This window comes from Pseudomonas pudica, from assembly GCF_015680405.1.
In the GTDB taxonomy this organism is placed as follows: Bacteria; Pseudomonadota; Gammaproteobacteria; order Pseudomonadales; family Pseudomonadaceae; genus Aquipseudomonas; species Aquipseudomonas pudica.
This window is the reverse complement of the sequence record NZ_JADLJS010000009.1, coordinates 55,559-170,901: the sequence shown is the minus strand read 5'-3', so window position 1 is coordinate 170,901 and position 115,343 is coordinate 55,559. Positions and strand designations below refer to the sequence as shown.

General features: G+C 64.6%; 89 protein-coding genes (2 of these 89 running past the window's edge). 49 read left to right on the top strand and 40 right to left on the bottom strand.

Annotated features, from left to right (window positions below):
- The 4 genes from IRZ77_RS09915 to IRZ77_RS09900 form a co-directional block, all read right to left on the bottom strand.
- On the bottom strand, positions 1-836 hold the 5' portion of the coding sequence (locus IRZ77_RS09915) for a sensor domain-containing diguanylate cyclase (RefSeq protein ID WP_196173444.1). 28 nt of this gene lie to the left of the window's left edge; 836 of the gene's 864 nt are visible here — the first part of the coding sequence; it begins with the start codon at positions 834-836; its stop codon lies off the left edge, out of view.
- A gap of 199 nt (positions 837-1,035) precedes the next feature.
- Complete coding sequence (locus tag IRZ77_RS09910; protein WP_135002153.1) at positions 1,036-2,364, bottom strand: TolC family outer membrane protein; 1,329 nt, start codon at positions 2,362-2,364, stop codon at positions 1,036-1,038.
- Position 2,365: 1 nt separating this feature from the next.
- Positions 2,366-3,706, bottom strand: coding sequence for an HlyD family type I secretion periplasmic adaptor subunit (locus IRZ77_RS09905; RefSeq protein WP_196173442.1), 1,341 nt, complete (start codon positions 3,704-3,706; stop codon positions 2,366-2,368).
- 7 nt (positions 3,707-3,713) lie between these two features.
- The gene (locus tag IRZ77_RS09900; protein WP_046613998.1) at positions 3,714-5,450 is read right to left on the bottom strand and encodes a type I secretion system permease/ATPase; all 1,737 of its coding nucleotides are present in this window, start codon (positions 5,448-5,450) and stop codon (positions 3,714-3,716) included.
- A 543-nt stretch (positions 5,451-5,993) separates the two neighbouring features.
- On the opposite strand from IRZ77_RS09900, the gene IRZ77_RS09895 reads away from it, so the two are divergent.
- The gene (locus IRZ77_RS09895) at positions 5,994-17,627 is read left to right on the top strand and encodes a peroxidase family protein (protein ID WP_196173441.1); all 11,634 of its coding nucleotides are present in this window, start codon (positions 5,994-5,996) and stop codon (positions 17,625-17,627) included.
- Between the two features lie 143 nt (positions 17,628-17,770).
- Here IRZ77_RS09895 and ttdB read toward each other — a convergent pair whose 3' ends face one another.
- The 3 genes from ttdB to IRZ77_RS09880 are packed head-to-tail and all read right to left on the bottom strand — an operon-like array spanning position 17,771 to position 20,667.
- Positions 17,771-18,379 (bottom strand): L(+)-tartrate dehydratase subunit beta, encoded by a 609-nt coding sequence (gene ttdB / locus IRZ77_RS09890; RefSeq protein WP_013972066.1) that lies wholly within the window; start codon positions 18,377-18,379, stop codon positions 17,771-17,773.
- Positions 18,376-19,275, bottom strand: a complete 900-nt coding sequence (gene ttdA / locus IRZ77_RS09885; RefSeq protein ID WP_080958421.1) for a L(+)-tartrate dehydratase subunit alpha — start codon at positions 19,273-19,275, stop codon at positions 18,376-18,378. Before ttdA ends, ttdB begins: the two co-directional genes overlap by 4 nt.
- Before the next feature lie 54 nt (positions 19,276-19,329).
- Positions 19,330-20,667, bottom strand: a complete 1,338-nt coding sequence (locus tag IRZ77_RS09880) for a dicarboxylate/amino acid:cation symporter (protein ID WP_135002155.1) — start codon at positions 20,665-20,667, stop codon at positions 19,330-19,332.
- A gap of 195 nt (positions 20,668-20,862) precedes the next feature.
- Between IRZ77_RS09880 and IRZ77_RS09875 the strand changes: the two genes are divergently transcribed.
- Positions 20,863-21,774: a LysR substrate-binding domain-containing protein gene (locus tag IRZ77_RS09875; protein WP_046613996.1), complete on the top strand. Its 912-nt coding sequence runs from the start codon at positions 20,863-20,865 to the stop codon at positions 21,772-21,774.
- Positions 21,775-21,835: 61 nt separating this feature from the next.
- On the opposite strand, the gene IRZ77_RS09870 is transcribed toward IRZ77_RS09875, so the two are convergent.
- The 6 genes from IRZ77_RS09870 to IRZ77_RS09845 form a co-directional block, all read right to left on the bottom strand.
- Positions 21,836-22,741 carry a MurR/RpiR family transcriptional regulator gene (locus IRZ77_RS09870; protein WP_135002156.1) on the bottom strand — a complete coding sequence of 302 codons (906 nt, stop codon included), beginning with the start codon at positions 22,739-22,741 and terminating at the stop codon, positions 21,836-21,838.
- Between the two features lie 79 nt (positions 22,742-22,820).
- Positions 22,821-23,585: an ABC transporter ATP-binding protein gene (locus IRZ77_RS09865; RefSeq protein ID WP_196173440.1), complete on the bottom strand. Its 765-nt coding sequence runs from the start codon at positions 23,583-23,585 to the stop codon at positions 22,821-22,823.
- A gap of 19 nt (positions 23,586-23,604) precedes the next feature.
- Entirely contained in the window at positions 23,605-24,717 is a 1,113-nt protein-coding gene (locus tag IRZ77_RS09860; protein ID WP_046613993.1) for a succinylglutamate desuccinylase/aspartoacylase family protein, read from the bottom strand.
- A gap of 9 nt (positions 24,718-24,726) precedes the next feature.
- Positions 24,727-25,425 carry an ABC transporter permease gene (locus tag IRZ77_RS09855; protein WP_196173439.1) on the bottom strand — a complete coding sequence of 233 codons (699 nt, stop codon included), beginning with the start codon at positions 25,423-25,425 and terminating at the stop codon, positions 24,727-24,729.
- 13 nt (positions 25,426-25,438) lie between these two features.
- Positions 25,439-26,128 carry an ABC transporter permease gene (locus IRZ77_RS09850; RefSeq protein ID WP_085601335.1) on the bottom strand — a complete coding sequence of 230 codons (690 nt, stop codon included), beginning with the start codon at positions 26,126-26,128 and terminating at the stop codon, positions 25,439-25,441.
- Between the two features lie 24 nt (positions 26,129-26,152).
- Positions 26,153-26,929, bottom strand: a complete 777-nt coding sequence (locus IRZ77_RS09845; protein ID WP_046613990.1) for an ABC transporter substrate-binding protein — start codon at positions 26,927-26,929, stop codon at positions 26,153-26,155.
- A gap of 284 nt (positions 26,930-27,213) precedes the next feature.
- Here IRZ77_RS09845 and IRZ77_RS09840 point away from each other — a divergent pair, with 284 nt between their 5' ends.
- The gene (locus IRZ77_RS09840) at positions 27,214-27,699 is read left to right on the top strand and encodes an isochorismatase family protein (RefSeq protein WP_196173438.1); all 486 of its coding nucleotides are present in this window, start codon (positions 27,214-27,216) and stop codon (positions 27,697-27,699) included.
- Between the two features lie 184 nt (positions 27,700-27,883).
- On the opposite strand, the gene catA is transcribed toward IRZ77_RS09840, so the two are convergent.
- Entirely contained in the window at positions 27,884-28,783 is a 900-nt protein-coding gene (gene catA, locus IRZ77_RS09835; RefSeq protein ID WP_085601337.1) for a catechol 1,2-dioxygenase, read from the bottom strand.
- Between the two features lie 165 nt (positions 28,784-28,948).
- Entirely contained in the window at positions 28,949-30,652 is a 1,704-nt protein-coding gene (locus IRZ77_RS09830) for a sigma-54-dependent Fis family transcriptional regulator (RefSeq protein WP_108480586.1), read from the bottom strand.
- A gap of 373 nt (positions 30,653-31,025) precedes the next feature.
- Between IRZ77_RS09830 and IRZ77_RS09825 the strand changes: the two genes are divergently transcribed.
- The 7 genes from IRZ77_RS09825 (at position 31,026) to IRZ77_RS09795 (ending at position 36,620) form a co-directional block, all read left to right on the top strand.
- Complete coding sequence (locus tag IRZ77_RS09825; RefSeq protein WP_063913725.1) at positions 31,026-31,283, top strand: phenol hydroxylase subunit; 258 nt, start codon at positions 31,026-31,028, stop codon at positions 31,281-31,283.
- Between the two features lie 55 nt (positions 31,284-31,338).
- A complete protein-coding gene (locus IRZ77_RS09820) occupies positions 31,339-32,334 on the top strand; it encodes an aromatic/alkene monooxygenase hydroxylase subunit beta (RefSeq protein ID WP_196173437.1) in 996 nt (331 codons plus the stop codon).
- Positions 32,331-32,600: an MmoB/DmpM family protein gene (locus tag IRZ77_RS09815; protein WP_019097310.1), complete on the top strand. Its 270-nt coding sequence runs from the start codon at positions 32,331-32,333 to the stop codon at positions 32,598-32,600. Before IRZ77_RS09820 ends, IRZ77_RS09815 begins: the two co-directional genes overlap by 4 nt.
- A 30-nt stretch (positions 32,601-32,630) precedes the next feature.
- A complete protein-coding gene (locus tag IRZ77_RS09810; protein WP_063913723.1) occupies positions 32,631-34,145 on the top strand; it encodes an aromatic/alkene/methane monooxygenase hydroxylase/oxygenase subunit alpha in 1,515 nt (504 codons plus the stop codon).
- Between the two features lie 65 nt (positions 34,146-34,210).
- Positions 34,211-34,570, top strand: coding sequence for a phenol hydroxylase subunit P4 (locus IRZ77_RS09805; protein ID WP_108480584.1), 360 nt, complete (start codon positions 34,211-34,213; stop codon positions 34,568-34,570).
- An 11-nt stretch (positions 34,571-34,581) separates the two neighbouring features.
- Positions 34,582-35,643 carry an NADH:ubiquinone reductase (Na(+)-transporting) subunit F gene (locus tag IRZ77_RS09800; protein ID WP_108480583.1) on the top strand — a complete coding sequence of 354 codons (1,062 nt, stop codon included), beginning with the start codon at positions 34,582-34,584 and terminating at the stop codon, positions 35,641-35,643.
- A gap of 77 nt (positions 35,644-35,720) precedes the next feature.
- Positions 35,721-36,620 carry a SphA family protein gene (locus IRZ77_RS09795; protein ID WP_085601343.1) on the top strand — a complete coding sequence of 300 codons (900 nt, stop codon included), beginning with the start codon at positions 35,721-35,723 and terminating at the stop codon, positions 36,618-36,620.
- Positions 36,621-36,794: 174 nt separating this feature from the next.
- Here IRZ77_RS09795 and IRZ77_RS09790 read toward each other — a convergent pair whose 3' ends face one another.
- Positions 36,795-37,493: a pirin family protein gene (locus tag IRZ77_RS09790; RefSeq protein WP_013972071.1), complete on the bottom strand. Its 699-nt coding sequence runs from the start codon at positions 37,491-37,493 to the stop codon at positions 36,795-36,797.
- A gap of 175 nt (positions 37,494-37,668) precedes the next feature.
- On the opposite strand from IRZ77_RS09790, the gene IRZ77_RS09785 reads away from it, so the two are divergent.
- Complete coding sequence (locus tag IRZ77_RS09785) at positions 37,669-40,185, top strand: UvrD-helicase domain-containing protein (RefSeq protein WP_196173436.1); 2,517 nt, start codon at positions 37,669-37,671, stop codon at positions 40,183-40,185.
- A gap of 7 nt (positions 40,186-40,192) precedes the next feature.
- Here IRZ77_RS09785 and IRZ77_RS09780 read toward each other — a convergent pair whose 3' ends face one another.
- Complete coding sequence (locus tag IRZ77_RS09780; RefSeq protein ID WP_328314035.1) at positions 40,193-45,064, bottom strand: NEL-type E3 ubiquitin ligase domain-containing protein; 4,872 nt, start codon at positions 45,062-45,064, stop codon at positions 40,193-40,195.
- Positions 45,065-45,317: 253 nt separating this feature from the next.
- Here IRZ77_RS09780 and IRZ77_RS09775 point away from each other — a divergent pair, with 253 nt between their 5' ends.
- The 3 genes from IRZ77_RS09775 to IRZ77_RS09765 all read left to right on the top strand — a co-directional run bounded on the left by IRZ77_RS09775 (position 45,318) and on the right by IRZ77_RS09765 (position 48,689).
- On the top strand, positions 45,318-46,244 hold the full coding sequence (locus IRZ77_RS09775; RefSeq protein ID WP_046613985.1) for an alpha/beta fold hydrolase: 927 nt from the start codon (positions 45,318-45,320) through the stop codon (positions 46,242-46,244).
- Positions 46,245-46,321: 77 nt separating this feature from the next.
- Positions 46,322-46,747, top strand: a complete 426-nt coding sequence (locus IRZ77_RS09770) for a VOC family protein (RefSeq protein WP_196173435.1) — start codon at positions 46,322-46,324, stop codon at positions 46,745-46,747.
- Positions 46,748-47,012: 265 nt separating this feature from the next.
- On the top strand, positions 47,013-48,689 hold the full coding sequence (locus tag IRZ77_RS09765) for an MFS transporter (protein ID WP_046613983.1): 1,677 nt from the start codon (positions 47,013-47,015) through the stop codon (positions 48,687-48,689).
- 129 nt (positions 48,690-48,818) lie between these two features.
- Here the strand turns inward: IRZ77_RS09765 and IRZ77_RS09760 are convergent, their stop codons facing one another.
- Positions 48,819-49,388 (bottom strand): hypothetical protein, encoded by a 570-nt coding sequence (locus IRZ77_RS09760; protein WP_023662794.1) that lies wholly within the window; start codon positions 49,386-49,388, stop codon positions 48,819-48,821.
- A gap of 111 nt (positions 49,389-49,499) precedes the next feature.
- Here IRZ77_RS09760 and IRZ77_RS09755 point away from each other — a divergent pair, with 111 nt between their 5' ends.
- The 7 genes from IRZ77_RS09755 to IRZ77_RS09725 are packed head-to-tail and all read left to right on the top strand — an operon-like array spanning position 49,500 to position 55,783.
- A complete protein-coding gene (locus IRZ77_RS09755; protein ID WP_196173434.1) occupies positions 49,500-50,177 on the top strand; it encodes a thermostable hemolysin in 678 nt (225 codons plus the stop codon).
- Positions 50,167-51,627 carry an AMP-binding protein gene (locus IRZ77_RS09750; RefSeq protein WP_196173432.1) on the top strand — a complete coding sequence of 487 codons (1,461 nt, stop codon included), beginning with the start codon at positions 50,167-50,169 and terminating at the stop codon, positions 51,625-51,627. Before IRZ77_RS09755 ends, IRZ77_RS09750 begins: the two co-directional genes overlap by 11 nt.
- Before the next feature lie 15 nt (positions 51,628-51,642).
- Positions 51,643-52,323 (top strand): TenA family transcriptional regulator, encoded by a 681-nt coding sequence (locus IRZ77_RS09745; protein ID WP_196173430.1) that lies wholly within the window; start codon positions 51,643-51,645, stop codon positions 52,321-52,323.
- Positions 52,310-53,116: an SDR family oxidoreductase gene (locus IRZ77_RS09740; protein WP_046613979.1), complete on the top strand. Its 807-nt coding sequence runs from the start codon at positions 52,310-52,312 to the stop codon at positions 53,114-53,116. The genes IRZ77_RS09745 and IRZ77_RS09740 overlap by 14 nt, the downstream gene beginning before the upstream one ends.
- Positions 53,113-53,754: a tetratricopeptide repeat protein gene (locus IRZ77_RS09735; protein WP_046613978.1), complete on the top strand. Its 642-nt coding sequence runs from the start codon at positions 53,113-53,115 to the stop codon at positions 53,752-53,754. Before IRZ77_RS09740 ends, IRZ77_RS09735 begins: the two co-directional genes overlap by 4 nt.
- A gap of 2 nt (positions 53,755-53,756) precedes the next feature.
- On the top strand, positions 53,757-54,419 hold the full coding sequence (locus IRZ77_RS09730) for a response regulator (protein WP_046613977.1): 663 nt from the start codon (positions 53,757-53,759) through the stop codon (positions 54,417-54,419).
- Positions 54,416-55,783 (top strand): sensor histidine kinase, encoded by a 1,368-nt coding sequence (locus IRZ77_RS09725; protein WP_046613976.1) that lies wholly within the window; start codon positions 54,416-54,418, stop codon positions 55,781-55,783. The genes IRZ77_RS09730 and IRZ77_RS09725 overlap by 4 nt, the downstream gene beginning before the upstream one ends.
- Positions 55,784-55,789: 6 nt before the next feature.
- Here IRZ77_RS09725 and IRZ77_RS09720 read toward each other — a convergent pair whose 3' ends face one another.
- Entirely contained in the window at positions 55,790-56,176 is a 387-nt protein-coding gene (locus IRZ77_RS09720; protein WP_046613975.1) for a VOC family protein, read from the bottom strand.
- 203 nt (positions 56,177-56,379) lie between these two features.
- Between IRZ77_RS09720 and IRZ77_RS09715 the strand changes: the two genes are divergently transcribed.
- Positions 56,380-56,565: a hypothetical protein gene (locus IRZ77_RS09715; RefSeq protein ID WP_046613974.1), complete on the top strand. Its 186-nt coding sequence runs from the start codon at positions 56,380-56,382 to the stop codon at positions 56,563-56,565.
- A gap of 148 nt (positions 56,566-56,713) precedes the next feature.
- Entirely contained in the window at positions 56,714-57,619 is a 906-nt protein-coding gene (locus tag IRZ77_RS09710) for a LysR family transcriptional regulator (protein WP_085601353.1), read from the top strand.
- Positions 57,620-57,657: 38 nt separating this feature from the next.
- Here the strand turns inward: IRZ77_RS09710 and IRZ77_RS09705 are convergent, their stop codons facing one another.
- Positions 57,658-58,131, bottom strand: a complete 474-nt coding sequence (locus tag IRZ77_RS09705) for a YMGG-like glycine zipper-containing protein (RefSeq protein WP_085601354.1) — start codon at positions 58,129-58,131, stop codon at positions 57,658-57,660.
- A 151-nt stretch (positions 58,132-58,282) separates the two neighbouring features.
- Between IRZ77_RS09705 and IRZ77_RS09700 the strand changes: the two genes are divergently transcribed.
- The 4 genes from IRZ77_RS09700 to IRZ77_RS09685 are packed head-to-tail and all read left to right on the top strand — an operon-like array spanning position 58,283 to position 61,689.
- Positions 58,283-58,879 carry a paraquat-inducible protein A gene (locus tag IRZ77_RS09700; protein WP_196173428.1) on the top strand — a complete coding sequence of 199 codons (597 nt, stop codon included), beginning with the start codon at positions 58,283-58,285 and terminating at the stop codon, positions 58,877-58,879.
- Positions 58,876-59,520, top strand: a complete 645-nt coding sequence (locus tag IRZ77_RS09695; protein WP_046613970.1) for a paraquat-inducible protein A — start codon at positions 58,876-58,878, stop codon at positions 59,518-59,520. Before IRZ77_RS09700 ends, IRZ77_RS09695 begins: the two co-directional genes overlap by 4 nt.
- A complete protein-coding gene (locus IRZ77_RS09690) occupies positions 59,504-61,144 on the top strand; it encodes a PqiB family protein (protein ID WP_196173426.1) in 1,641 nt (546 codons plus the stop codon). The genes IRZ77_RS09695 and IRZ77_RS09690 overlap by 17 nt, the downstream gene beginning before the upstream one ends.
- 11 nt (positions 61,145-61,155) lie before the next feature.
- Positions 61,156-61,689: a PqiC family protein gene (locus tag IRZ77_RS09685; RefSeq protein ID WP_196173424.1), complete on the top strand. Its 534-nt coding sequence runs from the start codon at positions 61,156-61,158 to the stop codon at positions 61,687-61,689.
- Between the two features lie 8 nt (positions 61,690-61,697).
- On the opposite strand, the gene IRZ77_RS09680 is transcribed toward IRZ77_RS09685, so the two are convergent.
- Positions 61,698-63,476 carry a phosphoethanolamine transferase CptA gene (locus tag IRZ77_RS09680; RefSeq protein ID WP_196173422.1) on the bottom strand — a complete coding sequence of 593 codons (1,779 nt, stop codon included), beginning with the start codon at positions 63,474-63,476 and terminating at the stop codon, positions 61,698-61,700.
- 154 nt (positions 63,477-63,630) lie between these two features.
- Between IRZ77_RS09680 and IRZ77_RS09675 the strand changes: the two genes are divergently transcribed.
- On the top strand, positions 63,631-63,777 hold the full coding sequence (locus tag IRZ77_RS09675) for a DUF2986 domain-containing protein (protein WP_023662626.1): 147 nt from the start codon (positions 63,631-63,633) through the stop codon (positions 63,775-63,777).
- Positions 63,778-63,865: 88 nt separating this feature from the next.
- Here IRZ77_RS09675 and IRZ77_RS09670 read toward each other — a convergent pair whose 3' ends face one another.
- Positions 63,866-64,234 (bottom strand): hypothetical protein, encoded by a 369-nt coding sequence (locus IRZ77_RS09670; protein ID WP_046613966.1) that lies wholly within the window; start codon positions 64,232-64,234, stop codon positions 63,866-63,868.
- A gap of 258 nt (positions 64,235-64,492) precedes the next feature.
- On the opposite strand from IRZ77_RS09670, the gene IRZ77_RS09665 reads away from it, so the two are divergent.
- Positions 64,493-64,984: a GNAT family N-acetyltransferase gene (locus tag IRZ77_RS09665; RefSeq protein WP_046613965.1), complete on the top strand. Its 492-nt coding sequence runs from the start codon at positions 64,493-64,495 to the stop codon at positions 64,982-64,984.
- A 35-nt stretch (positions 64,985-65,019) separates the two neighbouring features.
- Here the strand turns inward: IRZ77_RS09665 and IRZ77_RS09660 are convergent, their stop codons facing one another.
- The 3 genes from IRZ77_RS09660 to IRZ77_RS09650 form a co-directional block, all read right to left on the bottom strand.
- Positions 65,020-66,393: an 8-oxoguanine deaminase gene (locus tag IRZ77_RS09660; RefSeq protein ID WP_046613964.1), complete on the bottom strand. Its 1,374-nt coding sequence runs from the start codon at positions 66,391-66,393 to the stop codon at positions 65,020-65,022.
- A 224-nt stretch (positions 66,394-66,617) separates the two neighbouring features.
- A complete protein-coding gene (locus IRZ77_RS09655) occupies positions 66,618-68,198 on the bottom strand; it encodes an aldehyde dehydrogenase (NADP(+)) (protein WP_196173420.1) in 1,581 nt (526 codons plus the stop codon).
- A 262-nt stretch (positions 68,199-68,460) separates the two neighbouring features.
- Positions 68,461-69,840, bottom strand: coding sequence for an APC family permease (locus IRZ77_RS09650; RefSeq protein ID WP_046613962.1), 1,380 nt, complete (start codon positions 69,838-69,840; stop codon positions 68,461-68,463).
- Between the two features lie 281 nt (positions 69,841-70,121).
- Here IRZ77_RS09650 and IRZ77_RS09645 point away from each other — a divergent pair, with 281 nt between their 5' ends.
- From IRZ77_RS09645 to IRZ77_RS09630, 4 genes are all read left to right on the top strand, one after another.
- Complete coding sequence (locus tag IRZ77_RS09645; protein WP_108480525.1) at positions 70,122-70,964, top strand: helix-turn-helix transcriptional regulator; 843 nt, start codon at positions 70,122-70,124, stop codon at positions 70,962-70,964.
- A gap of 41 nt (positions 70,965-71,005) precedes the next feature.
- Complete coding sequence (locus IRZ77_RS09640; protein ID WP_153670578.1) at positions 71,006-72,388, top strand: aspartate aminotransferase family protein; 1,383 nt, start codon at positions 71,006-71,008, stop codon at positions 72,386-72,388.
- A gap of 177 nt (positions 72,389-72,565) precedes the next feature.
- Positions 72,566-74,059, top strand: a complete 1,494-nt coding sequence (locus IRZ77_RS09635) for an aldehyde dehydrogenase (protein ID WP_046613959.1) — start codon at positions 72,566-72,568, stop codon at positions 74,057-74,059.
- A gap of 191 nt (positions 74,060-74,250) precedes the next feature.
- Positions 74,251-77,136 carry an HD domain-containing phosphohydrolase gene (locus IRZ77_RS09630; protein ID WP_196173418.1) on the top strand — a complete coding sequence of 962 codons (2,886 nt, stop codon included), beginning with the start codon at positions 74,251-74,253 and terminating at the stop codon, positions 77,134-77,136.
- A 352-nt stretch (positions 77,137-77,488) separates the two neighbouring features.
- Here IRZ77_RS09630 and IRZ77_RS09625 read toward each other — a convergent pair whose 3' ends face one another.
- The gene (locus IRZ77_RS09625) at positions 77,489-79,201 is read right to left on the bottom strand and encodes an FAD-dependent oxidoreductase (protein ID WP_196173415.1); all 1,713 of its coding nucleotides are present in this window, start codon (positions 79,199-79,201) and stop codon (positions 77,489-77,491) included.
- 194 nt (positions 79,202-79,395) lie between these two features.
- Between IRZ77_RS09625 and IRZ77_RS09620 the strand changes: the two genes are divergently transcribed.
- The 3 genes from IRZ77_RS09620 (at position 79,396) to IRZ77_RS09610 (ending at position 82,197) form a co-directional block, all read left to right on the top strand.
- Complete coding sequence (locus IRZ77_RS09620; protein WP_046613956.1) at positions 79,396-80,172, top strand: IclR family transcriptional regulator; 777 nt, start codon at positions 79,396-79,398, stop codon at positions 80,170-80,172.
- 139 nt (positions 80,173-80,311) lie between these two features.
- On the top strand, positions 80,312-81,364 hold the full coding sequence (locus IRZ77_RS09615) for a Gfo/Idh/MocA family protein (RefSeq protein WP_085601369.1): 1,053 nt from the start codon (positions 80,312-80,314) through the stop codon (positions 81,362-81,364).
- Between the two features lie 17 nt (positions 81,365-81,381).
- Entirely contained in the window at positions 81,382-82,197 is an 816-nt protein-coding gene (locus tag IRZ77_RS09610; protein ID WP_108480518.1) for a sugar phosphate isomerase/epimerase family protein, read from the top strand.
- Between the two features lie 301 nt (positions 82,198-82,498).
- On the opposite strand, the gene IRZ77_RS09605 is transcribed toward IRZ77_RS09610, so the two are convergent.
- The 5 genes from IRZ77_RS09605 to IRZ77_RS09585 all read right to left on the bottom strand — a co-directional run bounded on the left by IRZ77_RS09605 (position 82,499) and on the right by IRZ77_RS09585 (position 88,581).
- A complete protein-coding gene (locus IRZ77_RS09605; protein ID WP_408003933.1) occupies positions 82,499-83,788 on the bottom strand; it encodes an MFS transporter in 1,290 nt (429 codons plus the stop codon).
- 226 nt (positions 83,789-84,014) lie between these two features.
- A complete protein-coding gene (locus IRZ77_RS09600) occupies positions 84,015-85,694 on the bottom strand; it encodes an FAD-dependent oxidoreductase (protein WP_108480517.1) in 1,680 nt (559 codons plus the stop codon).
- Between the two features lie 34 nt (positions 85,695-85,728).
- Positions 85,729-86,049 (bottom strand): NIPSNAP family protein, encoded by a 321-nt coding sequence (locus tag IRZ77_RS09595; protein ID WP_046613952.1) that lies wholly within the window; start codon positions 86,047-86,049, stop codon positions 85,729-85,731.
- Positions 86,034-87,767, bottom strand: coding sequence for an FAD-dependent oxidoreductase (locus IRZ77_RS09590; RefSeq protein ID WP_196173411.1), 1,734 nt, complete (start codon positions 87,765-87,767; stop codon positions 86,034-86,036). The genes IRZ77_RS09595 and IRZ77_RS09590 overlap by 16 nt, the downstream gene beginning before the upstream one ends.
- Positions 87,768-87,771: 4 nt before the next feature.
- A complete protein-coding gene (locus IRZ77_RS09585) occupies positions 87,772-88,581 on the bottom strand; it encodes a shikimate dehydrogenase family protein (RefSeq protein ID WP_046613950.1) in 810 nt (269 codons plus the stop codon).
- A gap of 155 nt (positions 88,582-88,736) precedes the next feature.
- Here IRZ77_RS09585 and IRZ77_RS09580 point away from each other — a divergent pair, with 155 nt between their 5' ends.
- A complete protein-coding gene (locus IRZ77_RS09580) occupies positions 88,737-89,507 on the top strand; it encodes an IclR family transcriptional regulator domain-containing protein (RefSeq protein ID WP_196173409.1) in 771 nt (256 codons plus the stop codon).
- A gap of 211 nt (positions 89,508-89,718) precedes the next feature.
- Here IRZ77_RS09580 and IRZ77_RS09575 read toward each other — a convergent pair whose 3' ends face one another.
- From IRZ77_RS09575 to IRZ77_RS09545, 7 genes are read right to left on the bottom strand one after another with little or no spacing between them, the layout of a single operon-like run.
- Positions 89,719-90,762: an ABC transporter substrate-binding protein gene (locus IRZ77_RS09575; protein WP_196173407.1), complete on the bottom strand. Its 1,044-nt coding sequence runs from the start codon at positions 90,760-90,762 to the stop codon at positions 89,719-89,721.
- Positions 90,759-91,892, bottom strand: coding sequence for an NAD(P)/FAD-dependent oxidoreductase (locus tag IRZ77_RS09570; protein WP_196173405.1), 1,134 nt, complete (start codon positions 91,890-91,892; stop codon positions 90,759-90,761). The genes IRZ77_RS09575 and IRZ77_RS09570 overlap by 4 nt, the downstream gene beginning before the upstream one ends.
- Positions 91,889-93,247, bottom strand: coding sequence for an FAD/NAD(P)-dependent oxidoreductase (locus IRZ77_RS09565; RefSeq protein WP_196173402.1), 1,359 nt, complete (start codon positions 93,245-93,247; stop codon positions 91,889-91,891). Before IRZ77_RS09565 ends, IRZ77_RS09570 begins: the two co-directional genes overlap by 4 nt.
- Positions 93,244-93,534: a (2Fe-2S)-binding protein gene (locus tag IRZ77_RS09560; protein ID WP_024086802.1), complete on the bottom strand. Its 291-nt coding sequence runs from the start codon at positions 93,532-93,534 to the stop codon at positions 93,244-93,246. The genes IRZ77_RS09565 and IRZ77_RS09560 overlap by 4 nt, the downstream gene beginning before the upstream one ends.
- Before the next feature lie 14 nt (positions 93,535-93,548).
- Positions 93,549-94,343, bottom strand: a complete 795-nt coding sequence (locus IRZ77_RS09555; protein ID WP_025339622.1) for an ABC transporter permease — start codon at positions 94,341-94,343, stop codon at positions 93,549-93,551.
- A gap of 4 nt (positions 94,344-94,347) precedes the next feature.
- Positions 94,348-95,217 (bottom strand): ABC transporter permease, encoded by an 870-nt coding sequence (locus IRZ77_RS09550; protein ID WP_046613946.1) that lies wholly within the window; start codon positions 95,215-95,217, stop codon positions 94,348-94,350.
- Positions 95,214-96,233 (bottom strand): ABC transporter ATP-binding protein, encoded by a 1,020-nt coding sequence (locus tag IRZ77_RS09545; RefSeq protein WP_085601379.1) that lies wholly within the window; start codon positions 96,231-96,233, stop codon positions 95,214-95,216. Before IRZ77_RS09545 ends, IRZ77_RS09550 begins: the two co-directional genes overlap by 4 nt.
- A 249-nt stretch (positions 96,234-96,482) precedes the next feature.
- Between IRZ77_RS09545 and IRZ77_RS09540 the strand changes: the two genes are divergently transcribed.
- The gene (locus IRZ77_RS09540; protein WP_039613319.1) at positions 96,483-97,310 is read left to right on the top strand and encodes an IclR family transcriptional regulator; all 828 of its coding nucleotides are present in this window, start codon (positions 96,483-96,485) and stop codon (positions 97,308-97,310) included.
- A gap of 103 nt (positions 97,311-97,413) precedes the next feature.
- Here IRZ77_RS09540 and IRZ77_RS09535 read toward each other — a convergent pair whose 3' ends face one another.
- A complete protein-coding gene (locus IRZ77_RS09535) occupies positions 97,414-99,267 on the bottom strand; it encodes an ABC transporter ATP-binding protein (RefSeq protein WP_196173400.1) in 1,854 nt (617 codons plus the stop codon).
- A 354-nt stretch (positions 99,268-99,621) separates the two neighbouring features.
- Here IRZ77_RS09535 and IRZ77_RS09530 point away from each other — a divergent pair, with 354 nt between their 5' ends.
- The 9 genes from IRZ77_RS09530 to bcsC are packed head-to-tail and all read left to right on the top strand — an operon-like array spanning position 99,622 to position 113,322.
- A complete protein-coding gene (locus IRZ77_RS09530) occupies positions 99,622-101,103 on the top strand; it encodes a BcsE family c-di-GMP-binding protein (RefSeq protein WP_196173398.1) in 1,482 nt (493 codons plus the stop codon).
- The gene (gene bcsF / locus IRZ77_RS09525; protein WP_196173396.1) at positions 101,100-101,285 is read left to right on the top strand and encodes a cellulose biosynthesis protein BcsF; all 186 of its coding nucleotides are present in this window, start codon (positions 101,100-101,102) and stop codon (positions 101,283-101,285) included. Before IRZ77_RS09530 ends, bcsF begins: the two co-directional genes overlap by 4 nt.
- Positions 101,278-102,897: a cellulose biosynthesis protein BcsG gene (gene bcsG, locus IRZ77_RS09520; RefSeq protein ID WP_196173394.1), complete on the top strand. Its 1,620-nt coding sequence runs from the start codon at positions 101,278-101,280 to the stop codon at positions 102,895-102,897. The genes bcsF and bcsG overlap by 8 nt, the downstream gene beginning before the upstream one ends.
- On the top strand, positions 102,894-103,112 hold the full coding sequence (gene bcsR, locus IRZ77_RS09515) for a cellulose biosynthesis protein BcsR (RefSeq protein WP_025339608.1): 219 nt from the start codon (positions 102,894-102,896) through the stop codon (positions 103,110-103,112). Before bcsG ends, bcsR begins: the two co-directional genes overlap by 4 nt.
- Positions 103,109-103,816: a cellulose biosynthesis protein BcsQ gene (gene bcsQ, locus IRZ77_RS09510; RefSeq protein WP_196173392.1), complete on the top strand. Its 708-nt coding sequence runs from the start codon at positions 103,109-103,111 to the stop codon at positions 103,814-103,816. The genes bcsR and bcsQ overlap by 4 nt, the downstream gene beginning before the upstream one ends.
- Positions 103,813-106,422 (top strand): UDP-forming cellulose synthase catalytic subunit, encoded by a 2,610-nt coding sequence (gene bcsA / locus IRZ77_RS09505; protein ID WP_196173390.1) that lies wholly within the window; start codon positions 103,813-103,815, stop codon positions 106,420-106,422. The genes bcsQ and bcsA overlap by 4 nt, the downstream gene beginning before the upstream one ends.
- Positions 106,422-108,701, top strand: coding sequence for a cellulose biosynthesis cyclic di-GMP-binding regulatory protein BcsB (gene bcsB / locus IRZ77_RS09500; protein WP_408003931.1), 2,280 nt, complete (start codon positions 106,422-106,424; stop codon positions 108,699-108,701). Before bcsA ends, bcsB begins: the two co-directional genes overlap by 1 nt.
- Complete coding sequence (gene bcsZ, locus IRZ77_RS09495; RefSeq protein WP_196173388.1) at positions 108,701-109,816, top strand: cellulose synthase complex periplasmic endoglucanase BcsZ; 1,116 nt, start codon at positions 108,701-108,703, stop codon at positions 109,814-109,816. The genes bcsB and bcsZ overlap by 1 nt, the downstream gene beginning before the upstream one ends.
- The gene (bcsC, locus tag IRZ77_RS09490) at positions 109,804-113,322 is read left to right on the top strand and encodes a cellulose synthase complex outer membrane protein BcsC (protein ID WP_196173387.1); all 3,519 of its coding nucleotides are present in this window, start codon (positions 109,804-109,806) and stop codon (positions 113,320-113,322) included. The genes bcsZ and bcsC overlap by 13 nt, the downstream gene beginning before the upstream one ends.
- A gap of 58 nt (positions 113,323-113,380) precedes the next feature.
- On the opposite strand, the gene IRZ77_RS09485 is transcribed toward bcsC, so the two are convergent.
- Positions 113,381-114,298 carry a LysR family transcriptional regulator gene (locus IRZ77_RS09485; protein WP_046613933.1) on the bottom strand — a complete coding sequence of 306 codons (918 nt, stop codon included), beginning with the start codon at positions 114,296-114,298 and terminating at the stop codon, positions 113,381-113,383.
- Between the two features lie 120 nt (positions 114,299-114,418).
- Here IRZ77_RS09485 and IRZ77_RS09480 point away from each other — a divergent pair, with 120 nt between their 5' ends.
- Both IRZ77_RS09480 and IRZ77_RS09475 read left to right on the top strand, forming a co-directional pair.
- Positions 114,419-115,177 carry a 5-oxoprolinase subunit PxpA gene (locus IRZ77_RS09480; RefSeq protein WP_196173386.1) on the top strand — a complete coding sequence of 253 codons (759 nt, stop codon included), beginning with the start codon at positions 114,419-114,421 and terminating at the stop codon, positions 115,175-115,177.
- Positions 115,178-115,267: 90 nt separating this feature from the next.
- Positions 115,268-115,343: the beginning of a 5-oxoprolinase subunit B family protein gene (locus tag IRZ77_RS09475; RefSeq protein ID WP_135002071.1), read on the top strand. 812 nt of this gene lie beyond the right edge of the window; only the first 76 of its 888 coding nucleotides appear in the window; it begins with the start codon at positions 115,268-115,270; its stop codon lies off the right edge, out of view.

Here is a 115,343-nt window from a genome sequence, read left to right as displayed (position 1 = left end):
ATCCGGTACATATCGCCATCAGCATGGCGCAGCAGCATGTCGGCATCGTTGCCGTCATCGGGGAAACGGGCTACGCCAATGCTGCAGGATGGCGCATCGATGCCGGCAAACTCGGCGCCAAGTGGCTCGGCCATGGCGGCCAGGATACGTGCCAGCTGCTCGGCGATGGCCTCTGGCGACACGTAGTCGGTCAACAGCACGGTGAACTCGTCACCGCCCATCCGCGCCACTGTATCGGTCGCGCCTACGCAGCCTTCCAGGCGCCGCGCCAGAGTGCACAACACGCGGTCACCCATGCTGTGGCCGTGGTTGTCGTTGATGTCCTTGAAGTCATTGATATCGATGAACAGCAACGCCAGCGGCTGGTTGTGATGCCGGGCCGCGGCAAGGGCGGTGTCCAGCCGCTCGTTGAACATGGCCCGGTTGGCCAGGCGGGTGAGGGGGTCATGGTGGGCCAGGAAGCGCAGTTCTTCCTCGGCCTGGTGTTGGGCGGTGACATCCCGCGCCACACCGATGCGGGCATCGGCCTCATCGGACCAGCAGGCCGCCCACAGGATGTGCACGATACCGCCATCCTTGCGGATGTAGCGGTTGCGGAAGTCGTAATGGGATTGGCCGTTCATCACCCGGAGGATCGATGCACGGGTGATCACCAGGTCGTCAGGGTGCATGTAGTCGGTGATCGGGGTGCCGATCAGTTCGCAGGCCCGGTAGCCCAGCAGCGCCTCGCAGGCATCGCTGACGAAAACGATCTGGTTGTCCCTGTCGACCACGAACACCGTGTCCAGCATCAGGTGGATCAGCCTGGGGTATAACGCTTGCAAGTCTACGGGCATGGGGCAGGGCGTCCGCGGCAGGGTGACCGATCATAGCCTGAAATGGAACAAAATGCGGCAGGTGCCGCATACCCTGTGGGAGCGGCCTTGCGTCGCGATGGGCTGCGCAGCAGCCCCAGGTTTTCAGCACCAATGCACAAATTGCCGGGGCCGCTTTGCGGCCCTTTCGCGACACAAGGCCGCTCCCACAAAGGCAGCATCAATTGGTAACCAATAGTTCCGGCCCGAGGTAATCGTTGATCTGCTGGATATCGTCATCCCCCAGGCTGCCCACCGACGATGCCAGGCGCAGCCGCGACATCAGGTAGTTCAGCTTCGCCTCGAACAGGTCATGCCGGGCGTCAAACAGCAATTCCTCGGCATTGAGCACATCCGAGTTGGTGCTGGTGCCGCCTTCCCTGAACCCCTTGCGGGCCGAAAGCAGCGAGCGTTCGTTGGATGCCACGGCCTTTTCCAGCGCCTGAATGCGCAAGGCGCCACTCTGCACGCCGCGGTACTCGCGGGTGGTGCCAGAGATCACTTCCTCGCGTGTGGCGTCCAGTTCATCCAGGGCCTTGGAACTGTTGGCGCTGGCCTGGCGGGTGAGGGCGCTGGTGCTGCCGCCGCTGTACAGCGGAATGTTCAGCTCCAGCCCGATCGAGCTGTAGTGGTTGCGCTGGTTCAGTTCGGAAATCGACTGGCTGCTGCCGGCGGTATAGCCCGCCACGAAATCCAGGGTCGGCCAGTGCCCGGCGCGGGCGCGTTTCACTTCTTCTTCGGCCAGCTCGTAATTGTGCCGGCGCGCATGAATCAACGGGCTGTCGGCCTGGGCCTTGACCAGCCAGTCCTGCAGGTTGCCCGGCATCAGCGGCGGGGTGCTGAAGCCCGGCTGCAAGGTGGTCAGCGACTCCGGCGTTTCACCGATGTACTCTTCCAGCTTTCGGCGGGCGTTGACCAGGTTGTCCTGGGCCTCGATCAGGTCTGCCTCGGCCAGGTCGCGACGGGCTACCGACTCGTCGATGTCGGTGATGGTGCCGGCACCCAGCTCCATGCGCCGCTTAGCCGACGCCAACTGCTCTTCGAAGGCATTCAGCTTGGCCTTGGCCAGGGTGATGGTTTCACTGGCCAGCAGCACGTCGAAGTAGGCGTCTGCCAGACGCACCGCAGCGTCCTGGCTCTTGGCATCGAACACCGCCACGCTGTAGTCGGCACGTTGCTGGCCCTGACGGTATTCGGCCATCTTCTGCTTGTTGAACAGCGGTTGGCGCAAACGCACGTTGGCGCCCTTGGAGTCATAGTCCAGGTCGCTGTCCCGGCCATTCTGACGCTGGCTGCCATTGACCTTGTTGAAGTAGCCCGCAGCGTTGATCTGCGGTAGCAGGCCGGCCTGGCCGATGGCGCGGTTCTCGCTGCCGGCTTCTTTCTCGTGCACCGCGGCGCGGTAGATCGGGCCTTGGTACTGCAGCAGGTCCCAGGCTTGCTTCAGGTCCATGGCACTGGCCTGTACGGACAACCCCAACAGGCACAACATCAGGCACGGGCGATTCATGTCATTGCTCCTTGAACGAGGCGTCCACGCGTTCGAGCATCGGCTTGAGCAGGTAGCTGAGCAGGTTGCGCTCGCCGGTCTTGATGGTGACGGTGGCCGGCATGCCGGGGCGGATGTGGTTGCTGCCCAGCAAGCCCATGCCGTCCTGCGTCACTTCCACCTGGGCCAGGTAGTACGGCTGCTTGCTTTCTTCGTCCATCAGGCGGTCGGCTGAGATCGTCTTGACCCGCCCCGGGATGTTTGGCGTCTGCGCATGGTTGAAGGCGGGGAAGGCCAGGTCCACGTCCAGGCCCGGCACCATCTTGTCGATGGCCTGCACCGGGATCATCGCGTCCACCTGCAACGGCTGGTCGAGCGGCACCACCTCCATGATCTTTGCCCCAGGCTGGATGATGCCCCCGACCGTGGCGATGCTCAGGGCCTGGACCATGCCGTCGATCGGCGAGCGGATCACCGTGTGGGTCACTTCATAGTCCAGCGCGCGCAGGCGATCGGCCAGGGTGGTGTTCTCCTTGGCGGTATCGGTCAGTTGCGATTCCACTTCTTTGAGGTAGTCGTGCTGGCGTTGCAGGATGCGCAGCTTGATCTCGGTGGCCTGGCTGCGCGTCCGGGCAATGTTGTTGAGGTTTTCGGCCTGGCCGGCGGACAGGTCGGCATTGTTGCGCTCAAGCTCCAGCAGGCGGTTGCGTGGCACATAGCCTTCGGCGGCCAGCACGCGTGTGCCTTGCAGTTCCTGGTTGAGGAAGCCGATCTGCGAGGCGCGGGCGCCATACACCTGCTGCAGCCCCTTGAGCTGCACCGCCGTGGCAGCAAGGTTTTCCTCGAGGATGCTCAGTTCACCGGCCAGGCCAGCGCGGCGTGTATCCAGCAGGCGCTGTTGCAGGTCCATGGCGGCCAGCAGGCGCGGGTCGCCTTCGTAGTGCTTGAGCAGTGCAGGGTCGAAGGTGACTGTGTCACGGCCATCGCGTTCGGCTTCCAGGCGGTTTTCCACGGTCTTGCTGACGATGTACTGGGCACTGACCGCGCCCTGTTCGGCCACCGCGCGCAGGGCGTCCAGGCGTACCACTTCCTGGCCTTTCCTCACCACATCGCCTTCGCGCACCAGGATCGCCTCGACCGTGCCGCCGGTCAGGTGCTGCACCGCCTTGCGGTTGCTGGTGACCTTGACCGTGCCAGTGGCGACCACGCCGGCGTCCAGCGGCGCCAGGCACGACCACAGCAGGAAGCCGCCAAAGCCGGCGATGACCAGCCATACCCCCCAGCGTGCCGGCCGCCCTGCGTCCAGGTCGATCAGGTTGCGGGCCTCGGCAGGAATCAATTCGGCGTGTTGGGTCATCTGCATGATTCGGTCACTCCCGTACTTTTACCGAGGCCAGCGGCGCTGCGGTCGTCGCCGGGATCACGCTGGCCTTGCGCAGCGCCGCGAACACCTCGTCGCGGCTGCCGAGCATGTGCACGGCGCCGTCACGCAACATCAGCACCTTGTCGACCGCACACAGCACATTGGGCCGGTGGGAAATGAGGATTACCGTGGCCCCGCGCGCCTTGAGTTCGGCCAACGCATCGACCAGGGCCTTTTCGCCGACGTCATCCAGGTTGGCATTGGGCTCGTCCAGCACTACCAGGTTCGGCTCACCATACAGCGCACGGGCCAGGGCGATGCGTTGCTTCTGGCCACCGGACAGCGGGCTGCCGTCGGCTGCCAGGCGGGTGTCGTAGCCCTGCGGGAAGCGCAGGATCATGTCGTGCACGCCGCTGCTACGGGCCGCACGGATCACCGCTTCGCTGTCCACCTCGGCGAAGCGTGCGATGTTCTCGGCGATGGTGCCCTCGAACAACTCCACGTCCTGGGGCAGGTAGCCGAGCCACGGGCCGAGTTCGGCCTTGTTCCAGGTGAAGATGTCGGCGCCGTCCAGGCGCACCTTGCCGGCCTGGGTCGGCCACACGCCTACCAGCAGGCGGGCGAGGGTGGACTTGCCCGAGGCCGAAGGGCCGATGATGCCCAGGCTTTCACCCGGGACCAGGCTGAAGCTGACCCCGCGCACGATGTTGTTGCTGGTGCCGGGGGCGCCGGCGATCACGTTTTCCACGGCCAGCATGCCCATAGGCCGCTGCAGCGACATGCTCGGTGGCCGCTGCGGGTAGTCGTGCAGCAGGTCGTTTAGCCGGCCCCAGGCAGAACGGCAGCCCAGCAGCTGCTTCCATGCGGCGATCACCTGTTCCACCGGGGCCAGGGCGCGGCCGGTAAGGATCGAGCAGGCGATCATCATGCCGGGGGTGATCTTGCCTTCGATCGCCAGCAGTGCGCCGGCACCGAGGATTACCGATTGCAAGGTGATGCGCACGAAGCGCCCGGTGCTGCTGATCACCGCGGCGCGGTCGGAGGCCAGTGTCTGCATCTGCAGGATGCGCAAGTGCCCCTGGTACCAGCGCTTGCCAATCGCCGGCAGCATGCCCATGGCTTCGATCACTTCGGCGTTGCGCAGGTTGTTGTTGGCATAGCTGGCCGAGGCCAGGGCCGCCTGGTTGGCTTCGGCCAAGGGTTTTTGCGTGGCCTTCTCGGTGAGGTAGGCCAGGCCTACCAGGATCAGCGAGCCGATCAGCGTTACCAGCCCCAGCAGCGGGTGGATCAGGTAGCAGACCAGCAGGTAGATCGGTGTCCAGGGGGCATCGAAGAAGGCAAACAGGCCGTTGCCGGTCAGAAACTGGCGCACCTGCGCAAGGTCCTGCAGGGCCTGGGCGGGGTTGCCGCCGGCGCGGCTCAGGTTGCGTTCGAAGGCAGCGCTGAAGATGCGTCGGTTCAGGTCCATGTCGAGGAAGTTGCCGACCCGGATCAGAACGCGGGTGCGGACCATCTCCAGGGCCGACATCAGCATGAACAAGCCGATCACCAGCAGGGTGAGCATGGTCAGGGTGGTGACGTTGCGGCTGACCAGGGCGCGGTCATACACCTGCAACATATAAATTGCTGGCGTCAACATCATGACGTTTATCACGCCGCTGAAGGCGGCCAGGGTAAAAAAGCTGCGGCGCAGGCGGAACAGCACATCGGCCAGCTCTGAGCGAGTGCGTGGTGGCTTGTGCATCGGGGCCTCCCTTTTATCGCAAATCGGGAAGCCCTTGCGGCGCCCCGTACAGCGGTAGTTGTGGCTTCTGGTCGGCTCGCAGGCGGGTCGCTCTAAGGGCGAATGGTCCAAAACGCTGCGCTGCTCCCACATGCTGGAGCGTAGGTTGCAGCTGGGTGGCCGGTAATATCGTTTCGCTCTATAAAATCTCTGAACTTTTCATAAGTGCCAAAAAAACAGCTAGTTGCATCGCATTATCATCGAGCGATGATTTTTTTGACGGGATATTGACAATGTTTTGCCCTACGACTTTAGTCTGAAGTATTCGGGCCCTGTGCGAGCTGGGGTCGATGCATGTGCGTTACAGCTGTATCGCATGCTTAACAAGGCCCCCTGACAGCGGTGCCGGCTTGCGAATGATTAGGCCAGTGGGAGCCAGCACAAGAGTGTTGTGCCCACTGCACCTGTAATACCGAACCAGTATCTGCGCACGTCAACACTGACTGGGCGCGGGAAGGACCCTGTTGCCCTGTGTCATCTCCGGACAGATCGAGGGCAATTGAAATGGCAGATTTCAGCAAGTCGGACCTGGAGTTCATCCTTCAGCAGATTTTCATCGCCGAAGCCCACGCCGATGGCGCGAGCCTGATCGACCTGCTGCCCAACAGCCAGGTACCGTTCGGCCTGCGCACCGTGGACGGCAGCTACAACAACCTGGTGACCGGGCAGAGTGAGTTCGGCGCCGCCGACAATTCATTCCTGCGCCTGCTCAGTCCGTCCTTCACCGGCGCCTATGCCGGCACCGGTACGGTCACCGACTCGCAACCACGTACCATCAGCAACCTGATCGTCGACCAGACGGCGAACAACCCGGCCGCAGTCGAAGCCAATGGCGGCGCCGCCCCGGTGATCAGCCCCGGCATCGACGGGGTATTCGGTACCGCTGACGACAAAGAAGTGTTTTTCATTCCCAACGTGTCGCCCGACGTCGGCCTGACCGCCGGCTTCAACGCCTGGATGACCTTCTTCGGGCAGTTCTTCGACCACGGTCTGGACCTGGTGACCAAGAGCAGCACCGACTTCGTGTTCATTCCGCTGCAACCGGACGACCCGCTGTTCGTTGAGGGCAGCCCGACCAACTTCATGGTGCTGTCGCGGGCCGTGCGTACCGCAGGCGCCGATGGTGTGGTGGGTACCGCGGACGATGGCCAGACCAACACCACTTCGCCGTTTGTCGACCAGAGCCAGACCTACAGTTCGCACCCCTCGCACCAGGTATTCCTGCGTGAGTACACGCTCAACGCCGCAGGCGACCCGGTAGCCACCGGGCGGCTTATCACCAACCGTGATCTGGGCGCCGATGGCCGCTTCGGCACTGCTGACGATGGCAATGGCGAAAACGGTGGCATGGCCACCTGGGCAGTGGTCAAGGCCCAGGCCCGCGACCTGCTCGGCATCAACCTGACCGACGCCGACGTGCACAGCGTGCCGCTGCTGGCCACCGACCCCTACGGCAACTTCCTGCGCGGGCCCAACGGCATGCCGCAGGTAGTGATGCGCGTGAACAATGGCGCCGACGGCATCGCCGGTACCGCCGACGACGTCACCACGCTGGTCGAAGGCAACCGCGACGCGCCGATCAGCCTGGCCAATGCCGTGAGCACCGGGCATGGCTTCCTTGACGACATCGCCCACAACGCCGCGCCGGTGATCGTGAACGGTGTGCTGCAGGCCGACGCCGATACTGCTGTGGGCAACGCACAGCCGGTGGGGCCGGGTGGCAACAACCTGACCTACGACAACGAACTGCTCGACGCCCACTACATCGCCGGCGACGGCCGGGTGAACGAGAACATCGGCCTCACTGCCGTGCACCATGTGTTCCACTCCGAGCACAACCGCCTGGTGCAGCAGACCAAGGACACCCTGCTGGCTTCCGGCGACCTGGCGTTCCTCAACCAGTGGCTGATCGATGATGTTGCTGCCATCCCCACCACGCCCGCCGAAATCGCCGCGCTGGTATGGGACGGCGAGCGGCTGTTCCAGGCTGCCAAGTTCGGCACCGAGATGCAGTACCAGCACCTGGTGTTCGAAGAGTTCGCCCGCACCATCCAGCCGCAGATCGACGAATTCCTCGCCCCCAACGGCTACGACACCTCGATCGACCCGGCCATCCTCGCCGAGTTCGCCCATGTGGTGTACCGCTTCGGTCACTCGATGCTGACCGAGACCGTCGACCGCTTCGACCCGGCATTCGCCCCGGTGAACGGCGACCCGCAGCTCGGCCTGATCGCTGCCTTCCTCAACCCGCTGGCCTTCGCTGGCAGTGGCGCTACCGCCGATGAAGCGGCCGGCGCGATCATCCGCGGCGTCACCCGTCAGCTGGGCAACGAAATCGACGAGTTCGTCACCGAGGCGCTGCGCAACAACCTGCTTGGCCTGCCGCTGGATCTGCCCGCGCTGAACATTGCCCGTGGCCGTGATACCGGCATCCCCACCCTCAACGAGGCGCGGCGCGATTTCTACGCCATGACCGGCGACAGTCAGCTCAAGCCGTACATCAGCTGGGCCGACTTTGCCGACCATCTCAAGCACCCGGCGTCGCTGATCAACTTCATCGCTGCCTACGGCACCCACACCACCATCACCGGGGCGGACACCGAAGCGGCCAAGCGCGCCGCCGCCGTGGCGCTGGTGCTTGGTGGTGACGGCGCGCCAGCGGACCGCCTGGACTTCCTCAACGGCACCGGCGCCTATGCCAACGTGACACTGGCCGGCGCGGACGGCATCCCCGGCACCGCCGATGACATCAGCGGGGTGACCGTGACCGGCGTCGATGATATCGACTTCTGGGTCGGTGGCCTGGCAGAGCAGAAGATGCCATTCGGCGGCATGCTCGGCTCCAGCTTCAACTTCGTCTTCGAGACCCAGCTGGAAGCCCTGCAGAACGGCGACCGGTTCTACTACCTGTCGCGCACCGCGGGCATGAACTTCGGCACCGAACTGGAGAACAACTCCTTCGCCAAGCTGATCATGCTCAACTCCGATGTCACCCACCTGTCGAACACCGTGTTCCTCACGCCCACCTTCACCCTGGAGGTGGACCAGACCAAGCAGTTCACCGGCCTGGGCGCCGACGGCCGAGCCGACCCGACGGGCGGCATCATGATCAACGGTGTCGAAGTGGTGCCGCTGGTGATTCGCGACAACCCCGATACCGTGGGTACCGACACGAACTTCCTGCATTACACCGGCGAAGACCACGTGGTGCTGGGCGGCACCTCCGGCAACGACATCATCATCTCCGGTGAGGGCGACGATACCCTATACGGTGACGCCGGCAACGACACCCTTGAAGGCGGTGCGGGCAACGATGCGGTCCTGGGCGGCGCCGGTGACGACATCATCACCGACTCCTTCGGCGACAACCGCCTGGAAGGCAACGACGGCAACGATGTGATCGTCGCCGGCAGCATGCTGGTGGGCGGTAACCTGATCCTGGGCGGCAACGGCCAGGACTTCATCATCACCACCGAAGACATCAGCACCACATTCGGCGGCCAGGGCGACGACTTCATCCTCGGCGCCAAGACCAACCTGCCACCGACCGGCAACGAGGGGGACGACTGGATCGAGAAGGGCACCCAGGACGGTGCACCTGGCGACAACTTCGCGCCGCTGCTGGGTGACGAAGTGATCGGCAACGACATCTTCGTCGGTGGCGGTGGCTTCGACGAAATGATCGGGGAGGGCGGTGACGACATCTTTGTCGGCAGCGACGCCCAGGACAAGATGGACGGCATGTCCGGCTTCGACTGGATTACCAACAAGAATGACCAGGTTGGTGTCACCGTCGACCTGAGCTTGGCTGCCCTGGCTCAACCCCATGGCAACGCACCGAACCAGAACACCGGCATTTTCAACCCGGTCGGCGCTTCGCCGGCTTCCATCCTCGACCGCTTCGCCGAAGTCGAGGGCGTGTCCGGCTCGAACTTCGCCGATGTGCTCAAGGGCGATGATGTCGATGCCGTGACCATCCTCAACCACGGCGGTGCCACCGGCAGTGCGCTGACCAACGTGGCACTGATCCGTGGCCTGCAGCAGTTCCTGGCCGATGCCGGGTTGCCGACCACCGGCTTTGCCACCGGCAACATCATGCTTGGCGGCAACGGCAGCGACCTGATCGAAGGCCGCGGGGGGGATGACCTGATCGACGGCGACAAGTGGCTCAACGTGCGCATTGCCGTGTATGCCCCGGGAGACGTCGACCACACCGGCCCCGAGATCGCCAGCTTCGACAGCATGGTCGACATGATTCCGTTCATGCTCGACCGTACCTATAACCCCGGGCAGCTCAAGGCCGTGCGGGAAATCCTGCCTGGCACCTCGACAGGTGGAGCGGCGTTCGACACGGCGGTGTTCTCGGGGGTGCAGAGCGAGTACACGGTGACTCAGAACACCAAAGGTACGCTCGACACATCCGATGATGTCTGGACGGTGACCGACAACGTGGCTGGCCGCGATGGCGTCGATACCCTGTTGCACATCGAACGCCTGCAGTTCGCCGACAGCCAGCGGGTGCTGGTGGAAGGCGTGAATGCGCAACCTGTCGGCAGCCCGGCCATTACCGACGGCAACGGCGGTGCTATAACCGTGGGCGATCTGCTTACGGTTAACGTGGCCGGCGTGCGGGATGCCGATAACATCAGTGCCGGCAACCCGTTGGGCACGCTCGCCGACCGGTCGGTGTCGTACTACTGGCAGTTCGAGGCTACCCCGGGCAGCGGTGTGTTCGAAGACATCATCCTGCTGCCGGCCGGCGACCTGGCGTTCCAGAGTGCCGACGGCACCTCGTTCAAGGTGTCACCAGACCTGGCCGGGTTGTCCCTTCGGGTCAAGGCGATCTACCAGGACGCCCATGGCACCACCGAAGTGCTGTTCTCCCAGCCCACCACCGTGGTGCAACCGGGCGCGCCTGTGGTACCGACACCAGCCACGCCGGTGGCGGATGCCACGGCTGGCGGTGCCGGGTTGCACATGGTGCGTTCCGACCTCAACTTCATCCTCGAGCAGATCAAGATTGCCGAGGCCGACGCCAACGGGGCAGATATCCTCTCGCTGCTGCCCAACATTCGCGCGCCACTGGGCCTGCGGGCGGTGGATGGTTCGAACAACAACCTGATGAACCTCAACGGTATCAACAACACGCAGTACGGTGCTGCCGACAACGTCTTCCCGCGCGTGACCGACCCAGTGTTCAACCCGGCCGAGGGTGCACCGGCCGGCTTCTTCGGCCCTGGTTCGCCGGCCATTCCGGGCTCGTCGTACGAGCAGACCAGCGGCCCGGTATTCGACTCGCAACCACGCACCATCAGTAACCTGGTGGTCGACCAGACCTCCAACAACCCGGCGGCCTATGCCACCGCGTATGACCCCGGTGCGGACGGCGTGCTCAACTTCGGCGCCGTGGGCAACGACGACGTGCTCAAGGACGGCGTGCGCATCGTCGCCAGCCCGGGCATGGACGGCCAGTTCGGCACCGCCGACGACCACGACGTGTACCTGTTCGAGAACACCGCCGCCGATGCTGGCCTGTCCGCGCCGTTCAACGCCTGGATGACCTTCTTCGGGCAGTTCTTCGACCATGGCCTGGACCTGGTCACCAAGGGGGGCTCCGGCACCATCTACATCCCGCTGCAACCGGATGACCCGCTGTACGTGGAGGGCGGTTTCACCAACTTCATGGTGGTGACCCGTGCCACCAACCTGCCCGGGCCGGATGGCATCCTCGGCAATGCCGATGACATCCACGAGCACACCAATACCACCACCCCGTTCGTGGACCAGAACCAGACCTACAGCTCGCATCCTTCGCACCAGGTGTTCCTGCGCGGTTATGTGCTGACCGACGACGGGCCTGTCGCTACTGGCCGGTTGATCACCAACCGGGACTTGGGCGCCGACGGCCGTTACGGTACCGCCGACGACACCGAAATTGGTGGCATGGCGACCTGGAAGGTGGTCAAGGCCCAAGCCCGTGACGTACTGGGCATCAACCTGACCGATGCTGACGTCGACAACGTGCCGCTGCTGGCGACCGATGCCTACGGCAACTTCATCAAGGGGCCCAACGGCTTCCCGATGGTGATCATGAAAGGGGCCGATGGCATTGCCGGCACGGCCGACGACCAACAGGTCGAAGGCAACCCGCTAGCGCCGATCGACCTGACCAACGCCGTGCGCACCGGCCACCAGTTCCTTGCCGACATCGCGCACAATGCCGTGCCGGTGTTCAGCAATGGCATACTGGTGCCTGATGCCGATACCGACGTGGGCAACGCCGTGCCGGTGAACCCGCAGACCGGCGCCAACCTGGCCTACGACAACGAGCTGCTCGATGCGCACTACATCGCCGGCGACGGCCGGGTCAACGAGAACATCGGCCTGACTGCCGTGCATGCGATCTTCCACTCCGAGCACAACCGGCTGGTGGCGCAGACCATGGACACCGTGCTCGATTCGGGTGACCTGGCCTTCATCAACGAGTGGTTGCTCAACCCGATAGCCGTGCTGCCGGCCGACCAGGCCGCAATCGACGCACTGGTGTGGAATGGCGAGCGCTTGTTCCAGGCGGCCAAGTTCGGTACCGAAATGCAGTACCAGCACCTGGTGTTCGAGGAGTTCGCCCGCACCGTGCAACCGCGTGTCGACCTGTTCTTCGCCCCGACCCAGGTGTATGACGTCGACCTCGATGCGTCGATCGTTGCCGAGTTCGCACACACCGTGTACCGCTTCGGCCACTCGATGCTGACCGAGACCGTCGACCGCTTCGACGTCGACTTCAACGTCATCAGCGACCCGGCCAGCGCCAATCCCGACCAGCAACTGGGCCTGATCGCGGCGTTCCTCAACCCGCTGGCGTATGCCGCCAGCGGTGTCACCCCCGAGGATGCCACCAGCGCCATCGTGCGCGGGGTCACCCGCCAGGCCGGTAACGAGATCGACGAGTTCGTCACCGAGGCGCTGCGCAACAACCTGCTCGGCCTGCCCCTGGACCTGCCGGCGATCAACATCGCCCGCGGCCGCGACGTCGGTATCCCTTCGCTGAACGCTGTGCGCCGCGACATCTACGCGCAAACCGGCGATACCCAGCTCAAGCCTTACACCAGCTGGGTCGACCTGGTGCAGCACCTGAAGCATCCGGAGTCGCTGATCAACTTCATTGCTGCCTACGGCACCCACAGCACCATCACCGGGGCTACCACGTTGCTGGAAAAACGTGCGGCAGCCATGGCCTTGGTGTTCGGCGGCGACGGCGCACCAGCCGATCGCCTGGACTTCCTCAACAGCACCGGTGCCTATGCCAATGTCACGCTTCCTGGCAAGGATGGCGTACTCGGCACCGTCGATGACCTGCGGGCGGTGACCGTGACCGGGGTCGATGCCATCGACCTGTGGATCGGCGGCCTGGCGGAGGCGAAAACCCCGTTCGGCGGCATGCTCGGCACCACCTTCAACTTCGTGTTCGAGAACCAGATGGAGAAACTGCAGGACGGCGACCGCTTCTACTACCTGGAGCGCACTGCTGGCCTGTCGATGAACGCCGAACTGGAAAGCAACTCGTTCGCCAAGCTGATCATGGCCAACACCTCGGCCACCCACCTGCCGGGCCTGGTGTTCTCCGACCCGGGCTTCTACCTGGAAGTGGACCAGAGCAAGCAGTTCAACGAAGGCCTGGGCAATGCCGACCCACTGGGCGAAAACGGCGAGCAGGTGGTGTTCCGCGACAGCCCGCTGACAGCAGGCCCGGACACCAACTACATCCGCTATGCCGGTGACCAGCACATCGTGCTGGGTGGCACCGACGGTGACGACATCCTGGTCTCCAGCGAGGGTGACGACACGGTCTGGGGCGATGGTGGCAACGACCGCATCGAAGGTGGCGATGGCAACGACCAGCTGCGTGGTGGTGCCGGCGACGACATCATCAGCGACATGGGTGGTGACGACAACATCCAGGGCGGCGACGGCAACGATGTGCTGCACGGCGGTAATGGCGTCAACCTGATCATCGGCGGTTTCGGCAACGACTTCATCGTCACCGGTGAGGACGCCTCCGAAGCCATCGGCGGCCAGGGCAACGACTTCATCCTGGGCAGCAAGGCCAACGAGCAGGACATGGGCAACGAAGGTGACGACTGGATCGAGAAGGGCACCTCGGACGGTGCGCCTGGCGACAACTTCGACCCGCTCGGCAACGACCCGATCATCGGCAACGACGTGTTCATCGGAGGCAACGAGAACGACAAGTTCAACGGTGAAGGCGGCGACGACATCATGGTTGGCAGCCTGGGCTTCGGTGACCGCTACATCGGTGGTTCCGGCTACGACTGGGCGACCTTCAAGGGGCTGGCCCAGGGCGTGACCGTCGACTTCAGCGACCGCTTCTTCGATGTGCCGCCGGTACCGGGTTCGGGCGCGTCTGCGCTGGTGCGCTTCGACATCATGGAAGGCCTGTCGGGTTCGGCCCATGGCGACTTCCTGCGCGGTGACAGCGAAACTTCTGCCACCTTGCCTACCAATGGCGCCAACGGCAGCGTGCTGACCAACATCAGCCTGATTGACGGCCTGGCCGGCCTGCTGGCTGCCGGGGCAACGTTCTACGATGGTGGCAACATCATCCTCGGCGGTAGTGGTAGCGACCTGATCGAAGGCCGTGGTGGCGACGACATCCTCGACGGTGACAAGTGGCTGAACGTGCGCATCAGCGTGCGCGCCAACAGCGACGGCACCGGCCCGGAAATCGCCAGCTACGACAGCATGGAGCCGATGGTGCCGCTGATGCTCAATGGCACCTACAACCCGGGCCAGCTGGTGATCGTCCGTGAAATCCTGAGCGGCACCGACAGCTACGACACGGCGGTGTTCTCGGGGGTGGCCAGCGACTATAGCGTGGTGGTCGATGGCAACTCGGTGATCGTCACTGACCTGGTGGACGGGCGTGATGGTGTCGACCGCCTGACCGGTATCGAACGCCTGCAGTTCGCCGACAGCGCCCAGGCCTCCGGTGTGGGTACTGCGGTCAACGCCGGCCCAACGGGCCACCTGGCGATCCTCGACGCTGTCACCGGCCTGCGTAACGACACATCGGTCAGCGGTCAGTTGCTGCGGGTTAGCAACCTGGCGGTACACGATGCCGACAATGTCAGCGCCACCAATGCGAGCGGCGCCATCAACGGCCCTGTGGCGTACTATTGGCAAGTCGAGACCCTGCCAGGTTCGGGTGTCTATGAAGACATCACCTTCGTCGCTGCCGGCGAAGTTTCCCGGGCCACCGGCGCCACCTACCGGGTCACGGACGATGTGGCGGGGCTGAACATCCGCGTTCGGGCGGTGTATCAGGACGCCAAGGGCACGCTGGAAATCGTCGATTCGGCGGCGAACAGCGCGCCGACCGCCGGGCCGACCGTGACCGGGCTGCTGGTGCAGAACCAGACGCTCACCGCCAACACGGCGACCATCGTCGATGCCGACGGCCTGAGCAACCCGCAGTTCACCTTCCAGTGGCAGTCCAACCGAGGGCTCGGCTGGGTCAATATTGCCGGCGCCATCAGCAGCACCTTTGTCCTTACCCAGGAACAGGTGGGGCAGAACATGCGGGTGGTGGTCAGCTATGTGGACGACTTCGGCGTGCAGGAAAGCATCGCCTCCGACATCCTCGACCCGGTGGCCAACGTCAACGACGCGCCTACCGGTGCCGTGCTGATCAGCGACACCACGCCAGCCCAGGGGCAGACGTTGACGGCGCTTACCGGCAGTATTGCCGACCTGGACGGGCTGGGGGCGTTCAGCTTCCAGTGGCAGCAAGGTAATGGTACCTCGTTCAGCAACATTGCTGGTGCGACTGCCGCTACCTTCACCCCTGGTCCTTCGCAGGGCCACTTCCAACTGCGCGTGCTGGTGCGCTACACCGATGGGTTCGGCGCTCAGGAAACGTTGACCTCTGCACCTACGGCAGAGGTGCCGGCGGTCCCAGGCGTGACGCTGGTGGGCACAACCGCTGCAGATACGCTGACCGGTTCGGTGGGTGACGACATCCTGATTGGTCTGGCTGGTAACGACACGCTCATCGGCCTGACCGGGTTCGATCAGTTGTTCGGTGGCGATGGCAACGACACGCTCGATGGCGGTGATGGCAACGATACCCTCGACGGCGGCGCCGGTAACGACGTGCTCAATGGTGGGCTTGGTGCAGATGCGATGACGGGCGGCGCTGGCAACGACACCTTCGTCGTCGACAACGCTGGTGACACTGTCAGCGAGGCGGCTGGCGGAGGCTCGGACCTTGTGCAGACCAGCCTGGCAAGCTACACCTTGGGTGCCAACCTGGAGAACCTGAGCTTTACTGGCACCGGCAACTTCATTGGTGTGGGTAATGCCTTGGCCAATACCATCGTGGGTGGTGCCGGCAACGACTTCCTCAACGGTGGTGCGGGTATCGACCAGCTGGTGGGCGGTGCCGGTAACGACAGCTATGTGGTCGACAATGCAGCCGATGTGCTCGTGGAGCAGGCAGGCGGTGGTACCGATCTGGTGCGCACGACGCTGGCCAGCTGGACGCTGGGCAACAACCTGGAGAACCTGACCTACTTCGGCGCTGCCAGCTTCGTCGGTACTGGTAACGGCCTGGATAACGTCATCACTGGCGGTTCAGGTAACGACATCCTCACTGGCAACGCCGGCAACGACACACTCAACGGTGGGCTCGGTGCGGACACAATGATCGGCGGAGTTGGTGACGACACCTTTGTCGTCGACAACACCGCAGACATCGTCGTCGAGGTGTTGGGCGGTGGCTCCGATCTGGTGCGCACCAGCCTGGCGAGCTACACCCTGGCGGCAACCTTGGAAAACCTGAGCTTTACTGGCACCGGCAATTTTGTAGGTGTAGGTAATGGTCTGGCCAACACCATCGTCGGAGGGGCCGGCAACGACTTCCTCAACGGCGGCGCGGGAATCGACCTGTTGATAGGCGGTACCGGCAACGACAGCTATGTGGTCGATAATGCCGGGGACGTGCTCGTGGAACAGGCAGGGGCAGGTACCGACTTGGTGCGTACGACGCTGACCAGCTGGACACTGGCCAATAATCTGGAGAACCTCTCCTACTTCGGTGCCGGCAACTTCGTCGGAACCGGTAACAGCCTGAACAACGTCATTACCAGCGGCTCGGGCAATGATGTCCTGAACGGTGGGGCAGGCGCAGATACCATGACAGGGGGGGCCGGCAACGACACCTATGTTGTCGATAACGTGGGTGACACTGTCATCGAGGCTGCTGGCGGTGGCACGGACCAGGTGCAGACCAGCCTGGCAACCTACACCTTGGCCGCGACCCTCGAGAACCTGACCTTTACCGGCACCGGCAACTTCACTGGTGTGGGTAATGCCGTGGCCAATACCATCGTCGGCGGAGCCGGCAACGACTTCCTCAACGGTGGTGCGGGTATCGACCAACTGGTGGGCGGTGCCGGCAATGACAGCTATGTAGTCGACAATGCCGGCGACGTGATCGTGGAACAGGCCGGGGGTGGTACCGACTTCGTGCGCACGACGCTGACCAGCTGGACGCTGGGCAACAACCTGGAGAATCTGAGGTACTTCGGCGTCGGCAACTTCACCGGTACCGGTAATGCCCTGAACAACGTCATCACCGGTGGTTCAGGTAACGACACCCTCAACGGTGGCGACGGCAACGACAGCCTGGATGGTGGCCTCGGTGTCGACATCCTGGACGGCGGGGCAGGCAACGACACGCTGTTCGGCGATGATGGCAACGACATCCTGTCGGGTGGTAGCGGAAGTGACTTCCTCAACGGCGCAGCAGGCGATGACACGGTCAACGGCGGTGCGGGCGATGACACGATGATGGCCACTGATGGCAATGATGTCTTCCAGTTCGCCGCAGGCTTCGGCAATGACCTGATCATCAACTTCGATAGCGATGCGACGGGTGGGCAGGACCTGCTGGATATCACTGCCTTCAACATCACCGCGGCTACCTTTGCCGCCAACGTTACCATCGCCGATGACGGCGCGGACACGCTGGTCAGCATCGGTGCTACCGACTCCATCCGCCTGGTGGGAGTGGCGGATGCAACCACAGTGACTGCAGCGGACTTCAACCTGTCGGTTTGAGGAACCGAAGGATAAGCTGTCGGCTTGAAATGCACGGGCTGCTGCGTGGCCCATCGCGACACAAGGCCGCTCCTACAGGAGATCCCCTGTAGGAGCGGCCTTGTGTCGCGATGGGCCGCAAAGCGGCCCCATGTCGCACGCAGTTACTTGATGAACCGCACCTGGCTGTTGATCTTCTCGATCACCGCCCCCTTGCGTTCGTTGAACCGGGCCTTGTTCTGCTCGAACAGGTTGTTGCCCTTGGTGTCGATGGAGATGATCAGCGGGCCGAACTCGCGCACGCGGTTAACCCACAGCGTCTCCGGCATGCCCAGGTCCTGCCATTCCGCCCGCTCGATCTCTTCCACCTGGGTCGCTGCCAGCACCGCGCAACCGCCCGGGAACACTGCATGCACTGCCATGTTCTCAAGGCAACCGGTCGTGGTTTCCGGGCCCATGCCGCCCTTGCCGACGATCAGCTTGACGCCGGTCTGCTCGATGAACTGCTTCTCGAACTTTTCCATGCGCATGCTGGTGGTCGGGCCAATGGAGACCATCTCGAAGCTGCCATCGTCCTTCTTCCTGACGATGGGGCCCGCGTGGAAAATCGCGCCGCCACGCAAGTCGACCGGCAGCTCGCGGCCCAGCTCGATGAGCCGGCGGTGGGCAACGTCACGGCAGGTCACCAGTTGGCCGGTGAGGTAGACCACATCGCCCACGTTGAGGTTGGCCAGGTCTTCGTCGCTGATAGGTGTGCTCAGGATCTTTTTCACAGTACTACCCCTTCGTGCGAGAGGATGTCGTAGGACAGGTCGGCGTTGATGCGGATCTTGCCGCGGCGGTGCGCCCAGCAGCCGGTGGACACCGCCACACCGATGGTGGACGGGTGGCGGGCCGAAGACTCGATGTTCACGCCCATCACGCTGCTGTTGCCGGTAAGGCCCTGCGGGCCGATGCCGATTTCGTTGAGGCCTTCCTCCAGCAACTTTTCCATCATCGCCGCGCTTTCGTTGGGGTGGCTGGAGTCCACTTCGCGCAGGATGGCCTTCTTCGACAGGCGTGCCGCTGTCTCCACCGAGGTCGATACCCCTACACCCACCAGCAGTGGCGGGCAGGCATTGACACCGCGCGAGGTGATGACATCGAAGACGAACTCGGTCACCCCTTCATAGCCTTGCCCCGGCATCAGTACCTTGGCCGAGCCCGGCAGGGTGCAGCCACCGCCGGCCATGTACACGTCGATGATGGCGTAGTCGGCATCGGGGATGATTTCCCAGTCCAGCCACGGGATTTTCGAGCCAGTGTTGGTGCCGGTGTTCTTCTCGATGAAGGTTTCCACCGCATTGTGACGCAGCGGCCCCTGGATGGTGGCTTCCCTGGTGGCGTTCTCGAGGATGCCTTCCATCTCGCCCAGCAGCGGGAAGCGCGCGCCTGCCGAGACGAAGTACTGGATGACGCCGGTGTCCTGGCAACTGGGCCGGTTGAGCTTGTCGGCGTATTCCTGGTTGTCGGCCATCGAGTCGTACACGGCGATGGCCAGCGGGTTGGTTTCGGCGGCGCGCAACTTGGCGGTCTTTTCCTTGACGTCGCGGGGCAGGCGCTTGCCGATATAAGCGGTGAACTTGGCCATCACGTCGGTAAGCGATGACACGGCTGTTTCTTTGTCCATGATTATTTCCTCACTGCATCACAAGGCGGGTTCTTTTTGCTGATTTTCGAAAGGTCAGGGTGCGGGTGTGCCGGCCTCCATGCGTGCGAGGGCAGGGTGCGGCGCAGCGGCTTCGCGTTCGGGGTCGGCCGGCAGCTGGCCGTCCAGGGCCTGGGCCATGCGCTGCTTGTCCAGCGCACCCACCCAGCTGGCGATGGCCACGGTGCCGACCGCGTTGCCGATGGTGTTGGTGATGGCCCGGGCTTCGGACATGAAGCGGTCCACGCCCAGCAGCAGGACCATGCCGGCGACCGGGATGTTGTCCATGGTCGCCAGGGTCGCGGCCAGGGTGATGAAGCCCGAGCCGGTTACGCCTGCAGAGCCTTTGGAGGTGAGCAGCAGCACACCCAGCACGATCAATTGGTCCATCAGGGTCAACGGTGTGTTGGTGGCCTGGGCGATGAAGATGGCGGCCATGGTGTAGTAGATGCACTGGCCGTCCGGGTTGAAGGTAAGGCCCGAAGGGATCACCAGGCCGACCACAGGCTTGGACACGCCAGCCTTTTCCAGCTTGTTCATCAGTTGCGGCACCACCGACTCGGATGAGCTGGTACCCAGTACCGTGAACAGTTCTTCCTTGAGGTACTTGAGGAACTTCCACAGGTTGAAGCCGCACAGCCGGGCAATGGCGCCCAGCACCACCACCACGAACAGGAAGCAGGTCAGGTACATGGTCGCCATCAGCTTGCCCAGCGAAACGATCGAGCCCAGCCCGTACTTGCCCACGGTGAAGGCCATGGCCCCGCAGGCGGCCAGCGGTGCCACGCGCATGATCATGCCGACGATGAAGAACATGCCGTGGGAGAACGCTTCAAGCACATCCACCATTGGCTTGCCGCGCGGGCCCAGGTGGGAGAGGGCGATGCCGAACAGGGTGCTGAACAGCAGGATCGGCAGGATCTCGTTCTTGGCGAAGGCATCGGTCACGCTGCCGGGTATCACGTGCAGCAGGAAGTCGATGAAGCCGCCGCTGTTGCCGGCTGCCGCGGCGGTGTAAGTGGAGATGCTCTTGGCATCCAGGGTGGCAGGGTCGACGTTCATGCCCTGGCCGGGCTGCACGATGTTGACCACCACCAGGCCCAGTACCAGGGCAAAGGTGGACAGCACTTCGAAGTAGATCAGCGCGCGCACGCCGACACGGCCGAGTTCCTTCATGTTTTCCATCTTGGCGATGCCCAGCACCACCGTGGCGAAGATGATCGGGGCGAAGACCATCTTGATCAGTTTGATGAAGGCATCACCAATGGGCTTCAGGTCAGCGCCAACCTGTGGCCAGAACACCCCGATCAGCACCCCGAGGGTTACGCCGATCAATACCTGTACGTAGAGCTTGCCGAACAATCGCTTGGCCATTGCCGTCTCCGAATTATTGTTGTGAGTCGGATTTATCTGGCGGCCGGGCTGCTCGTGAGGGTGCAGGTCACACCTGGCCTTGGCGGCCGAAGAGCCCAGCTTTGTTGTGGTTAATCACGCAGGGCAAAAGGTAATGGTTTTTCAAAAATGCTGTAATACAATGAAATTCAACTCATTATTTCCCTCAGGTTAATTATGAATCCGGTATCGGAGCTGGCGTTCTTCACCCAACTGATCAGGGTGGGAAGCCTGGCGGGCACTGCTCGCGAACTGAACCTGACCCCGCCAGCTGTCTCCAAGCGCCTGGCGCAGCTGGAACAGCGCCTGGGCGTGCGCCTGCTAAACCGCACCACACGCAGCATCAGCCTTACCGCCGAGGGCGAGACTTACCTGGTGAATGCCAAGCGTATACTGGGCGAGATCGAGGAAATGGAGCGGCAGGTGTCCAGCAGCCGCGCCGAGCCCAAGGGCTTGCTGCGGGTCAATGCGCCGCTGGGCTTTGGCCGAACTCACGTGGGGCCGGCGGTGTCATCGTTTGCCAAGCGCTACCCCGAGGTGGAGGTGCAATTGCACCTGACCGACCGCCCCATTGCCCTGCCGAACGACGCCATAGACGTGGGCATCCGCTTTGGCGAGTTGCCCGACTCACGGCTGATCGCCCGCAAGATCGCGGCCAACCGCCGGCGATTGTGCGCGTCGCCCGGTTACCTGGAGGCCCACGGTACCCCTGAGGCGCCGAAGGACCTGGCCAGCCACAACTGCATCGTGTTGCGCCAGAACGACGCCGCGTTCGGTATCTGGCGGCTCAGCCGCGGCAAGCAGAGCGAGTCAGTGAAGGTGCATGGCAGCCTCAGCACCAACGATGGCGAGGTCGCCCTGAACTGGGCGCTGGACGGGCAGGGTATCCTGCTAAGGGCCGAGTGGAACCTGGCCGACCACCTGCGCAGCGGGCGCCTGGTGGAAGTGTTGGGCGATTACCAGACGCCGCCTGCGGACATTTATGCGGTGTACCTGGAGCGCCTCAACCTGTCGGCCAAGGTGTCGTGCTTCGTCGAGCACCTGAGGGCGTTCTTCCGCCAGGGCGACAGCCGGGCGGCGTGGCAGTAAGGCCGTGTCAGGAAGTTGGCAAGCACTGCAATTGCCCAGCCGGCCTCCGATCATGCAGTGACTACTTTCTTGAAGCCTTGCCGCTGGGCACATGCAGATAGGACATCACGCTTTCTGTCAATTCTGTCGCCAGCTTCACCGCTTCCTTGTTGCGCGCCATGACGCCGGCTACCAGCCCTTCTATCAGTGCCAGCACGGCAATGTTGGAGCTGGTAAGCACCGGATGATCGGCGGGCGCGAACAACACATGGTGAGCGATGGCTGTAAGGGGGGAAGCGGGCGAATCGGTAATCGCCAGCACCGTGGCATTGCGCTCGCGGGCAAAGCGCGACAGCTGGAGGGTGTCCTGGGAGTAGCGGGGCAGGGTAATCGCCAGCAGCACGTCCTGCTCGGTGATGGCAGCCAGACGGTAGGCGGCATTCTCGTTGCCACCCTCCATGCTGATGGCACATGTGTCCTTACAGAACGGTACCAGCGTCGAGGCCGCGAGGCCGGCCATGTAGACACTGTTGCCGAAACCCAGCACGTAGACTTTGCGTGCCGCGATCAGGTTGCTGACGAAGACTTCGAACGCATCGGCCTGGTTGTTGCTGGCGGCAGTGGCCAGGTTGCTGCTGGCGCTCTGGATCTGCTCATGCAGCCCAAAATCGCCACCGGGCCGCTGGGCCAGCTCATTGCGCAGTTTGTCCACGGGCGAGACCATTTGCTGCAAGGTCGTCACCAGCTCGGCTTTCATGCCGCTGTAGCCGCCCAGTTGCAGGGCCTTGGCCAGGCGATTGACGGCCGCTGGCGAAGTGCCCGTGGCTTGGGCCATGTCTTCGATCGTCAGGGTCGCTGCCTTCAGCGGGTGACGCAGGATGTAATCGGCAACCTTGCGCAGCGAAGGCGGCAGGTCGGTCAGGCTCTCCGACAACTTGCGCATGACTGGCGAGGCGTACACGGTGGTGTTTTTCGAATTGCTCGGCATGCGGCTCAACACTCCCTGAATGAGTGCCGTAGTGTATCCCAAGGCTTCCCCGGCAGCAGCCGGGGGCGCTTGTCGAGGCTTACTTGAGGCTGCCAGCAAGGAATTGCTGCAAGCGTTCGGACTGCGGACGAACGAGTACCTCGCGCGGATCGCCACGCTCCAGGGCCAGCCCCTGATGCAGGAACATGACCTGGTTGGAGACCTCGCGAGCGAAGCCCATTTCATGGGTGACCACCACCATGGTCCGGCCCTCCTGGGCCAGCTCCTGCATGACCTTCAGCACCTCGCCGACCAGTTCCGGGTCGAGCGCCGAGGTCGGTTCATCGAACAGCATCACCTCCGGCTCCATGGCCAGGGCCCGGGCGATCGCCACGCGCTGCTGTTCGCCACCGGACATGTGTGCAGGGTAGGTGTCACTGCGATGGCTGACGCCGACCTTGTGCAGGTAGTACTCGGCTTTGTCACGGGCGTCCTTGCGGCTCATGCCCAGCACATGCACCGGGGCTTCCATGACGTTCTCCAGGGCGCTCATGTGTGACCAGAGATTGAAATGCTGAAAGACCATGCTCAGCCGCGAGCGCAGGCGCTGCAGTTGGCTCGGGTCAGCTGCCCGCAGCCCGGCGCGTGGGCAGGTGCGCAACTTCAGGCGTTCGCCATTGACCATGATCTGCCCGGCATTGGGTTGCTCTAGCAGATTGATACAGCGCAGGAAGGTGCTTTTGCCCGAGCCGCTGGAGCCGATGATGCTGATCACGTCGCCTGCCTTGGCCTGCAGCGAGACGCCCTTGAGTACCTGGTGGTTGCCGTAGCTTTTGTGCAGGTCCTGAATTTCCAGTTTGTTCATCGATGGGTACTCGTTGGTATCAGTCGCTGAGCAAGCGACCATGGCGAATGGGCAGGCTGCCAGCGACTTTCGCCAGCCAGAGGCCCGGTTGGGCGAAGCGAAGGCGTTCGCGGGCATAGAGAATGCCGTCGGTTGTGGCCCTGACTACGCTGTGGCGGTCACTGAGCGGGTCGATGACTTCGAACAGTGGGTCCCCGGTTCTAACCTGGGCACCCAGAGGTTGCAGATAGCTGACTACGCCGGGGTGTTCGGCATAGGCGTACTGGGCGCCGGCAAACGGCGTGGCCTGGCAGCAATGGGTCGGTGCCTCCGGCCATGGGCCGCTGACCAAGCCCTGGTCGGCCAGGTAGGCAAGAATGTGCTCTGCGTCGGCTTGGCAACGTTCTCGCTCGGTATCGGCCATGCCGCGCAGCTCGATGGTGGTGGCGATACAGGCCAACGGGATGTTTGCCTGCGTAAAATGCTCGGCCAGCTTCACCCATGGCAGCGCACAGGCTTCGTCGAACGCATTGCCGCCAGCATCCTCGGCCAGCAATGCAGCTTCAGCAGCCAGGCGTGCCGCCAGCGAGCGCAAACGGGGCCAGTTTTGCGGCAGTGCATACAGCAGCATCACCGATTCGAAATCACAGTGCAGGTCCAGCACCACATCGGCGTCGCACGCATGCTGCAGAAGCAGGCGACGAAGGCCTTCGAGCTCCGATGGCGCAGCAGGCAAGTCGTGGAGGATGTCGAGCATGGTGCGGCGAATGATGGCCACGTTGGCCTCGCCATCCTTGCCTAGGCGGCCCTCCAGGCGCCTGATAAGCGCTTCGGTCAGTGCCGGAAAATCGCGGTTGAAGTTCTTGCCGCTGCTGAACTCGAAACGGCCTTGATGGGTGGCCTGTAACATCTGGCCGATACCGATCGGGTTGGCCAGTGGCACCAGTTCTATCACGCCCGTGAGTCGGCCCTGGGCTTCCAGCTCGGTCAGACGGGCCTTCAATGCCACCGCCACGCGCATGCCGGGCAGTTCGTCAGCGTGCAGAGAGGCCTGAATATATGCTTTGCGCGGGCCGTTGCCGAAGCGGAAGAGGCGCAGAGTGCGCTGGGTACCGCAGGCACTCCAGGGCAGGATATGGTCGATTTGCTGCATGGATGCTCCTCAGTGCTTGCGTGGGGCCAGGTACGTCAGCCAGCGGCGCTCGGCCAGCTTGAAGAGGCGAACCAGCAGGAACGTCAGGCCCAGGTAGATCAGCCCCGCAGTAATGAATGCCTCGAACGGAAGGTAGTAACGAGCGTTGAAGGTTTTTGCCGCGCCTGTGATATCGACCAGGGTGACGATCGAAGCCAGGCTGGTTGTCTGTAGCATCATCAGCACTTCGTTGCTGTACTGCGGCAGCGATCGACGCAGGGCCGACGGCAGCAGGATGCGCCGGTACAAGGCCAGGCGCGACATGCCCATGGCACGTGCGGCTTCAACTTCGCCGTGCGGCGTGGCCCGCAGGCTGCCGGCCAGCAACTCGGCGCTGTAGGCGCTGGTGTTGAGGGCGAACGCCAGGCAGGTGCAGAAGGTTGCGCTGGACAGGTACGGCCAGAGCGGGCTCTGACGCACCAGTTCGAACTGAGCCAGGCCGTAATACACCAGAAACAACTGCACCAGCATCGGTGTGCCACGAATGACATAGGTGTAGAGCCAGGCCGGGTAGCGCAGCAGGCAGGAGTGCGAAACGCGCATCAGTGCCAGTGGGATAGCCAGTGCCAGGCCGCAGGCCAGGGAAATCAGCAGCACCTTCAGGGTCAGCGCAATGCCGTTCAGGTACAGCGGCAGGTTCTGCCAGATAAGTGGGTAGTCGAGCATCATGCAAACCTTCCCTTCATAGGTCGGCGGCTTTGAAGCCGAACGAATAACGCTTTTCCACGCTGCGCAGCAGGACCAGCGACAGGCTGGTCAGCAGCAGGTAGAGCCCAGCCACGGTGAGGAAGAACGTGAACGGTTCATGGGTGGCATCGGCTGCGTTCTTGGCCTTGAACATCATGTCCTGCAGGCCGATCACGGAAATCAGTGCAGTCGACTTGATCAATACCAGCCAGTTGTTGGTGAAACCCGGCAGGGCCAGGCGCACCAGCTGCGGCACGCTGATCCGCCAGAACACCTGGAGGCTGCCCATGCCAAAAGCGGCCCCCGCTTCGGCCTGGCCCTTGGGAATGGCGAGAAACGCCCCGCGAAAGGTCTCCGAAAGATAGGCACCGAAAATGAAACCCATGGTGCAGACTCCGGCGATGAACGGGTTGATGTCGATGTACTGCTCGTAGCCCAGTGCCAGCGCAAGACGGTTGATCAGGTCCTGTCCGCCATAGAACACCAGCAGAATCAGGACCAGGTCAGGAATACCGCGCACTGCCGTGGTGTAGATCTCGCCCAGGGCTGCCAACCATCGCAGTGGTGACAGCCGGCAGGCGGCGCCGACCAGGCCGAGGCTGATGGCCAGGGCCATCGCCATCAGGGCCAGGCTGATGCTTAAACACGCGCCATCGAGAATGCTCGATCCGTAGCCGTGAAGCATGATGAAAGTCCTCGTCAGCCGGGGTCATTGGCCGTAGATATCGAACGGGAAGTACTTGCTCTGCACTTGCTGGTAGGTCCCGTTGGCGCGAATGGCCGCAATGGCGGCGTTGAAGCGCGCCAGGTTGGCGCTGTCCCCCTTGCGCACGGCAATTCCCGCACCCCGACCGAAGTAGCGGGGGTCGTTTATATCCGGACCGACAAGCGCAAAACCTTGGCCGGCGGGCGTCTTGATGAAGCTCTCTTCGGTATTGACGATGTCGGCGAGGGTGGCATCCAGCCGCCCCGCGGCCAGGTCGAGGAAAGCTTCGTTCTGCGAGGCGTAGCGCACGACCTCGACACCTGCACTCTCCAGCTGCTCGGTAGCGAAGCGGTCATAGGTGGAGGCGCGCTGCACGCCGAGTTTCTTGCCCTTGAGGTCCTGCATCGGGTCGCTGATCTGGCTGCCGGACTTCATCGCGAACTTGCCCGGGGTGTGGTAGTACTTGTCGGTAAAGTCGACGGACTTGAGCCGGTCTTCAGTAATCGACATTGACGACAGCACGGCATCAATCTTGCGCACCTTCAACGACGGGATCATCCCGTCGAACTCCTGGATCACCCACTGACACTTGACTTGCATCTGCGCGCACAGGGCGTTGCCGATGTCGTAGTCAAAGCCGGCGAGTTCGCCTTCGGGGGTGCGGTAGGAGAAGGGCGGATACGCCACTTCGATCCCGATGCGCAGGCTGCCTTCGTCAGCCTGGGAAAGTGCGCTGCAGGCACAGAGTGCCAATGCGCCTAGAAGTCCGGTCTTGTTCATATTCTTGACTCCGGTGGATAGGGCGGTATCAGCCTGGGCCCATTGTGGGGCTCGGTTCGGCAGGAAGAAAAATGACACGTTTAATTTCACAAATCAATATTAATGAAAATATATGTGTCAGTTCGGTGGCTGCCGGTCATCCGGCGTGCGCGGAGGTGGGTGAGAAGATGGCTGCTTCGTGAGGCGTGGGGTTGGCCAGGCGTATCGTGTCCTGGCTCGCTGGGCGACCACGGCACTTGCATCACGCTATACTCCGCGCCTTTTGCCAGCACCGGAATCCGCCCATGCGCCAGGTTTTGCTCATCGTCGATGTCCAGTCCACCTTCAGCCCGCCCGAGTGGCTGGTCGATGGGCTGCGCCGTTTGTCGGCGAACATCCCCACCATCGCCTCGGTCGAGTTGCACGACGAACAGGTCACGCCGTTCGAGCGCCAGCTTGCCTGGCACCCGGCGGCCGAGGACGAGAGCCTGGTCGAGGCCGACCAGGTGTTCGTCAAGCATGGCTACGGGCAGAGTGCAGAGGCCATCGAGTACATTCGGCAACTGGGCGTGGAGAGAGTGCTGGTATGTGGGCTGCAGACCGAAACCTGCGTGCTGGCCGCGGGTTTTGCCCTGTTCGACGCGGGGCTGATGCCCACCCTGGTCACGGACATGACAGTAGGATCTTCGCTGGACAGGTCGGGCAAGCTGGGCATCGACCTTTGGAAGCATCACTTCCGCCAGGTCACCACCTCGGCCGAGGTGTTCGCTGAACTGGCCGCACGAGGCTAGTGCATGTCGTCATCATGCGGGGTAGCTTTAGCCGCGAAGAATCCAACGCGGAGCATGGCACCGGCTGCGCCGGTGTTCGCGGCTGAAGCCGCTCCCACAGAGTCCCTGCCAATTCAATGAGTCGTGTGCAGTTCTGCGGGAGCGGCCTTTGTCGCGAAAGGGCTGCATGGCAGCCCCGGCAATCTCAAGCTGTTTGCATGGCCCGCGGCCGCTGGCTGCGTTGCTCGTCATCCGCATGCGCTGCCGGCTGCAGACAGAAGTCGAACACCACCCGCGCCACGCCGCCCTCGAGCCGTTCCACCTCGCCCACCAACCCGTCGCGGGTAGCATGGGCAAAGTCATCCCACAGGTACGCGTCACCCGCCAGGTTGATCTGTGTGGTCAGGTGCCGGTACCCCGGTGCACTGATGAAGAAGTGGATATGCGCAGGGCGCTGGCCATGCCGGCCCAACTGGTCCAGGCAGGCCTGGGTCGGGCCATCGGCCGGGCAGCCGTAGCCGCTCGGGACGATGCTGTAGGCGCGGTAGCGGCCTTGGGCGTCGGTGACAATGCGGCGGCGCAGGTTGTAGGCCGACTGGCCGGAATCGAAGTAGGAATAAAGGCCTTGGGTATTGGCGTGCCACACGTCGACGATAGCCCCGGCCAGCGGCTGGCCGGCCAGGTCCAGCACCTGGCCTTCAAGCAGCATCGGCTGGCCTGGGTCACGGCCGTCGTCCAGCCGCGCCTCGCCTTCGCACAGCGGCGCACCGGCCACGTACAGCGGACCTTCGATGGTGCGCGGGGTGCCGCCGGTATGCCCAGCCTGGCTGTCGCGGGCATCGCTGAGCAGGTCGAGGAAGTGCTCCAGGCCAAGGCCGGCCATCAGCAGTCCGGCTTCGTTGCGGCTGCCCAAGCGGTTGAGGTAGTCGACAGCGGTCCAGAATTCGTCGTCGCTGATCGCCAGGTCCTCGATCAGCTTCGCGCTGTCCTGCAGTATGCGCAGCACGATCTGCTTCAGGCGTGGGTTGCCCTGGTCGTTGCCAACGCCTGCCGCTTTCGCGAAGAAGGCTTGTACTTCGGGGGAATGGGAAATCGCTACTGTCATGGTTGCCTCACCGGTCGTTGTTGTTTTGCGGTGCAAGGCTCGAGGCAAATGCGATGCCATATTCATAACTGGTTGATATATAAAGAATTTTTATTTTTCACTCACCGGGTGCCGGCGCGCGCTCGATCATATGATCAATTCGCACCAGCACCATTGCGCAAATGCTCAAGGCTTGTCGGTCACGCTTTCGCCTGGGGCTTTCTTCAGCCGATAGGCCAGGGCCGGGCGGGTCATGCCGAGCAGGCGCGCGGCTTCCGAGACGTTCTGCCGGCAGCGCTGCATGGCTTCCTGCATCAGCGCTTCCTCGACGGCATCCAGGCTGGCGCCGCTGTCGAGAATCTGTGCCACCCAGCCGGGCGCGGCCTGGTCACTGGCCGCCACCAGCCGACCATCGCTGGCCAGGCCGATGCTGTCGGCGGCCGGTGGCGCATGCGGGAACAGTGCATCCAGGCCGATGCTCTGGTTTTCGTCGGTGATGATCACGCCGCGTTCCATGAGGTTTTCCAGCTCGCGGATGTTGCCCGGCCAGTCGTACTGCAGGCACACCTCCAAGGCCCGGTCGCTGAGGCCACGGGTTTTCTTGCCGTAGCTCTGGTGCAGGCGGCCGAGGAAGTGCTCGATCAGCAGCGGGATGTCTTCGCGGCGCTCGCGCAGCGCCGGGACATGCACCGGGAACACGTTCAGGCGGTAGAACAGGTCGGCGCGAAAACGCCCGTCCTTGACCGCCTGTTCGAGGTTTTCGTGGGTGGCGGCGATCACCCGTACATCCACCGGCCGCGTGCGGCTGTCACCCACCCGTTCCAACTCGCCCTCCTGCAGTACGCGCAACAGGCTGGCCTGCGCGCGCGGCGTGAGCTCGACGATTTCATCGAGGAACAGGGTGCCGCCGTTGGCCCGCTCGAAGCGGCCCATGCGCGCCTGCTGGGCGCCGGTGTAGGCACCTTTCTCGACGCCGAACAGCTCGGCCTCGATCAGGTCGGGCGGGATGGTCGCGCAGTTCAGCGCCACGAACGCCGCGCCGGCGCGCTCGCTGCGCAGGTGCAGGCTGCGGGCGATCACCTCCTTGCCGACCCCGGTTTCGCCCAGCAGCAGCACCGAGGCCTTGCCCGGGGCCACCTTGTCGGTCAGTGCGCAGCAGCGCCGGTACACCGCCGACTGGCCGATACCGTAGAACTGTCCCGACTCGTACTGCAGACGCTGGCGCAGGTTGGCCACCTGCACCTGCAGCGATTGCAGCTCGTCGATCACCGGGTCGCTCTGGAAGTAGCGCAGGAAAGTCTCGGCATCTTCCCACTGTTCCACCGGCTTGCCGATGATGCGGCATTCGCTGCCACCGCAGCCGCGGCAGCTGACTTCCTTGTAAAGCACCTGGCGACCGAGGAAGAACGAGCTGTAGCTGATCGCGTAACCCAGCAGCATCCAGCACACCGGCTGCTCGGAATGCAGGCCTTCGGACTGGCAGTTTTCCACCTCGAAGGAGTCCTGCCACTCGATGTCGGCGTAGAAGTGGCCGCTGTCCATGTCGATTTCCAGCTGTAGCGGGCGCACCTTGACCATGCCCTTGAGCGAGTGCAGCTGGGGGCCGATGAAGAACATCTCCACCGGGTTGCCGTTGGGGCGCAGCTTGCGCGCCAGTTCGGCGTCCTTCAAGCCCGACTGGTAGCCCAGGCGCAGGAAGAAGCCCTTGGCCCGCTCCACACCGAGCATTTCGATCAGCTCGCGGCGCATGCTGGCCATGGTCGCGGCCTGTACCAGCAGCATTCGCTGCTCGTCCAGCCAGATCTTGCCTTCGGTGCCGAGGAACCGCACCCGCTCGGTAAGGTCCTTCAGCGCCGGTGCAGGCTCCGGCGCCCTGTACTGGGTAATCATTCGCTTGCGCCCCTTGCTTGTAGTTGTATGGGGAGGTGGCGTGCGCCCCGCTCAGGCAAGGCGGGTACTGGGCGCGCCGGGACGACCGCGGCGCTGCAGGCAAGGCTCGGGTCGCTCTTTTACTAAACCGCCTGAAAGCGGCGCAAAAGTCAATCGCCGGTCTTGTTCGCCATTTGCTCGAAGCGCCCTGGCCCGATTGAGCAAATGATCAATCGGGCCGGCTGTGGCGCGTCGGCCGCACAGGCGGTGGTCAACCCATCCATGATTAAAAGATTATTAAAAACAATTGGTTATGTCTTGGCTTTGAGGTTTTTCAAGCGCCTGGCACAGCCGTTGCTCTAGTCCTTGGCACGTCCAACCGGAGCACCTGCGCATGACCCCAGCCACCACACCCTTCGAGCAGATGCCGCGTTACGTCCGCGTACGCAGCGAGCCGGACTCCACCTTTGTCGAGTTCGACTTTGCCATCGGTTACCCGGACCTGTTCGTCGAACTGGTCCTGCCGCGTACTGCCTTCGCCAGCTTCTGCGCCAGCAACCGGGTCCGCCACATGGACGCTGCGATGGCCGCCGCCGTCGATGCCGACATGCAGAAGTGGCGCTATGGCGAAAGCCGCGACGAGGACGAATGAAGCGCCGTTTGTCGGCACGTTGCATCCCCACAACAACAAGTACAGGACGCCTTGCATGAGTATCGAGATCAAGACGGCCACGGTCGAGCCGATCCGCCAGACCTTCAGCCATACCCGCCGCCGTTTCGGCGACAAGCCGGCCAGCCGCTACCAGGAAGCCAGTTTCGACATCGAAGCGGCCACCAACTTCCACTACCGCCCGCTGTGGCAGCCCGACAAGCTGCTCAACGACCCCAGCCGCACCGCGCTGCAGATGGCCGACTGGTACGCCGTCAGCGACCCGCGCCAGTACTACTACGGCACCTACGTGCAGGCCCGGGCGCGCATGCAGGAAAACGCCGAGCACAGCTTTGCCTTCTGTGAAAAGCGCGAGCTGCTGGCCAGCCTGCCGGCGGCAACCCGTGCCCTGGTCGCACGCCTGCTGCTGCCGCTGCGCCACGCCGAACTGGGCGCCAACATGAACAACAGCGGCATCGCCGCCGACGCCTTCGGCACCAGCGTCACCCAGATGCACATGTTCCAGGCCATGGACCGCCTGGCCATCGCCCAGTACCTGTCGCGCATCGGCCTGCTGCTGGAGGACGATGGCCTGGCACTGCTGGCCGAGGCCAAGCAGCGCTGGCTGGACGATCCGGCCTGGCAAGGGGTGCGGCGCTATGTCGAGGACAGTCTGGTGATACGCGACTGGTTCGAGCTGAGCCTGGCGCAGAACCTGGTCAGCGACGGCCTGGTGTACCCGTTGCTGTTCGAACACTTCGATGCGCAGCTGGTAGCCGCCGGGGCAGGGCAGCTGGGCATGCTCACCGAATTCATGCGCCTGTGGTTCGCCGAGAGCCAGCGCTGGGTAGATGCGCTGGTCAAGACCGCGGTCGCCGAGAGCCCGCACAACCGCCAACTGATCGAAGGTTGGGTCAGCCAATGGCGCGGACGAGCCGTGCAAGCGCTGCTGCCGCTGGCCGAGACCGGCCCCGGCCGCGACGCGCTGGATGCCTGCGACAGCGCCTTTGGCGCACGCCTGAAAAAGCTCGGCCTCAGTGGAGACGCCGCATGACTTCCCTCGTCTACATCGCCTTCCAGGACAACGACAGCGCCCGCTACATCGTCGAGGCCATCACCCAGGACAACCCCCACGCCCAGGTGCAGCACCAGCCGGCGATGATCCGCGTACAGGCCGAAGGGCGCCTGGAAATCCACCGTGCCACGGTGGAAGAAAAAATCGGCCGTGAATGGGACGTGCAGGAAATGCTGATCGACGTGATCACCCTGGGTGGCAACGTCGAGGAAGACGAAGACTGCTTCGCATTGCACTGGAACTGATCCGCACACGACAAGAACCCGGAGACCACCATGGCCGCCAAGCGCCTCAACCAGAAAGACAAGTACCGCTGCCTGACCCGAGACCTGGGCTGGGAGCCGAGCTACCAGAGCAAGGACGCCATCTACCCCTACGAGCGGTTCGAAGGTATCAAGATCACCGACTGGGACAAGTGGGAAGACCCGTTCCGCCTGACCATGGACGCCTACTGGAAATACCAGGCCGAAAAAGAGAAGAAGCTGTACGCCATCTTCGATGCCTTTGCCCAGAACAACGGCCACCAGAACATCTCCGACGCCCGTTACGTCAATGCCCTGAAGTTGTTCCTGAGCGGTGTCACGCCCCTGGAGTACCAGGCCTACCAAGGCTTTGCCCGGGTGGGCCGGCACTTTGGCGGCGCCGGTGCGCGGGTGGCCTGCCAGATGCAGGCCATCGACGAACTGCGCCACGTGCAGACCCAGGTGCACGCCATGAGCCACTACAACAAGCACTTCAACGGCCTGCATGACTTTGCCCACATGCACGACCGGGTGTGGTTCCTGTCGGTGCCCAAGTCGTTCTTCGAGGATGCGCGCACGGCTGGGCCGTTCGAGTTCCTCACTGCCATTTCGTTCTCGTTCGAGTACGTGCTGACCAACCTGCTGTTCGTGCCGTTCATGTCGGGCGCGGCGTTCAATGGCGACATGGCCACGGTCACCTTTGGCTTCTCGGCGCAGTCCGACGAGGCCAGGCACATGACCCTGGGCCTGGAGGTGATCAAGTTCCTGCTGGAACAGCACGAGGACAACGTGCCCATCGTGCAGCGCTGGATCGACAAGTGGTTCTGGCGTGGCTATCGGTTGCTGACCCTGGTCGGGATGATGATGGACTACATGCTGCCGAACAAGGTGATGTCCTGGGCCGAAGCCTGGGAGGTGTACTTCGAGCAGGCCGGCGGCGCGCTGTTCAAGGACCTGGAACGCTACGGCATTCGCCCGCCGAAGTATGTAGAGCAGACCACCATCGGCAAGGAACACATCAGCCACCAGGCCTGGTCGATCTTCTACCAATACAGCCAGGCCACCAACTTTCACACCTGGATCCCCACCGACGAGGAACTGGACTGGCTGTCGGCCAAGTACCCGGACACCTTCGACCGCTATTACCGGCCACGCTACGAGCACTGGCGCGAACTGCAAGCGCGCGGCGAGCGCTTCTACAACCCGACGCTGCCGATGCTGTGCCAGGTGTGCCAGATTCCGCTGGCCTTTACCGAGCCGGATGCGCCCACGCAGCTGAGCCACCGCAGCCTGGTGCATGAAGGCGAGCGTTACCACTTCTGCTCCGATGGCTGCTGCGACATCTTCGCCTTCGAACCGGAAAAGTACGTGCAGGCCTGGCTGCCGGTGCACCAGATCCTGCAGGGCAACTGCGGTGGCGGTGATGTCGAGGCAGTGGTGCGCGACTACTACAACATCGCCCCCGGGCAGGACAACTTCGAGTATCAGGGCTCACCCGAACAGCAGCGCTGGCAGGCCGTGCAGGGCACCGAGCGCCAGGCCGGCTGAGCCACTGAAGCGCCAGGGCGCCGTTGCTGCGCCCTGGTTCCGACAAGAACAAGAGGAACATTGCCATGCCCGTGACCGCCATCGGCACCTACACTGCCCAACCCCTGGACCGCCAGGCCAACTTCCACGGCGCCCAGCTGGTGTACCTGTGCTGGGAAAACCACTTGCTGTTCTGCGCACCCTTCACCCTGCCGGTGGACCCGGCGCAACCCTTCGCCGCCTTCATCGAGCAGGTAGTCAAGCCGGCCATTGCCCTGCACCCGGATGCCGCCCGGGTCGACTTTACCGTGGCGCGCTGGCGCCTGGACGAGCAGCCGTTCAGCCCTGACCTGGCCTGTGGCCTGGCCGCCAACGGTATCGCCCACAAAAGCCTGCTGCACCTGCATACCCCTGGCCTCGAAGGCCTGGGCGGCAGCCATAACTGAGGAATGCTGCCATGAGCTACCAAGTCACCATCGAACCAACCGGCGAACAGATTGAAGTGGAGGAGGGCCAGACTATCCTCGAGGCCGCCCTGCGCCAAGGCGTGTGGCTGCCGTTTGCCTGCGGCCACGGCACCTGTGCCACCTGCAAGTGTCAGGTGCTCGAAGGCGAAGTCGACCTGGGGGGGGCCTCGTCATTTGCGCTGATGGACATGGAGCGCGACGAGGGCAAGGTGCTGGCCTGTTGTGCCATCCCGCAGAGCGACCTGGTGATCGAAGCCGACATCGATGTCGACCCGGACTTCGCCGGCCTGCCGGTGCAGGACTACCGCGCCGTGGTCACCCGGCTTGTGGAATTGTCGCCGACCATCCGCGGTGTTCACCTCAAGCTCGACCGGCCGATGGCCTTCCAGGCCGGGCAGTACGTGAACCTGCTACTGCCGGGCATTGAAGGCACCCGGGCGTTCTCCCTGGCCAACCCGCCGCAGCAGGCCGACGAGTTGGAGCTGCATGTGCGCCTGGTGGAAGGCGGCGTGGCTACCGGGCACATCCACCGGCAGCTCAAGGTGGGCGACGCACTGGAGCTGTCCGGCCCTTACGGGCAGTTCTTCGTGCGCAGCTCGCAGCCGGGGGACCTGATTTTCATCGCTGGTGGTTCGGGGCTGTCCAGCCCGCAGTCGATGATCCTCGACCTGCTGGCGCGTGGCGACACCCGGCGCATCACCCTGTTCCAGGGCGCCCGCACCCGTGCCGAGCTGTACAACCGCGAGCTGTTCGAGGCGCTGGCTACCCGGCATGCCAATTTCAGCTACGTGCCGGCCCTCAGCCAGGCCGCCGAGGACGTGCAGTGGCAAGGTGTGCGCGGCTACGTGCACGACGCGGCCAGGCAGCATTTCGAGGGCCGTTTCAACGGCCACAAGGCCTACCTTTGCGGCCCGCCACCGATGATCGATGCGGCCATCACTTGCCTGATGCAGGGGCGCCTGTTCGAGCGCGACATCTTCATGGAGCGCTTCTACAGCGCCGCAGACGGTGCCGCCGACGGCCAGCGTTCGGCCCTGTTCAAGCGCATCTGAACCCTGTGCTGCCCGGCTCCCTGACCTGCGGGGGGCCTGCGTGCACCCGACCGATAACAACAACAAAGGTTGACCCGATGAACCCGACCCTAGCGAACCTGCTTCGCCTTGCCGTGTGCGCCTCGTTGTTTGGCGCTGCCAACCTGTCCCATGCCACCGAAGGGGGCGGCACCTCGTACCCGCTGGGTGCCGAAAACTACATGTCCGGCGCCATGCCGCCGCCGGGCTTCTATGGCCAGCTGTTCGTCAACCATTACGAAGCCGACAACCTGCGTGGCAACGACGGGCGCAAGCTGCCGGTGGACTTTCGCGTGCGCGCCAACGCCATCGTGCCGCGGCTGATCTGGGTGAGTGACTACACGGTGCTGGGCGCCAGCCTGGCGCTGCATGCGATCGTGCCGCTGGTGGACGTCAAGGTGTCGCTCAATGGTCAGTCGCAGCGCAACAGCGGCCTGGGCGACGTGATCTTCGGCCCGGCGCTGGGCTTTCACCACAGCGACAAGTTCCACAGCATCCTGGCTTTCGACATGATTGCCCCCACCGGCCGCTACGACAAGAATGACCTGGCCAATCCCGGGCGCAACTACTGGGTGTTCGAGCCGGTGTATGCGATGAGCTATGTCGACCCGGCCGGGCTCAATCTGGATGCCAAGGTGATGTACGACTTCAATCGCCGCAACCCGGCCACCGATTACCGCTCGGGCCAGGAATTTCATGTGGACTATGCCGTGGGTTGGGGGCTTGGGAATGGTTGGGTGCTGGGGGTAGGGGGGTATTACTACCGGCAGACGACAGACGACAATCAGGATGGCGAGCGCATCGACGACAACAAAGGGCGCAGCTTTGCCGTTGGCCCGTCAATCAAGTACAGCGGCAAGGATGGCTGGTTCGTGACGGCGAAATGGTCGAAGGAAACCGGAGTGCGCAACCGCGCACAGGGTGATGCCTACTGGTTGAAGCTGACCTTGCCCTTCTGAAAAGGGGCTGCTGTGCAGCCCATCGCCGCGGTTCGTGCCACGGCAAGCCAGCCCCCACAGGGACCATACAGGCCTTACATCAATTTTCAGGCCTGCATGGTTCCTGTGTTAGCTGGCTTGCCGGCGATGAGGCCAGCACAGGCAATACAAGGCAGCCTGAACTGGCCCGATCCATCAGGCCACATCCACCAGTACGATCTCGCTGTCCTCGATGGCGGTAACCCGCAGCACCTCCTCCTGCTCGATCGCCACGCCATCGCGCGCCTTGGCACGCAGCCCGTTGACCTCCACCAGCCCCTTGGCTGGCACCAGGTAACCCCGGCGAGCGGTATCGAAGCGGTACTCGGCAGTTTCACCGGCCCGCAGGGTGGCAGCCACCAACCGCGCATCGGTGCGGATCTGCAGGCTGTCCTCATCGCCCGCACGGCCGCTGGCCAGGGTTACGAAGCCTTCGCCACGCTCACCTTTGGGGAACGGCCGGGTACCCCATTGCGGTGCTTCGCCGGTGCGCTCCGGCACGATCCAGATCTGGAAAATACGCGTGTCGACGTCTTCCAGGTTGTACTCGCTATGCACGATGCCAGTGCCGGCGCTCATCACCTGCACGTCACCGGCTTCGGTACGGCCTTTGTTTCCCAGGCTGTCCTGGTGGCTGATAGCGCCTTCACGCACATAGGTGATGATTTCCATGTCGCGGTGCGGGTGCGGCGGGAAGCCGCTGCCGGCGGCGATCAGGTCGTCGTTCCACACCCGCAGGTTGCCCCAGTGCATGCGCGCCGGGTCGTAGTACTCGGCAAACGAGAAATGATGGTGGGCATCGAGCCAGCCGTGGTTGGCGTGGCCGAGGCTTTCGAACGGTCGCAGTTGCAGCATGGTCGTGCTCCTTGAATCAGTGGAATGAGGCCATGATGCGTCAAAGAAGCATCGAAAATAAGCGTAAATATCGGCTTAAAATAATCAGTAAAATAGATTTGTTGCCATGGCGTGTTTTATCCGTTTCATCGCCTAATCCACTGATTTGCATGCATTCGCTGGCGATTTTTTGTCGATGCGGCGAACATGCCCGCTGTTTTTGTTTTTCAACGGAGTGACCGTGGCCCACGAGCAACCCCAGGCCCCCGCCGACCTTGCCCCTCCTGCCCAGCTGCCCTGGTTTCGCCGCCTGGCGGCCCGCCTGCTGGGGCGTGGCCTGACCCGCTTGCAGGCCCAGCACCGCGACTCCTGGTTCCTCGGCCATGTCAGCGGCCAGCGCAGTGGCCATGCCGATGGCGTGCGTGAAGGGTACGAACGCGGGCGGGTGGAAGGTTACGAGGCCGGGCGCCAGGTTTTGGTGATCCGCGATACCCGGCCCGACACCGCCGCGGTGCCGGGCCGGGATGACAACCTGTTCGATGACTGGCGCCTGCCGCTGACTGCCGAGCTGAAAAAGCGCTTCAAGGCCGATGTCGCCCAGCGCCTGCCCGCCGAGGCGCAACCCAGTGCCGCCCAATGGAAGCTGATTTTCAGCGACACGCCATCCACCTGCGTGGTGGCAGGGGCCGGGGCGGGCAAGTCCACCTCGCTGGTGCTGCGCATCCTGCTGTTGCGCCACTACCTGGGCTACGAGCTGGATGCGATGACCGTGGTCACCTTCACCCGCGAGTCGCGCAAGGACTTCATCAAGCGCCTGCTGCAAGTGTTCGCCCTGTGGCAGATCAACCTGCAACCGCTGCAGGCCCGCGAGCTGGTGCGCACGTTCCATTCGCGCATCCTGCCGCTGGTGCGCAGCCTGCCGGGCTTTGGCCAGGTGCGCGCCTTCGAAACGCTGGGCAACGAGATGCCGGCCGGGCGTGAGGCCGAAGCCGAGAGCAACCCGTTCGACCTGCGCCTGAACGATGCCCAGCGCCAGCAGTTGAACCAGTGCTATAGCACCCTGCTGGGCGAGAGCCCGCGTTTTGCCGAGCTGGTCGGCCTGTTGCGCAGCGAAGCCCTGCAACTGAAGCCGCTGGACCCGAACAATCCCGAAGTGCAGAAGCGCGCCCAGGTAACACAACTGGCTGCCCAGCGCGACGAAGAACTGTGTGACGTGATCGAAGACCTGTGGTTCGCCGCCGGCGCCTGGCCGATCAAGGGCATCGAACCCTGCCGCGAGACCATCCAGATCCGTGGCAGCCGCTTCCATGTACATGGCCGCCTGGCCGGCCAGGGGCCTTTGCTCGTGCTCGGCTTCGACCCGGCGGAAAGCGCGCAGTATCAGCGCCCTGGTGCCAAGCTGACAGTGCGCGCCGAGTGGGCGGTCAAGCGCACCCTGTTGCAGGCCTTCTGCGACCAGCCGCTGATCTGGCTCGACAACTACGCCATGGCCCGGCGCCTGGCGGCTTCGCTGGCCGGTGATGCCGTGGCCGGCCCCGGTTTCGAATACAAGGTCAAGGGCGAGCTGGCCCCGGCGCCGCTGCTCGATGCCTTTGTCGGTGCGGCGAATTTCATCGAGAACCTCGGCCTGGAAGTGAATACTGCCGTGGCGGCGATGAGTTTCCCGTCCGGCGACAGCGATGCACTGTTCTTCGAGGCCCTGGCTCTGTACTGGAAGGCCCTCGAGGCGCACCTGCTGGACCAGTCGCCGCCAGTGATGAGCTACAACCGCATGTTCGCCTTGTTCGGCGAGAACAACCCGGAAAACCTGCAGCTGCTGCCCGACCCGTTGCTGCGGCCGCTGGCGCACCTGATGATCGACGAGTTCCAGGATGTGTCACCGCAGATTGTCAGCTGGCTGCGTGCCAGCCTCGCCGAGATCCGTCGTCGCGGGCCGGCGATGCACACCGGGCGCCATGCCCAGCACTCGTCACTGCTGTGCGTGGGCGATGACTGGCAGTCGATCTACGGCTGGCGTGGCAGTTCGCCCAAATACTTCATGGAGTTCACCAAGGCCTTCCCGTCGCCGGCCAACACCCGTGTGATGCTGGTCGACAACTACCGTTGCCAGCAGCAGGTTATCGACGCGGCCGAACACTTGGTCAAGGGCACCCCGGCGATTGCCGGAAAGAAAGCTCGGGCCAGCGGCCCGGCGGCCGAGCTGCCAGGTTCGCCGGTCAAGGTGTTCGACCGAGACGAAGCTGCCCTGGGTGAAACGCTGCTCGAGCACTACCAGCGTGGCGAGACAGTGATGATGCTGTACCGCAAGGGCAGCGACAGGGCGCTGATGAACGAGCACCTGCAAGGCGTGCTGCACGCCGAGGCGGCGTTGCCGACCGAGCAGCGCCGGCTGCGCCAGTTGACCTACCACAGTGCCAAGGGCTTGCAGGCCGATGCAGTGTTCATGCTGGGCGACTGCCAGTACTTGACCAGTTCGCCCTACAAGAACCAGGTGTATCGCCAGGCCGGGCTGGGCAAGGCCGGTGATGCCCAGCCGTTCGATACCGCACAGAAAGAAGAGGTGCAGCGCCTGGCCTATGTGGCGGTAACCCGCGCGGTCAGGCACTGCTATTGGCATGTGGAGGCGGCCAACGCAGAGGCGGCGGCAGCGCCGCGTGCGTCGAGCCAGGTGGATGGGCGGCAGGCCTTCTTCGAAGACCTGCGGGGTCATTGATCAGCGTTCAGGCATCGAGGATGTCCGCTTGCCGGGTAAGGCTCAGCAGTAGCCCGGCTTCCACCTCCTGCTGTGCCTGGGTCAGGGCGTTCGTAGCCTTGACATAGGCTTCCTCATTGAGGGGAACCCGACGTAGCGTGCCGTTTTCGTCCAGCGCAGAGGTAGGCATTTGCGGGGCCAATGCACCTATGATCGCGTTGTCCAGGTGAGTGATCGGCTCCTGGCTTTCATCCAGGCAATAAAAGAGGTAATCGAGGCCTGGGCGCCAGAAGTCGGTAATGGCTTCGAACTGGCTGGCATACTGGCGCTTGAGATAGTCAACCCAGACCGGCTGTTCGCTTGTCCACTGCTGTCGGGCAGCGGTGTCGGCATCGAGTTCGACCACGGCATCGCGCACGTTGTCGATGATTTGCTGGTTGATCCTTGCGGCATCGCGATAGAGCATGTCGCTGCTGGGTTCGGGGAAGTCGAGGTCCTCGCTCAAGGACTGGCGCAATGCCAGGCGCACTTCTATATCGTCGACCAGGCCTGTGGCCAGGTCCGCATCGGGGAACGCCGCCGCGACATCCAGCACGTGACGGTCCGGTAACTGACCGGCATGGTCCTGCAGCGCCCGCTTGCGCAAACTGCGTTGCAGGCTGATGCGATCGGCCAGTTCGTTGACTTTCTCGCGACGGTACAGCTTGCGGTAAAGGTCGAGCAGCGGCTTGGCCGTGTCGTGTGCCCACCCAGACACCTGATTGGCCAGCAACTCCACTTCCAGGGCGCTGAACGCTTCGGCGCCGGCATCACCACAAGTTGGCGGGAAGGTTTGCGCCACCTCGTTCAAACGCTCGCGCAGCGCCGTGTCCCCATGGGCGTGCTCCAACAGCTCCCATACTCGCGCACGCAGGCCCTCCGGATCCCTTTGCGCTTCTCGCGATTGGGTCAGGCGCTCCAACACCGCTTGCAGGTCGCCATTGTCGTTCTGATCGAACAGGTCGGACCACAGTTGCTCCTGATGGTCGGTCGCGGAATCGCGCCAGAACCCTTGCCATTCCGGCCGTTCCGGCGTGTGCTCGAAGATATTGACGCCGCTGGCTCGTAGACGTCTGGCCGATTCGGCTTCCAGATCGTTGTAGTTGAACAGCCAGCGGCGCTCGGGCAAACGGGCGGCAACGTCCCGCGCATAGGGGCTGCGCAGGATGCTTGCCAGGTCCGGAACATGGTGAATGCGGTTGAATGAGAGGTCCAGGTAGCGCAACTGGTACTGTGTCTGGTTCATCAGGGTGGTCAGGCCAGTGGGAAATGCCTGCAGATCAGCGTTGGACAGGTTCAGGCGCTGCAGCCGCGCCATGTAGCGCACATCAGGCGCATGCTGCAGCGGGTTGAAGTCCAGGTCCAGTTGCTGCGGATGGATCATGTCCTGGAAGCGCATGGCGAGGTTTTCATCGAGCGTGATGCGATTGTGCCCCAGCTTGAGGACATCCAGTGGACGGCTGCAGAGGAACGTCAATGACGCTTGATCCAGTGTCAGCTGGTTGTACCGCAGGTTCAGCTGGCGCAGGTCTGGCATCGCTGCCAGCACTCGCTGTGCGGTGGGTGAGAGGGCAGCAAGGGTGTTGTTGGTCAGGTCCAGGGAGCGCAGCCTGGGTACCGCTTCAAGTGCCTGGAACAGCGCTTGCGCGTTGATTCCCCGGTTGTTGGTCACTTCCAGCACTTGCAGGTTGGGGAAGCGTGACAGGAACGCCCTGTCCAGTCGTTGCAGTTGCAATTCGTTCAGCTTGAGCTCACGGATGTGAGGCAGGCTGGCAGTGATCGCTGGCAACTCACGTAACCCCATTCGCTCCAGAACGAGCGTGCCCAGGTTGCCGGGGCCCTCTCGCCGCCAGGCATCCTTGAGGCGCTCGGCGCATCGTTGTCGCTCGAAGCGCTCGCTGATGTCGGGTGGGGTCAGGTACCAGGTCTCCAGATAGCGTTTCAGATCTTGCCACTCTGCCTGCAGTTGCCGTACTGCCGCGCCCAGGTCACCGGTCTGGCTCAGTTCGTTCCGCAGGGCTCTGATCTGGTTGTTGTTCAGTGAGGGAAACAATGACTTGAGTCGGCGTGTCGCGGCGCTTTCGTCAAGAGGGCCTGGGCCCCGTCCACTGAGCGGGTAACCGAATCGCCCATGTGCCAGGCGCATGGGCGAGCGAAAGCCTGGCTTGATTGGTTGCTGGCCAAGCAGCACGGCGCAGCCCGAGCGGTCGGCGAGTGCGCTGGCGAACAGTTCGGCGTCATTCGCCTGCGGCTGTTCGGTTACCAATGCGTCACGCAGTAGTTGGCTGTCGGCATTGGCCAGGGCTGGTCGGTACAGGCCGGTCAGGGCACGATCGAGGCGGGCGCGGGCTTGCAGGTAGCGGGCTTCTTCAGCCACGCGCAAGGGCACGCGCCCACTCTTCAGGCGTTCGCGTTCGGCATTGTCGGTATGCGCGACCAGCTCTTGAAGGGCATTGTCGGGCAAACCGGGGAATTGGCGGCCCAAAGTCTGTGCTTCGTCGCCAAGCGGTAGTCGATGGCTTTCCAGCATGCTCGCGTAGACTTCGCGACGACGCGCTTTCAGGTGGTTGGCCAGTAGCTCGTTCAGGGCGCCCGGGCGCTGCTCTGCTGGTATATCGGGTAGCAGTTGCTGTATGACATCTTCGTCCATCTGCGCCAGGACAACCTGGCTCAGTCCGCCTTCGTCAAGTTCTGTGCGGCCGATCTCGATCTGCAGCGTGTCGGCTTTTGGCTGCGCACCGAAGTAGACTGCGTCCCCCCATTTTTCGGCACCGGTGAAGACTTTCAGCCTGTAGTTCGCGGGCCAGCCAGGCAGCTGTACCAGTTCCGGCAGCGCGAAGTTCATATGTGCAGCCAAAGGCTGGCCATGGCGTACCTTGGTGATGATGCCATCCATGTCGTCAGCCAGTCGCAGGCGCAGCAAGGTATCGGCCAGCAGAGCCGGCGGCCGCGAGCCGGTGACCTGGCTGCGACGCAAGGTGTCTGCGTCGACTTCGGTAATGCGCAAGGCGGCAAGTTGCTCCGATGCCTCCAGCCCCTGGGCGAACTGGCCCAGCCCTTCGAGCAGCTGCGATTCGTCCCATTCGAGCGGGTTGTCGTGGGCCAGCTGCCAGCGCTGGTCGCCGAGGTAGTGCAAGGCCGGAGTGTACGCATCCGGGGCGTTCGGGTGGCGCACATGCCACTGACCGTCGGTTTCGAACACCTCATACAGGGTGCCTTGAAGCCAAACATGGGTTTTGCCATCGATGACGTAGAGCCCTTGGGCGTTTTTCTGCACACCCACCGGCAACGAGCTCGAAGTGCTGTAGGGACCCATGTCAGGGTGCCAAAGCCTTTCGCGGCCATCTTTCCAGACGCTTTCCAGCGCATCGACGAACCCTGATGCCTTGAGCGCCTTGCTGCCGACGGCGAAACCGGCAATCACGGCGGCATTGACGGCAAGTGACTCGAGTTGTTGCAGCGCTTCCTGGGTATCGCCTTCTTCCCAGGCTTCGAACCCGGTGAACACCGAATTCATGAGGTCGTAGGCAAATACCCCAAGCATCGCGGCATCCAGCCCAGGCACGAAGAAGGCGGCCACGTTCAGTATGTTCATGCCTGCGTCCAGCCAGTGCTGCAGGCGCTCCTTGCGTGCCTTGGCGTCGGCAGCGGCGGTCGGTACCGCAATCGTTCTGGCAGTCGCCTTTACGCGGCGCTTGTGGTCCCTGTAAAGCACCTGCCAGACAGGAAGGGCCAGGCGCGTTCGTTTGAAGTGCAGCTCAGGCTTGTCCCTGGGTTTGCGTGTGGAGGCGTCGTGCTTGAACAGGGCATTTTCGAGCTTGCGGCTGAGCTCGTCCTGGTTGTCCTGGTCAGCGAAGCTGATCAAGTGCTGGCGAAACGTGGTTTGCACCAGACGTTGACGCATGAATGAGCCGGCCTTTTGCAAAGAAGCAAACTCCCTCACCGGGTGTTCGGTATCGTGGGGAATGTAGAGCATGCACGGATTGATCTGGTCGGCTTCATCAGGGCCTGTCAGCAGTACGCCATGAAGCGGGATGCCGAACAGGCTGAAGCGCCAGCAGTGAAGCTTGTGTTCGCCGTAACGCGGCGTGCTTTCGTTGTCGCATAGCTGTACCAAGGCATCGTGACCTTTGAGCGTTACCAGGTTCTTGAGGTAAGCGATCATTGTCTCGGTTTTCAGCGCCTGCTGGCTTGCATCGATCCACTGCTGTTCGATCGCGGCCTTTCTCGGGCCTTCATAAATGCTCTGCAAGTGGTCTTGATACTGCTGGCCCAGGTCCAGGCTGCGGCAAAGGCTGACGAACGCTTCGGGCTCGAGCCCGGGAAGCGAGGCGTCGTTGTCCGGGCCAAGAGTCAGGGTGTCGAACGGGCCCACTTCGTCGGGCCCTTCGAAATTGTGCAGTGCGGCCTCCAGCAGCGAGCGCTTCTGTGGCGGCCCTTCGGGGCGCTTGATGTACGTATCGTCACCGCCGAGCGAAAAATCGAGGCTGGGGGCATTTTCCAGCTTGGTGTACACCTTGAACGGCTGGTGCAGGTATTGGGCCTTGTCCGCTTTGATATCGGGGCCCAACCGGCTCTCGAGCAAAGGCTTGCAGAATTCGCTGATCTGCCTGAAGTCCTCGAGCAAGATTCGCAGCGATTTGAACGCGGCATCACGGGCGCTGATCAGCTGCCGCACATGCGCCTGGTCTTCGTCGCTGGCAGCAGCGTACCAGGTGTAAGGCGAGCCGTTTTCGTCGAGGTAGTCCTTGCGCACGCGCTGCACGATGCGGCGGGTATGGTCGGGGTGCATCGTTCGGCACCAGGTAGGCAGGTTACGGACAATCTGGGCCTGATGGAAAGGCATGGGTTTGCTGGTCATGCTCGATACTCGTGGTCAATGGAGGCGCCAGTCGACAGGTTTCACCTCGGCATGCGGTGGTATTTAGTTGGATGCACAGGTCGGTCCTGTGCACGAGAGCGTCGGTAGGGGAGCAGCGCGGGCAGGGTCGTTGGGAGATGGTGGAGCAAGACATGGGGTAGGCATGTCGTGTGGATGATGCCGGCGTGTGGGGTATGGGCCGATGTCATGTGATGCCTGGCCATGGGCCGGCGTTCTATCAGGGAGAACTACGATGCATTCGCTGTGCAGTCCCAAGGATCACCTGCTGGACCTCGACGGTATTGAAATAGCGGTACGGACCTGGGGGGCGGAGGATGGCATCCCGGTGCTGGCCCTGCATGGCTGGCTGGACAACGCCGCCTCGTTCGAGCGCCTGGCACCGATGCTGGACGGCTGCTTCGTGGTGGCCCCCGACCTGGTCGGCCACGGCCGCTCGGACCACCGCCGCCACGACAGTGGCTACTACCTGTGGGAACATGCCCAGGACATGCTGGCGGTGACCGACAGCCTGGGCCTGGCGCAATTCCATGTACTGGCCCATGGCATGGGCACCGGGGTGGCGTCGCTGCTGGCAGCGATGACCAGCGGTATTGCCAGCATGACCTTCCTCGACGGCATGGGCGCACCGTTCACGGTGGCCGAGGATGACCGCGTGCAGCACCTGGCCCGGGCCTACCGGCTCAAGCGCATGGTGCAGCGCAGCCAGCTGCAGGGTTTTGCCGAGCCGGACGTCGACCGTTTCGAGGACCTGGACACGGCGTTGGAACAACGCCGCGAGCGCCTGGACACCGAGCTGTCGGAAGAGGCGGCACGGCTGTTGGCAATGCGTGACCTGCTGCAGCTGGGCGAGGGCTATTGCTGGCGCCACGACCCACGGCTGGTGCTGCCCGAACCCATGCCGCTGACCGAGCGCGAAGCCTGCGATTTGCTCAGGCAGATCCGTTGCCCGTTGTACCTGCTGTTCGGCCGCCAGGGGGCATTCACCGGTGAAGCCTTTACCCGCCGCCAGGCGGCCTTGCCCATCCAGGCGAAGATCTCCTGGCATCCGGGCGGGCACCACTTCCACCTGGATGCGCCGGACCGGGCGCTGGTCGACCAACTGCTGCGCATCCTGGCTCGCCATGAAGGGGGCGTGCTGCAACGGTTGGTAAACGAGTAACTGCATATGGCCATGCCATGCGCGCGTGGGCTATGGTGGTGAGCCTCAGGAATCCACCGGCCACAAGGAGCCTTGGCATGCGACCATTCGCCATCAAGCATATCGACCATCTCGTCCTGCGGGTCAGCGACCTGGAGCGCAGCGTCGCCTTCTACACCGAACTGCTCGGCTGCACGGTCAGCCGCGTGCGCGAAGACCTGGGCATGGTCCACCTGGCCACGGGCACGGCGATGATCGACCTGGTAACCCTAGACGGCCCCCTGGGGCAGCCTGGTGGGGCGGCTCCTGGGGCCGAGGGGCGCAATCTGCACCATTTCTGCCTGCGCATCGAGCCGTTCGACGAGGCGGCACTTACGGCCTACCTGCAAGCCGCGGGAGTTGAAGTAGAACCTGCCGAAAAGCGCTATGGCGCCGAGGGTGAGGGGCTGTCGCTGTACTGCTACGACCCCGATGGCAACCAGGTCGAGCTGAAAGGGTCGGTACCGGCAACCAAGGCCCCATGAGTAACCTGCACACCCCCGAGCACTGGGTCGATAACGCACAAGGCAAGCTGTGGCTCTCTCCAGGCTGGCGCGGTCCTGCAGGGGCCGTGTAAGCCAAGTGGATATCCCGCCAAAGCCTATTATGCTTCAGTTACCTTGCTGCGATCCGAGGCGGCCTGCCTCGTCGTGCTTCGCATATCCAAAGCAAGCCCCCAGGGCCTGGGTGCGATGGTGTAAATGACATGAGGTGCTCCCGGCCTGAATGACGACAAGACGGAGGCACCCCATGGCGGTTCTCGACAGCACATCCACGGGCAGCGCGCCCCAACGCGGTATCACCCGGGAGGAGCGCAAGGTCATTTTCGCCTCGTCCCTGGGCACGGTATTCGAATGGTACGACTTCTACCTGTACGGCTCCCTGGCGGCGATCATCGCCAAGCACTTCTTTGCCGGGGTCAATGAAACCACCTCGTTCATCTTCGCCTTGCTGGCCTTTGCCGCCGGCTTTGCCGTACGGCCATTCGGCGCCATCGTGTTCGGCCGCCTGGGTGACATGATCGGGCGCAAGTACACCTTCCTCATCACCATCGTCATCATGGGCCTGTCCACCGCTGTGGTGGGCCTGCTACCCAGCTATGCCACGATCGGCGTGGCCGCGCCGATCATCCTCATCAGCCTGCGCCTGCTGCAGGGCCTGGCATTGGGTGGCGAATACGGCGGCGCGGCCACCTATGTGGCCGAACATGCACCCAAAGGCCGGCGCGGCTTCTTCACTGCCTGGATCCAGACCACGGCCACCCTGGGGCTGTTCCTCTCGCTGCTGGTGATCATGGCCTGCCGCACGGCGATGGGTAACGAGGTGTTCGAGGCCTGGGGCTGGCGGGTGCCGTTCCTGCTGTCGATATTGCTGCTGGCGATTTCGGTATACATCCGCATGCAGCTCAACGAGTCGCCGGTGTTCATGAAGATGAAGGCCGAGGGCAAGGCGTCCAAGGCGCCACTGACCGAATCGTTCGCCCGCTGGGACAACCTCAAGGTGGTGATCATGTCGCTGCTGGGCGGCACCGCCGGCCAGGCCGTGGTGTGGTACACCGGGCAGTTCTATGCGCTGTTCTTCCTGTTGCAGATGCTCAAGATCGAGCCGCAGACCGCCAACCTGCTGATCGCCGGTTCGCTGCTGATCGGCACGCCGTTCTTCATCTTCTTCGGCAGCCTGTCCGACCGCATCGGCCGCAAGAAAATCATCATGGCCGGTTGCATCATCGCCGCGCTGACCTACTTCCCGATCTTCAAGGCGCTGACCCAGTACGGTAACCCGGATGTGTTCGTCGCCCAGGAGCAGAATCCGGTGGTGGTGATGGCAGACCCTGCCCAGTGCGCGTTCCAGTTCGACCCGGTGGGCAAGGCCAAATTCACAAGCTCGTGCGACATCGCCAAGAGCTTGCTGGCCAAGCGGGCCATCCCCTATACCAACGAAGCGGCCGAACCCGGCAGCGTGGCGCAGATCCGCATTGGTGAACGGGTACTGCCAAGTTTTGATGGCAGCAGCCTGGCGGCAGCGGACTTCAAGGCACAGAGCGACGCCTTTACCGCGACCTTGAGCGGGGCGTTGAAAGAGGCTGGCTACCCGGAAAAGGCCGACCCGGCGAAGATCCACTACCCGATGGTGCTGTTGCTGCTGACCATTCTGGTGATCTACGTGACCATGGTCTACGGGCCGATCGCGGCCTGGCTGGTGGAGCTGTTCCCGGCGCGTATCCGCTACACCTCGATGTCGCTGCCTTACCATATCGGCAACGGCTGGTTCGGCGGCTTCCTGCCGACCGTGGCGTTTGCCATGGTGGCGGCGACCGGGGATATCTATTACGGCTTGTGGTACCCGATCGTGATTGCGGTGATGACGGCGGTGCTGGGGATCTTCTTCCTGCCGGAGACCAAGGACCGTGATATCAACCACACTTGAAGTTTGAGGCTGCCTGTAACGGCCTCTTCGCGGGCATGCCCGCTCCCACAGGGATACCACTGTGCCTGAGGGCAGTGAGGTACCTGTGGGAGCGGGTTCACCCGCGAAGAGGCCGGCACAGTCAACCCATCAGTCGAAATAGCCACGCAAGCCAAAGGCATACCCGGTATCCACTCCGGCAGCCTCACCCCGGCTCCAGCGCTTCTTCAACACGAACTCGAACGCCGGCTCGTACAGCCCGTCCCGCACCAGCGCACCCGCCAGCACCTCCACGTCATACCAGCCATTGTCCAGCTCGATGATCGGCCGTCCGGGTACCTGGTAGCGCGCCATCAGGTCACCCAGCGTCTTGGGCGTGAAGTGCTGCAGGATGCGCCAGGTGTACAGCATCAGCGCACCGTGCTCGACCTGCAGCACATAGCCATTACGGCGGTGCTTGAGGCGGCTGCCGGGTTCGCGCAGGGCCGGGGTATGGTTGTCCAGGGTGAACAGGATGCGGTAGGGCAGGTTATCGACCCCGGCCAGTGGCAGCACAATCCCTTCGCGCACCGCCTGGTCGCCGCTGTCGCCGTGGGTGAACGCATGGGCCAGGTCGTCGGGCAGTTCATGTTGTTGCTTGAAGCGCTCGAGCAACTGGATATCGCCGAGCAGAAAGTAGTCGACCAGGTCGTTGAGCACTTCGCTGAATTCGTGGCGCATCTGTTTTCCTTGTTGGTGCGCATGAGGGCAATGGCAAATGTAGCACTTCAGATTGGCTTCAGATTGCCCCCTGATACTGCCCCCTGGACCTGACTTGAAAGGGGGACAGCCATGACCCAGGCAGACAGCGCCAGCCTGTTTCCACTGGCTATCGGCAGCCACGGCGATCGCCTTGCCTACATGACGCTGAAACACCCGGGGGCGCCGGGGCGTGACGAGCTGGAACAGTTCATTCACGCCCGCTTTGCCTGCGCGCACCACGCCGATGTGCAGCACTATCTGCCTGAACTGCTCGGCCTGCATGACAGCCACGGGCGCCTGATGGCCGCTGCCGGCATACGCCTGGCCAGCAGTGGCCCGACCTTCATCGAGCGTTACCTGGATGAACCGCTGGAAGCGGCTGTGACCCGGCTGTCGGCCAGCCCGGTGAGGCGTGCGCAGTTGGTCGAAGTGGGCAACCTGGCTGCGCTCAGCGCCGGCAGCGCGCGGATCATGATCATTGCCGTGACCTGGTTGCTGGCCGCCCGCGGCTTGCAGTGGGTGGCCTTCACCGGTGCCGCGACGCTGGTCAACAGCTTTCATCGCCTGGGCCTGGTGCCCACGGCGTTGGCCGTGGCCGACCCTGGCCGGCTGAACGGCGATGCCGACAGTTGGGGCAGCTACTACGCGCAGCACCCGCAAGTGTTCGTCGGCAACATCGACTACGGCCATGCAGCCCTGGCCCGCGGCGGCGTGTTCGAGCGGCTGGGCTTGCCCGCGAGCGTGCAGGAGGCCGGCCATGCCGCGTGAATGCCAGCTGTTCAGCGATGTGTTGCAACTGCATGCCCGCCAACGAGGGGCGCAACCGGCGTTGCTGGGCCTTGGTGGGCCGTTCACGTATCAACAGTTGCTGGACGAGGTCGAGCAGCGCCAGGCCTGGTTGAGCGTGCAGCCACCGGGCACCTTCGCTTTGGCCCTGGAGAACGGCCCCGAGGCGCTGTTCTGGGACCTGGCGGCGCTGTTCGCGGCGCGCCCCATCGTCATCCTGCCGGCGTTCTTCAGCAGCGCCCAGCGCCGCCACTGCCTGGCACAGAGCGGGGCGGTACTGGCGCTGGCCGACGACGCCTTCGCTGACGACTTGCATGCCAGCGGCTTCACTAGCGGTGAGCGCTTCTGGAGCCGGCAGCTGCCAGCGGCCGCACCCTTGCCCCCGGGCACCGCGAAGGTTACCTACACCTCCGGTAGCACCGGTGCACCCAAGGGCGTATGCCTGAGCGCTGATGCCATGCTGCGGGTAGCGCTTGAACTGGAGGCCGCCAGCCGGCCCACGGCACCAGGCAAGTACCTGGCGGTATTGCCCATGGCGGTGCTGTTGGAAAACCTGGGCCTGTACGCAGCCCTGCTGGCCGGGGCGAGCATTGCCCTGTACCCGCAGGCGCAACTGGGTTTTCGCGGTGCCAGCCAGGTCGACTTCAAGCAATTGCTGGGCGCCATCGCCTTGAGTGGTGCCGAAAGCCTGATCCTGGTGCCGCAATTGCTGCTTGGGTTGGTCACCGCCATCGAGCGCGGCCTGATGCGGGTCGGCCCGTTGCGCTTCGTGGCGGTAGGCGGCGCGCGGGTGGCGCCGAGCCTGCTGGCCCGGGCCGAGGCCGTCGGGCTGCCGGTGTTCGAGGGCTATGGCTTGTCCGAATGTGCCTCGGTGGTCTGCCTCAATCGCCCTGGGGCGCACCGCGCGGGCAGTGTCGGGCGGCCGCTGCCGCATGTGCAGGTGCGCGTTGCCGAGGACGGCGAAGTGCAGGTGGCCGGTTCGGCGTTGCTCGGCTACCTGGGCGAGCCACCCTTCGAAGAGCCGTGGTTGCCGACTGGTGACTTGGGCCACTTCGACAGCGACGGCTTCCTGTACCTGGCCGGGCGCAAGAAGCACCAGTACAGCACCAGCTTCGGGCGCAACGTCAACCCCGAGTGGGTCGAGGCCGAACTGACCCAGGGCGGGGTGATCGCCCAGGCATTTGTCCACGGCGAAGGCCTGGCACACAACCTGGCGCTGATCTGGCCGCTGGACCCGCAGGCTGACGACCACACCCTCGAGCAGGCCATCCGTCAGGCCAATGCCGGCCTGCCGGACTATGCCCGGGTGCATGCCTGGCGGCGCCTGCCCGAACCCTTGAGTGCCGCCGGGCAAACCCTTACCGCCAACGGCCGGCCACGCCGCGAACAGATCCTGCGGTGTTACCAGTCCTTGTTATCCGACCTTCAATGACCCACGAGGTTTGCCATGCTTTTCTTCGATACGCTGCAGCAGGAAACCGCCGACGAGCGTACGGCATTGTTCAGTGTTCCGGTCATCCGCGACGCGCTGGCCGGCAAGGCCAGCCTCGAGGCCTATGTGGCCTTTCTGACCCAGGCTTACCACCACGTGCGCCACACCGTACCCTTGATGATGGCCTGCGGAGCCCGTTTGCCGGCTCGGCTGGAGTGGCTGCGCGGCGCGGTGTGCGAGTACATCGAGGAGGAATACGGCCATGAGCGCTGGATTCTCGATGACATCGCCGCCTGTGGTGGCGACCCACACAAGGTGGCGGGCGGCTGCCCGGCATTGCCTATCGAGCTGATGGTGGCCTTTCTCTACGACCAGATTGCCCGTGGCAACCCGGTCGGGCTGTTCGGCATGGTCAACGTGCTCGAAGGCACCAGCATTGCCCTGGCCACCCAGGCTGCCGGTGCCCTGCAGGGCAGCCTGGGCCTGCCGGACCAGGCATTCAGCTACCTGAGTTCCCATGGCGCCCTGGACCAGGACCACATGGCCACCTACCGTGGCCTGATGAACCGCCTGGACCAGCCCGAGGACCAGCAGGCGGTAATCCACGCTGCCAAAGTGGTGTACCGCCTGTACACCGCCATGTTCGAAGGGCTGCCGCGTGCCGCAAAGCAGGAGGTACAGCATGCGCTTGCCTGATTGCGTGGCGGTGCTCACCGGCGCCAGCGGTGGCATCGGCCTGGAGCTGGCGGACCAGCTTTGCAGTGCCGGGGCCCGCGTACTGGCGGTCAGCCGGCAGCAGGGCAAGCTGGCGGAACTGATGGCGCGCTACCCCGGGCAATTGCGCTGGCAGCAGGCCGACCTGCGCTGCGCCGAAGGCCGCCGTGAAGTGCTGGAGGCAGCGCGGGACATGGGCAGTTGCAACCTGTTGATCAATGCTGCCGGGGTCAACCGCTTCGCCCTGCTCGAACAGATGGACGAGGCCGCCCTGGACGAGTTGTTCGACCTCAACATCAAGGCCGCCGTGCAGCTCACCCGCCTGTGCCTGCCGTTGCTGCGCGCGCAGCCCAGTGCACTGGTGGTGAACGTGGGGTCGATCTACGGCTCCATCGGCTACCCCGGTTATGCCACGTACTGCGCCAGCAAGTTTGCCTTGCGCGGGTTCTCCGAGGCATTGCGCCGCGAGCTTGCCGACACTTCGGTGAACGTGCTGTATGCCGCACCGCGCACCACCCGCACGACGATGAACAGTAGCGCCGCGCAGGCCCTGAACCAGGCGTTGAAGGTGGGCGTCGATGACCCTCAGGATGTCGCCCGGGCGGTGCTCGACGCAGTACAGGCCGAGCGTAGCGAACTGTACCTGGGCTGGCCGGAAAAACTCTTCGTGCGCCTTAACGGCATGCTGCCGGGCGTGGTTGATCGCGCCTTGCGCAAGCAACTGCCGCTGATCCGTCGCTACAGCGCCTGGCACAGCAAGGAGTCGAGCAAATGAAACGTCTGATTCTGGCCAGTCTGCTGGCCATCGCCCCGTTCACCTGGGCCCTCGACCAGAATGGTACCCAGCAACTCAATGCCATCCAGCAGCGCTGGGCGGTGATTCGCTACAACCTGCCCGAAGCCGAACGTGCCGGGGCGTTCGAGGCCCTGGCGGTACAGTCGGCGGCGTTGGTGCGCCAGCAGCCGGGCTCGGCCGAGCCGCTGATCTGGGACGGCATCGTCAACAGCAGCTGGGCCGGTGCCACCGGCGGGTTGGGGGCGCTGGGCAAGGTCAAGGCTGCCCGCGCCAGCCTGGAAAAGGCCCTGGCCGTTGACCCCAAGGCTCTGCAAGGTTCGGCCTACACCAGCCTGGGCGCGCTGTACGACCAGGTGCCCGGCTGGCCGCTGAGCTTCGGTGACCAGGCCAAGGCCGAGGCCATGCTGCGCCAGGCGCTGGTGATCAACCCCGACGGTATCGACAGCAATTACTTCTGGGCTGACCACCTGTACCGGCAGAACCGCTACGACGAAGCCCGCGCCGCCCTGCAAAAGGCGTTGCAAGCACCGCCCCGGCCCGGGCGGGAGCTGGCCGACCAAGGCCGGCGCGGTGAAATCGATGCTTTACTCAAAGCGATCAAGGACAAACAGGATTAAGCATGCGCCTGCTGCTGGTAGAAGACGACGCCGCGTTGGGGGAGGGGATCTGTGACGGCCTGCGCCGCGAGGGCTATACCCTCGACTGGTTGCAGGATGGTGCCAGCGCCCTGCATGCCCTGTGCCACGAGGAGTTCGACCTGGCCATTCTCGACCTGGGCTTGCCGCGCCTGGATGGCATCGAGTTGTTGCGGCGCCTGCGTGCAGCCGGGAAGAGCCTGCCGGTGCTGGTGCTGACCGCCCGCGACGCCACCGAGGACCGCATCGCCGGGCTGGACGCCGGCGCCGACGACTACCTGGTCAAACCCTTCGACCTCAACGAACTCAAGGCCCGCTTGCGGGCCTTGCTGCGGCGCAGCAGCGGCCGCGCCCGGGTGCTGATAGAGCATGCCGGTGTGTGCCTGGACCCGGTCAGCCAGCAGGTGCACTACCAAGGCCAGCCGGTGGTGCTAACGCCCAAGGAATACCTGCTTTTGCACGAACTGCTGGCCCAGCCGGGCAAGGTGTTCACCCGCGAACGCTTGACCCAGTTGCTGTATGGCTGGGATGAAGAGCCGGAAAGCAACACCCTGGAAGTGAATATCTATCACCTGCGCAAGAAGCTGTTCAACAGCCTGATCCGCACCGTGCGCGGAATCGGCTACCTGGTGGAACGCAAGGCATGAGCTCGCTGCGCCAACGTACCTTGTGGCGGGTGATGCTGCTGTTGCTGGTGGGCAGCGGGTTGCTGGCGCTGTACAACTACCACGACAGCCGCCACGAAATAAACGAGGTGTACGACGCCCACCTGGCGCAGAACGCTCGGCTGTTGCAGGGCATCATGAGCCTGCCGGTGCAGGAACAGAGCCGTGACGAGTTGTACCGCGCCTTCGACGAGGCCTTGAGCAAGGCCGGGCACCACAAGGTGGGGCACCGCTACGAGAGCAAGCTGGCCTTTCAGGTGTGGGCCGACGACAACGGGCTGCTGGTGCATACACCCAGCGCCCCCCAGCTGGAGCAGGCACCGCGGGTGCCAGGTTTTGCCGATGTGGTGGTGGAAGGGCGCCGTTGGCGCAGTTTCGTCCTGCCGGTGCCGGAAAAACACTGGGTGATCTGGGTGGGCGAGCGCAACGACGTACGTGACGACCTGATCGAACGCATCGTGCGGCACACGCTGTTGCCCTTCCTGTTCGGCAGCCTGGCCCTGGCCTTGCTGGTGTGGGCGGCCATTGGCTGGGGGCTGAAGCCGCTGCAGAACATGGCCAGGGTGATCCGCGCTCGCCACGCCGAGTCGCTGGAGCCGCTGCAGTTGGTGCCGCTGCCGAAGGAGCTTGAACCGATGCAGGCGGCGATCAACCGCCTGCTCGGGCAGATCGATGACTTGCTGCGCCGCGAACACCGTTTCATCGCCGACGCTGCCCACGAGATGCGCACGCCCTTGGCCATCCTGCGCCTGCATGCGCAGAACGCGCTCAATGCAGACAGCGCTGCCGAGCGGGACAAGGCCCTGCAGTTCCTGATGGGCGGCGTCGACCGCCTTGCCCGGGTGGTCAACCAGCTGTTGACCCTGGCTCGCCTGGAGCCGCGTCCAGGCCGCCGTGACTGGCCGCGGGTGGACCTGGAGGGCGTGGTGGCCGAAACCCTGGCCGAGCTGACTCCATGGATTCTGGAGCGCGGGCTTGAGCCTTCGCTGGACATCGCTGCAGGCGACTACCACTTGCACACCGACGCGGGCTTGCTGGGTATCGCCTTGCAGAACCTGGTGGCCAATGCCGTGGACCATTCGCCGGCAGGCGGTCGGGTTACGGTGACACTGCAGCGCGAAGGGCAGGCCTTGCTGGTCAGTGTCGACGACGAAGGGCCGGGCATTGCCGAGGTGGACCAGCAGCGGGTGTTCGAGCGTTTCTACAGCAAGGGCTCGACCAATGGCGCCGGGTTGGGTTTGTCGATCGTCAGCACCATCATGACCCGCCTGGGTGGCAGCGTGCAGTTGCGCAACCAGGCGCCCCACGGGCTGCGCGCGACCTTGCGCCTGCCCGTGGGGCCCTGAACGTTGCTAGTGTTTCTGTAGGATCTGGATCAGGTTGCCGCAGGTGTCATCGAACACCGCTACGGTGACGGGCCCCATGGCGGTAGGCGGCTGGGTGAACTGCACGCCCGCCGCGCACAGCCGGGTGTATTCGGCCTGGATGTCGCGCACGCCGAACGAGGTGGCGGGGATACCGTCCTGCTTGAGTGCGGCCTTGTAGTCCTTGGCGGCCGGGTGCGCGTCGGGTTCGAGCAGCAGCTCGACGCCGTTGGGGTCGTTGGGGGAGGTCAGCGTCAGCCAGCGGTGTCGACCCATGGGCATATCGTGCTTGGGCTCGAAACCGAGTACATGGTGGTAGAAAGCCAGGGCTTTGGCCTGGTCATCGACGAGAATGCTGGTGACCACGATCTTCATGAATGCACGCCCTATGCCTGGAACCGTTGAGTATCAGTAAAGACAATCGGGGGCGTTTGGCCAGGTCTCTCTTGGGGCGCCTGCGAATATCACGATACGGTCCGACAGCATTTCTCTTTCCGGTCAAAGTTCCAGATGGGTTGGTGGCAATGGCGGCTGTAGCTTCGATCGGGCAATACCACACAACCCAAGGAGTGAACCCCATGCAAGAAAAACCCATGAACGAGCCAGACGACACTCTCGACCAGGAGCAGCTGGAAAATGCAGAACCGCAGGCAACACTGTCCCGGCGCAAGCGCGGTATAGGGCCCGTAGTCGGCATGCCCTGCGCGCCAGGGTACAAATTGATTGGTGATGACTGTGTAATCGCTAATATCGATTTCGAGTGAAGCAAAGGGGGCGCCCGGCGCCCCCTTCGTAAAAACCTGCTCAAGCCATAGGTAAATCCTTCATTACCCGCCCCCCAACCAGCCGCTGCCAAGGGTAAAGTGACAGGCATGATCCCAGCGCGCCCAGACCGGCGTCAGAGAGGTGCCCGTGGCGGCCTACACATTGCGACAACTCAAGTACTTCGTCACCACCGTGGAAGCCGGCAGCGTGGCCGAGGCTTCACGCCAGCTTTACATCGCCCAGCCTTCCATCTCCACGGCCATCAAGGGCCTGGAGGAAAGCTTCGGTGTGCAGCTGTTCATCCGCCACCACGCTCAGGGTGTGTCACTGACGCCCAGCGGCAAGCGCTTCTATGCCAAGACCAAGTCGCTGCTGCAGATGGCCCACGAATTCGAGCAGAACGCCCTGGCCGACAACGACACCGTGGCCGGGCAAATCGATATTGGCTGCTTCGAAACCGTGGCCCCGCTGTACCTGCCGCGCCTGATCGCCGGCTTTCGCCAGCGTTACCCGGGGGTGGATATCCGGCTGCGCGACGGCGAACAGCAGGACCTGATCCAAGGCCTGACCGCAGGTACCTTCGATCTGGCGTTCCTCTACGACCATGACCTGGACGGCACCATCGAGGCCGAGCCGCTGATGCCGCCGCAGAAACCCTATGTGCTGCTGCCCGAGAACCACCGCTTTGCTGGCCAGGCCCAGGTGTCGCTGCGCGACTTGTGCCCGGAGCCGATGATCCTGCTGGACGTTGCCCCCAGCCGTACCTACTTCGTCAGCCTGTTCAACGAAATGGGCCTTACGCCCAACATTGTCTTCAGCTCACCGTCGATCGAGATGGTGCGCGGCATGGTCGGGCAGGGCTTCGGTTTTTCGCTGCTGGTAACGCGGCCTCACTCGGAGTACACCTACGACGGGCAACGCCTGGCCATGTTGGATATTGCCGAGCCAGTAGCGCTGTCAGGGCTGGCAGCAGCCTGGTTGAAGCGAGTGCAACTGACCAAGCCGGCGCAGCTGTTCGTGGAGTTCTGCCGGGAGCAGCTGGCGACGTTCTGAAACGGGCACGCCATGCAGGAGCGTGGCGTGCCCGGCGGTCAGGGGCTGACCTGATAACCGCGCCCTTGCAGGCACCCGGCATAGGCACTGGCATGAGCCTGGGCTTTCGCTTCGTCCTGGCCGCGCCGGTCCTGACGGCGGTCCTGACGCTGGCGCATGCCACCGACCGCAGCACCGGCGGCAGCCACTTCGCCCGCGCGGTTCTGCCGGTATTGCTGCTTGGCATCGTCACCAACCCGGTCATACAGCTCGTCGTGCTGGTTGCCGCGCACCTGCGCGCCTGCCGCACCGGCAACCGCGCCGGCGGCGGCACCGCGTACGCGGCCACCGACATGGGGGTCGCTGGAGGTCGCGGCACTGTTCGCGGCATTGGTCGCGACGGTATTGCAGTCATTGATATCCAGTTGCATCTGCTGGCTGCTCTGGCCCTTGAGCGGCACCACCGACTGCGCCTGGGCTGCCGATGCTGCGCACAGCAGCACCAGCAGGCAACTCCACGTGAACGTACGCATGGCAAACCTCCAGCAAGTGGGGATCCCGTTTCAGAGGATAGTCCGGCTTTGCTGCCCCTGATGGCAGTTTCGCCGGGATGGTCTAAACCGGATATCAGATGTTGTTCGCCTGCATATGACGGCCTGAAACCAAGCTGCCTGTGGAACCCCCATGAGCCAGACTCAGCACCTGATCATCTGTGAATACTGCGACACGGTGTACCACCGTGCGCCGTTGCTCAAACACCAGCGCGCTGTATGCCCGCGCTGTGGCGGCGTGCTGTACCGGCACACCTCGCTGACCGTGCAGCAGCGGCTGGCCCTGAGCGTGACGGGTGGCATCCTGCTGGTATTCGCCAACTTCTACCCGGTGATGACCATCGGCATGCAAGGGCTGACCCACTCGGCGACGTTATGGGACTCGGTACAGATTCTCAGCCAAGGCAGTATCACCTTCATCGCCCTGGTCATGGCTTTGGCGATCATCTTCGCGCCGGTGCTACAGATTACCCTGTTGTGCTGGCTGCTGAGTTTCGCCCTGGCCGGCCAGCGCGCCCCCGGCTTTGCCGTGTGCATGCGCAGCCTGGAGAGCTTGCGGCCATGGAGCATGCTGGAGGTGTGCCTGCTGGGGGCGATGGTTGCCGTGATCAAGCTGGCGGGGCTGCTCGATGTGATCCCCGGCATCGGCCTGCTGGCCCTGGCCGCGCTGAGCATGCTGATCATCCATGTCGCCGGCAAGGACATCCGCGACTTGTGGGAGCAGGTATGAATACCCCGGCCAGCGCCGATGATCTGGGCCTGTGCCTGTGCCATGGTTGCGGTCAGGCCTGCGAACTGGGCAGCGGCATGCACACCTGCGAGCGCTGTGGCGCCGCCATTCATCGGCGCAAGGCCAATGCCATCAGCCGCGGCTGGGCATTTCTGCTGGCGGCCCTGGTTTTCTACATTCCAGCCAATCTGCTGCCGGTGATGCGCACCGAAATGCTCGGCAGCGGCAGCGAAAGCACCATTGGCGGCGGCGTGCTGGAGTTCTGGGAGGCCGGTGCCTGGGATATCGCGCTGATCATCTTCATCGCCAGCGTGGGTGTACCGGCCATCAAGTTCTTCTCGCTCGGCCTGCTGCTTTTTACCGCCCAGCGCGGTTCCACCTGGGCTTGCCGACAGCGCTCGCAGCTGTACCGTTTCGTCGAGCTGATCGGCTACTGGTCGATGCTCGATGTGATGGTGGTGGCGCTGGTGGCGGCGCTGGTCCAACTGCGTGGGCTGGGCACCATCGAGCCGCGGGTGGGCATCCTGTTTTTCGGCATGGTGGTGGTACTGACCATGTTTTCTGCGATGAGCTTCGATCCACGCTTGATCTGGGATAGCCGTGCCAACGAGGGAGGCCGCATTGATGGTGCAACAGACTGACAAGCGCGAGGGCGCGGGGCAGGTTGAAGTGCACACCCGGCGCTGGAGTGTGTCGCTGGTATGGATCGTGCCGATACTGGCGATCCTGATCGGCGCTTCGCTGGTGGTGCGCAACTGGATGCAGCAGGGGCCGGTCATCGCCATTTCCTTCCACACCGGGGAAGGGCTGGTGGCGCACAAGACCCAGGTCAAGTACCGCAGCGTGGTGATCGGCGAAGTCACCACGGTGGACCTGGCCGACGACAAGAAGAGCGTGGTCGCCAAAGTCCAGCTGTCCAACGACGCCCGTGCCTTCGCCACCCAGGGGGCGCGCTTCTGGGTAGTGCGGCCACGCATTGGCGTGGGTGGTGTGTCCGGTGTGGATACACTGCTGTCGGGCAGTTTCATTGGGGCGGATTCCGGCGAGTCGAAAGTGCCGGAGAAGTCCTTTGTCGGCCTGGAGCTGCCACCGCCGATCACCTACGACGAAAAGGGCAAGCGCTTTGTCCTGACCGCCAGCGACCTGGGGTCGCTGGATATTGGCTCGTCGATCTACTACCGCAAGATACCGGTGGGCGAGGTGGTGTCCTTTGCCCTGCAGGGCGATGGCAAGGGCGTGGAGATCGGCGTGTTCGTGCAGGCCCCCTACGACAGCTTCGTCACCGCCGATACCCGCTTCTGGAACGCCAGTGGCGTCGACATGCAGATTAGTGCGAACGGCCTGAAGATCGATACCGAATCGCTGTCGTCCATCCTGGTGGGCGGGCTGGCCTTTGGCTCGCCAGATTTCGCCCCGCAGGCCGAACTCGCTGCCGACCAGGCGCGCTTTCAGCTGTTTGCCGACCGCGACACCGCCCTGGCACCGCCCAGTGGCCAGGCGCAGTACCTGCAGTTGCGCTTCGACCAGGCCATGCGCGGCCTGTCGGTGGGCGCGCCGGTGGAGTTCAAGGGTGTGGAATTTGGCCGGGTCACTTCGGTCAAGCTCGACTACGATGCCACCCGGCAGAGCTTCCCCGTGGTGGTCGATGCGGTGATCTACCCGCAGCGGCTGGGGCCGGTGCACCGCAAGATGCTGGCCGTGTTCAAGCACGCCGAAGGCGACATGGATGGCGCGCGGAGGCTGATCGGCACCTTCGTCGAGCACGGCCTACGGGCCCAGGCGCGCAGCGGCAACCTGATCACCGGGCAGATGTTCATTTCCCTGGACTTCTACCCCGATGCCCCCAAGGTGGCCTTCGACAAGACCGCAGACCCTATCACCATACCCACATTGCCCGGCAGCCTGGAGCAGTTGCAGGAGCAGTTGCAGCGTGTGGTGGAGCGCATCAGCAAACTGCCGCTGGAGAGTATCGCCAACAACCTGGATGGCAGCCTGCGAGAGTTGCGCGCCAGCCTCAAGCAGTTCAATGGCCAGACGCTGCCGGACGTGAAGGTGGCGCTGGACGAGGTGCACAAGACCCTGCGCACCGCCAATTCGGCCATTTCCGAGGACTCGCCGCAGCGCGAGCGGATGGGCGAAACCCTGGACGAACTGGAGCGCATGTCACGTTCGCTGCGTGACCTTGCCGATTACCTGGGCCGGCACCCCGAGTCGCTGATACGCGGCCGGCCGAAAGCGGCCGCTGCCGCTGACCTTGAACCCTGAGGAGACAGCCGATGCATCGACTGCGCAATGTGTGTGGCGCCGGCCTGCTGGCCGTGCTGTGGGGCTGCAGCAGTACCCCGAACAACTATCACACGCTGGTACCGAGCGAACCGGTGCGCGACGGTGGCCAGCGCATTCAGGTGGCGAGGGTGGCCGTGCCGCCGCAGGTGGACCGCCCGCAGTTGGTGGTGCGACAGGGGCAGAGCGGCCTGGCCATCCTTGAGACGGAGTGGTGGGGGGCCAACCTGGTGGATGAGTTCCGCAGCGCCTTGCAGGACCAGTTGGGCGGGCCGGTGGGTGGCGGCAAGGCGTTGCTGCGGGTGGACGTGCAGCGCTTCGATAGCGTGCCGGGGCGCTATGCCTCGCTGGAGGCGGTATGGCGCCTGACGCGCTCGGGCGAAGCCGAACTGACCTGCCGTACCTCGCTGCAGACGCCCGCGGACAACAGCATCGCCAGCCTGGTCAATGCCCACCAGGCCAACCTGCGCAAACTGGCCGAGGCGGTGCGGGGGAGTGCCCGGCATGGCAGCTGTTCTGCATCCTGAGCAAGCAATCAGTTCAGGCGTCCAGCATTCTGTGTCTTGCCACTACTGACCGTCTCCCGCAACCGCTCGGCCTTGTCCAGCGGCAGGTGGTCGAACTCGCGCAGGCCATCCTTGCGGTACGGGTCGCCAATCCAGCGTGGTGCCACCACGAATTGCGGGCTCACCAGGCTCTTGGCCGGTTCGTAACGGTCATAACTCAGCCCGGCCAGGTCGGACAGGGTATGGATCAGGTGCGAGCTGCTGTAGGGGCGGTCGGCCATCGCCTGCAAGTCGCGGGGGTGCCCGGCCTGCCAGCTGGGCGAAGTCCACAGCAGGAAGGGAATGGTGTACATCGGCCGGGTCGGCGCCCCTTCGTTGCGCCCCAGGCGGTCGTGGTTGCCAGAGCTGTACACATCTTCGCCATGGTCGGACAGGTACAGCAGGAAACCATTGGGGTTGCCGGCCGAGTAACGCTTGATCAGGCTCGACACCACGTAGTCGTTGTAGCGCACCGCGTTGTCGTAGAAATTGTAGGTTTCCACCTGGTCATCGGTCAGCTTGCCGGGCACCCCCTGGCGGTCGTTGAAATGCGCGTAGTCGTTCGGGTAGCGGTAGCGATAATCCATGTGCGTACCCAGCAGGTGCACGATGATGAACTTGTTCGGCGCCGGGTCCTGCAGGGCCTCCTCGAACGGTGGCAGCACCACGTCGTCGTACTGCCTGGCATTCTGGTTGCGCTGGTTGTTCAGGTACACCGGTGCGTCCGTCTGCTGCGAGAAGGTGGTCAGCATGGTGTTGCGCTTGGTCATGGTCTGCTGGTTGGTGATCCAGAAGGTCTTGTAGCCGGCCTGCTTCATCAGGTTGATCAGCGACGGGGCGGTGAGGAAGCGGTCCGGGTTCTGCTCGTCGCCGAAGGTGAGGATCTGCTGCATCACTTCGATGGTGTACGGGCGTGGCGACACCACGTTGCGGAACACCGTCAGGCCCTTGTCGCTGGCGGCCAGCGCGTCGAGGTTGGGCGTGGTGTCGCGGTTGTGGCCGTACAGGTGCATGTGCTCGCGCGTGGTGGATTCACCCAGCACCAGCACCAGCGTGCGTGGCGCTGCACCGCTGCTGTCACGCAGGTTCTGCAGGGGCGGCAGCGCGGCATTCTGGGCCAGCAGCTCCTGCATGTTGTCCAGCTGCTGGCGGTACTGGCGGTAGCCGACCAGCAGTTGCCAAGGCACGGCGGGTTCCATGCGCTGCTGCACCTTTTCTGCCGCATCGGCGAAGCTGCGCTGCTGGGTTACCATCTGCTTGTAGAACGGGTACACCAGGTTGGCCAGCAACAGCAGGGCGACCACCGGCAGGCGACTGCGCAGCGGCAGGCTGACCGGGCGTACGCGCTTCCACAGCAGCACTGCCACCAGCGTGTATAACAGCAATGCCAGGCCCAGCCAGGCGCTGAAGTACTGGCTGAAGTACTCACCGGCCTCGGCGGTGTTGGACTCGAACATCACGAAGATGACGCTTTGCGAGAACTCCTGGCGATAGATACCGAAGTAGCTCAAGCCCACCAGCGAAGCAGCCCACAGCACCAGGCCGATGACCGCTGCCGTGGCGCGAGTGAAGCGCGGTAGCAGCAGTACCGGGGCCAGCCACAGGCTGCTGAGGAAGAATGCATCGCGAAAACCGGCGAACCCGGTGGTACCACTGAACAGCAGCAACGCCTGGGTCACGCCCGAGAAGTACCAGAAGAACAGCAAAAGCCAGCCCAGGCCGGCCCAGTCCACGGGGTTGGGCGAGGAGGGGGATGCAGTGTGTGACACGTATGCCTCGTCGTAGCTTGGCGGCCAACGGATGTGCCCGTGGCCGGAAAGGGCGTGACGCTAATCTGCCGAGCGTGAAAATAACGTCAACGAGACGCTGGCCCAGGCAAGGTATGATGTGTTCCGCCAAACCGGACTGACAGGTCGAGTGAAAATGAACCGTCGCAAGAAGATCAAGCAGCTACTGCAGGCGCATGCCAAGAAGGCCAGCGCCAAGCTGGCGCCGCGCAAGCCCAAGTACATTTGCAAGGCCGACCGTTTGAAGATGGAAGCCGAGGCGGCGGGGGATACCCCCACCTGACAGACTGGCGCGGACCTTGTAGGGGCGGCCTTGTGTCGCGATCAGGCCGCAAGGCCACTCCTACAGGGGGCGCGTTGGCGGCTTGCGATCAACGGCGATAGTAGCGGTGGTCATCATGGTAGCGGTGGTGCATGGCCCGCTCATGGCGGTGCTCCCAGTCGCGGCGCCGCTCCCAGTCGCGTCGGCGTTCCCAGTCTCGCCGGCGCTCCCAGTCACGGCGGGCCTGCTCGCGGCGCCACTGTTCGCGGCGCCAGTCGCTGCGGTGGTCATGCCAGCGGTCGTCATCGTGGGCCAGCAGCGTGGCTGGCTGTTCGTCGGCAATACTGGCCACCCTGGACCAAGGGTTGCCAGCAGGCTGCAACGGTGATTCAACCGCCGGGGCGGCTACTTCGGGCGCCTTCATTTGTGTTGCCGATGCCGTGCCCATTGCCGCGAACGAGAACAGGCCGAGCAGCATCAACCTAGCGACATGTATTTTCATGAGCGAAGCCAACCTCTGATAACAATTGAGCCATCTGGCCAGCAGGTGGTCGGCGAACCTTCTCTCGCGTTCCGCTACCTTTCTGTGCCTCCCACATAGACCGGTAAACGGGAAAAAGTTCGCAGCGGCAACAAGTTGTAGGATTTTTTTCTACCGGGTGTATGGCGTGGTGAAGTCCGGCGAGCGCTCATTTACCATGGCGGCTGTTTTCAGCCATTACCAAGGAAACCCGCCATGAGCGCCCCTCAGTTTCGCACCCCCACGGCCGCCGACGCCGAACGTTGCTACGCCATCGAAATCGGTGCCTATGAAGGCGATGAGGCGGCCACGCTGGAGAAGATCCGCACCCGCATCGCGCAGTATCCGCAGGGCTTCCTGCTGCTGGAAAGCGCGGGTGAGATCGTCGGTTTCATCAACAGCGGCTGCGCCCACGAAGTGGTGATGTCCGACGAGGCATTCAAGGAACTGGTCGGGCATGACCCGGCGGCGCCAAACGTGGTGATCATGTCGGTGGTGGTGGACCCGGCACACCAGGGCCAAGGCTACGCCAAGCGGTTGATGGATGAATTCATCGCACGCATGAAAGCTGCGGGCAAGCTGACCATTCACCTGATGTGCAAGGAGCAGCACGTGGCGCTGTACCAGAAGCTGGGGTATCAGTACATCAAACCATCGCCATCGGACCACGGCGGCATGGCCTGGCATGAAATGGTCATGGTCCTCTGATAGGCAATGGGCCGCAGGGCGGCCCAAATGGCAGCTTATTCGCCGCTGACCAGCTGGCGTGCCAACTGGTTGTGGCGCTCCAGCACCCGTGGCAGGTCGACCGTGGCCAGCTGGCCATCCTTCACCACCACACGGCCATTGATGACACTGGTGTGCACCTGGGTCGGTGTGCAGAACACCAGCGCCGCCAACGGGTCGTGGTGGCCGCCGGCATAGGCCACGTGGCCTAGATCGAAGGCGACGAAGTCGGCCACCATGCCTGGGGCGAGGGCGCCGATGTCATCGCGATTGAGCACCTTGGCACCACCGAGCGTTGCAATTTCCAGCGCCTCGCGTGCAGTCATCGCGTCGGGGCCGAAGCCCACCCGTTGCAGCAGCAAGGCCTGGCGCACTTCACCGATCATGCTGGCGCCATCGTTGGATGCCGAACCGTCGACCCCAAGGCCTACCGGCACACCGTGGTCGCGCATCTTGCGCACCGGGGCGATGCCCGAGGCCAGGCGCATGTTCGAGCATGGGCAGTGGGCGACACCCGTGCCGGTGCGGGCGAACAGCTCGATCCCATGCTGGTCGAGTTGCACGCAGTGGGCGTGCCACACGTCGTGGCCGACCCAGCCGAGGTCCTCGGCATACTCGGCGGGGGTCATGCCGAACTTCTCCCGGCTGTAGGCGATGTCGTTGACGTTCTCGGCCAGGTGGGTGTGCAACGACACCCCGTACTGGCGCGCCAGCACGGCGGCTTCGCGCATCAGGTCGCGGCTGACCGAGAACGGCGAGCAGGGCGCCACCACGATGCGGCGCATCGAGCCGTGGCTGGCGTCGTGATAGTCCTCGATCAGGCGCTGGGACTCCTTGAGGATGTCGGCTTCCTTCTCCACCACCGAATCAGGCGGCAGGCCGCCCTGGCTGCGGCCCACGCTCATGCTGCCGCGCGCGGCGTGGAAGCGCATGCCGATCTCGTCGGCGGCATGGATGCTGTCGTCGAGCTTGCAGCCGTTGGGGTAGATGTACAGGTGGTCGCTGGAGGTGGTGCAGCCGGACAGGATCAGTTCGGCCATGGCGGTCTGGGTCGACACCGCGATCATCTCGGGGGTCAGGCGTGCCCAGATCGGGTAGAGGTTGGTCAACCAGTTGAACAGCTCGCCGTCCTGGGCTGCCGGCACCACGCGGGTGAGGCTCTGGTACATGTGGTGGTGGGTGTTGACCAGGCCAGGGATGACCACCTTGCCGGCCATGTCCAGCACCACGTCGGCGTGCTGTGGCAGGGTATCGCTGGGGCCGACCTGGCGGATCAGGTTGCCTTCGATGAACATTCCGCCGTTCTTGATCTCGCGGCGTTCGCCGTCCATGGTGACCAGGAGTTGGGCGTTCTTGACCAGTAGCGTTCTTGGAGCATTTGTAGATGACATGGCTTGAGCCTGCCGCAATACGCATCGGCGATTACCGATGTCATAGGCGCATGGCATTGTAAGCAAGGTTTTTGCGGATTGTATACAGGGCCGGTGATCCTGTGCCGGCCTCTTCGCGGGCTCGCCCGCTCCCACAGGTACGGCACAGTTCTGGAATTCTGTGCAGTACCTGTGGGAGCGGGTTTACCCGCGAAGAGGCCAGTACAGGCTACCTCAATGTCAGATCAAACCGCGCCACGGCTGGCGACCCCATCCACCAACCGCGCAATCCCCAGCGGGTTGGCACTTTTCAGCGCATCCGGCAGCAGCGTATCCGGGTAGTTCTGGAAGCACACCGGGCGCAGGAAGCGGTCGATGGCCAAGGTACCGACCGAAGTGCCACGGGCATCGGAGGTGGCCGGGTATGGCCCGCCATGCACCATCGCGTCCGATACCTCTACGCCGGTCGGGTAGCCGTTCAGCAGCAGGCGCCCGGCCTTGCGCTCCAGCAGCGGCACCAGCGCAGCAAAGGCACGCAGGTCGTCGGGTTCGGCAATCAGGGTGGCGGTCAGCTGGCCTTGCAGGTGGCGCAGCGCCTCGGCCAGTTGCTGGGCATCGGTCACTTCCACCACCACGGTGGTTGGGCCGAACACTTCTTCCTGCAGCAGCGGGTCGCTGTTAAGCAGCAGGCTCACGTCTGCCTTGAACAGCTGCGGCTGGGCCTGGTTGCCGGCTTGTGGCTGCCCGGCCAGGTGCTGGATGCCAGGGTGCGCCAGCAGGTGCTGCACACCGTTCTGGTAGCTGCGCAGGGTGCCGGTGTTGAGCATGGTCTGCGGCGCCTGGTCGGCCATGCGTGCCACCAGCGTGTGTACGAAGCGTTCGAACTGCGGCGACTTGATGCCCACCACCAAGCCCGGGTTGGTGCAGAACTGCCCGCAACCCAGCACTACCGAGGCGGCCAGTTCGCCGGCTACCTGCTCGCCACGGGCCTGCAGGGCCTGGGGTAGGACTATTACCGGGTTGATGCTGCTCATTTCGGCGAACACCGGGATCGGCTGCGCACGCGCAGCCGCCATGTCGCACAGGGCGCGGCCACCACGCAGCGAACCGGTGAAGCCGACCGCCTGGATGGCCGGGTGCTTGACCAGTGCTTCGCCCACGCCGGCACCATAGATCATGTTGAACACGCCTGCCGGCATGCCGCTGCCGGCCACCGCGCGGTCAATGGCCGCGGCCACGTGGGCAGCGGTGAGCATGTGCCCGCTGTGGGCCTTGAACACCACTGGGCAGCCAGCCGCCAGCGCCGAGGCGGTGTCACCGCCAGCGGTGGAGAAGGCCAGCGGGAAGTTGCTGGCACCGAATACAGCCACCGGGCCGACGCCGATGCGGTACTGGCGCAGGTCCGGGCGTGGCAGCGGGGTGCGCTCGGGCAGCGCGCGGTCGATGCGCGCGCCGAGGAAGTCGCCACGACGCACCACATCGGCGAACAGGCGCAGCTGGTTACTGGTGCGGGCACGCTCACCGCGGATGCGTGCCTCGGGCAGTGCGGTTTCGCGCGTCACATGCAGGATGAAGTCATCGCCCAGTGCGTCCAGTTCATTGGCAATGGCATCCAGGAAAGCGGCACGCTGGGCCGGGCTGGTGCTGCGATAGGCCGGGTAGGCAGCCTCGGCGGCCTGCACGGCGGCTTCGACTTCGTCGCTGGTCGCCTGGTGGAAGGCGTATGGCAGTGGCTCGCCGGTGTGGGCGTCGACGCTGTTCAGCAGCACGTCACCGTTGCCGCTGAGCTGGCCGGCGATGTGGTTCAGGCGGTGTTCGATGGACATTTCGTTTCCCGTTGGCAATGACAGTCGATGGGCTGGGACTGTAGGGGGCGAAATGCGTGCTGAATAATGATTAATGCGGATCAGGTGATAACGGATCGTTATCGCAAAGGCCTTCTCCAAAAGTTTTCATCGTATGCACGGCCCCCTGTGGGAGCGGGTTCACCCGCGAACACCGGCGAAGCCGGTGCCATCCACCGAGTCGCCTGCTTCGCGGGTAAACCCGCTCCCACAGGGACCGCGCAAATGCTCGACAGCGCGCGTGTCACTCGGCCATCTGCAACTCCGGCAGCTTCACCCGGAACGCTCGGGTAAGCCCCAGCAACACCACCAGGCCCATGCCCATCCAGCACAAGCCGATGGTGAACGACAGGCTGGTCAGGCTGCTCCAGAGCCACAGCGTGCTGAGGAAGCCCAGGCCGGGAATGGCGCCATACAGCAGGTAGTTGCGAGCACCACGCAGCTTGTGGTCGATCAGGTAGTGCTTGACCACGGCCAGGTTCACCGCCGAAAAGGCGAACAGCGCGCCGAAGCTGATCATGTTGGCCACCGTGTCGAGGCTGATCACCAGGGCAATCAACGACAGCAGGCTGACCAGCAGGATAGCCGTGGCCGGTACGCGCTTTTTCGTCACCAGCTGGCCGAAGGCACGGGGCAACGCACCGTCGCGGCCCATGGCGAACAGCACCCGCGACACGCTGGCCTGGGACACCATGGCCGAGGCGAAGCAGCCGGCCACGTAGGTGGCGGTGAAGGCGGTCACCAGCAGCTCGCCGCCAACCCGGCGCATCACGTCCACCGACGCCGAGTCCGGGTCGGCGAAACTGCCCCAGTCGGGGAACACCATCTGTGCGCAGTACGACACCACCAGAAACAACATGCCGCCGATCAGCGACACGGCCAGGATCGCCACGGGAATGCGGTAGGTGGGGTTGCTGGTTTCCTCGGCCATGGTCGAGACCGCATCGAAGCCCAGGAACGACAGGCACAGCACGGCGGCGCCGGTCATGATCAACGGCACGCTGAAACCTTCGTGGTGGAACGGCGCCAGCAGCGACACCGGATGTGCCTGCCCACTGAGGTTCTGGATGGACAGGGCGACGAACACGATGATGAACACCAGTTGCACCACCACCAGGATCCAGTTCACCCGGGTGATCGACTCGATGCCGATCAGGTTGAGGAAGGTGACCAGGGCAATGGAACCCGCTACCCACACCCAGGCGTGGATGGCCGGGAAGTATTCCGACATGTAGATGCCGATCAGCAGGTAGCTGAGCAGCGGCAGGAAGATGTAGTCGAGCAGCAGGGTCCAGCCGGCGATGAAGCCGATGTGGCTGCCGAAGGCCTTGCGGGTGTAGGTGTAGACCGAGCCGGAGTAGGGGTGGGCCTGGACCATGCGGCCGTAGCTGTAGGCGGTCAGCAGCATGGCGGCGAGGGTCAGCAGGTAGGCGGTGGGCAAGTGCCCCTTGGTCATCTGGGTGACCAGCCCGTAGGTGGTGAAAACTGCAAGGGGGACCATGTAGGCCAGGCCGAACAGCACCAGGGCGGGCAGCCCCATGGACTTGCGGAAACGGCCGTTGCTGGCGGTGGGTTGCGACGGGCTATGTGCAGGGCTATGGGCTGTACTTGTTGTTGTATGCATTGCTAACTCCTGGAAAGGGATGCAGGACGCCGCGGTATGCGAGCGGGCTCGATACCGGTGGGTGTTGTGCAAGGAGGTCGAGCGGGTGGCTCGCAGCGCTGGGGCGGGTTGATGCTCCCACACCCCGCTGGTACCCGGAATCACCCTTTGGGGTGAGCCGGCAGAGGGCTTTGCCTGCTCACCCCAAAGGGTGATTTCGGTGTTTGCAGTGCCATGGGAGTATCTGGCCAACGACGCACCGCACTGGCGGCGGTGCCTTTACTTGAGACGGCAGGCCCACAGTGACTGATCAATTGCTTTCGCAACAGTGGTTCGAGCACCTGGCCAAGGTCACCGAGGCGATCGGCCGGCCGGGCTTTGCCGCCAATCTCTTTGCTGCACTTGGCGTGATCCGGCCTATCCAGGCGACCACGGTATACCTGTACCCCCACGACGGCATGCCCTGCGCGCTGTTCGAGCAGGACGACAAGGCGCCCTGGCAGCCCGAGGGCAATGTCAGCCGCTACCTGTCCGGCTTCTATCTGCTCGACCCGTTCTACGGGGCCTGTGTGGAGCAGGTCGAGTCCGGTTGCTATGGCCTGTTCGAAGTGGCGCCCGACCACTTCGAGGTCAGCGAGTACTACCAGTCGTTCTACCGGCACTCGCACCTGGAGGACGAGCTCAACTACATCCTGCAGGTCGCACCCGGGCAGAGCCTTGCGGTATCGCTGGCGTTCACCGAAAAGCTCGATGGGCAAACCCGTGCGCTGTTCGGGCGTATCACGCCCTGGGTGCTGGCGGTGCTCGGCAAGCACTTCGCCGGGCTGGACAGCCGTACCGGGCGCTTCGAGAACATCCTCGAGCAGCGCATCCACGCGGCGCTGAACAACTTCGGCAGCTCGCTGCTGACCGAGCGTGAATGCCGTATCGCCCAGTTGATCCTGCGGGGCCACTCGACCAAGTCGCTGGCCGAGCGCCTGGGGGTGTCGGAGGACACCATCAAGTCACACCGCAAGAACGTCTACGCCAAGCTCGATATCGGTACCCAGTCCGAGCTGTTCTCCCTGTTCATCGACGCGCTGGCCAATGCCCAGGGCGTGCTGGGCAAGGACCCGCTGGAAAGCTACATGGGCAAGCTGCGCTGAGCGTCAGCCGCCCTGCAACCCACCGCAAAGGAAAACCAACAATGAATGCGCCTTTCGCCCCGCAACGCCAGACCCGCGACTACCAGGCCTCCGATGCCGCACACCACATCCATGCCTTTCTCGACCAGAAGGCGCTGAACGCCGAAGGGCCGCGCGTGATCGTCGGTGGCGAACGGCTGCACCTGTGGGACAGCGAGGGCAAGCGCTACCTGGACGGCATGTCCGGCCTGTGGTGCACCCAGCTCGGCTACGGTCGTCGCGACCTGACCGCCGCCGCTGCCACGCAGATGGACCAGCTGGCCTACTACAACATGTTCTTCCACACCACCCACCCGGCGGTGATCGAACTGTCCGAGCTGCTGTTCAGTCTGTTGCCGGGGCACTACAGCCACGCGATCTACACCAACTCCGGCTCGGAGGCCAACGAAGTGCTGATCCGTACCGTGCGCCGCTACTGGCAGGTGGTCGGCCAGCCGAACAAGAAGATCATGATCGGCCGCTGGAACGGTTACCACGGCTCGACCCTGGCCGCCACGGCGCTGGGCGGCATGAAGTTCATGCACGAAATGGGCGGTCTGATCCCGGATGTGGCGCACATCGACGAACCTTACTGGTACGCCGAGGGCGGTGAGTTGACCCCGGCCGAGTTCGGCCGCCGCTGCGCCCTGCAACTGGAGGAGAAGATCCTCGAACTGGGTGCCGAGAACGTCGCCGGCTTCATCGCCGAACCGTTCCAGGGCGCGGGTGGCATGATCTTCCCGCCGGAAAGCTACTGGCCCGAGATCCAGCGCATCTGCCGCCAGTACGACGTGCTGCTGTGTGCCGATGAAGTGATCGGCGGCTTTGGCCGCACTGGCGAATGGTTCGCCCACGAATACTTCGGCTTCGAGCCCGACACCCTGTCCATCGCCAAGGGCCTGACCAGCGGCTACGTGCCCATGGGCGGCCTGGTACTGAGCAAGCGCATTGCCGAGGCGCTGGTGGAGCGGGGCGGGGTGTTCGCCCACGGCCTGACCTATTCCGGGCACCCGGTGGCGGCGGCGGTGGCCATCGCCAACCTGAAGGCGCTGCGTGACGAAGGTATCGTACGCCAGGTAAAGGACGACACCGGGCCGTACCTGCAGCGCATCCTGCGCGAAGTGTTTGCCGACCACCCGTTGATCGGCCAGGTGCAGGGTGCCGGGTTGGTGGCGGCGCTGCAGTTCGCCGAGCACAAGCCGACGCGCAAGCGCTTCGCCAACGAGAACGATCTGGCATGGCAGTGCCGTACCTTCGGTTTCGAGGAAGGGGTGATCATTCGCTCCACCCTGGGCCGGATGATCATGGCGCCGGCGCTGATCGCCAACCACGGCGAGCTGGATGAGCTGGTGGAGAAGACCCGCATTGCCGTGGACCGCACGGCGCGCCTGGTCGGCAAGCTCTAGACCGCTGATCCCTGTGGGAGCGGGCAAGCCCGCGAACACCGGCGAAGCCGGTGCCATCCACCGTGTCGCCTGTTTCGCGGGCATGCCCGCTCCCACAGAGGGAGTGCGGCGTGCTTGCGGACTGTGTGGTATCTGTTAATTGCAAGAAGACCGCCACGACGGTCGCCTGGAGTACAAATGTACACCCTCGAATTCTGGCAACAACGTGCCTCGGACCTCTACCTTCCGGCCAATGCACTGATCGACGGCAAGCCCGTCAACGCGCAGGGCGGCGCCACCTTTGCCGCCATCAACCCCGCCACCAACAAGGTACTGGCCCAAGTCACCGCCTGCGGCCAGGCCGAGGTCGACCTGGCCGTCGCCAGCGCCCGCAGGGCTTTCGAGCAAGGCCCGTGGCCGCGCATGGCACCGGGGGAGCGCAAGAAAGTGTTGCTGCGCCTGGCCGAACTGATCATGGCCCATCGCGAAGAACTGGCCCTGCTGGACTCGCTGAACATGGGCAAGCCGGTCATGGACGCCTACAACATCGATGTGCCGGGCTCGGCGCAGGTGTTCGCCTGGTACGGCGAGGCGCTGGACAAGGTGTACGACCAGGTGGCGCCCACCGCGCCCAACGCGCTGGCCACCATCACCCGCGAAGCCCTCGGCGTGGTCGCCGCCGTGGTGCCGTGGAACTTCCCGCTCGACATGGCCGCCTGGAAGCTCGCCCCGGCGCTGGCCGCCGGCAACAGCGTGGTGCTCAAGCCCGCCGAGCAATCACCGTTCTCGGCCCTGCGCCTGGCCCAGCTGGCGCTGCAGGCCGGTGTACCGGAGGGCGTGCTGAACGTGGTGCCGGGCCTGGGCGAGCAGGCCGGGCAGGCGCTGGGCCTGCACCCGGACGTGGATTGCCTGGTGTTCACCGGCTCCACCCAGGTGGGCAAGTACTTCATGCAGTACTCGGCACAGTCCAACCTCAAGCAGGTATGGCTGGAGTGCGGCGGCAAGAGCCCCAACCTGGTGTTCGAAAACTGCCAGGACCTGGACCTGGCTGCGGAAAAGGCGGCATTCGGCATCTTCTTCAACCAGGGCGAGGTGTGCTCGGCCAACTCGCGGCTGTACGTGCAGCGCTCCATCCATGACGAGTTCATCGAGCGCCTGCAGGCCAAGGCCCGCCAGTGGCTGCCAGGCAACCCGCTGGACCCGGCGAGCCGTGCCGGTGCGATTGTCGATGCCGGGCAGACTGGCCGGATCGAAGCCGCCATCGCCCGTGCCGGGCAGGACGGGGCGCGGTTGGTGTGCGGTGGCCGGCGCCTGACTATCGATGGTTCGGACAATTACATCGAGCCGACCATCTTTGCCGGGGTCGATGGCCGTATGAGCCTGGCCCAGGAGGAGGTATTCGGGCCGGTGCTGGCGGTCAGTGCCTTCGACAGTGAAGAGCAGGCCGTGCGCCTGGCCAACGACAGCATCTATGGGCTGGCGGCGTCGGTGTGGAGCGATGACTTCAACCAGGTGCACCGCGTGGCGCGGGCGTTGAAGGCCGGTACCGTGTCGGTGAACACGGTCGATGCGCTGGACGTGACGGTGCCATTCGGCGGCGGCAGGCAGTCCGGGTTTGGCCGCGACCTGTCGTTGCACTCGTTCGACAAGTATTCGCAGCTCAAGACCACCTGGTACCAGTTGCGTGCCTGAACCCTGAAGGCATACCCAGGACCTGTAGGAGCGGCCTTGTGTCGCGACAGGGCCGCTCCTACAAGGGCCAGTGCTGGCTAGAGGAGCCATGCAAGACTAAATTTCTTCTCTAGCCCGGCAAAAAGCCCGTCCGCCCTCTACACTCCTGCGGGTATCAGCCAAGGCAATGTGCCATACATGGAGTACCTGAGATGGGCTGCGTGTCGAATGGTCGTGCTGCTGGCAACGCCGGACGTGGCATTTCACTACAGTGGCTGGTGGCACTCGCCATCGTGCTGGGCATGTTGCTGCTCGGCGCCGCCCTGGCCTGGCAGGGTTATCACGGCATTCGTCAGACCTTGGTGGCCGCAGCGGGTGATTCGGCCCAGCAAATTGGCAAGACCATCGACGAACGCGCCCGGCGCCTGATCGACCCGGTGCAAAGCAGTATCCGCCTGCTCGCCCACAACCCAGCCGCGCAAACCCCGGCGCAGCGCCTGGAACGCTTGCCGCAACTGGTCGAGACGCTGGACGCCAACCGCATGCTCAGTGCCGCCTACATGGGTTACCCCAGTGGTGATTTCCTGCTGGTGCGCCGCTTGCGTGACCCGCAGGTGCTGCAGCGTTTCGCCGCACCGCCGGGGTCGGCATTTCTGGTGCAGAGCGTCAGCCGTGAGGGTGGGGCGGTGCAGGGTGAGTGGCGCTTCTACGACCACGCGCTGAACCTGCTGCAGGCCCGGGCCAAGCCCGAATACCGCTACGATCCGCGTACGCGCCCGTGGTTTGTCGAAGCCAGCGCCCAACCCACAACCGTGCTGACCCACCCCTATGTGTTCTTCACCACCCGCGAGATCGGCCTGACCATGGCCCAGCGCAGCGTCGACGGCGGTGCGGTGATTGGCATGGACGTTTCGGTCGACGACTTGGTCAGCGAGACGCAGGGCCTGCGCATGACTCCCGGCACCGAGATCGTCGTGGTCGACGACCAGGGCAGCGTGGTGGCCTACCCGGACCTGCAGCGGGTCATCGTGCACGAAGGGCAGACCGTGCGCTTGTCGCGCATCGGCGAACTGGGCATTCCCAGCCTGGAGCACCTTTACGCAAACCTGTCGCAAGGCACCCGGCCGCACCCTTATCAGGTGGATGGCCAGACCTGGTATGGCATGCGTGTGCAACTGACCAACCTGGCCGGCCAGGACCTGCAGGTGCTGATCGCCGTGCCAGGCCATGAGTTGCTGGCCGGTGCGCGCAAGGTACTGCTCGAACAACTGCTCTGGACCGCCGTCCTGATTAGCGTGCTGCTGGTGCTCGGTGGTGTGATTGGTCGGCGCATCGGTCGCCCGTTGCGGCTGCTGGCTGAACAGGTGCAAGGCCTGGCCGGCTTTGATTTCAGCCGCGAAGTCGGGGTGCGCTCGCGGGTGTCCGAGGTGCGTGAGCTGAGCCGCGTGCTTGGCCGCATGTCGGGCACCATCCGCAGCTTCCAGGCGATTACCCTCACGCTCAGCCGCGAGCGCGACCTGGAGCGCATGCTCGACGGTGTGCTGACCCATCTGGTGGAAGCCGCCGGGGCCAACGCTGGCGTGGTTTACCTGTTCGATGCCGAACACGCCTTGCTGCGCCTGGCCGCGGCCTGCCGTGGCGAGCAGTACCCTGGCGAGCTGGCCGTGGATGAGACTGCCCAGCAACACCTCGCCACGGCGGTGACCCAGGCCCTCGGCCTGCCCGAGCACAGCCTGGCCTTGGTGCTGAATGACCGTAGCCAGGCGCTGCTGGGCATCCTGGTCCTGCAACTGGGCGATGGACCTGCACACGAGCAGGCCGGCCAGCCGTTTCGCAGCTTTGTTGCGGAGCTGTCCGGGGTGGCAGCGGTGGCCATCGAGACGCGCCAGCTGGTCGAAGCCCAGCAACGCCTGCTGGATGCCATGATCAAGCTGCTGGCCGATGCCATCGATGCCAAGAGCCCCTATACCGGCGGCCATTGCGAGCGGGTGCCACAACTGGCGCAAATGCTGCTGGACCAGGCGGTGGCGGCCGAAACCGGCCCGTATGCCAGCTTCAGCATGAGCGCGGCTGAACGCTACGAGTTCCATGTGGCGGCCTGGCTGCACGACTGCGGCAAGGTCACCAGCCCTGAGTATGTGGTGGACAAGGCGACCAAGCTGGAAACCTTGTACAACCGTATCCACGAGGTACGCATGCGTTTCGAGGTGCTCTGGCGGGATGCCGAGCTGGTCTATTGGCAAGGCCTGGCCAGCGGTGGCGACCAGCAGGCGCTGCAAGCCACCCTGGCGCGCAGCCAGGTCCAGCTGCAGGACGACTTCGCTTTCGTCGCCCAGGCCAACATCGGCGGCGAGTTCATGCAGGACGCCGACATCGAACGCCTGCAGCAGATTGGCCGACGCTGCTGGCAGCGCCATTTTGACAACCGCCTGGGCATCTCCCGTGATGAAGCGGAACGCTTTGCCGACATGCCTCCGCCCGCGCTACCGGTTGACGAACCACTGCTGGCCGACCGCCCCGAGCATTTCGTGCCCTGGGGCCCCCGCAAGCCACCGGTGGCCAAGGACGACCCGCGCAATCGCTGGGGCTTCGACATGCGCTTGCCGGCCTACGCCAGCAATCATGGCGAGCTGTACAACCTGGCGATCCGCCGCGGCACGCTGAATGATGAGGAACGCTTCAAGATCAACGAACATATCGTGCAGACCATCATCATGCTCAGCTCCTTGCCGTTCCCCCGCCAGCTCAAGCGGGTGCCGGACATCGCTGGCAACCATCACGAGAAAATGGACGGCAGTGGCTACCCGCGCCGGCTGGGCGAGCAGGACCTGGGCGTTGCCGAGCGGGTGATGGCGATTGCCGACATCTTCGAGGCGCTGACCGCGGCCGACCGGCCTTACAAGGCACCGAAGACCTTGTCCGAGTCGGTGAAGATCCTGGTGGGCATGGCCCGTGGCGGGCACATCGACGGCCAGCTGCTGGAGCTGTTCCTCAGCAGCGGGGTATACCGCCAGTATGCCGAGCGGTTCTTGCGTGCCGAGCAGATCGACGAGGTGGATGTGGCGTACTGGTTGGAGCAGATGCGTTGCCCGGCTTGAGCGAAAAATCGGATTCAGCCCCTTCCTTCCCCATTCCTTCGAAGACACCTTGATCCAGGTGCAGATGCCCAATGGGCGAAGCACTTTGCACCAGGGCAGAAGTAATGTGTTGCCTGCTCTGGCCTCTTCGCGGGCACGCCCGCTCCCACAGGATCTTCACCATACTCAAGAGTTGCACAGTACCTGTGGGAGCGGGCGTGCCCGCGAAAGGGGGGCGAAGCGCCCCCAACGATCTGTGCATCACCGCAAAAACGCCGGGGCCGCTTTGCGGTCCTTTCGCGACACAACGCCGCTCCTACAGGAATCGCGCCGTCCATGAGAAACAGGGCACGGCCATCAGTGATCGCTCACCTCATTCATACCCCTGCGCCCCGGCAATATGCCGCCCGGCCACATAGCCAAAGGTCAGCGCCGGACCCAGGTTGATGCCACCCGACGGATACCAGCCGCCAAACACGCTGGCCATGTCGGTACCCGCCGCATACAGGCCAGCAATCGGCTGCCCGGCTTCATCCAGCACCCGGGCATTGCCGTCGGTGCGCAGCCCGGCAAAGGTGCCAAAGCAGCCGGGCTGCACCTTCACCGCATAGAACGGCCCCTGCTCGATGGGCGCCACGCAAGGGTTTGGCCCCTTGTGCTGCGGGTCGCCCTGCTTGCGGTTGAACGGTGTGGAACCACGGCCGAACGCCGGGTCCTGGCCGTTGCGGGCATGGTTGTTGAAGTCGCTGACCGTAGCGCACAACCCTGCCGGGTCGATGCCGCAGGCCTGAGCCAACTGCTCGAGGGTGGCCCCCTGCTTGAGATACCCGCTGCGCACGTGCGGCCACACCGGCAGCGGCGCCGGGCGGGCATGGCCCAGGCCGTAGCGGCGCAGGAAGCGATGGTCGCAAACCAGCCACGAACACACCTCTTCGCCTTGCGTCACCGCCGCGACCATCGCTGACACATAGTCGTAATAGCCATGCGCTTCGTTGACGAAACGCTTGCCATTGGCCAATACACCGATGATGCCCGGTTTGCCGCGTTCGATGATGTGCGGGAAGTGGCCGACGCTGCCGTCACGGTGCGGCACCCGCGAAACCGGTGCCCAGGCCACTGGCGACTTCAGGTCGGTGGCGACCACACCGCCGGCCGACTCGCCCAGGCGCAGGCCGTCGCCCGAGCAACCCTTGGGGGGCAGGGCCAGGTTGTCGTGGCCGCTGGCATCGCGCGGGAACAGTTGCCGGCGGCGGGCGTTGTCGTTGGGGAACCCACCCGCCGCCAGTACCACGGCCTTGGCACGGATCAACTGCTCGCCCTGCGGTGTCGCAACCAGCGCCCCCCGCACCTGGCCATCCTCGACCAGCAGGCGTTTGGCCGGTGCCGACTCTTGCAGGCGCACGCCCAAATCCTGCGCCGACCTGGCCAGGCGGGCCACCAGCGCCACGCCGTTGACCAGGTGCATCGCCCGGCCATACCGGACGAGGTGGTACAGGTGGCGGCCGAAGCGTTTGCACACGTGCAGCAAGGCCTTTGGCGAGCGGGTCATGTTGAGGAACGCGGCAAGGTCGGCACCTGCCATTATCGGCATGCCCATGAACGAAGTTTCGCGCATGGTCTTGCGCAGGCGTGGCAGCAGCGCACCGACCTCGCGCGCGTCATAGGGCGCGGCAATCACCTGGTGCCCTCCCTGGGCCGCTCCCGGTGTGTCGCCATGCATGTCGGGGATGCCGTTGCCGTCGGCAAACTGCAGCGCCGTGTGCTTTTCGAAAAACGCCACCATGTGCGGGCAGGCTTCGAGGAAGGCGTCGACGCGTTCGGCGTTGTAGTACGCCCCCAGTTCGTTGCGCAGGTAGGTACGCGGCTGCTCGATGTCTTCCTCGATGCCGGCCCGGCGTGCCAGTGGGTTGCGCGGCACCCAGGCCCAGCCGCCGGACCAGGCGGTGGCACCGCCGAACACTGGCTCCTTCTCCACCACGATCACCTTCTGCCCGTGCCAGGCAGCCGTCACGGCCGCAGCCAGCCCGGCGGCACCAGAACCTATGACCAGTACATCGCATTCGGTTTCGTAGGGAGCGGAAGGCATTGCGGGATTCCTGTATTGTTATTGGAACAAGGTTCCACATTCTTATTGGCAGGGAATCGGCCTGCAAGGGCGTGGCGGCATTGGTGGGCAATTATTGGGCGATAACCGGACAGTTCGTGTTGCCCGGGCTGCGGCCGCTATCGGCGGTGTGGAATCATCTTCTAGAATTCGCAAAAATTTCAGGGACCTGTGTCATGGCTGGTAGTCAGATCGAACGCGCCTTCAGTCTTGTAGAAAGCCTTACCGGCGAGCCGCAGGGGCTGCCGCTGCAAACCCTGGCCGAGCGCCTGGACATCCCCAAGAGCGCCACCCATCGCATGCTCACCGAGCTGGTGCGGCTGGGCTATGTGCGGCAGAACCGTGACAACAGCCGCTACCAGCTGTCGGCCAAGCTGGTGGCGCTGGGCTTCCGTTACCTGGCCAGCAGTGGTGCCGACATCATCCAGCCGATTCTTGACCGCCTGGCCCAGGACAGCGGCGAACTGGTGCGCCTTGGCGTGATCGATGGTGCCCGCCAGACCTGGATCGCCAAGTCCCAGGGCGCCCGCTCCGGGCTGCGCTACGACCCGGACATGGGCCGTGACGCACCGCTGTTCTATACCGCGTCCGGGCATGCCTGGCTGGCCAGTCTGGACGATGAGCGGGCGCTGCAGATGGTGTTGCGCCAGGGCATTGCCGACCCGGCGCAGTTCGGCCCGAATGCGCCGCGCTCCACCGACGAATTGCTCACCTACCTGCGCCGCGCACGCGAGCGCGGTTACGCCTGGGTCGAGGAAACCTCGGCCATTGGCACCTCGGCCCTGGCTGCGGTGGTGCGCCGCCCGCAAAGCGACGAGGTGATCGGTGTGCTGAGCATCGCCGGGCCCAGTGCGCGCCTGGCACAAAGCCGCCTGGCAGACCTGGCGCCGCTGTTGCTGGCGGCGGCGGAGGAGCTGTCGGCGGCCAGCCGGGCCAGTGAATTGTTCGCCTGAAGTGCATTTCCGGTCGATTACCGCACACTGTGTTCTGCGGCTTCTTCTGAAAAGCTGAACCTGGTTCTAAATTGTTCAATGCGGAATGTGGAATTTAGTTCCGGAAACTGCATTACAACAATGACAAGAGGACAGGCTGTTGAACGCACCCCTACGTATTGCCTTGATCGGCGCCGGCATCATGGGCCGCCAGCATTACCAGCATTTGCTAAATGTGCCGCAGGCCCAGCTGTGCGCTGTGGCCGACCCGGGCCCCCAGGCCGAGGCCTTTGCCGCCGAATGCGGCGTGCCTTGTTTTGCCGACCACCGCCAGATGCTGGAGCACGCGCGCCCCGAGGCAGTGATCATTGCCAACCCGAACAACCTGCATGTCGCCACTGCCCTCGACTGCGTCGAGGTCGGTGTACCGGTGCTAGTCGAGAAACCGGTGGGCGTGCACCTGGATGAAGTCCGCGCGCTGGTGGAAGCCTCGCGCCGCCACAATGTGCCGGTGCTGGTGGGCCATCACCGCCGGCACAACCCGCTGATCGCCAAGGCTCACCAGGTGATCGCCGACGGCAAGCTGGGCCGGCTGATCAACGTCACCGCACTGTGGCAGTTGCAAAAGCCCGACAGCTATTTCGAAACCCCCTGGCGACGCGAGCCGGGCGCTGGCTTCTTGCTGACCAACCTGATTCATGACCTGGACCTGCTGCGCCACCTGTGCGGCGAGGTGGTGCAGGTGCAGGCATTCACCCGCAACGATGTGCGCGGTTTTGCCAACGAAGACAGCGCCGCGGTGCTACTGCAGTTTGCCAATGGTGCATTGGGCAGCCTGACTGGCTCCGACGCGGTGGCTGCGCCATGGAGTTGGGAGCTGGACTCTGGCGAAAGCCCGGTCTATCCGCGTCAGGATGGCCAACCGTGCTACCTGCTGGCCGGCACCCAAGGGGCCCTGAGCATTCCGCAACTCAAGCGCTGGCACTACGCCGAGGTCGGGTCGGGCTGGCACACGCCGTTGTTGCAGAGCGAGGAAAGCATCCCCGCCGGCGAGGCATTGACCTTGCAGTTGCAACACTTCGTGCGGGTTGCCCGGGGTGAACAGGCGCCGCTGATCGATGCCGCCGACGGTGGCCGTACCCTGGCGCTGATCGAGGCGATCCGCCAGGCAGCGGAAACTGGCCGGGCCTGTGCGCCCGAGCACATTGCCTGACTTGTCTGGTGACGATAATGACTGATCGAATTTTCTCCCTGGCGGCCCTGACGGTACTCGAGCTGCCACCCCCGGACATGGTCGAGGCAGCAGCCCGCGCCGGGTACAGCCACGTAGGCCTGCGCCTGGTGCCCGCCACCGAGCAGGAACAGCATTTTCCGCTGGTGGACGATGCCGGCCTGCGCCGGCAGACCCAGGCGCGCCTGCGCGACACGGGCATCAGGGTGCTCGACCTCGAAATATTGCGGCTGAAGCCGGAAACCTGTGTCGCCGATTTCGAACCGATCCTGGCAGTGGGTGCCGAGCTGGGCGGCACGGAGCTGCTGGTGGCTGGCAACGACCCGGATGAAGCGCGGCTGACCGAGCGCTTTGCTGCGTTGTGTGACCTGGCGGCGGGGTATGGCATTCATCCGCATCTGGAGTTCATGCCCTGGACTGATGTGCGTGACCTGCGCCAGGCCATGCGGGTGGTGGCCAACGCTGACCGTGCCAATGGTTGTGTGCTGGTGGATGCCTTCCACTTCAACCGCTCCGGCTCTTCGCTGGGCGATCTGGCGCAGCTGGCGCCGCAGCGCATGCGCTATGCCCAGCTGTGCGACGTTGCCGGCCCGGTGCCGGCCGACATGGACGAGATCCTGCGCCAGGCACGCAACGAGCGGCGCTTCCCGGGCGAGGGCGATGCCGACCTGGTCGGCCTGCTGCGCGGCTTGCCGCCCAGTGTGCCGTTGAGCCTGGAGATCCCCACGCGGCAGTTGCTGGAACAGGGCGTAAGCGGCGAACAGCGTGCGCGCATGGCGCTGGAGAAGGCCATGGCAGTGTTGGCCAGAGTCTGATTTATAGAATGCGGCGCATGGCACGGGCTACCGCCCGTGTTCGCGGGCACGCTACTCCTACAGAGCTGCACATGATTCACTGCCCTGGCAGGGGCCTTGTGGGAGCTGCAGATTTGCGGTGAGGCTGATGGCCCTATCGCCGGCAAGCCAGCTCCCACAGGTACAGCGACAACCTCGAGAACAACGCTGTACCTGTGGGAGCTGGCTTGCCGGCGATGAGGCCGGGCAGGCAAATTACTGATTGCTGACTGGCCAAAAAAAGGGCCCGCAAGGGCCCCGTAGAGGTAAGTGGCTAGCGCGTTCAGGCGCTCTCGATCTTGCGCGGCGCCATGAAGTACATCCACACCAGCGCCAGGAAGTACATCGCCGGGATCATGGTGAACAACACGGCATAGTTGTTGTTGGTAGCGGTCAGCACGCTACCGACAATCTGCGTCATGAACATCCCGCCAATCGCAGCGCACATGCTGCCGAAACCGAACACCGTGCTCACCAGGTGCTTGGGCGTGTAGTCCATCACCAGGCTCCAGATATTCGCCGTCCATGCCTGGTGTGCGCCCACCGCCAGCGAGATGGCCGCCACCGCGACCCACAGGCCACTGGCGTTGGCGGCAAAGATGACGCTGACCATGGTGCAGGCGAAGATCAGCATCGACACCAGCCGCGCCGTGGTAGCGCGCACGCCACGGCCGATGAGCCAGGACGACAGGATGCCGCCGCCAATGCTGCCGAAGTCTGCCGTCAGCCAGATGATGATCAGCGGGATACCCATCTGGGTCACGTTGATGCCCAGGCTGTACTGCTGGTTGAGGAACGGTGGCAGCCAGTACAAATAGAACCAGAACACCGGTGCGGTAATCGCGTAAGCCACCGCGAACGCCCAGGTGCCACGCAGGCGCAGGATGTGGCTGAACGGCACGCGGGTCGGCTCGGGCTCGTCATCCTGCTGGATGTACTCCACCTCGCTCTGGCGCACGCGCGGGTGATCTTCAGGGTTGTAGTACTTCAGCACCCACAGCACCACCCACACCAGGCCCAGGCTGCCCATGGCGATGAACGCGGCCTGCCAGCCCCACACAGCCAGAATCAGCGGCAGCAGGGCGGGGGTGACCATGGCACCGACGTTGGTGCCGGCGTTGAACAGGCCGGTAGCGATGGCTCGTTCGCCAGCCGGGAACCACAGGCGCACGGTCTTCACGCAGGCCGGGTAGTTGGCGGCCTCGGTCAGGCCGAGGATGAAGCGGCAGACCATGAAGCCAGCCGCCGAGGTGGCCAGGCCGTGAGCGCCGGTGGCCAGGCTCCACAGCAGCACGGCGAAGAAGAACGCGCGTTTTACCCCGACCTTGTCGATCAGCCGGCCTTGCAGCAGGAAGCCGACCGCGTAGCCGACCTGGAACCAGAAGTTGATGTTGGCGTAGTCCATGGCCGTCCAGCCCATTTCCTTGGCCAGGACGGGCTGCATGATGCCGAGCGCGGCACGGTCGATGTAGTTCAGGGTGGTGGCGAAGAACACCAGGGCGAGCATGCCCCAACGGGTCTTGCCGACGCCGAAGGCGCCGCGAAGCTTGTCGCCGATCGAACCCTGGTGCATCCGGGGGGCGGCGGGGGTGATCTTGGAGTGGTTCATAGACTGCTCGTTTCTTGAAATTGTATTAGCTGCGGTGCTACAGGTGCGTGACCAAGTCCCAGGCAGGGGGCACGCAAGGCCGGTGCATGGTGAGCAGTGGAGGCGGCAGCGTCAATTCGAGGTAGGGGCTAGTGTTCGGTTACCGAACGTTTGCGTTGGGCCTGCGGGCGAAGCAAGGGGCAACGTAAACTCAGGTGGTCAAGGTACTCAACGCTCTTGCGGCCAGATAACCGAATGTCATCCCCGGCCCCAAGGTAATACCGCCACTCGGGTAATGCCCGCCCATCACACTGTCCATGTCGTTGCCCACCGCATGCAACCCGGGGATCGGCCGCGCATGGCGGTCCAGTACCCGGGCCGAGGCATCCGTGCCCAGGCCGGCGAAGGTACCCAGGCTGCCCGGCAACAGTTTCACTGCGTGGAACGGACCGTGCAGCAGTGGCCGCAGCGATGGATTGGGGGCTTGCAGCGGCTCGCCTTGGGCACGGTTGTAGGCCGATACACCACGCCGGAAAACCGGATCTTCACCCTGGGCTGCATGGCGGTTGAAACCGTTCACCGTGCGCTGCAACTGCGCGGCGTCGATCCCGCAGCGCTGCGCCAGTTCCTCCAGCGTGCGACCGCTGTGCAGGTAACCGCAGCGTTGATAGTGGCGGGTGGGGAAAGGGAAGGGCTTGGCCCAGCCGATACCATAGCGACGTTGCGCGGCATGGTCGCAGATCAGCCATGCTTCCGGCGCTTCCCCCTGCGGGGTGGCGGCGAACAGCGCGTTCATGAAGTCGTGGTAGCAATCTGCCTCGTTGACGAAGCGCCGGCCATCGCGGCGCACGGCGATGAAACCGGGCTTGGCACGATCGATCAAGTGCGGGAAATGGCCGAAACTGCCATCGCTGCGCGGCACCCGCGACACAGGTGCCCAGGCACCCGCATGGGGCGCAGTCACCTGGACCAGGCCACCGGCCTGTTCGCCCAGGCGCAGGCCGTCACCGCTGTTTTCCCTGGGGGCTGCGGAGTAATGCTGGGTACCTTCCGGCGCATGCGGCATCAGTTGCGCGATGCGCTGGCGATCATGCGCAAAGCCACCGCAGGCCAAAACCACACCGCGGCGGGCGTTGATCATCTGGCCATCGGCAAACTGTGCGCCGCTGACCCGGCCATCGCCCAGCAGGCGACTGGCCGGCTTGTCGGTCAGGAGCGTCACGCCAAGGTCCAGGGCGCTGCGCAGCAGCCGTGCCACCAGGGCATTGCCATTGACCAGGTGCAGGCCGCGCCGGTGCAGCAGCAGGTCGCGACCATGGCGCAGCAGGCGTTTGCCCACATGCAGCGCGGCCGCGGGCGAGCGCGTGGCGTTGAAGAAGGCGGCCATGTCGGCGCCGCCGGCAATGCCCATGCCGGCCAGGCTGACGATGTCCAGCGGTGGGCGCAGCTTGTGCAGCCAGGGCCCGAGCAGGCGCCCGTCGTATGGCAGCGCACACAGCGATCGGCCACCGCGCGCGCTGCCGTCGCCTTCGCGCATGTCGGGCATGCGGCTGCCGCACTGGAACTGTACGGCGGTATGTTGCTGGAAGAACGCCACCATCTCCGGGCCATGGTGCAGGAAGGCGCGCTGGCGCGGGTCCAGTTCGCTGACGTGGGTTTGCTCACGCAGGTAGCGCTCCGGGGCATCGTCGGTCTCGACGATGCCTTCGGCAATGGCCAGCGGGTTGCGCGGTATCCACAGCCAGCCCCCCGACCAGGCGCTGGTGCCGCCCAACTGGCTGGCTTTTTCCGCGACGATCACCTGCAGGCCGTGATGGGCGGCAGTAACGGCGGCAGCCAGGCCAGAGGCGCCGGAGCCGATGACGAGTACGTCACATTCGAGGGGTTGCATGTTGGGGTCCGCTCAGGCGTAGGAGGAAGAGGTTTTACTGCAGCGGCGAAAAACCGGTGGGCCGCAGCAGGCGTGACTGCAAGTGCAACACCGCGCCCAACTCGCGGTTGCGCCTTGAAAACTCTGCCCAACGCGGGTCCGCTGCCATGGCTGCGCGGCGTGCCATGCGTTCGTCGAGGCTGGCATAGCCCCAGACATGCACCACCTGGTTGACTTCGCCGAACTCGCTGGTGAAAAAGCCGACCAGGTTACCCAGGTGCTCGCGTTGCACCTCCAGCGCGTGGCTTTGGTACAGGCTCAGCCAGTCGGCCATTTTCAGTGGGTCGAGGGTGTAGGTTCTCAGTTCGTAGTACATGCTGGAGTCTCCATGTGGGTGGTTGGCGCCTGCAGGCGCGCGGCGATGTGGTTGGCAGCGAGCCAGCCGAAGGTGAGGGCAGGGCCCAGGGTGATACCGGGGCCAGGGTAGGTGCCTTTCATCAGTGAGTTCATGTCGTTGCCGACTGCATACAGCCCGGCAATCGGCTGGCCATCGCGGTTCAGCACGTTGGCTTGAGCGTTGGTCACCAGCCCGCAGGCCGAACCGAGGTCGCCGGTGTGGATGCGGATGGCGTAGAACGGGCCGCTGGTCAGCGGCGCGAGGCATGGGTTGGGCATGTGTTGTGGGTCGCCCATGTAGCGGTTGTAGCTGTTGCCGCCTTTGCCGAACGCGCGGTCGATGCCGTTGCGTGCGTCGGCGTTGAACTGCTCCAGGGTCTGCATGAACACCTGTGGGTCGACGCCAATGGCCTTGGCCAGGGCCTGCGCTGTTGCGGCGCGGTACAGGTAGCCGGCGTCGATCAATGCCTGGTTGTCCACCGGCTTTGGCCGCGCCAGGCCCAGGCCGTAGCGGTTCATCGCCTCGGCGTCGCAGACCAGCCAGCAGCTGGCGATGCCTTTGGCGAACATGGTCTGCACGAAGTGGTGGTAGGAATCGGATTCGTTGACGAAGCGTCGCCCGTCCGGGCTCACCGCGATCACGCCTGGTTTGGCGCGGTCGGTGACCAGGTGCGGGAAGCGTTCATGCTCGCCACTGGCATGCCGCAATTCGGAAACCGGTGCCCAGAAGAAGTTGGCCACCAGGCCTTCGCCCTGGGCCGCGGCCACGGCTTGGCCAAGGCGCAGGGCAGCGCCGTCATTGGTGGGCGGTGACATGGTCAGGTGCGGCGCTTGCCGGGCCGGCCGGTAGCTGTCGGCGAGCGCGCCTGCAGCGAACCCGCCCATGGCGCACACCACTCCGCCCCGCGCCAGCACCCGCTCACGGCGCCCTTCGCGTTGCACCACCACGCCGGTGACCACGCCGCGTTCGACGATCAGTTCCAGGGCTTCGCTGCGTAACCACAGCTGCGTGCCATGGGCGAAGGCGCTGCTGGCCAGGCGGGCGATCAAGGCGTTGCCGGTGGTAAGCCGCGTGCCGCGCGGGTGGCTCAGGCGGTCCCGCGCATAACGCGCCATCAGCTTCAGGCAATGCCACAGCGACCGGGGCGAGCGGCGGATACTGAGAAAATGCTGGATATCCACGCGGTTGACCATCATGCCGCCAAACAGCAGCATGCCGGGCGGCGGCATCTTCAGGTTCTTGAAGTGCTGCCCGAGCTGCTTGCCGTCGTACTCGACCATTTCCAGCGCCCGGCCAAACTGGGTGGCACCCGGGGCGTCCGGATAATAGTCCGGCGAGTGCGGGCGCAGGGCATAGCGCAGTTCGGTGTTCTGCTCCAGCCAGCGCAGCGCCTGGTGGCCATGCTCGATGAAGGCGTCGGCCAGGGCGGGATCGTAGCCGTCGCCGATGACCTGCCTGAGGTAGGTGCGGATGGCCTCGGAGGAGTCCACCGCACCGGCGGCGCGGGCTTGATCGGTACCGTAGAGCCACACCGCCCCGCCGGAAATTGCCGAGGTGCCGCCAAAGTGTTCGGCCTTTTCCACCACCAGCACTTTCAGCCCATGGCGCGCGGCCGTGGCGGCAGCGGTAAAGCCACCGGCGCCACTGCCCAGCACGACCAGGTCAAAGTTGTGTTGCGCATGTTCATGCGTCGGCATGGCTTCAGATCTCCAGCGGCGTGACGCCCATGAAGGCGCCCAGGTGCCCGAGTTGGGCGAAGGCCATTTCCGGGCCGGTCTGGACTGTGCAGCCAACCTGGCGTGCCCGGTTGAGCAGCGGGGTGATCTCGGGCGAGGTGACCACGTCGGCGACCAGGGTTTCGGGCTGCAAGGTGGCGAGCAGGGCGGCAGGCAGCGGCAGCTCCGCGCTACCGCCCATGCCGACAGGGGAGGCGTTGACCAGCAGGTCGAAGCCTTCCAGCCCGTCGACCCGGGTGGCGAGTTCGACCTTGGGGAAGGCATTGCCGAGCAGCTCGCAAACAGCGCCCACGCGTGCGGTGCTGGGGTCGCTGAGGGTGACGCTGGCGATGCCGGCCTCGCCCAGTGCATAGGCAATGGCACTGCCGACCCCGCCACAACCGATCACCAGTGCCCGCTTGCCTGCCGGCTCGAAACCATGTTTGCGCGCAGCACCGAGGAAGCCGGCGCCGTCCACGTTGTCGCCCAGCAGGCGACCGTCACGCTCACGGCGAATCACATTGACCGAGCCCAGCGCGGCTGCACGTTCGCTCAGGCCATCAAGGCGGCTGGCCAGGGCCTGCTTGTATGGCACGGTGACCACGCACCCACGCAGGTTCTGCCAGCCGCGCAGGGTACCGGCGAAGGTATCCAGTGCAGCCTCATGCAGGTCGATGGGCAGCATGGCCAGGTTGCAGTTGTTGTTGGCGAACCAGGTGTTGAAGTTGTCCGGGGACTTCACCTGGGCAATGGGCGAACCGACGATGGCGACCAGTTCAGTGGAACCACGAATCATGCTGACCTCCTTATTGGCGTTGTTATGGAGGCCAAGGGTGAGGCAAGGGGGTCGTTGGCAACAATGCGCTGATCGGGCGTTTAATGCGATAATCGCATCCTTGATCCGGTTATCGCGGTAATCGGCTGTTTTTGCCCTGCTTGCGAGTCGAATAGATGAACACCCCCGCTATCCATCCTCGTGACTTGATCGCCGGCTTGCAGAAAGGCCTGGCGCTCATGCAGCTGTTCAGCGCCGAGCAGCCGCGCCTGAGCGTGCCGCAGGCGGCCAGGCTGTCCGGCCTTACCCCCAGTGCCGCGCGGCGGTTTCTGTTGACCTTGGTGCACGAAGGGTTTGCCGAAACCGACAGCCGTGAGTACTGGCTTACGCCCAAGGCGCTGCGCCTCGGCCAGGCGTATGTGGACTCGGCGCAATTGCCGCGCATGCTGCGGCCGATCGTCGAGCAGGTGGCGAGGCAGACGCAGGAGCATGTGTCGGTGGGTACCCGTGATGGTGACGAGATCATCCACCTGGTACGCAGCCGCTACAGCCATGTGGCCTCGTTGTCGATCCGGCCGGGTTCGCGGGTGCCGATGTATTGCACCGCCGGCGGGCGTGTCTGGCTGGCCTGGCTGGATGAGGGAGAACGGGATGCCTACTTATCGCGTAACCCGCTGCGGGGGTTGACGCCTTATACGCAGACGGACCGGTTGCAACTGGAGGCGGAGTTGCTGCGGGTGAGGGAGCAAGGGTTCTGTATCGTGGACCAGGAGTATGAAGTCGGCATGCGCGTGCTGGGTGTGCCACTGCTGGACCGGGCCGGCCGGCTGAAAGCGACATTGACCATCACCACCCATGCTTCGCGGTTGAGTGTGGATGAAATACGCTTGCGGTATCTGCCGACCCTGTACGAGGCGCAGGCGTTGTTGCGGCCGGTGCTGGATTGAGGTGTTAGGGTTTGGAGGCGTGTTGCCGTCTTCCCGGGAAACTGGATCTCATAGAACTGAACATGATTCATTGAGCTAGCCGGGACCCTGTGGGAGCGGCTTCAGCCGCGAACACCGGCGCAGCCGGTGCCATGCACCGCGCTGGATTCTTCGCGGCTAAAGCCGCTCCCACAGGGTAAGCAAAGGGGTGGGAGCGGCCCAGGCCATCGGCTTATCTTTCGATCTGGCGGTTCCAGCGCGCGTTCCACTCGGGGCGCTGGGTGTTGACCTGGTCCCAGTCGATGGTCACGGCGGTCTGCAGGTAGGTCTGCATGGCTTCGACCTGGCCACGGGTCTTGTCGCTGGTGGGCGTGTTGGGGTTGGACGGGATCTGGTCACCCAGCTCCAGTGCCGGCGACTGCGCCTCGGGGCTGAGCAGGAACTCGGCGAGCTTCTGCGCAAGCTCCGGCTGGTCGTTGTGGGCCGTGACGCATTCGGCCTGGTTGAGCACCACGGCACCTTCCTTGGGCGCGGCGTACTCCACCGGGATGCCTTTGAGCTTCAGCGCCGTCACCTGGGTGGGGGTGAGCGGGAACAGCGCGGCTTCGTCGGTTTGCACCATTTCCGAGAGCTTGGCCGAGTTGGGGATGTACTCCAGCACGTTCGGGCCCACGTTCTTCTGCCAGGCGGCGAAGCCCGGGTTGACGTCGGTATCGCTACCGCCGTGCAGGCGGTTGTACATCAGGAAACCATGCAGGCCGAAGGTGGACGATGCCATCGACTGGAACACCACCTTGTCCTTGAAGCGCGGGTCGGCCAGGTCGTTCCATGAGGTAGGCGCTGCCCAGCCATTGGCCTTGAACAGGCGGCTGTTGTAGGCAAGCCCGGTCACGCCCAGGCTGACTGCGGCGGCCTTGTCCTTGATCAAAGCCTTTTCCGGCAACTGGGCCAAGGTCGGGTTGGGTTTGAGCGTGCTGCACAGGCCCATGCCGATGGCGCGGTACATGATGCCGTCATCCAGCACCATCACATGGATCGACGGCTTGTTCGGCGTGGCCTGGACCTTGGCCAGGATGTCGGCCGAGGTGCCGGGAACGATCACCACCTTCACCCCGTTGGCCTGCTCGAACCTTGGCAGGATATTGTCGCTGAACAGCCGCTCCATGGTGCCGCCGTTCATGCCCAGGTACAGCGTGGGTTGGGCCATGGCGGGCAGGCAGGCGAACAGGCCGGGCACGGTGCAGAACAGGGCGAGCAAACGTTGCTTGTGCGTCATGACAGGTTTTCCTTGTAGTGGTTGGGCTGAAAGCGGTTGATGGAAAAAGCCGCCAGGCTGAGGGCCGGCGCGCCGTGCAGGATGCATTGCGCCAACGCTTCACCGGCAGCCGGGCCTATCTGGAAGCCGGCACCGGCAAAGCCGAAACCATGCAGCAGGCCAGGCTGGCGCAGGCTGGGGCCGAGCACCGGTTCGTCATCGGGCAGGTAACCCTCGGTGCCGCTCCAGGTGCGGATGGCCTGGGCGCCCGCCAGTGCCGGGTACAGCTCGGTGGCGTTGCGCAGGATGTCGAGTACTGCGGCCTGGCCCGGGCGTGCGGTGGTCGGGGTCAGGGCAAAACCGCGCCCGCCGCCCAGCACGCAGTTGCCACGCGCGACCTGGCGGGCGTAGATGCCGCCGCCTTCGACCCCGGTGCTGGCGGTCATGAACAGCGGCAGCGGCTCGGTAACCAGCATGGCCGGGTGGGCTGCGGTCAGCGGCACCGGCTCGCCGAACCGCTCGGCCAGTTGCGCCGACCAGGCGCCGGCGCAATTCAACAACCAGGGCGCCTTGAAGCCTTGGCCGCTGCTGGTGTGTACGCTGAAGCGGTAGCCGTCGTGATCCACCTCCAGCACCTTGCACTGCTCATGCACCTGGGCGCCGCTGCGCCTGGCCGCCTGGGCGAACGCCGGTGACACCAGCCGTGGGTTGGCATGGCCGTCTTCGGGGCAGTACGAGGCGCCGACGGCGATATCGCCCACCCAGGGGAAGCGCTGGCGCAGTTCGCGTCGTTCAAGCAGTTGCAGGCGCAGGTCAAAAGCCTGGTTACGCTGGGCATAGGCCTTCAAGGCATCGAAGTCGGTTTCGCTGCGTGCCAGCTTAAGGTGGCCGCTGCGGGCGTATTCGCCATCGATGCCGATCCACTCGCGCAGATTCCCCCAGATGGCATGGGCGCGCATCGACAATGGCAGCTGCGCCAACGAGCGGCCCTGACGGCGCACACCGCCGTAGTTGACCCCGCTGGAATGCGAGCCGCAGAAGTCGCGTTCCAGCAATGCCACTTGCCGACCAGCGCGGGCCAGGGTCAAGGCAGCGCTGCTGCCGACGATGCCGCCGCCGACGATGATGGCATCCACTTCGATCAGCTTCATGGTTTTATCTCCAGGCCAAAGGGCAGGGGCTTGACCGGAGCCTGGCCACGCAGGCGCCCGACCTGATCAATGGCCCGACCGCTTTCGCAGGCGATCAACTCGGCGGCAGCAGCACCGCACACGCGGCCCTGGCAGCGGCCCATGCCGACTCGGCACATGGCTTTGACCCGGTTGATTTCCCAGTGCCCGGCACGCACGGTGGCGCGGATTTCCCCGGCGCTGATCTGCTCGCAGCGGCACACGGTGAGCTGGTCCGGGGCTTGCCGTGCCCACTGCTCGGGAAACGGAAAGGCCTGCTCCAGCCCCTGGCGGAAGCGCTGCAGGGTGGCCAGGCGCCTTTCCAGTTGCTGCCGGCGCTGCGGGTTGCCGGGCTTGCCGAGGTCGGCCAGCAGTGTCAGGGCGGCCAGTTCACCGCTCATCTCGGCACCGTCGGCACCGAGGATGCCGGCACCGTCGCCTGCCAGGTATACGCCGGGGCTGCTGGCCCGGCCCTGGGCATCACGTACCGGTAGCCAGGCGCGGTTGAGCGCGCTCCAGGCGAACTGGCAACCCAGCAGGTCGGCCAGTTGGGTTTCACTGCGCAGGGCGTGGGCGAATGCCATGGCGTCGCACGGCAGGTCGTGTTGCTGGCCATTGCTCAACCAGCGCACACCGCTGGCGCGTTGCTCGCCGTCGATACCCAGCAGGGTCACGCCCTGGTGCACGGGCACACCCTTGCGGGCCAGCCAGGCTCGGTAGTACAGGCCCTTGGCAAAGGTGCCCGGTTGCAGAAGCAGGCGTGGCAGGGCACGCACCTGGGCGCTGAACGGTGAGGTGTCGAGCACCGCGCTGACCCTGGCACCGGCCTTGGCATACTGGTAGGCCACCAGGTACAGCAGCGGCCCGCTGCCGGCCAGCACCACCCGTTCACCGATCGCGCAGCCCTGGAACTTCAGGGCGATTTGCGCAGCGCCCAAGGTATAGACCCCAGGCAGGGTCCAACCGGGTATCGGCAACACCCGGTCGGTGGCACCGGTGGCGACGATCACCCGGTCGAACGCCAGGCGGTCGGCCAGGTGGCCCTGTTGCAAGGTGTCCAGCACTTGGTTCTCGGCGTTCCAAACGAGGGTGTCCGGGCGGTAGTCGACCTGCCCGCGCAGTTGCTCGAGGGTGTTGTGCAGGGCTTGGGCCTTGCCGGCCTCGAAGCCGTACAAGGCTTTGGCCGAGCGGCGAAAATTGGCCGGCTGCTGGCGGTAGATCTGCCCGCCGCCGCGGCTGGCCTCGTCCAGCAGCACCGGGCGCAGGCCGTGGGCTACGAGGGTTTGCGCGGCGCGGATGCCGGCCGGGCCGGCGCCGATGATCACGATCGCACTCATGGCTGGCGCCCCGGGTCGCGGGTCACGCACTGGCCCGGTTCCAGAAAGGTCGAGCAGGCGCGTACCCGGCGGCCATCCTGCAGGCGTACCCAGCAGTCCTGGCAGGCGCCCATCAGGCAGAAGCCGGCGCGTGGTTCGGCGTTGAAGTCGCTGCCGCGCAGGTGCCCGGCATTGGTCAGGATGGCAGTCAGCAGGGTATCGCCGCTCATGCCTTTGGCCGGTTGGCCGTCGAGCAGGAAAGGCACAGGCTCGCGGTCGTGTTCGGCCACGCGCTTGAACAGGGGCATGGGAGCGTTCCTTGTCATTGCTTGCCCACCAGCACGCGGTCCAGGCCATATACGCGGTCCAGGGCGACCATGGTCAGGGCGGTGACGGCGATCACCAGCGCCGAGACGGCGGCCATCATCGGGTCGATGGATTCGGTGGCGTATACGTACATGCGCACTGGCAGGGTCTGGGTGGCAGGCGAGGTGACGAAGATCGACAGGGTCACTTCGTCGAAGCTGTTGATGAAGGCCAGCAGCCAGCCGCCGGCTACACCGGGCAGGATCATCGGCAGGGTGACCTTGCAGAACAGCGTGACCCGGCCAGCGCCCAGGCTTTGCGCAGCCTGCTCGGCACTGCGATCGATTCCGATGGCTGCAGCCAGTACCAGGCGTAGCACGTAGGGGGTAATCACCACGACATGGGCGAACACCAGCCAGGCGAAGCTGCCATTGACCCCCAGCAGGGCGAACAGCCGCAGCAAGGCCACACCCAGCACCAGGTGGGGGATGATGATCGGCGATAGCAGCAGGCCGTTGAGAAAGCCTTGGCCGGGGAAGCTGTAGCGGGTGATCGCCAGGCCCGCCGGCACGGCGATCAGAGTGGCCAGCGAGGCAGCCAGGGCCGCGAGTTTCAGGCTGTTGTAGAACGCATCGAGGAAATCGGCACGCTCGAACACGGCGCTGAACCAGCGCAGCGAGAAGCCGGCAGTGGGCAGGCTCAGGGTGTTTTCCGGGGTGAATGCCACCAGGCACACCACCACCAGCGGGGCGAGCATGAACAGCATCACCAGGGCGTGAAAGGACAGGGCCAGCGGGCCGTTACGGGTCATCGGTTCAGACTCCAAGTGCGCGTTTGTAGCGGCGTTCGACCAATCGGTTCCAGCTGAGCATCACCAGCAGGTTGATCAGCAGCAGGGCCACGGCGATGGTTGCACCCATCGGCCAGTTCAGTTCGGCCAGGTACTGGTCGTAGATCATGGTGGCGACCATCTTCAGGCGGCGACCGCCCAGCAGGCCTGGGATGGCGAACGAGCTGGCGGCCAGGCCGAACACGATCAGCGTCCCCGACAGCACGCCGGGCATGATCTGTGGCAGCACGATGCGGCGGAACACCGTCCACTGGCTGGCACCCAGCGAGAGCGCAGCCTGCTCGGCAGCCGGGTCGAGTTTTTGCAGCGAGGTCCACACCGGGATGATCATGAACGGCAGCATCACGTGGACCAGGCCGATGATCACTGCAAACGGCGTATACAGCAGCTTCACCGGCTGCCCGCCGAGAGCAGTGATGCCCTGGTTGACCAGGCCGTCGGCGCCTAGCAGCAGGCTCCAGCCGAAAGCTCGCACCACCACCGAAATCAGCAGCGGGGTCAGCACCAGGATCAGGAAGATCGAGCGCCACGGCGCGCCCATGCGGCTGAGCACCAAGGCCTCGGGGATGCCGATCAGTACGCAAAGCAGGGTGACCAGGGCACTGATCCAGAAGGTGCGGAAGAAGATCTCGTAGTAGTAGGTGTCGGTCACCAGGCTCAGGTAATGGCCGAAGGTGTACTGGCCGGCCTGGATGCCGCTGCTGTAGTCGAACGCGTTGAACGACAGCAGCACGGTCAGCCCCAATGGCACCACCAGCAAGGCCAGGAACAACAGCAGCGCCGGGCTGCTCAAGCCATAGCCCCAGGCGCTGCTGCGCAGCTTTGCCGCGCTCATGCCGCCACCTCGCCAGCGTTCAGCACCCGCAGCAGGGCATCGTTCCAGTCCAGGCCGACCTGTGTGCCTTCATCCAGCGGTGTGTTGCCGTCGTTGGCACGCACCACGGCCAGGTTGCCCAGGGCGGTGTCGACCCTGTACAGCCATTGGCTGCCGAGGAAGTAGCGGCAGCTGATGCGGCCTGCGAGCTTGCCGCTGCCGGCCGGGCCGAGGCTGATCTTTTCCGGGCGCAGGCTGAGGGTCAGCGGGCCCTGGGCATCCGCCTGCGGTTGCCCGCCGGGGCCGGTTACGCCGCGCAGGCGGTTGGCCTTGCCGACAAAGTCGGAAATGAAAGGCGTGCCCGGGTGTTCATACAGGCGGTAGGGGTCATCGACCTGGGTAATGCGCCCGGCTTCCATCACCACCACCCGGTCGCTGATCGACAGCGCCTCGGCCTGGTCGTGGGTGACCATCAAAGTGGTGATGCCGACCTCGTTCTGGATACGGCAGATCTCGAACTGCATTTCTTCACGCAGGTGGGCGTCCAGGTTGGACAGCGGTTCGTCCAGCAGCAGCACCGGCGGTTCGATCACCAGTGCACGGGCCAGGGCCACCCGTTGACGCTGGCCGCCGGAGAGTTCGCGCGGGTAGCGCTCGGCATGTTTGTCCAGGCGCACCAGCGCCAGGGCCTGGTCGACCCGGCGGGCTATGTCGGCGTTGGCCACCTTGCGCATGCGCAGGCCGAAGGCGACGTTGTCGCGCACGGTCATGTGCGGGAACAGCGCGTAGCTCTGGAACACCACGCCCAGGCCTCGGCTGGCCGGCTTGGCGTGGGTGATGTCGCGGCCGTCGAGGACAATGCGGCCGCTGGTGACCTCGACGAAGCCGGCAATCATTTGCAGGGTGGTGGTCTTGCCGCAGCCCGAAGGGCCAAGCAGGGAGACGAACTCGCCTTTCTCGATGGCCAGTGACGAGCTGGCCACTGCCTCCGTGGCGCCATAGCGCTTGCAAAGCTTGTCGATCAACAGAAAGGTCATGGCTGTGCTCCATCGCAAACGGAACCGGGGTCAACCGGCAGTTTCAGGGTGGGCAGAGCGCCAGCGGCGAAAAGCAATGCTTTTACGGACGTTGGCGCTCGCTGCTGTGGCGGCGGCCGATGTTGTGATATCGCCCTATGGACCGGAGAGTAGGGCAATGATTAGGATGGCGACAAAGGGTAATTTCACTGGGTGACAGCTATTTTGAAATTATTCCGCTGACTGGAATTTTCTAAGGTTTGACGAAAAATGGATTCCGATAAACGAAATGAGCAGGCCAAGGAAGTAGGTGTCAGTGCAGTGTCGCGTTTGTTCGCCGTGTTGCGTGCGCTGGGAGATTGCGGTGGCGAGGGCGAGAAGGTCAGCCAACTGGCGCAGCGGGTTGGCCTGGCGCAACCCACGACCCACCGCCTGCTGCGCAGCCTGATTGAAGAAGGCATGGTCGACCAGTGCGCGACCAGCAAGCGCTACCGGCTGAGCCTGGATTTTTTTGCCTTGGCGGCCAAGGCCGGGCAAGCCGGCAATCTGCGCGATGTGGTGCGCCCCAGCCTGCTGCGGCTGTCGGCCTCGCTGGGCGATTCGCTGTTCCTGCTGGCGCGCTCAGGGTTCGATGCGGTGTGCCTGGACCGCAGCGAAGGGCCATACCCGATTCGTACCTTCACCGGTGATATCGGCGGCCGTGTGGCCTTGGGGGTGGGGCAGGGCAGCCTGGCAATCCTGGCCTTTCTGCCGGAGGAGGAGCGCGACGAGGTGATCCGCTACAACCTGCCGCGGCTGAAGGATTTCCACCATTACGACGAAGTCATGTTGCGCGCCGAAATCGACAATGTGCGCAGCCTCGGTTATGCCGGGCGCAATACCGGAGTGCTCGATGGCATGGCCGGCCTGGCGGTGCCGATCCTCGATCGTAACGGCCATGCGGTGGCGGCCCTGAGCGTGGCGACCATCAGCGACCGCCTGGGGCCCAACCGCATGCCGACCGTGGTAGCGCTGCTCAAGCGCGAGGCCGCGGCGATTGGCGAGCGGGTCAACCCGTTCGACCCGGTGCTGCGCCGGCCTTCGCATGTGTTTGGTTGAGGGCCAGGATTGAGCTCAGTCCATCGTCGTGATGGAAAACTGATGGCGGTCGACGCATGGCACCGGCTTTGCCGGTGTTCGCCGGGCCCGCTCCCATACAGGCCTACTCCATCGCCTCGGCCACGCCCTGGTCCTCACCCAGGAACCCGCCGCTCTGGTGCTGCCACAACCGCGCATAAGTCCCATTCTTCGCCAGCAGTTGCGCATGGGTGCCTTGTTCGATGATGCGCCCTTCATCCATCACGATCAGCCGGTCCATGGCGGCAATCGTCGACAACCGGTGGGCGATGGCGATGACGGTCTTGCCTTGCATCATTTCATCCAGGCTCTCCTGAATGGCCACTTCCACTTCCGAGTCCAGCGCACTGGTGGCTTCGTCCAGCAGCAGGATCGGCGCGTTCTTCAGCATCACCCGGGCAATGGCGATGCGCTGGCGCTGACCACCTGACAGCTTGATGCCGCGCTCTCCCACCAAAGTGTCGTAACCGGTGTTGCCCTGGCGGTCGCTGAGCTGGCTGATGAAACCATCGGCCTGGGCATTGGCCGCAGCGGCGCGGATCTGCGCTTCGGTGGCATCGGGGCGGCCATAGGCGATGTTGTCGCGAATCGAGCGGTGCAGCAGCGAGGTGTCCTGAGTGACCATGCCGATGGCGCTGCGCAGGCTGTCCTGGGTGACCTTGGCCACGTTCTGCCCGTCGATGCGGATTTCCCCACGGTCCACGTCGTAGAAGCGCAGCAGCAGGTTGATCAAGGTGGACTTGCCGGCCCCGGAGCGGCCGACCAGGCCGACTTTTTCGCCCGGGCGGATGTGCAGGCTCAGGTCGTCGAGCACCTGGCGCTCGCCGTTGTAGTTGAAGCCGACCTTGTCGAAACTCACCGCGCCGCCCTTGGTTACTAGTTCGGTAGCGCCGGGCGCATCCTTCACCTTGGGGCCGCGGGTGAGGGTGGCCATGCCGTCCTGCACGGTGCCGATGTTCTCGAACAGCGAGGTTATCTCCCACATGATCCAGTGCGACATGCCGTTGATACGCAAGGCCATGGCGGTGATCGCCGCCACCGCCCCGGTGCCGACCTGGCCCTGGTGCCACAACCACAGGGCATAGCCACCGGCAGCCATGATCAGGCCCACCACCAGCGCCTGGTTGACGATTTCGAACTGGCTGACCAGACGCATCTGGCGAAAACCGGTCTGCTTGAAGTCCTCCATGGCTGCGCGCGCGAAATGCGCTTCGCGGTTGGCGTGCGAGAACAGTTTCACCGTAGTGATGTTGGTGTAGGCGTCAGAAACCCGCCCGGTCATCGATGATCGGGCGTTGGCCTGCTCCTGGCCGACCTTGCCCAGGCGCGGTACGAAATACAGCATGGCCAGGCCGAACAGCACGACCCAGGCAATGAATGGCAGCATCAGCTTCAGGGCAAAGCCACCTGCCAGGGCGATGATCGCGATGAAGTACACGCCGATCCCGGGCAGGATCTCGATGAGGGTGAACAACACATCGCGAACCGCCAGCGCCGTCTGCATCACCTTGGTGGTGACCCGGCCGGAAAACTCGTCAGAAAAGAACGACAGGCTCTGACGCAGCATCAGCCGGTGAAAGTCCCAACGCAGGCGCAGCGGCAAGTTGATCGCCAGTACCTGGTGCTGAAGCATGGTGCGCAGCGCCACCAATCCGATGCTGACCAGCAGGACGATGCCGATACCCCAGAGCACCCGGGTTTCTTCGGGGCCGATGTTACCGCCGGCCTGCCAGACCGAAAGCAGGTCCACGACCTGGCCGAGGAAGGCGAACAGCCAGGCTTCGTAGATCGATACCCCGGCACTGAGCAGCGCAAGTGCCAGGATGTAGCCGCGCGCCCCTCGGGTGCAGGCCCACATGAAGCGCAGCAGGCCAACGGGTGGCGGAGGTATCTCGTCGGGTGGGAAAGGGTCGAGCCAGCGCTCAAAGATACGAAACATGCTTGTCTCCGGAAGATCAATTCTTGCCTGGCCGGTGGCCATGACCCAGCGAAGCATTCGCTGTCGACAAGCCGGGCGTGGGCTGCAGGGCAGCCCCGGCAAGCCGACAGACCTTAACTGACTGACACTGGCCCAACGCTTGTTGTTAACAAAAGTTTGCAAATTATTACATTTCCGCTTGATTTCATTTTGCCTTACTGCTGTAGAATTGACGACTTTTAAAGATGGATGTCTTGTTTGCCGTTTTTTTGACGTGCGTCATGTGCGCTCAGCGGCAGGCAAGTCAAAGTTACCCTTCAACCCGCCTCAATTTACTTTTGCAGAGCCAGTGTTTTGACGAACGGAACGCCGTGGTTGGCTATCTCCGGCTTAGACGCCGAGAGCAACCAGCTTCATGTACAAGGACTGTATTGGTTGGCCTGTGATAACGCAGAAGACGCCACCTTGCTATGCCGCCAAGTGGTCGAGGGGCTGCCGGAGCACGCGCGCGCAGCCCTGATCGCCGATGCGCAAGCGATCGGTGATGTGCTGGGTGCGCTCGATGCCGCGCAGGGCCCCGGCGAACTGGCGCTGTACGAAGCCAACCCGCAAGCCGCCCGGCACCTGGTCGATGACCTGCCGCGTATCGACGCCGCCGGGCGTGTGCTGGTGCTGCTGGCGCCTGCCGAGGTCTGGGGTGCTGGCAACGTCGAAGGCTGGTGCAACGCGCTGCGCCCGGTCCTGTTGGCCGAGGCATCGCTGTTGCTGGTCATCAGCAGCGGCCAGAGTGCCGGGCTGGTAGAACGCCTGCGTGCGTTCAACCAGGGCGTCGATGGCCTGGCCCAGGTGTATCGCGGCAAAGGCGGGGTGCGCTACCTGCAGCATTTCTGGAGCAACCCGCTCGGCAAAACCGGTACGCGCGACGTGGAGCTGGCGCGGCTTGAAACAGGCTTCGCCGCCGCCGGGGCGCCGCAGGCCCCCAGCGACACCGGTGGCGACGAGCTGTTGTACCTGGCCCAGCGCCCGGTACTGGAAGGTGCGCCAGCCTTCTCCGAGCACTGGCAGGTCTGCGAGAGCCTCGAGGAACTGGGGGCCAAAGCTGGCAGGGCGGTTTCCGCCACGGTCATCTTCGCCATGGACGGCGGGCAGCGCCTGGATAGCCTGGCGCGCCAGTTGCACCACTTGCGCCAATTGCGTGGCAATGCCCTGAAGCTGGTGGTGCGCGAGATGGCACCGACCCTGCGCTACCAGGATGAACAACTGCTGCTGGCCTGCGGGGCCAGCCAGATCGTGCCGTTCGGTGCCAGCCTGTCGCGCTTCCTGACCATGGTCGAGAGCATCCAGGGTTACCTCTGGCGCCGGCGCCTGCCAAGCGATTTCGATGCCTTGCTCGCACGCCTGCGGCCGCTGGCCATTTGTGGTCTGGTGGCGCCGCGCGCGTTCGCCGAAGCCGTGCAGACCATGTGGCATGGGGTGCGCAACGGCGAAATCGCCCACCAGTTGCTGGTATTGCGCCCGGCCCCTGGCCTGACCCCGCTGCAAGCCTGCTCGCGCACGGTGTTCCGCCGTGACGGCGACATCGCCTGCGTGGTGGGCGATGTGCTGTTCCTGTTCCTTTTCGCCTGCCGCTCCGAAGGCGTCGAGCAAGCCCTTGACCACATCTTCCAGTTGTCGTGGAAAGAGTTGTTCATCAGCCAGGAGGTGCTTGCCGGTGTCGACAGCCTGGCCACCCCGGCCTTCCTCGACGAGCGCGTGCCACAGCCACCCCGGCTTGACGCGGCGGCACAGTTGACCGCCCAGGCCAGGCCGGCCCTGGCGCCGCGCCGGGTGGCCCTGGGCAAGCGGGGTACAGCATGAACTTCGCGCAACTGCTGCAAGTGGTCGGCATTACGGCGCTGGTCACCTTGGCGCTGGCCCTGCTGCTGTTACGCCTGCGCGCCACGCTGCGCGGCTGGTTGCGCCGCCGCCTTCCACCCCGTTACCTGAAACCGCTGGGCGTACGCCACCGCGCGGCACGCCAGGAACTCCGTAATGACTAATTTATCCGCCACCCTCCCGGTACCGGCCCGCTGGCCTGGACTGGGCGGGTGGAACCTCTATTTCCTGGCCAAGTTCCTGTTGGTCGCCCTTGGCATGCTCGACTTTCAGGCGCTGCCGAACCTGTTGTTCGCCGCGTTTCTGCTGGTGCCGCTGCCAGGCAGGTGGCTGCGAATCGCGCGGCAGCTGGTGGCCGTACCGGTTGGCATCGCATTGTTCTACCAGGACACCTGGCTGCCGCCCTTCAGCCGCCTGCTGGCGCAGCCGGGGGTGTTCGATTTCTCGTGGGACTACCTGCTCGAACTGCTCGGCCGCTTCATCAACTGGAACCTGCTGGGCGCGCTGGCACTGTTGCTGGTGGGTTACCTGTACCTGCGCCATTGGCTGCGGCTGAGTACCCTGAGCCTGCTGGGGCTGGCGTGGCTGGCGATCGGCGGCCTGCCAGCGCTGGGGTTCCATCCGGGCCAGGCGCCTGGCACCGCGGCTGCCAGCCCCACCGAGCAGGCGCAGGCCACCGCGGTTGCCGACAATGCCACGCTCGACAGCTGGCTCGAGCGGTTCTTTGCCAGTGAGCGTGAACGGGTGACAGCATTCCCGGCCGTGAAGGCCGATGAGCAGCCGTTCGATCTGCTGGTGATCAACATCTGCTCGCTGGCCTGGGATGACCTGTCTGCCGTGGGGTTGCGTGACAACCCGTTGTTTTCGCGCCTGGACGTGATCTTCGACCAGTTCAACTCGGCCACGTCCTACAGCGGGCCGGCGGCCATCCGCGTGCTGCGTGCCAGCTGCGGGCAGTCGTCCCACGCCGGCCTGTACCAGCCTGCCCCGGAGCAGTGCCTGTTGTTCCAGAACCTGGCCAGGCTCGGCTTCCAGAGCAACACCTTGCTCAACCACAGCGGCCGCTTCGACAATTTCATCGGCGACATCACCCAGCAGCACATGCCTCAACCCGGCCTGCGCAACACCGATTTCCCGCGGGCACTGGTCGGCTTCGACGGTTCGCCGATCGCCAGCGACCTGGAGGTGCTGCGCCGCTGGTGGGGCCAGCGCAAAGGCGCGCCGGCCGAGCATGTGTCGCTGTTCTACAACAGCATCAGCTTGCATGACGGCAACCGGATCGTCACCGCCGACGGCGGTACCCGCGTGGCTGATTACGCAACGCGCGCCACCCGGCTGTTCGGTGAGCTTGGCAGTTTCCTCGATGAACTGGAGCGCAGCGGCCGCCGCGTGGTCGTGGCCATTGTCCCGGAACATGGCGCCGCGCTGCATGGCGACCGCATGCAGCTGTCGGGCATGCGTGAAATCCCCACCCCATCGATTACCCATGTGCCGGTCGGCCTGAAGTTCATCGGCATGGGCCAGCCTGCCCGCAACGAGCCGCTGTACGTCTCGGCACCCACCAGCTACCTGGCGCTGTCCGAACTGATCTCGCGCGTGTATGCGGGCCTGGGCCAGCAGCAGGTGCTGGATGTGCCCAGCCTGCTGAGCGACCTGCCGACCACCGAACAGGTCGCGGAAACCGCAGGTGCGCAGGTAATTAACTACCAGGGGCGTGCCTACATGCGCCTGCAAGGCCAGCCCGACTGGCAACCTGTTCCGAAGGAGCGCCAATGATCACTGGCAAGGCAGACCCTGCCGACCGCAGCGACGATATCGCCCAGTTGCGCCAGCATCTGGACATGCCGGACCTGAACTACCAGGACATTTCGTTGCTGGTGGGTGTCCAGCAGGCTTTGCAGCGCTGGCCGCTGCTGGGTGAAAGCTGCCGGAGCAGCGCCCAGGGCACCTTGTACACGGCGGCGCCGCGGCGCCAGGTACTGTCGCCATGACCAGCCTGGCGTTGCACGGCGTTCGCGGTGGCCTGGGGCGCAGTGCCTTGCTGGCGGCACTGGGGCATGCGTTGCAGGGCGTAGGTGAGCGGGTGCTGCTGGTCGACCTGTGCCCAAGCAACCTGCTCGGCCTGCACTTCAACCTGCCCCTCGACACGCGCGAGGGCTGGGCGCTTGCCGAGCGGGAAGGGCGGCCATACAGCGATGCCATGTATGAGGTGCTCGATGGCCTGTGCCTGATGCCGTTCGGCAATCTGCCTGCCGGCACGCGGCCGCCTTTGCCCGACGCTGAAGCCTGGCGCGCGCGCCAGGCCGAGCTGGCCGAGCACTTCGACTGGTTGCTGTTCGACCTGCCGCAACTGCCGACCGATACCGCTGGCCAAAGTGTCGAGACTGACGTGCGTGTGTTGGTGGCCGAGGCCGAAATGGCCAGCCACCTGCTGCTCGGGCGCCGGCAGGTCGAGCACTACGACCTGTTGCTGGTCAACCGCTACGACCCCGCCAGCCGCTTGCAGAGCGACCTGCTGATGGTGTGGCGCGACCTGTTCCGTGATCGCCTGCCGATCCAGGTGGTGCACCGCGACGAGGCGTTTCTCGAAGCCCTGGCGCACAAGGCACCGCTTGGCCACTACGCGCCGCAGAGCCTGGCTTGCCGGGACGTGCAGAGCCTGGCGGTGCGCTGCCTGACGAGGCGCCAGTCGTGACCCTGACCCCTCTGTCGGCCTACGCCTGGTTCCGCACACGTGGCGCGCGGCAGCCGGTCGCGTGGCTGTTTACCCTTGGCGTGTGGCTGGCCTTCCTGTTTCTGCGCCTGGAGTCACCTGCCTGGCAAGCCCTGCTGGCCGAGCGGCAGCGGCTGTACCCGCAACTGGCGGGCAAGCGCCCCAGCCTGGGCGACCCGCTGCGCCTGCTGATTCAGAGCCTGTGGCTGCTGGTCCGGCGCCAACCGCTGCCTCGCCAACCAGGGTTTTCCCGCCGTGCCTGGGGGGCAGTGCAGGCGCAGCTGCGCGGTATGCGCCAGGTGCTGCGCCGCCACCATGGCCTGCTGATCGACCGCCTGCAGCAGCTGCCTGCGCGCTACCGCGCCAGCGCTTTCAGGCAGCGAGCCTCGGCACGCCTGCGCGGCTTGAGCGTGTTCGCCCGGTGGGTTTTCTACGGTGTGCTGACCCTGGGCGCCATCGGCCTGGCCGTGCTGTGCGTGACCGAACCGTTCGGCTACCTGGCGCAGCTGGTGTTCATCTGCCTGTTGCTGGGCATCGCCCTGCTGGTGCGGCACATGCCGGGTCGTTTCCCGACCTTGATGCTGATCGTGCTGTCGACCCTCATCTCCTGCCGCTACCTGTGGTGGCGCTATACGTCGACCTTGAACTGGAACGACACCACGGGCCTTGTGTGCGGGGTGATCCTGCTGGCGGCAGAAACCTATTCGTGGTTCGTGCTGATCCTGGGCTACATCCAGACCAGCTGGCCGTTGCAGCGCAAGCCGGCGAACCTGCCGGCTAATCCGGCGCACTGGCCGACCGTCGACCTGATGATCCCCACCTACAACGAAGACTTGTCGGTGGTACGCACCACGGTGCTCGCTGCCCTGGGCCTGGACTGGCCGCGCGAGTGCCTGCGCATCTATATCCTCGACGACGGCCGGCGCGAGGCGTTTCGTGCGTTCGCCGACGAAGTGGGGGTGGGCTACATCGTGCGGCCGGACAACAACCACGCCAAGGCCGGCAACCTCAACCATGCGCTGGGCGTGACCGACAGCGAGCTGATCGCCATTTTCGACTGCGACCACGTGCCGGTGCGTTCCTTCCTGCAAATGACAGTGGGCTGGTTCCTCAAGGACCCGAAGCTGGCGCTGGTGCAGACGCCGCACCATTTCTTCTCGCCCGACCCGTTCGAGCGCAACCTGGGCTCGTTTCGCCGGCGCCCCAATGAAGGCGAGCTGTTCTACGGCCTGATCCAGGATGGCAATGACATGTGGAACGCGGCGTTCTTCTGCGGCTCGTGTGCCGTGCTGCGCCGTACCGCGCTGGAGAGCATCGGCGGCTTCGCCGTCGAAACCGTGACCGAAGATGCCCATACCGCCTTGCGCATGCACCGCCAGGGTTGGTCATCGGCCTATCTCAGCATTCCGCAGGCGGCCGGCCTGGCCACCGAGAGCCTGTCGGCGCACATCGGCCAGCGCATTCGCTGGGCCCGTGGCATGGTGCAGATCTTCCGCACCGACAACCCGCTGTTCGGCCGTGGGCTGAGCCTGTTCCAGCGGGTGTGCTATGCCAACGCGATGCTGCACTTCCTGGCCGGCCTGCCAAGGCTGGTGTTCCTGACCGCGCCGCTGGCGTTCCTGTTGCTGCATGCCTACATCATCTACGCACCGGCGCTGATGATCCTGCTGTACGTGCTGCCGCACATGATCCACGCCAGCCTGACCAACTCGCGCATGCAGGGCAAGTACCGGCAGACCTTCTGGGGCGAGGTCTACGAGACCGTGCTGGCCTGGTACATCGCCCGCCCGACCACGGTCGCGCTGTTCGCGCCGAAGAAGGGCAAGTTCAACGTCACCGCCAAGGGCGGCCTGATGGAGCAGGAGCAGTTCGACTGGCGCATCGCCCAACCCTACCTGTGGCTGGCGGCGCTCAACGTGGCGGGCCTGGGTTTCGCCGTGTGGCGCCTGTTCACCGGCCCGGCGGCGGAGATCGGCACGGTGATCGTCAGCTCGCTATGGGTGATCTACAACCTGCTAATCATCGGCGCCGCCGTCGCCGTGGCTGCCGAAGTGCGCCAGGTGCGCCGCGCCCACCGGGTGCAGATGCGCTTGCCGGCCGGGCTGGTGCTGGCCAGCGGTCACGCCTACCCCTGTACCTTGGTTGACTACTCCGACGGTGGTGTCGGCCTGCAGCTGCACCGGGGCCTTGAGTTGCAAGCGGGGGAGCGGGTACGCCTGCTGCTCAACCGCGGCCAGCGCGAGTTCGCCTTCCAGGCCTGTGTCACCCGTACCGTCGGGCAACACGTTGGCCTGGTGTTTCACGACCTCGGCCAGCAACAGCGTATCGACCTGGTCCACTGCACCTTCGCCCGCGCCGATGCCTGGCTGGGCTGGAGCGAGCAGCACGAGGTCGATCGCCCGCTGCGCAGCCTGGTCGACGTGCTGAAGCTGGGCGGTGTCGGTTACCTGCGGCTGGTCGAGCACTTGCCGCCATGGGTGCGTGCGTGGCTGCGCCCACTTCACGTGCTGGCGAACTGGCTGGCCAGCTACAGGCCCCGCACACCGCTGCCTGTCCCTTCCTTGAACCCTGTTGATCGAGACGCATGATGACTGGTTATCCCGCGCGTACCTGGGGCCTGGCGATGGCACTGTTTGCTGCCTTGTCGCAGAACGCCGCTGCCGCCTCCGTAGCCCCGCTTGCCGAGCCAGCTGTACCCACGGTACCGAACTGGCCGGTTGCGAAAACCTTCGAGCAGCTCGGGCATGCGTCCGACAGCCTGCTGCTGGGGGTACGCAACAGCGAGCATGTCGAATTCGGCCTGCGGCGCGACCGCCTGGCCACCGACGCCAGCCTGCAGCTGGACTACACGCCATCGCCCGCGCTGTTGCCGAACCTGTCGCACCTGCGCGTGTACCTCAACGACGAACTGATGGGCGTGGTGCCGGTGGAAAAGGACCAGCTTGGCCAGCGCGTGCGCCGGCAACTGCCACTGGACCCGAAGCTGCTCAGCGATTTCAACCGGGTACGCCTGGAGTTCGTCGGGCATTACACCGACATCTGCGAAGACCCTGCGCACAGCGGCCTCTGGCTGAACCTGAACCGCAAGAGCCAGGTACAACTGCACGAACAGGCCCTGGCCCTGGACAACGACCTGGCGTACTTCCCGCTGCCGTTCTTCGATGTGCGCGACACTGGCAAGGTAACCCTGCCGGTGGTGTTCAGCGGCGTGCCGAGCCTGGGCGAGCAGCGTGCGGCGGCGATCCTGGCGTCCTACTTCGGCAGCCAGGCCGGGTGGCGCAAGGCGACCTTCCCGGTGCTGTACGACAGCCTGCCGGCCCGTGGCGACAGACCCACGCCGAGCATCGTGTTTGCCAGCAACGACCGTCGCCCGGCCTTCCTCGCCGACTTGCAGCAGTTCCCACCGGTAGACGGCCCGGTACTGCAGATGATCGACCACCCGGACGATCGCTTCAGCAAGGTGCTGCTGGTGCTGGGCCGCAACGACGATGACCTGGTCAAGGCCGCTTCGGCGCTGGCGGTTGGCAACAACCTGTTCCGCGGTGCCCGGGTGAAGGTCGAGCAGATGACGGCACTGCAGCCGCGCCAGCCCTATGATGCACCGAACTGGACACGCACCGACCGCCCGGTACGCTTCGCCGAGCTGCTCGATTACCCCGAGCAGTTGCAGGTCAGCGGCCTGCAACCGCGGCCGGTGACGCTGGAGCTGAACCTGCCGCCGGACCTGTTCGTGTGGCGCAACCAGGGCATTCCGCTGCGTACGCTGTACCGCTACACGGCCCCGGCAGTGAGCGACGAATCGCGCCTGAGCATCAGTGTCAATGACCAGTACATCACCAGCATGCCGCTGGTGGGCAATGACCGGCGCGGCGGTACGCTCGAGGAAATGCGCCTGGCGGTGCTACCGGGTGACAACAGCGCATTGACCGAAAAGTCGCTGGTACCGGCGTTGAAGATCGGCGACCGCAACCGCCTGCGCTTCGATTTCAGCTTTGCCAGCACCCTGGGCAGCGCCCAGCGCGACCGCTGCCAGACCTCGTTGCCAGTGGATGTGCGCGCGGCGATCGACGACAACTCGACCATCGACCTGTCCGGTTACCACCACTACATCGCCATGCCCGACCTGCGCGCATTCGCCCGCAGCGGTTTCCCGTTCAGCCGCATGGCCGACCTTTCCGAAACGCTGGTCGTCATGCCGGCCAAGCCCACGGCGATGCAGGTGGGCACCTTGCTCGATGCGGTCGGCGGGCTGGCCGGGCAGATCGGCTACCCGGCGCTTGGCCTGCGGCTGGTCGATGACTGGGCGCAGGCCGCAGCGGCCGATGCCGACTTGCTGCTGCTCGGCAGCCTGCCCGAGGCCCTGGGGGATGCGCCAAATCTTGGTCTGCTGCTCAGCGCCCAGCGGGACTGGCTGCTCCAGGGCCGCAGTACCGGGCTGCCGGGCAGCCAGCGCTTCGATACCGCAGCGGTCGCAGCGAGCAGCCGTGTGGCCGTCAGCGCGCAGGCGCCGATTGCCGCCATCACCGGGCTGAAGTCACCATTCCACGAGCAGCGCAGTGTGGTCGCCCTGCTGGCCAACAGCGATAGCGACCAAGCGTTGCTGCGCGACGTGCTCGGCGATGTGGGCAAGCTCGATGCGGTGGCCGGTTCGGTGACGCTGGTGCGCAGCAGTGGCGTCACCAGCCAGTTCGTCGGCGAGCACTACTTCGTCGGCGCGCTGCCGTGGTGGCTGCTGCTGTGGTTCCACCTGTCCGAGCACCCGGTGCTGCTGGCGGCGATCGCGGCCATTTGCGTGGTGCTGTTCGCCTTCCTGTTGTGGCGGGCACTGCGCTGGGCAGGCAAGCGCCGCCTGGGTGAGGCGGAGTGATGATGCGTCAGTTGCTGATAGGGCTGGTCGCCTTGGGCCTGCCCGTTGTCACGAGTGCCGCACCGGCTTGCCCATGGCCGGCCTGGGACCGCTTCAAGGCCGAGCTGGTGAGTGTCGACGGTCGGGTCATCGACCCGAGCGACGAGCGCCTGATCACCACCTCGGAAGGGCAGAGCTATGCGCTGTTCTTCGCCCTGGTGGGCAATGACCGGCAAGCCTTCGCGCAGTTGTTGCGCTGGACCGGCAACAACCTGGCGGAGGGCGACCTGGCCCGGCATCTGCCCGCCTGGCTGTGGGGCCGCAACGGCCAGCAGCAGTGGCAGGTGCTGGATGCCAACAACGCCAGCGATGCCGACCTGTGGATTGCCTACAGCCTGCTTGAAGCCGGGCGCCTGTGGGACGAGCCGGCCTATACGCAACTGGGCCAGCGCCTGCTGTGGCGTATCGCCGCGCAGACCGTGCGCAAGCTGCCGGGCCTGGGGGTGATGCTGCTGCCGGGGGACTACGGCTTCGAGGATGCCCGCGGTGCCCGCTTGAATCCCAGCTATTTGCCGCTGCAGTTGTTCGATCGCTTCAGCCTGGTCGACCCGTTGTGGGGCGAGCTGGCGGCCAACACGCGGCGTCTGTGGCTGGCTTCGTCGCCAAAGGGCTTTGCCCCGGACTGGCTGCTGTGGACGCCCGCCGGTGAACTGGCAGCGGACCCGCAACATGGCAGTGAAGGTGACTACGACGCCATCCGCGTCTACCTGTGGGTCGGCATGCTGGCCAAGGACGCGGCGCAGCGCGCCGAACTGGTGGCCCATTATGCCCCGATGGCGGCATTGACCACGCGCCAGGGGCTGCCGCCAGAGCATGTGGATGCGCACAGCGGTGTTGCCAGTGGCCATGGCCCGGCAGGTTTCTCCGCGGCGCTGCTGCCGTTGCTGGCAGCATCGCCGGAGCACGTCGCGGGCCTGGCGGCCCAGCGTCAGCGCCTGCGCGATCAGCCAGTCGAAGCCAAGGCCTATTACAGCCAGGTGCTGGCGCTGTTTGGCCAAGGCTGGGACCAAGGCCGTTACCGTTTCGACTCGCATGGCCGACTGTTGCCGGCCTGGAGCGCGCCATGCAGCGAATGATCGGTGTGCTGATGCTGGCGGCAGTGACCTGCCAGGCCACCGCGCAACCCAAGGATGCCGATGAACAGCGCCAATGGCTGCTGGACCAGGTGCGTCGTGGCGAGGCGCTGCATCGTGATGACCTGGTGCGCGATGCACTGGGGCGGCTGCAATTGCTCGAGCCGCGCAACCCGGATGTGTTGCTGGCGGCCCTGAGCCTGGCATTGCGCGAAAAGAACAGTACCGATGCCGAGCAGTTGAGCGCCCGGATCAGCGCTATCGCGCCTGGCAGTCTGCAGGCTCGCCAGGCCAGGCGCCTGCTCGAGCTGCAGCAGCCTGAGCGCGTGCGACAATTGCAGCAGGCTCGCCTGCTGGCGGTCACCGGGCGCAATGAAGAGGCGCTGGCGGCCTATGAACAGTTGTTCGCTGGTGAACCGCCAAGCCTGGAATTGGCCCTGGACTACTGGCGCGTGCGCGGCAACCTCCCGGGCCAGCGCCCCGAGGCGATCAGGCAGTTGCAGCAGCTGGACCGGCAGTACCCCGGCAGTGCCGGCTTGCGCCAGACCCTCGCCGGCTGGCTGTTCGCCGAAAATCGCGACCGTGAAGCCTTGGCCTTGCTCGACCAGCTGTCGCGCGACCCCGGCGCACGGGATGCCGCTGCCCAGCGTGAGTTCGACTACCTGTCCGGGCAAGCGGTGAGCGCCGCCAGCGCGGCGGCCTGGCAAGCGTTTCTCCAGCGTTACCCGGCCTCACCGTTGCAGGCGCAGGCCAGCGAGACTCTGCAACAGCAGCGCAAACTGCTGGCCGACCCGTCCTGGCAGGCTGGCCGACGGGGCTTGGCATTGCTCGACAAGGGCCGCAACGCTGAAGCCGAAGCACAACTGCGTCGGGCGCTGCGCCAGTATCCGGATGATGCCAGCCTGCAGGGGGCACTGGGCTATGCGTTGATGCGCCAGAGCCGCTACGAAGACGCCAATGCGGCGTTCCGGGCGGCAAGTGCCAAGGAACAGGACACTTACTGGATCAGCCAGTGGAAGGACCTGGAGTCGTCCAGCCAGTATTGGGCCCTGCTCGGCAAAGGGGAGCGGGCACTGCAGGCGAAAGACCTGCGCGCGGCCCGCGCCTTCTACCAGCAGGCTCGCCAGCAGCGCCCGAAAGAGGAATACGCCCTGCTGGGCCTGGCGGATGTCTCGCTGGCCGAGGGCGATACCGCTGCCGCCGAGCGGCAATTCCTGCAGGTTCGGCGCATGGCACCGGATAACGACAGTGCCGTGCGCGGCCTGGTGCGTGTGTACCAGGCGCAATCGCCCGACAAGGCGCGGGCGTACCTCGACAGCCTGCCGCTTCGGCAGCAGGCACAGTTCGCCAGCCTGCGCCGCAGCCTGGAACTCGCACGCCTGCGCCAACAAGGTGACCAGGCCATGCAGCGTGAGGACTGGGCGGCGGCCAGCCAGGTGCTGGGCCAGGCCACGGCCTTGGCACCCGATGAGCCATGGCTGGTCTATCAGCTGGCCAACAGCTTGCGTCACCTGGGGCGCACCGCCGAAGCCGATGCGGCATTCGCCAGGATCGTACAGCGCCAGCCGGGCGATCCATCTACCCGTTATGCCCATGGCCTGTTCCTGGAGTCCAGTGACCGCGATGCGCTGGCTTTGGACAGCCTGGGCGCGGTGCCGCAGGGGGCCTGGAACGCTGACATGCATGCGCTGGAGCAGCGTATCCGCCGCCGCATGACCCTGGCTTCGGCGCAGCAGCTGCAGGCACAAGGCCGTACGGCTGAAGCGACCCGCCTGCTCGAAGCCGGCCTGGCGCGTGGCGAAGGCAGCACCGATGACCTGATGCTGCTGGCTGACTGGGCGGCGGCCAATGGTGAGCCTGGCAAGGCGCGCGGTTATTACCAGCGCGTGCTCGCCGTGCAGCCTGGGCAACCCCAGGCGCGCCTGGGCGTGATCGAAAGCGCGGTGGCCGAAGGCAACCTGGCACAGGCCCGGCACATGCTGGCTGTGCAGGTACCGCAACTGGCTGCCGATGACAGCAACGCCCAACGGCGCCTGGCGGCTGTCTGGGTGGCCTTGGGCGAACACGACCAGGCGGCAAGAATGCTCGACCAGATAGCAGCGCAGCAGGCTCGCCCCGATCCCTTGTTGCGGCGCGACGCTGCCCGCCTGGTGGCGCCGGATGACCCGCAACGGGCGCTGGACCTTTACGCTGCAGCGATGGCCGATGCGCAGTTGCTCCAGCGTACTGCCGTGTCGCCACGAGACGACCGTGCACTGACGCTGGCCAGCCGGGAGCAGGATGACGACGACTGGCTGGCACGCAGCCTGCGCAGCGACGTCGATGCGCTGTATCGCCAGCGCAATACCCATGTGACGCTGATGCACGACTACGGTTGGCGCGAGGACGACGGTACGCCGGGCACGTCCGAATTGAGTACCCAGTCGACGTTGCTGCACGTCGATACCCCTTGGCAGGACGGCACCGCCTTTGCGCGGGTGGAGCGCATCGGCATGGATGCGGGCTCGTTCGAGCAGAACGACCAAAGGGGTTATACCCCGGATTTCGGTAGCTGCCAGTTTGTTGGCCGCACCGCCGACGGGAAGTCGCTCCCCGCCTGCGATGGTGGTTCGCAGACGGCGGACGGCAGCGTGCTGGCGCTGGGTTGGCAGGGCAGCCGCTGGGCCTTTGATCTGGGAACCACTCAGGGTTACGCCATCAACAACTGGTTGGGTGGCGCGACGGTCAATGGCGACCTCGGTCAGGTCGGCTGGTCGCTGACCGCTTCGCGGCGGCCGATGAGCAACTCGCTGTTGTCCTTTGCCGGGGCACGTGACCCGCGTACGGGCGTGCGCTGGGGCGGGGTCACGGCCAATGGCGCCACGCTCGGCCTGAGCTGGGACCAGGGCGGTGACAATGGCGTCTGGGCCAGCCTCGGGCACCACTGGCTGTATGGCGAGAACGTCGCCGACAACCAGCGCACCCGAGCCATGGCCGGCTGGTACCACCGCGTGGTGGAAAAAGCCGATGAGCGTGTGCGCGTGGGCCTTACGCTGATGCACTGGCGTCACGACAAGGACCTGGGCGGCTACAGCCTGGGGCAGGGCGGCTATTACAGCCCGCAGCGCTACACATCGGTTGGCGTGCCGGTCAGCTATGCCTGGCGCAACTACGACTGGTCGGTGTTGCTGGAAGGCTCTGTCAGCTGGTCCCAGGCCCACAGCGGCCGTAGCCGCCTGTACCCGGATGCGCACGTCAACCGCAAGGTGCTGGCCCAGTATGACGTTGGCTCCAATATCGATGCCATGAACGACGCCAGCGACAGCAGCGGCCTGGGCTACCGCCTGCGTGGGCTGTTCGAACGGCGCCTGAGCGACCATTGGGTGTTGGGCGCCGGCTTCGACTGGCAGCACAGTGATGACTATGCGCCCAGCCATGGCATGCTCTACCTGCGCTACCTGTTCGAGCCGTGGCGGGGCAACCTGGCGCTGCCGGTGACACCGCTGGAGCCCTATAGCGAGTGGCGTTGATTTCGAATGCAGGCGCTGTGTGTGGATTTGCCCGTGAAGGCCCAGGCCTGCAGGGCGGTCAGCGCCGTGCCGACAATTGCTGCGGCGCCAGGAATGCACCATGGAAGTAATTGCGCACAGCCTGCATCGCCGGGCTGAACGCTCGTTCCCGGTGCCAGGCCAACCCGACGCTCATCGGTGTCACCGGGTCGCTGATGGTCACTGTCTCGATACGCTTGCCCTCCAGCGACCAGGGCCGGTGCACCAGGTCCGACAGGATCGCCACACCGCTGCCATTGGCGACCATGCTGCGCACGGCCTCCACCGAACTGGTCCGCACCCGTACTTGCGGCCGCTGACCGGCCTGTTCCCAATAGCGCATGGCGCTTTGCTCGGCCTCATCCACGGTCAGCAGGATGAACGGCTCGCAGGCCACGTCGGCCAGGCTTACCGCCGAGCGCTCGCAGAGCGGATGATGGCCAGGCAGCCACAGTCGGCGTTCGGAGTTGAACAGGGTTTCCGAGACGATGTCCGGGTGGGTGAGGTTGGCGGTGAGCACCACTGCCATGTCGAAACGCCCCTCCAGCAACCCTTGCTCGATGGCGCTGCGCTCCTGCTCGTACAGCTCCAGGGTCACGTCCGGGTGCCAGTGTTCCAGCCGTTGCAGGTGATGCGGCAGGAAGTAGCCGATCACCGTATAACTGGCCGCCAGGCGCAGCAGGCCACTGGCGCGAACATCCGGCAGCGGGCTGTTCAGCGCATCGTCCACGCTACGCAGAATCACGTAGGCGCGGTTCAGGAAGTGGCGGCCGGCCTCGGTCAGGCTCATGCCCTGGGCCGAGCGCTGGAACAGCAGCACACCGAGCATCGCCTCCAGCTCCTTGATCGCCGTGGTGACCGCAGACTGCGAAATGTTCAGGTGGATTGCCGCCTGGGAAATCTGGCCGATCTCGGCGGTGGCGACGAAGTAGCGGACCTGGCGCAGGGTCAGTGACACGGTAGGCTCCTGGTGTATCTGATTTTCCGAAGACACCCTATCTGTTTATAGATCTTCCCAAGGGGGTGCGGAGAATCTAACGTGGCTTGCATGCGGTCACAAGCGCCAGGAGAGACAATCATGCAGGTGGTGGATTTCAACTCGGACATGGGTGAGGGCTTTGGCCCGTGGACCATTGGCGATGGCGTCGACAACGAGCTGATGGGCTACATCAGCACGGCCAACATCGCCACCGGCTTCCATGCCGGTGACCCCGGCACCATGCGCCGTACCGTCGAGCGGGCCAAGGCCCTGGGCGTCGCAGTGGGTGCACACCCTGGGTTCCGCGACCTGGTCGGCTTCGGTCGCCGGCACATCAATGCCCCGGCCCAGGAACTGGTCGACGACATGCTCTACCAGCTCGGTGCCCTGCGGGAAATTGCCCGCGCCCAAGGTGTGCACCTGCAACACATCAAGCCGCACGGTGCTCTGTACATGCATCTGGCACGTGACGAGGAAGCTGCACGGCTGCTGGTGGAAAACCTGCGGGTGATCGAGCCGGAGCTGCTGCTGTACTGCATGCCCGGTTCGGTGATCTGCCGGATTGCCCAGGAACTTGACCAGCCGGTAATTCGAGAGTTCTACGCCGACCGCGAGTACGACCTGAGCGGGTCGATCGTGTTCACCCGCAACGTGCGGGGCCATGAGCCCGGGGCGGTCGCCGATCGGGTGTTGCGGGCTTGTCAGCAAGGCGTGGTGCGCACGGTCGAGGGGCAGGACCTGGCCATCGAATTCGATTCCATCTGCCTGCACAGCGATACCCCGGGGGCGCTCGACCTGGTCGAGGCCACGCGCCAGGCGCTGGACGCTGCCGGTATCGTGGTGCGTGCGCCACGCTGAATCCGTGGGGCATCCGGCAGGTATACGCCGGAGCCCGTGCAATTTGCTTTCGCCTGCCTTTCTATAAAGATTCCAAGAAAAGGAACAGTCATGGCCGAACCGCTCGCTACAACCCCTATCCGCTATAGCTTTGGCGCCGACGAGCACCTGTTTGCCGAAGTCAGCG

Coding starts and splice junctions, on each gene's coding strand:
- IRZ77_RS09910 (WP_135002153.1), bottom strand. CDS start 2,364: ATGAATCGCCCGTGCCTGATGTTGTGCCTGTTGGGGTTGTCCGTACAG.
- IRZ77_RS09905 (WP_196173442.1), bottom strand. CDS start 3,706: ATGCAGATGACCCAACACGCCGAATTGATTCCTGCCGAGGCCCGCAAC.
- IRZ77_RS09900 (WP_046613998.1), bottom strand. CDS start 5,450: ATGCACAAGCCACCACGCACTCGCTCAGAGCTGGCCGATGTGCTGTTC.
- IRZ77_RS09895 (WP_196173441.1), top strand. CDS start 5,994: ATGGCAGATTTCAGCAAGTCGGACCTGGAGTTCATCCTTCAGCAGATT.
- ttdA (WP_080958421.1), bottom strand. CDS start 19,275: ATGGACAAAGAAACAGCCGTGTCATCGCTTACCGACGTGATGGCCAAG.
- IRZ77_RS09880 (WP_135002155.1), bottom strand. CDS start 20,667: ATGGCCAAGCGATTGTTCGGCAAGCTCTACGTACAGGTATTGATCGGC.
- IRZ77_RS09875 (WP_046613996.1), top strand. CDS start 20,863: ATGAATCCGGTATCGGAGCTGGCGTTCTTCACCCAACTGATCAGGGTG.
- IRZ77_RS09870 (WP_135002156.1), bottom strand. CDS start 22,741: ATGCCGAGCAATTCGAAAAACACCACCGTGTACGCCTCGCCAGTCATG.
- IRZ77_RS09865 (WP_196173440.1), bottom strand. CDS start 23,585: ATGAACAAACTGGAAATTCAGGACCTGCACAAAAGCTACGGCAACCAC.
- IRZ77_RS09860 (WP_046613993.1), bottom strand. CDS start 24,717: ATGCAGCAAATCGACCATATCCTGCCCTGGAGTGCCTGCGGTACCCAG.
- IRZ77_RS09855 (WP_196173439.1), bottom strand. CDS start 25,425: ATGATGCTCGACTACCCACTTATCTGGCAGAACCTGCCGCTGTACCTG.
- IRZ77_RS09850 (WP_085601335.1), bottom strand. CDS start 26,128: ATGCTTCACGGCTACGGATCGAGCATTCTCGATGGCGCGTGTTTAAGC.
- IRZ77_RS09845 (WP_046613990.1), bottom strand. CDS start 26,929: ATGAACAAGACCGGACTTCTAGGCGCATTGGCACTCTGTGCCTGCAGC.
- IRZ77_RS09840 (WP_196173438.1), top strand. CDS start 27,214: ATGCGCCAGGTTTTGCTCATCGTCGATGTCCAGTCCACCTTCAGCCCG.
- catA (WP_085601337.1), bottom strand. CDS start 28,783: ATGACAGTAGCGATTTCCCATTCCCCCGAAGTACAAGCCTTCTTCGCG.
- IRZ77_RS09830 (WP_108480586.1), bottom strand. CDS start 30,652: ATGATTACCCAGTACAGGGCGCCGGAGCCTGCACCGGCGCTGAAGGAC.
- IRZ77_RS09825 (WP_063913725.1), top strand. CDS start 31,026: ATGACCCCAGCCACCACACCCTTCGAGCAGATGCCGCGTTACGTCCGC.
- IRZ77_RS09820 (WP_196173437.1), top strand. CDS start 31,339: ATGAGTATCGAGATCAAGACGGCCACGGTCGAGCCGATCCGCCAGACC.
- IRZ77_RS09815 (WP_019097310.1), top strand. CDS start 32,331: ATGACTTCCCTCGTCTACATCGCCTTCCAGGACAACGACAGCGCCCGC.
- IRZ77_RS09810 (WP_063913723.1), top strand. CDS start 32,631: ATGGCCGCCAAGCGCCTCAACCAGAAAGACAAGTACCGCTGCCTGACC.
- IRZ77_RS09805 (WP_108480584.1), top strand. CDS start 34,211: ATGCCCGTGACCGCCATCGGCACCTACACTGCCCAACCCCTGGACCGC.
- IRZ77_RS09800 (WP_108480583.1), top strand. CDS start 34,582: ATGAGCTACCAAGTCACCATCGAACCAACCGGCGAACAGATTGAAGTG.
- IRZ77_RS09795 (WP_085601343.1), top strand. CDS start 35,721: ATGAACCCGACCCTAGCGAACCTGCTTCGCCTTGCCGTGTGCGCCTCG.
- IRZ77_RS09790 (WP_013972071.1), bottom strand. CDS start 37,493: ATGCTGCAACTGCGACCGTTCGAAAGCCTCGGCCACGCCAACCACGGC.
- IRZ77_RS09785 (WP_196173436.1), top strand. CDS start 37,669: ATGCGGCGAACATGCCCGCTGTTTTTGTTTTTCAACGGAGTGACCGTG.
- IRZ77_RS09780 (WP_328314035.1), bottom strand. CDS start 45,064: ATGACCAGCAAACCCATGCCTTTCCATCAGGCCCAGATTGTCCGTAAC.
- IRZ77_RS09775 (WP_046613985.1), top strand. CDS start 45,318: ATGCATTCGCTGTGCAGTCCCAAGGATCACCTGCTGGACCTCGACGGT.
- IRZ77_RS09770 (WP_196173435.1), top strand. CDS start 46,322: ATGCGACCATTCGCCATCAAGCATATCGACCATCTCGTCCTGCGGGTC.
- IRZ77_RS09765 (WP_046613983.1), top strand. CDS start 47,013: ATGGCGGTTCTCGACAGCACATCCACGGGCAGCGCGCCCCAACGCGGT.
- IRZ77_RS09760 (WP_023662794.1), bottom strand. CDS start 49,388: ATGCGCCACGAATTCAGCGAAGTGCTCAACGACCTGGTCGACTACTTT.
- IRZ77_RS09755 (WP_196173434.1), top strand. CDS start 49,500: ATGACCCAGGCAGACAGCGCCAGCCTGTTTCCACTGGCTATCGGCAGC.
- IRZ77_RS09750 (WP_196173432.1), top strand. CDS start 50,167: ATGCCGCGTGAATGCCAGCTGTTCAGCGATGTGTTGCAACTGCATGCC.
- IRZ77_RS09745 (WP_196173430.1), top strand. CDS start 51,643: ATGCTTTTCTTCGATACGCTGCAGCAGGAAACCGCCGACGAGCGTACG.
- IRZ77_RS09740 (WP_046613979.1), top strand. CDS start 52,310: ATGCGCTTGCCTGATTGCGTGGCGGTGCTCACCGGCGCCAGCGGTGGC.
- IRZ77_RS09735 (WP_046613978.1), top strand. CDS start 53,113: ATGAAACGTCTGATTCTGGCCAGTCTGCTGGCCATCGCCCCGTTCACC.
- IRZ77_RS09730 (WP_046613977.1), top strand. CDS start 53,757: ATGCGCCTGCTGCTGGTAGAAGACGACGCCGCGTTGGGGGAGGGGATC.
- IRZ77_RS09725 (WP_046613976.1), top strand. CDS start 54,416: ATGAGCTCGCTGCGCCAACGTACCTTGTGGCGGGTGATGCTGCTGTTG.
- IRZ77_RS09720 (WP_046613975.1), bottom strand. CDS start 56,176: ATGAAGATCGTGGTCACCAGCATTCTCGTCGATGACCAGGCCAAAGCC.
- IRZ77_RS09715 (WP_046613974.1), top strand. CDS start 56,380: ATGCAAGAAAAACCCATGAACGAGCCAGACGACACTCTCGACCAGGAG.
- IRZ77_RS09705 (WP_085601354.1), bottom strand. CDS start 58,131: ATGCGTACGTTCACGTGGAGTTGCCTGCTGGTGCTGCTGTGCGCAGCA.
- IRZ77_RS09700 (WP_196173428.1), top strand. CDS start 58,283: ATGAGCCAGACTCAGCACCTGATCATCTGTGAATACTGCGACACGGTG.
- IRZ77_RS09695 (WP_046613970.1), top strand. CDS start 58,876: ATGAATACCCCGGCCAGCGCCGATGATCTGGGCCTGTGCCTGTGCCAT.
- IRZ77_RS09690 (WP_196173426.1), top strand. CDS start 59,504: ATGGTGCAACAGACTGACAAGCGCGAGGGCGCGGGGCAGGTTGAAGTG.
- IRZ77_RS09685 (WP_196173424.1), top strand. CDS start 61,156: ATGCATCGACTGCGCAATGTGTGTGGCGCCGGCCTGCTGGCCGTGCTG.
- IRZ77_RS09675 (WP_023662626.1), top strand. CDS start 63,631: ATGAACCGTCGCAAGAAGATCAAGCAGCTACTGCAGGCGCATGCCAAG.
- IRZ77_RS09670 (WP_046613966.1), bottom strand. CDS start 64,234: ATGCTGCTCGGCCTGTTCTCGTTCGCGGCAATGGGCACGGCATCGGCA.
- IRZ77_RS09665 (WP_046613965.1), top strand. CDS start 64,493: ATGAGCGCCCCTCAGTTTCGCACCCCCACGGCCGCCGACGCCGAACGT.
- IRZ77_RS09660 (WP_046613964.1), bottom strand. CDS start 66,393: ATGTCATCTACAAATGCTCCAAGAACGCTACTGGTCAAGAACGCCCAA.
- IRZ77_RS09655 (WP_196173420.1), bottom strand. CDS start 68,198: ATGTCCATCGAACACCGCCTGAACCACATCGCCGGCCAGCTCAGCGGC.
- IRZ77_RS09650 (WP_046613962.1), bottom strand. CDS start 69,840: ATGCATACAACAACAAGTACAGCCCATAGCCCTGCACATAGCCCGTCG.
- IRZ77_RS09640 (WP_153670578.1), top strand. CDS start 71,006: ATGAATGCGCCTTTCGCCCCGCAACGCCAGACCCGCGACTACCAGGCC.
- IRZ77_RS09635 (WP_046613959.1), top strand. CDS start 72,566: ATGTACACCCTCGAATTCTGGCAACAACGTGCCTCGGACCTCTACCTT.
- IRZ77_RS09630 (WP_196173418.1), top strand. CDS start 74,251: ATGGGCTGCGTGTCGAATGGTCGTGCTGCTGGCAACGCCGGACGTGGC.
- IRZ77_RS09625 (WP_196173415.1), bottom strand. CDS start 79,201: ATGCCTTCCGCTCCCTACGAAACCGAATGCGATGTACTGGTCATAGGT.
- IRZ77_RS09620 (WP_046613956.1), top strand. CDS start 79,396: ATGGCTGGTAGTCAGATCGAACGCGCCTTCAGTCTTGTAGAAAGCCTT.
- IRZ77_RS09610 (WP_108480518.1), top strand. CDS start 81,382: ATGACTGATCGAATTTTCTCCCTGGCGGCCCTGACGGTACTCGAGCTG.
- IRZ77_RS09605 (WP_408003933.1), bottom strand. CDS start 83,788: ATGCACCAGGGTTCGATCGGCGACAAGCTTCGCGGCGCCTTCGGCGTC.
- IRZ77_RS09600 (WP_108480517.1), bottom strand. CDS start 85,694: ATGCAACCCCTCGAATGTGACGTACTCGTCATCGGCTCCGGCGCCTCT.
- IRZ77_RS09595 (WP_046613952.1), bottom strand. CDS start 86,049: ATGTACTACGAACTGAGAACCTACACCCTCGACCCACTGAAAATGGCC.
- IRZ77_RS09590 (WP_196173411.1), bottom strand. CDS start 87,767: ATGCCGACGCATGAACATGCGCAACACAACTTTGACCTGGTCGTGCTG.
- IRZ77_RS09585 (WP_046613950.1), bottom strand. CDS start 88,581: ATGATTCGTGGTTCCACTGAACTGGTCGCCATCGTCGGTTCGCCCATT.
- IRZ77_RS09580 (WP_196173409.1), top strand. CDS start 88,737: ATGAACACCCCCGCTATCCATCCTCGTGACTTGATCGCCGGCTTGCAG.
- IRZ77_RS09575 (WP_196173407.1), bottom strand. CDS start 90,762: ATGACGCACAAGCAACGTTTGCTCGCCCTGTTCTGCACCGTGCCCGGC.
- IRZ77_RS09570 (WP_196173405.1), bottom strand. CDS start 91,892: ATGAAGCTGATCGAAGTGGATGCCATCATCGTCGGCGGCGGCATCGTC.
- IRZ77_RS09565 (WP_196173402.1), bottom strand. CDS start 93,247: ATGAGTGCGATCGTGATCATCGGCGCCGGCCCGGCCGGCATCCGCGCC.
- IRZ77_RS09560 (WP_024086802.1), bottom strand. CDS start 93,534: ATGCCCCTGTTCAAGCGCGTGGCCGAACACGACCGCGAGCCTGTGCCT.
- IRZ77_RS09555 (WP_025339622.1), bottom strand. CDS start 94,343: ATGACCCGTAACGGCCCGCTGGCCCTGTCCTTTCACGCCCTGGTGATG.
- IRZ77_RS09550 (WP_046613946.1), bottom strand. CDS start 95,217: ATGAGCGCGGCAAAGCTGCGCAGCAGCGCCTGGGGCTATGGCTTGAGC.
- IRZ77_RS09545 (WP_085601379.1), bottom strand. CDS start 96,233: ATGACCTTTCTGTTGATCGACAAGCTTTGCAAGCGCTATGGCGCCACG.
- IRZ77_RS09540 (WP_039613319.1), top strand. CDS start 96,483: ATGGATTCCGATAAACGAAATGAGCAGGCCAAGGAAGTAGGTGTCAGT.
- IRZ77_RS09535 (WP_196173400.1), bottom strand. CDS start 99,267: ATGTTTCGTATCTTTGAGCGCTGGCTCGACCCTTTCCCACCCGACGAG.
- bcsF (WP_196173396.1), top strand. CDS start 101,100: ATGAACTTCGCGCAACTGCTGCAAGTGGTCGGCATTACGGCGCTGGTC.
- bcsG (WP_196173394.1), top strand. CDS start 101,278: ATGACTAATTTATCCGCCACCCTCCCGGTACCGGCCCGCTGGCCTGGA.
- bcsR (WP_025339608.1), top strand. CDS start 102,894: ATGATCACTGGCAAGGCAGACCCTGCCGACCGCAGCGACGATATCGCC.
- bcsQ (WP_196173392.1), top strand. CDS start 103,109: ATGACCAGCCTGGCGTTGCACGGCGTTCGCGGTGGCCTGGGGCGCAGT.
- bcsB (WP_408003931.1), top strand. CDS start 106,422: ATGACTGGTTATCCCGCGCGTACCTGGGGCCTGGCGATGGCACTGTTT.
- bcsZ (WP_196173388.1), top strand. CDS start 108,701: ATGATGCGTCAGTTGCTGATAGGGCTGGTCGCCTTGGGCCTGCCCGTT.
- bcsC (WP_196173387.1), top strand. CDS start 109,804: ATGCAGCGAATGATCGGTGTGCTGATGCTGGCGGCAGTGACCTGCCAG.
- IRZ77_RS09480 (WP_196173386.1), top strand. CDS start 114,419: ATGCAGGTGGTGGATTTCAACTCGGACATGGGTGAGGGCTTTGGCCCG.